This window comes from Corynebacterium kozikiae (genome assembly GCF_024580965.1).
In the GTDB taxonomy this organism is placed as follows: domain Bacteria; phylum Actinomycetota; class Actinomycetes; order Mycobacteriales; family Mycobacteriaceae; genus Corynebacterium; species Corynebacterium kozikiae.
The window spans coordinates 1-115,343 of the sequence record NZ_JANIKJ010000006.1 but is presented as its reverse complement, the minus strand read 5'-3'; the positions used below and the strand labels follow the sequence as shown (position 1 = coordinate 115,343).

Sequence of the window (115,343 nt, the reverse complement as noted above, 5' to 3'; positions counted from 1 at the left end):
TGTAGACCATACCTGCGGTTGGCTGGCCGGAGCCGGTGACCACTGAGGTGCCCACGCCGAAGGAATCCACGGGGTTGGCCCGCAGGCCTGCGATGGCGTATTCGTCCAGGTCAGAGCTCACGACGATGCGGGTGTTGTAGGCGCCGAGCTCGTCGAGTTCCTGGCGCACGCGGGTGGTCATCACACCCAAGTCTCCGGAGTCGATGCGCACCGCACCTAGTTCGGGGCCGGCCACCTCGATTGCGGTTTGCACGCCCTTCGAAATGTCATAGGTATCCACCAGCAGCGTGGTGTCCGTGCCCAAAGTCTCCACCTGAGAGCGGAATGCCGCGGCCTCGTTGGGGGAGCCGTCCTCATTGACATGCAGCAGCGTCCACGCATGCGCGGCGGTGCCGGAGCTCGGAATGCCGTAACGGTGTGCGGCTTCAAGGTTGGAGGTGCCGACGAACCCAGCGAGGTACGCGGCCCGGGCGGCAGTGACCGCGGCGCGCTCATGGGTGCGGCGTGAACCCATCTCGATGATTGGGCGGCCATCGGCGGCGGTGACCATGCGGGCTGCGGCCGTTGCTACCGCGGAATCCGCGTTCATGATGGAAAGGATCACCGTTTCCAGGATCACGCACTCAGCAAAGGTGCCGCGCACTGTCAGGATTGGGGAGTGGGGGAAGTACAGCTCGCCTTCGCGGTAGCCGTCGATCTGCCCGGAGAACTCGTACTTGCGCAGGAAATCCAGCGTGCCCTCGGAGAGGAAGTCTAGGGATTTGAGCTGGTCTTCGGTGAAGCGGTAGTTCTCAATTGCCTCTAAGACGCGGGCTGTACCTGCAACAACGCCGTACCTGCGTTCGCCGGGGAGCTTGCGGCCAAACACCTCAAAGGTGCATTGACGTGACCATGTGCCGTCAGCGAGGGCGGCCTCAAGCATGGTCAGTTCGTACATATCTGTTAGGAGCGCCGTTGAATTCACACTCATCAGCTTAAACGTATTGCGGGTAGGCTGTGTTGCATGAACGTGACCATGTCTTCACCAATGGCCACCCCAGAGCTGGATGAGCGGGTGGAACTCGGGGTTGAAACGAGTGAAAACTTGCCGTGGATGTGCATCGTGTGGGATGACCCCGTCAACCTCATGAGCTACGTCACCTACGTGTTCCAAACCATTTTGGGCTTTTCCAAAAAGCGCGCCACCGAACTCATGATGCAAGTCCACACCGAGGGCAAAGCCGTGGTCAGCAGCGGGGAAAAAGACAAAGTGGAAGCAGACGTGAAAAAGCTCCACAAGGCTGGACTGTGGGCAACCATGCAGCAAGCCGGATAACGTTCCACACGAATTGAAATAAAGGGGAATACCTACTGTGCAAGCGTGGAAGCGCAAGAAGGGGCTCATGAGGGAGCCCCGCTACACCTGCGTGTTGGAGGAATACGAACGCCAAGTGCTCGGCGAGCTCGCCGTTACCGTGGTAGAGGCGCTTATCCAGCGCGTGCAGTCTGCGCCGAAGGATGAGCTCGCGGAGCTCACCGGCATGGTGTCCGGCCACAAGGAACCACCTAAGGACCAAGGCCTTGCCCGTTTGCTGCCGGATTTTGAGCGCGAAGGTGAGGAGGAGTTTGAGGGCGAGGCCTCAATGCTGCGTTCCTTGCATGAGCCGGACATTTGCCGCACCAAAATTGAGCAGCTCACCCTAGTGGTCAATGCCTTGCAAGACGGCGCGGAGATCGTGGTGCCGGAGCCTGAGGCAGGGGCGTGGCTGGGTGCATTGAATGATATCCGGCTGTACATCGCCGCGAGCGGTGGTGACGCCGACGTGGTTGAATGGCTGGCATTCAACCAAGAGTCCTTGTTGCACGCAATGGACATGGACTAGGCCATCTCGTAGGGGAGAGAAGTGAAGTACGCGATTGGATATGTGGTGCTCATTTGGGGTGTGCACCTGCTGAATGCGGGTGGTGCCCTGCTGTTTTTGGGTGTGCAACCATGGGACGTCACCAGCCTGTGGCACATCTTTACCGCACCGCTGATCCACGGCAGCTACAGCCACATTATGGCGAATACACTGCCGGGTGCGCTGTTTTGTTTTCTGATTTCCCGCTCCGGGCCTCGCGCGTTTTGGGAGGTCACTGGCATTGTCACGGTGGTCGCCGGTCTGGGTACCTGGGTGTTCGGCGGCATTGGCACCAACCACGTGGGCGCCTCCGGGCTCATTTATGGCTGGCTGAGCTACCTGGTGATCCGAGGCATCTTCAACCGCTCGCTGAGCCAAGTGGTTTTGGGCGTTGTCCTGGCGTTCTTCTACGGTGGCCTCATCTGGGGCGTGTTGCCTGGCGAGGCCGGTGTGTCCTGGCAGGCGCACCTGTTCGGGGCGATCGGCGGTATCATCGCCGGCGCGATCATCACTTCCGACGACCCGCCGAAGCGCCAAAAGCTGCCTCCGCAGCAGTATCCACAACAATTTCCGCAGTACCCACAGCAGTATCCCCAGCAGGGTTTCAACCGCAATGAGTATCGGCGTTTTTGATTCCGGGGTGGGCGGGCTTACCGTGGCCCGCGCGCTCATTGACCAGCTCCCGGGGGAATCGATCACCTACATCGGAGACACCCTCAACGCCCCCTACGGCCCGCGCAGCACGGAAGAAGTGCGCCGGCTTTCTCTGAGACTTTCCGACGAACTCGTGTCCCGCGGCAGCAAAATGGTGGTGATAGCCTGCAATACCGCCACCGCCGCCATGTTGGAGGAAGCTCAACAGCGCTACGACGTCCCCGTGGTGGGTGTGATTTCCCCCGCGGTCCGTCGCGCTCTGGCCAGCACCCGCAACGGCAAGGTGGGTGTGATTGGCACAGAAGGCACCATTGCCTCCGGCGCCTACCAGCAGGAGTTCGCCAAAGTGAACCCCGAGGTGGAGGTGTTCGCGCAGGCCTGCCCGAGCTTTGTGAGCTTTGTGGAGCGCGGTATTACTGCGGGGCGTCAAGTGCTGCAGGTAGCGGAAGGGTATGTGGAGCCGCTGCAGGCAGCGGGGGTGGACACCCTCGTGTTGGGCTGCACGCACTACCCCTTGCTTTCTGGAGTGATCCAGCTCGCCATGGGGGATCACGTGCAACTGGTGAGCTCCGCGGAGGAAACCGCAAAGGATGTGTTCAAACTGCTCAGCCAGCAAGATCTCCTTGCCCAAGAGGGGGAACCGGTGCAACACACGTTTGAGGCCACTGGGGACCCGGAACACTTCGCCGCACTCGCTCAACGATTCCTCGGGCCGCATGTGACGCACGTCGGTAATGCTCGCGGGGTGTAATGTTCCACAATCTGTTGCACATCCGGGTTTCATTCATGGCAGAGTTTTGGGCATGAAGGTCACAATCCTTGGAAGCTCCGGAAGCGTGGGCGCACCCAATAACCCTGCCTCCGGATACTTGGTGGAGATCCCAGGCGCGCCGAGCATCGTGCTTGACCTGGGGCCTGGCGCGTTGGCAAAGCTGCAGGAGCTGCAGGACCCCACGGATGCACATGTGTTGTTCACACACCTGCACCCCGATCATTGTTTGGATTTTCCCTCGCTGCTAGTGTGGCGCCGGTTCCACCCCGAGGCACCTGCGAAAAGCCGCAACCTGTGCATTGGTCCGGCGGACACGGAGCGCCACCTGGGTGCAATGGATACCCCTGGGCAGCAAGAGTCACTGAGTGACACCTTTGCCTTCACCCCGTGGACGGCACACCAGCCGGAACTGGTGGATCTCACCACCGTCACCCCGTTCCCAACGGTTCACCCGGTGGAAAGCTACGCCCTGCGCCTGGAGCATGAGGGAGCGGTGCTGGCCTATTCGGGTGATAGCGCGCCCACGGAGGAGCTGGTGGCCTGCGCCAGGGATGCGGATGTGTTCCTCTGTGAGGCCACCTGGGGTGCGAGCAGTGAGGGAAAAGTGGAAAACATGCACCTCTCCGGCGCTGAGGCAGGACAAATTGCCCAGCGTGCAGGGGTGAAGCAGCTGGTCCTGGTGCATATTCCGCCGTGGGGCGACCCCGAAGAAGCACTTGCTGCGGCACGCGCGGAGTTTGCCGGCGAGGTACTGCTGGGTGTGAGCGGTCTGGTGTTGGAGGTCTAGGTTCAGTATCTAAGTTCCGCGTGTTATGCCCATGGGGTTTTTGGGCCAGGAGCCCAAATACCTTTTGGGCAGGGAGTCCGCTCGCTTTGTGGACAAGTTTTAGGCGCTGGGCGGTCGATGGCTTATTGCGGTGTGAGGGCCGCGGTCGTGACAGCATCGGTTTGATCTCTAGTGGGGGCGCTGCCACATTCCTTCAACATGTCCAATGTTGATCTGGCCTCCGGCTGGTCGGTGCAACAAGGTAATGGGAAGGGGGAAAGAGAACAAAAGCTCGCCGTCATGCGCGGTAAAAAACTCTGCATGTTGGGTGCCGACATGGCTGTAGATCATTTTTGTTTTCCATCGAGTGCCGACATATAAACGGTGCTTGAGGATGGTGACGACACCACTTCGGTTGATCCAGAGTTCGTCGGGGATGTTCCAGGCGCTACTTGATACTGAGCCTGCGGCAGTTGCGCTGGGGGTATCGATAGGGTGTGAATCTTGGTGGATTGACTCATTATCGTGTTCACACGCCTTGGGTGAAGCTGCAACTTCTCCCAAGGTGTTGTTCCTTTCCTCGGGGACTGCATCCGAGGCTCAATCGTGCAAGCTGTGGCAGTACGAGGCGATTCTGGCCCACAACACATCTGGATCAAGAGGCTGTTTAGGTGCCGGTTGTGTGGTCGAGAATCTCACGGACTTGTGCCGGAATGATGTGCATTTTGCTGTGGTTGAGGCCTTGGTGACGCTGGAATTTTTGAAGTGTCCGAGGTTTTGTTCCGTTTGAGTAGATGGGAAAATTTGGAACATGCCGAAGAGGTTTGACCAGGATGCGAAGGAGCGGGTGGTCCGCCTTGTTGAGGACCGCATCCTGGCGCAGAATATTTCCACGCAGGAAGCGTGCAAGATTGTGGCACCCAAACTGGGTGTCCCGTGGCACGCAGCCCGCCAATGGACGCAGGCATCTCGCCGCGAAGGCCGGGCAACGGAACTTTTATCTGAAGATCTCGTTGCAGAGGCGGCCAAGCTGCGTCGTAAGAATCAGAAGCTACGTGACACAAACGAGTTGTTGAAGGCCACATAGGCTTTTTCCCGTCAGAACTCGACCCCAAACGTTAAGAAATGATCCAGTTTGTAAAAAATGTATAACGATCAGTGTGCTGGTGGAGAACTTGTCAATGAATAAATGTAGCCTGTGACACATAGCAAAAGTGTTTTGTATCACTTTTTCATTTGGATCTATGTGAGGAGCTAGGATGTTCACGCTACAAAAATTTTGCCTTCCGGTAATCAGTGCCGTGGCTCTTTTGTTTGCTGCTCAGCAGGCCCCCGCCACTGCAGCACAACCTGGTATCGAAGGCGTCAGTACCAGTCAAGTCATCATCACCGTGCAAGAAAATGGTGAAATCTCATCAATAGAATCTTTGGGCAATAACGGACTGGCGCGAACCGCGGCTGGACGTGCTCCTGATTGTATTAATGCAGTGCCAGAAAAAGGATTTGTGCAGGTTTACAACAACTGCGACTGGGACATGCGGGTTAAGGTAGTTTTTGCATTCTCCCCCGACTCAGCTTGCAAACTCGTGCTTGCCGGCACCCGTACGAATATCTCCCTTCATCTTGGCCGTATCGATGGGGTGGAACTATGTTAAACCGAACTCGCGCCGGACATTTGTGGCGCTTAAACATGGCTTTTCTTGCTTTTTTCGCCTTGGTAGCAGTCCAATTTCACGCTGAGGAGCCCGAGCTTGAAGCATCAGGCCACAACACGCACATATTCATTGTTGAGAGCGAATGCTGGAATCGCTTGGATTTGCTAAGAAAGAGGCAAGATACTGGATACTGGGCTAGATCCGCAACCTGTTTTTTCGATAAAACTTTAAATAACGGATCTGGCGCTTGGGTTATACGGCCTATATAGTTCAGGAGTTTCTATGTGGTTTGATGGATATCATCAGCAATTCGGGAACCGATTGAAGAGCTTTCTTTCCACAGCAATTCCCGAAGCGCTCGCAGAGCTCACATCTACCCAGCGGCAACACGTTATTGATGGCGAGAGCGAATTTCCTTTCGAAATCCTATTAGCCATACTTAATTCTGAGCACAGCTATGAAAACAAGGTCACCCGAATCACGGCAATTACCGGTACATGGTTAAATGCAGCCTCGGGGAGCCAATGGGCGCTTGGCCCCCTAAGTAGCACCGAATACTCCGAAAGAATAGGAATTGGAGTTAGGTGGGATGAAATCGCATTTTCCCCATTGCTCAGCACCGTAGAAAGCCTTATCGACACGTATCCTGCCTGGCCAGGAGTCCTCATGGAATTTGCTCGTATACAAGAAGCTGACCGTGACTATTACCGCCAACGAATCCAGGAAGCTAGCACTGATAATTAGGTGTCACTTCCGGTTTTAGAGTGCGTTGGGGCTTTGGGGTGGATTTGATGAAGAGGGAGCCAGCCTTCCCTCGTTCGCAGGTATGTGATGTCACTGATCCACACCCGGTTGAGCTCACCAGCATCAAACTGTCCCTTGACTAGGTCATGTCTAGGTTCAGTGTCTCGGTTCAGCGTCTAGTTCCAGCGGGGCAGCAGGTATTCTTGATCGCATGACTGCTTTCACCCGCGCCGATGGGCGCGCACAGGACCAACTGCGAACCGTCAAAATTACCCGCGGGTTTACCACCAACCCCGCGGGTTCTGTGCTCATTGAATACGGCAACACCCGCGTGATGTGCACCGCAAGCGCTGAGGTTGGCGTGCCGCGCTTCAAAAAAGACTCCGGGGAAGGATGGCTCACCGCGGAATATTCCATGCTGCCCGCCGCCACCCACGAGCGCATGCCGCGCGAGTCCATGAGGGGCAAGGTCAAGGGGCGCACCCACGAGATTTCCCGCCTAGTGGGCCGCAGCCTGCGCGCGGCGGTAGACCTCAGTCAGCTTGGGGAAAATACCATCAATATTGACTGCGACGTCCTCCAGGCCGACGGCGGCACCCGCACCGCAAGCATCACCGGCGCCTACGTGGCCCTCGCGGATGCAATTGCGCACCTCAAGGCGCAGGGGGTTGTGCCGGGCGAGCCACTGCTGCCTCCGGTTGCGGCTGTTTCGGTGGGACTTATCGACGGCAACGTCTGCCTTGATCTCCCGTATGAAGAAGACTCCCGCGCTGAGGTGGACATGAACGTGGTGATGACCGCCAACGGGCAGTTCGTAGAAATCCAGGGCACCGGCGAGCACAACACCTTTGGCCGCGACACCCTGAACACCATGCTGGATTACGCCGAGAAGGGCTGCCAGGAGCTCATCGCAGCCCAGCGGGCAGTGCTGGGGCAGGCATGAAAATCCTGATTGCCTCCAACAACCCGAAGAAGCTCAAGGAGCTGCAGGCCATCCTGCCGGCGGAAATAGTGCCCTTGGGTGATCACCCATCACCAAAGGAAGACGGCGCCACCTTCGCGGAAAATGCACTGATCAAGGCCCGCGCAGGGGTCGCAGCTAGCGGCCTGGCAAGCATTGCCGACGACTCCGGGCTCTGCGTGGAGGCGCTGGGTGGCATGCCCGGCGTGCTCTCCGCGAGGTGGTCCGGAAATGGCGATGACGCCAACAACGCCCTGGTGCTCCACCAAATGGAAGATATGGCTAACCGCAACGCGGCCTTCGTCTCTGTCTGTGCGCTGGTCACGCCGGATGGCCAGGAGTTCGTGGTGGAGGGCCGTTGGGAAGGCGAGCTCTTGCGGGAACCGGTGGGCGAAAACGGCTTTGGCTACGACCCCATCTTCCGCCCCTTTGATGGAGACGGGCGCTCATCAGCACAACTTTCCCCCGAAGAAAAGAACGCCATCTCCCACCGCGCGAAGGCGCTTGCCCAGTTGGTGCCGATCATCGAAGCCCTGAACAGCGCGGAGTAGGGGAGAGGGAGCGGCCCCCCGTTTGAAGAAACGCCGGTGGTGGACGCGCTCTTTGGGAACCTCCCCAGCCTGACGCGTTACTGGGGATACAGTTGCCAACCTTTCCAGTTTGGTACTACCTGTAGTGCTATTTTGGTGTGGGCAAGAGTATTGAAGCCATGGTGAAGGCGATGCAAGTTTCGCCCAGCAATGTGAGAATATGACTACTTTTTCGAGAGTCGAAATTCGCAGAAAACTTCCCATAGGACATATAAGACCGCCTGGTTGGGGAATCCTCGAATCAACTTTCAAAATGCGAATGGCAAGGCTAAGCCATACCAGGTCAGGCAGGTATTGGAAATTTTGAAGAGGGAAAAGAGGAGGTAACGATGGAGATCAACAAGTACACCTATCAAGTTTCATGGTCCGAAGAGGATCAGGAGTTTGTGGCAACGGTTGTGGAGTTCCCATCGCTTTCATGGCTGGATCCAGATCGCCAACAAGCTGAGCAGGGGCTATTTGCGCTCGTCAGCGAGGTTGTTGAAGATATGGAGGCCAACGGGGAGAACGTGCCGGAGCCAATTGGGGGCCAAAAATTCTCCGGGAGATTTAATGTTCGGATTTCGCCCACATTGCACCGCCGTCTTGTCATCGAGGCCGGGGTGGAAGGCATTTCACTGAATGCACTGGTGACTCAAAAGCTCGCTGCTTCGTTGTAGTTGTTGATTATCCTGAGCACTCAGTGTGCTGAATTGTTGTTGCAAAGTCTTTGGTGGCCCAAGCTACCACCACAACCGGTCAGGGCGGTGTATCGCCGTGTCACACGTCATCCGCTGCACGCCCCGCGGTATGCCCCGCTAGCGACCAACGCGATAGGGGCGCACTGGTAGTGCTGCGCTCGTACTACTGTGCCAGCCGAATCCTAAGGTGTTGAGTCCGACCGCATGCCTAAACGCAGAAACCCCGACCACCAGCGAAATGCCAGTAGTCGGGGTTGTAAGAGTGCGCCCGGAGAGACTTGAACTCTCACGTCATAAGACACTGGAACCTAAATCCAGCGCGTCTGCCAATTCCGCCACGGGCGCCTGTTGGAGCATCATACCTGCCGCACATGCTTGAGGCGAAATCATGTGGCAGCAAGCCGGGGTTCGGGCTTATGGCAGGCAAAAGGCTATGGTGGGTGTGTGGAACAAAGCAAGGAAACCCCACTCAACCAAGCCGCCGGAGACGCCGGACACGCGGGACACCCTGACCCCGCCGTCCCCACTGGGAAAACCGTAACCACCACCCAGCCACCTAAGCGCAAGCTGCGGGTGCGCGCGTGGCATGTAGTGTTCCTTGCAGTGCTAGTGGCGGCTACATTGGGGTTGGCTTGGTGGCAGTGGACGCGCTTCCAGTCTGGTTCGGGGACCTTCCAGAACTTAGGCTATGCACTGCAGTGGCCGTTCTTTGGGGCGTTTTTCGTGTACGCGTACCGGAAGTTTATGGAGTATGAGAATGCCACTCGGGAGGATAAGCCGGTGGTGGTTCCAAAGCAGACGGAATTGGATGAGTCCTTTCTTCCTAAGCGCACTACGCTAAGCGTGGAAGAATTCAATGAGCTCAACCGCCCAACGAGACACAACAACTAAGTACAACAACTAGGAATAAGGAGCAGGGATCGTGACCACCATCCACCCAGAACGTAAGAAGAGCGTGCGCCAGGCGTTGACGTGGTTCTCCATCGCCGCGTGGATCACCGGTGTATGGCTGCTCGTCCTGGTTGTTCGCATGATTTGCGAGTACCTCCTCGGCATGGATATCCCCACCTGGGCACACTACATTGGCCAGGTCCATGGCCTGTTCTACATGGTTTACTTGGTGACCACACTCAACCTTGGCGTGAAGGCGCGTTGGGAGCCAGTGAAGTGGGTGGTCACCGCGCTGGCAGGCACCATCCCATTCCTTTCCTTCTTCGTGGAGCACTGGCGTCGTAAGGAAGTCACCGCGGCGTTCCAGCTTGACCAGTAGCCATTCCCCACAAATAGCTAGGCCTCTAGGAGCCTCACAAAGTTATACGCAATCGCCTTGCCGCTGCGCGCCACTTCCTGGTCTACTGCCTCCATTTCGCTGAGCATGCGGGGGCCGTCGCCGCCATCACCGGCGGTCCAGCGGGCCATCACGGTGGGGGAGACTTCGGGGTGGAACTGCACGCCCACAGCGCTACCAATGCGAAACGCCTGGTTGGGGCACGTCGGTGAACTCGCTAAGAGGGTGGCGTTCGGGGGTAGGATCTCCACAACGTCGTGGTGGGACTCCGCCACGGTGAACTGTGCGTCGAGGCCTTGGAATAGGGGGTCTGAACTCCCGGCTTCGTTGAGTATCACCTCGTAGGCACCTTCCTCCCCTTGGGTGGGGTGGCCGGTGGTCACGCTGCCGCCAAATGCGTGGCCCAGGATCTGGTGGCCCAGGCAAATACCCAGTACGGGCACGTCGCTCGCCACGGCCTCACGCAGCAAATCGTAGAGTGCCGGCAGGAAGGGGGAGGCCTCAGCGTCGATGGCGTTGCCGCGCCCGCCCAGCACAATGATTGCCTCGCCGCACTCATCAAGTGTGGGCACTGGCCGGTGCTGCAGTGGGATCACGTGATAATCCTGGCCTGCTCGCGCGATCCACGTGGCAAAGCGTTCAAGCGGCACGCCGGTGTCCGGCTGAAGCACGGTAATCATGGGGTAATGCTAGCGCGTCCCGCGTGCGGTTGCGCGTGCCGACGTCACCCCATCCCCACGCACGTCGCCCGGCTGCCCATGAGGAGTAGAGTGACCTCGGACACCTGAAATGGCGGATGAGGTTTGTGCTCACAAAGCGCCGCGCACACGGGCGCAAAATATGACAAAACCCTCACCTTTTGTGGCATATTTGTATGTCGAAACAATTTCGCGTGCATTCGCATGCGTTGGAAAAACACTATGAGGAGTAACTCGCGGTGACTGATCACGCAAAAAGCACCAACCGCCTGGTGGGCAGCTTTGACCAGCAACCTTTCGCGCTCGCTTTCGCAGGCCAGGGCTTTGCCTGGCTGGATACCCTGCGCGCACATGTGGCACAAGGTGCCGGCCGCACGGTGGCTCCAATAGTGGAGGAAGCGCACAAGCTGCTCGCCCCCGTTGCTGATGAAATCGCAGGTTCGCGCCCCTTCGGCTTTGAGCCGCTCAAGTGGGCTGACCTGGAAGCAGGCAAAGCTCCTGATACTGCCGCGGCAGCGGTGTCTGTGCCCGGTATTTTGGTGACCCAGCTCGCCACCTTGGATGTGCTCGAGGCCCAGGGTCTTGATGTGGAAGCCCCCGCGATCGGCCATTCCCAGGGCGTGCTCGGCGTGCATGCGCTCAAGGATCTCACTCGTGCCAGCGAGGTGCTGGCGATTGCGCAGCTCATCGGCGCGGCGATTACTCGCCAGGCGCGCGTCACCGGCCTCGTGGCAAATGGTGAACACAAGCCAATGATTTCCATCGCTGGCATCACCCGCGAACAGCTCCAACATGCAATTAGCGCCGCACACGAAACCCACCCAAGCGACGTCCCCCCAGTGATCGGCCTGCGCAACACCCGCGATACCTTCGTGCTGGTCGGGCGCCCCGAAGACAACGAGCGCGTCATCCGAATCCTTGAAGCCCAGGCTAAGAAGGACGCCAAGGCTGTGGAGTCCAAGCAGCGCGGCGGCAGCGCATTCAATCCGCAGATCACCGCCTTGCCAATCCAGGTGGGCTTCCACCACCCGGCGCTGCAGCCGGCCGTGCAGCAGGTTGTTGCATGGGCGCAGGCAGCAGGCCTCGACACCGAGCTCGCTCGCTCCGCCGCCGCGGACGTAATGGTGAACCCCGTGGACTGGCCCGCGCAGGTAGCGAGTACCAACGCCCGTTGGATTCTGGACTTGGGTCCCGATACCGGCGTGGTGAAGCTCACCGAACAGGCACTTCGCGGCACTGGCGGCGCAAGTTTCAATGTGTGCAGCGCTGCCGGGCAGGCAAAGCTTTTCGACGCCGGCCAGGCGCCAGCCCTCCCGAAGGCCTACGCGGAGTTCGCGCCCAAGGTGGTCACGGTGGACGGCAAGCCACGATTGGTCACCAAGTTCACCGAGCTCACCGGCCGCAGCCCCATGGTGCTCGCCGGTATGACCCCCACCACCGTGGACCCAGAGATCGTTGCCGCAGCGGCAAACGCTGGCCACTGGGCGGAAATGGCCGGTGGCGGCCAGGTGACCCCGGAGATTTTGGAGGCAAACATCCAAAAGCTCACGGACCTGCTCAACCCAGGTGTGAACGCGCAGTTCAACTCCATGTTCCTGGACCCGTACCTGTGGAAGATGCAGATCGGCGGCAAGCGCCTTGTGCCTAAGGCCAGGGAAAACGGTGCACCGATTGACGGCATCGTGATCACCGCCGGCATGCCTGAGCGCGATGAAGCCGTGGCGTTGGTCAAAGAGCTGCGTGCGAGCGGTTTCCCGTGGGTTGCCTTTAAGCCCGGTGCCGTAAAACAGATCAACGCGGTGCTCGCCGTGGCAAAGGAAGTCCCGGAGATCCCCGTGATCCTGCAGGTTGAGGGAGGTAAGGCCGGCGGCCACCACTCTTGGGAGGATCTCGATGAGCTGCTCATTGCCACCTACTCGGACATCCGCGCCCATGAGAACGTGGTGCTCGCGGTGGGCGGCGGCATTGGCACCCCAGAGCATGCCGCGGAGTACATCACCGGCCAGTGGGCCACTCGTTACGACCTGCCAGCCATGCCGGTGGACGCCATCCTCATCGGCACCGCGGCCATGGCAACCAAGGAAGCCAAGACCTCCCCGGCGGTGAAGCAACTGCTGGTGGAAACCAAGGGCTCGGCCGATTGGGTCCCTGCAGGTGGGCAGCAAAACGGGATGGCGTCGGGACGCTCCCAGTTGGGGGCCGACATCCATGAAATTGACAACTCCTTTGCCCGAGCAGGGCGCCTGCTTGACGAGGTGGCGGGTGACGCTGCCGCCGTTGCTGAGCGTAGGGATGAGATCATTGCCGCGATCGCGAAGACTGCGAAGCCGTACTTTGGAGACGTCGCCGCGATGACCTACCGCGAGTGGCTTGAGCGCTATCTGGAGATTTCCGGGCCGTACGAGGGCGAGTGGACGGACGCGAGCTGGCAGCGCCGCTTCACCGAGATGATTGAGCGCACCGAGGCCCGCCTGATCAGCCAAGATCACGGCGAGTTCGAGCCCACCGCCACCAGCGTGGAGGATCTGGAGCGCTTCAACCTGGATCAGGTGCTGCACCCTGCCGACGTCGCGTGGTTCCTCAAGCTCTGCCGCACCCCTGGCAAGCCGGTGAACTTCGTGCCCGTGATCGATCAGGATGTGCGCCGTTGGTGGCGTTCGGATTCCCTGTGGCAGTCGCAAGACGCGCGTTACAGCGCTGACCAGGTGGGCATCATCCCCGGTATCGCTGCCGTGGCTGGCATCACCCGCGCTGATGAGCCCGTGGCTGAGCTGCTGGAACGCTTCAACCAGACCTCCATTGAGCGCGTGGCCGCCGCCTCTGATGAGGCACCGCAGGAGTTGGAGCTCGATCCTGTTGCGCGCGTGATCAACGCCGCTGGCACCTACTGGGCCGGCCGCAACATCGCCTCACTCGCAGGTGCGATTGGTGCGCCCGAAGAGTGGACCGACGGGCGCCATCCCTCCGGGGCGACGGTGGAGCGTACCGACGCCACCCATGCGCTGCTCACCGTGCCGCTGTTCGGCTCCACGCCGGCAGGCACCGCCACCGAGCTGAAGATCCGCTTCACTGTGGGTGAAACCGCTGCAGTGCCGGAGGTTACCGAGGAAGATGCTGAGGCCGCAATGGCCGAGCTCACCCGCGTGGCAGCGGGCGGTGACCTGGGTGAAATGCGCGATGGCCAGGCACACTGGCGCACCACGATCACAGCCGCGGATATTGCTGATTACAACTCCGTGACCGCCGGCTACCTGCCAGCGGATTTGGCTACCCAAGGCACCGCGCCAGACGTTCTGGTGGGCAAAGCATGGCCTGCGATCTTCAACGCTGTGCGCCATGCCCAGGGCGGCAAGGTGGTGGAGGGCATGCTTTCCCTGGTCCACCTGGAGCACCACATCACCATGCTGCGCGAGCTGGAACTGCAGGGCGAGCACACCCTGGAGGTCACCGCGCGTGCCGAGGAGGTCACGGATACCACCATCGGCCGCATCGTGGTGATCCGCGCGGAAATCAGCATGGATGGCACCCCGCTGGCCAAGCTTTCCGAGCGCATGGCCATCCGCGGCCGCCGCGGCGACGCCGTGGCGCGCACCAATACCTCCGCGCTGCCTTCCGTGGTGGATGCACCGCATTCCCACCGAAACTTTGCCAAGGTCACCGCGCCGGAATCCATGCACAGCTTCGCGGTGGTGTCCGGTGACCGCAACCCAATCCACGTCTCCGATACCGCGGCAAAGCTCGCGGGCCTGCCGCATGGTGTGATTGTGCACGGCATGTGGACCTCCGCGATTGCGGAGCTCATCGCTGGTGCTGGTGCTGGAGCGGGAGCGGGCAGCAACGCCGGGCGCATTGTGGAATACACCGCCACGATGCTCGCCCCAGTGCTGCCGGGTGAGGAAATTGAGTTCTCGGTGGAGCGCACCGGGATTGACACCCGCCCTGGCCACGGCGAGGTCCGTGAGGTCACTGCCTCCGTGAATGGCCAGGTAGTGCTTACCGCCACCGCTGTGCTCGCGGCGCCGGAAACCTTCTATGCCTTCCCCGGCCAGGGCATTCAACACCCAGGCATGGGCATGCAGGCGCGTCAGCAGTCCGCCGCTGCCCGCGAGGTGTGGGATCGCGCTGATCGCCACACCCGCAACAAACTGGGCTTCTCCGTTCTGGAGATCGTGCAGAACAACCCCACTGAGGTTCGCGTTGCGGGCGAGACCTTCTCTCACCCCAACGGTGTGCTCTTCCTGACCCAGTTCACCCAGGTGGCAATGGCAACCTTGGGCGTGGCGCAGATCGCGCAGATGCGCGAGGCGCACGCACTGAACCAGCGCGCATACTTTGCCGGCCACTCAGTGGGTGAGTACAACGCCCTCGCTGCCTACGCAGAGGTGCTCTCCCTAGAAAACGTGGTGGAAATTGTCTACCAGCGCGGTTTGACCATGCACCGCCTGGTGGAGCGCGATGAGCAGGGCAATTCCAACTACGGTTTGGCTGCGTTGCGCCCCAACAAGATGGGCCTTGGCGCAGACAGCGTGTTTGACTACGTGCAGTCCGTGGCACAGGAGTCTGGCGAGTTCCTGGAGATCGTGAACTACAACCTCGCCGGTATGCAGTACGCGGTTGCCGGCACGGCTGCTGGTTTGAAGGCCCTTGAAGCCGATGCTGAGGCCAAGGCCCCTGGCCAGCGCGCCTACATCCGCATCCCGGGCATCGACGTTCCATTCCACTCCACGCACCTGCTGGACGGCGTGGACGCCTTCCGCGAGCACTTGGACTCCCTCCTGCCAGCAGAGGTAGAACTGGACGTGCTGGTTGGCCGCTACATTCCGAACCTCGTGGCGCGCCCATTCGAGCTCACCCGAGAGTTCGCCGAGTCCATCGTTGAGGTGGTGGACGCCCCGATCATCCACAATATTCTGGCCAACTTTGAGCAAGAGCTTGCCAACCCGAGCCGCCTTGCCCGCACCTTGCTGGTGGAGCTGTTGGCCTGGCAGTTTGCCTCCCCGGTGCGTTGGATTGAGACGCAGGACCTGCTGTTGCAGATGAATGTGGAGCGTTTCGTGGAGGTTGGCGTGGGGCAGTCGCCAACCCTGGCCAACATGATGGCCCAGACGTTGGCGCTGTACCCGGGCCGTGAGCTGGAGATCCTCAACGTTGAGCGTGATTCCCAGGTGGTCTTCGCCTTGGATGAGGTGGTGCGTGAGGCCGAACAGGCTGAGGGAGAAGCTGAGGTTGAAGCTGGATCCGGGGCACCCGCAGAGCCAACCCCAACACCAGCAGCATCCCCAACGCCAGCTCCAACGTCTGCAGCTCCCACCGCGCCTGCTGGTGAAACCCCAGCGGACATTACCTTCACCCCAGCCGATGCCACGGAGATGCTCATCGCGCTGTGGACAAAGGTCCGCCCAGACCAGATGGGCGCCACCGATTCCATCGAGACGCTGGTAGAGGGCGTTTCTTCCCGCCGCAACCAACTCTTGCTGGACCTCGGTGTGGAGTTCGGTTTGGGCGCCATCGACGGCGCCGCTGACGCAGAGCTCGGCGACCTCAAGAACACGGTCACCAAGATGGCCAAGGGCTATGCAGCATTTGGTCCGGTGCTTTCCGACGCCGCCAACGATGCACTCCGCAGGATCACAGGGCCCACCGGCAAGCGCCCAGGCTATGTGGCTGAGCGAGTCACCGGTACTTGGGGGCTTGGCCAAGGATGGGCAGATCACGCCGTGGCTGCCGTTGTGATGGGCACCCGTGAGGGAGCGTCGTTACGCGGAGGAGACCTGGCAACCCTGCCAATCCCTGGCTCCGCAGCAGAACTTGACCAGGTGATTGACCAGGCGGTGCAAGCAGTTGCTGCCGCTCGTGGAGTTACCGTGGGGCTGCCTACCGCCGGTGGTGGCACCGGTGGCGTGGTGGATTCCGCGGCGCTCGGTGAGTTTGCGGAGCAGGTCACGGGCAAAGCAGGCGTGCTTGCTGCGACTGCCCGTACCATCCTGTCCACCCTGGGCCTGGACGCACCGGCGGCGCAGGATCTGGAGGATGACGCAGACCAAGCCTTGTTTGACCTGGTAGCGAGGGAGCTGGGCTCGGATTGGCCTCGCCAGGTGGCGCCGGTGTTCGACGCGAATAAAGCCGTGCTGCTGGATGACCGCTGGGCGTCTGCGCGTGAAGACGTCACCCGCGTTGCCTTCGGCGAGCTTTCTGCTGATGAAGTAAACGTGACCGGCGCCGGCGAGGTTGTAGCTAAGCAAGCCGAATACTTTGGCCTTAATGCGCTGGCGGCGCAGGCACGTGAAACCAGCACTGAGTACGCCGGGGACGTTGCTGTGATTACCGGCGCCTCCCCGAATTCCATTGCCGCGGCAGTGGCCGGCAAGCTCCTGGCCGGAGGCGCAACCGTGGTGGTCACCACCTCCTCCACCGGTAGGCTGGAGTTCTACAAGAAGCTCTACCGCACCCATGCACAGGGCGATGCCGCGCTGTGGGTGGTGCCCGCAAACCTGAGCTCTTTTGCGGATCTGGACGCGGTGATTGAGTGGATCGGCACCGAGCAAACCGCAACGGTCAATGGCACCAAGAAGGTGCTCAAGCCCGCGCTAGTGCCAACGCTGCTGTTCCCCTTCGCTGCTCCTCGGGTTTCCGGCTCCCTCGCGGACGCCGGCCCGCAGGCAGAGATGCAGATGCGCCTGCTGTTGTGGTCCGTGGAGCGCCTCATCGCCGGCCTCTCCACCCTGGGCAAAGACACCCACGTTGGCGAACGCCTCCACGTGGTGCTGCCGGGCTCGCCAAACCGTGGTCGCTTTGGCGGCGACGGCGCCTACGGCGAATCCAAGGCCGCCCTGGACGCGCTGGTCACCCGTTGGAACGCAGAAACCGCATGGCAGGGTGACTCCTCCCTGGTCCACGTCCTCATCGGTTGGGTGCGCGGCACCGGCCTGATGGGTGGCAACGACCCACTCGTGGACGCCGTGGAAGCCGCAGGCGTGCGCACCTTCTCCACACAGGAGATGGCAGACATCCTGATCAGCCAGGTCAGCGAGCAGGTGCGTGCCGACGCCGCCCAGCGTCCCGTGGAAGTAGACGCCACAGGCGGGCTCGGGGAGTCAGACATCAATCTGCCGGAGCTTGCGCGTCAGCTTGAGGCGAAGCCGGCTGAGGCGCAGGAGGCACCGCGTACTATCGCGGCGCTGCCAAACCTGGCCGGTGCTCGTGCAGAAGCGGCACAGGCGCCAGACTTTGGCGGTCAAGTAAGTGAATCGCTTGAGGACATGGTGGTTGTGGTTGGTGCCGGTGAGCTCGGCCCATACGGTTCTGCTCGCACCCGCTTTGAAGCGGAGCTCAGCGGGGACCTCACCGCGGCAGGCGTGCTGGAACTCGCTTGGAGCATGGGCCTTGTCCACTGGGACAACGGCTGGTTCGACGCCGAAGAAAACGAGGTGGAAGAGGCAGACATCTTTGATCGCTTCCACGACGAAGTGCTAGCCCGCGTGGGCGTGCGCCGCTACCACGATGACTTTGGCATGGTGGATAACCTCGCACCAGAGCTCACCACCGTCTACCTGGACCAAGACCTGAGCTTCAGCGTTGCGGACAAGCAAACCGCTAAAACGTTTGTAGATTCCGAGCCGGAGACCACCACCGCCTACCTGGATGAGGAAACAGGGGAGTGGATCGTCACCCGTAAGGCCGGCTCTGCGGTGCGCGTGCCACGCCGCATGACTATGACCCGCTTCGTGGGCGGTCAAATCCCTGAGGGCTTTGACCCAGCGGTGTACGGCATCCCGGCGGACATGATTGACAATCTGGACCGCGTGGCGCTGTGGAACATCGTCTGCACGGTGGAGGCATTCCTCACCGCAGGCTTCACCCCAGCAGAGCTGCTGCGTGAGCTGCACCCCGCCCGTGTCTCCTCCACGCAGGGCACCGGCCTGGGTGGCATGGAGTCCATGCGCTCGCTCTACATCGACGGCCTGTTGGCAGAGCCACGCCAGAACGACATCCTCCAGGAAGCTTTGCCAAACGTGATGGCAGCGCATGTGATGCAGTCCTACGTGGGTGGCTACGGCCAGATGATCCACCCAGTTGCAGCCTGCGCCACCGCCGCGGTCTCCGTGGAAGAAGGCGTGGACAAGATCAAGTTGGGCAAGTCTGACTTCGTGGTGGCCGGCGGCTACGACGACCTCTCCATTGAAGGCATCACCGGCTTTGGTGACATGGCCGCGACCGCCAACTCCTTTGACATGGAGGCCAAGGGCATCGAGCACCGCTATTTCTCCCGGGCCAACGACCGCCGCCGCGGCGGCTTCGTGGAATCCGCCGGTGGCGGCACCTTGCTGCTGGCCCGCGGCTCCCTGGCCGCAGCTCTCGGCCTGCCGGTTCTGGCGGTAGTTGGCTTCGCGGAAAGCTTTGCCGACGGCGCCCACCAGTCCATCCCCGCGCCGGGTCTTGGCGCGCTGGGGGCGGCACGAGGCGGCGTGGAATCCCGCTTTAGCAAGCAACTGGCAAAGCTCGGCGTGAGTGCAGATGACATCGCGGTGGTGTCGAAGCACGACACCTCCACTACCGCCAATGACCCCAACGAGTCTGACCTGCACGAGCGCATTGCCGCAGCAATTGGGCGCAGTCAGGGCAACCCCCTGTATGTGATCTCCCAGAAGACCCTGACCGGCCACGCCAAGGGCGGCGCAGCCGCCTTCCAGTTGGTGGGCCTCACCCAGGTGCTCCGCGGTGGTGTGATCCCACCGAACTACGCACTGGACTGCGTGGACCCTGTCCTGGCGGGCAACGAGCACCTGGTGTGGCTGCGCCAGCCGCTTAAGTTGCCGGTGGCGCCAAAGGCCGGTTTGGTGACGTCGTTGGGCTTTGGCCACGTCTCAGCCCTGATTGCCTTGGTGCACCCGCAGGCATTCGTGGAAGCGCTCGGCGACCAAGCCGCGCAGTGGCAGGCTACCGCTGCCGCCCGTGAAGCCGCTGGTGATCGCGCGATCCTGGAAGGCATGTACGGCACCCGCGAGCTGTACCAGCGCCCGGTGGAGCGCAACCTCGGCACGGCGAGCAACAAGGAGCTTGAGGCAGCGGTGCTGCTGCACGAGAGCGCCCGCCTCGTTGACGGCGTGCTGGTGGTAGACCCCCGGTAGGCATTGCATGAGAGCTCCCCATCGGTTGGCCTGAAGAATCAGGTTCCGGCTGGTGGGGAGTTTTATGCGTGGTGTTTGTGCTGGCTGAGGGGTGGTGAGAGTGATAAGCCTGAGTATCCCTTATGAAAATGTGATCGTTGTCTATAAGATTTCACAACGGTGTTGAAACCGGAATCCGGCTACGTACACGTGTATTTTCATTCGTTTGACCCCCGAGGAATTGGGGGTCCATCCTTGATGGGGACATGATTGAAGGCTTTTAAGAAGAACAAAGCTCTGGGAGCGATTGTTTGTTCGGTGGCAATCGCCGCTGGTGCAGCGTTTGCGGCTCCGGTCACTCAAGCGCAGGTGGAAGCAAGTACCTGCATGGAGACGGGCGCGGACGTTTCACAAAACATCACGTTGAGCAACGAAAAGCTGTTCAGCGGTGATACGGAAATCACTGATGGCGCTGCCGTGGCGCAAGGTTCCCAGCTCAATTTGAAGTTTGACTGGGCGGTCAACGGAACCGTAAATTCTGGTGACTACTTTGTGTTTGAAGTGCCCCAGTTGCTGAACTCCTCACAGTTCCAAATTCCGTACTTTGATGTTCAGGATCGTAACAACCCTGGTTCCACCATCGGTTGTGGCAAGCTCCAGGACGGCAAGCTCACCCTGGTGTTCAACCAGAATGCGGAAAACCGTGCGGACCTGGTAGGTGACGCCAACGTGTCCGGCTACTTCGCCGCCGGTGAACCAGTGGGCAAGTGGGTGGAGGTGCGCATTTCCGAGTCCAAAACGGTGCGTATCTACATCGCCGGTAATGGCGGCAGGACTACAAACTTCACTAAAGAGGTTTTCTGGGTGTGGGCACCTGGAACGCAGTATTTCAACGCGGAGCGTGCAATTAACTGGCGTATTCTGACCCCAGAGAGCCTTGGCCGGGACCTTGAAAATGTCTATATCTACGACGACAACACCCTGCCAAATGGTGATTCAAACTGGGACTTCAACTGCAAATACATTCGCGATAACTTCAAGCCCGGCGGAAGCACATTCCCGGTAATCCAGTCCGCGCCCGCCGGTTACAACGCCGAGGCACTGTTAAATGGCATTACGGTGACCTGCTCTGACACCGAAGGTGGCAACGACACCGTAGATTTTGGCCGCTACCTGCGCTTTGACATTGGCTCCCTGCCCGATGGGGTGCGGTTGAACTTCCCCTACATCGCTGCCCGTGCCCACTCCATCCAAAACGGAACGTCCTTTACCAACACCGCCCACCTGGTTGGTGAAAACTACGAGGAATCCGTCGCTGCTCCAGAGTTTAAGGTCGCTGGTGCCGCAACTGGAGGCAACCAAGCAGGGGAGAACGTCACCCCAAGCTCGGTCACGGTCACCCCATCAACCTCCACCAGTGAGTCAACTTCGAGCACAAGCACGAGCTCAAGTGTCACTGTGCCCTCAACATCTGCCTCAACTTCAGTCTCTACAGAGCCTTCCAGCCCTTCAAGTATCGTCTCGTCATCGTCCACGGTAACCAGCACTCCGGCCACCAGCACACCAGCGATCACCACACCAGTGAGTGAGCCAACCTCCACCGAGACCAGCTCCACGAGCGCTCCCAGCACCTCCAGTGCAACGAGCACCACCAGTGCAACGAGCACCACCAGCACTTCGGTGCCGTCGTTGAGTACGGAACCTTCGGCCCCGGTCAGCTCTACGCCAACGGTGCCAACAACCCCCATCGTGCCAGTGGTGCCAGTTCCTATTCCGGTGCCAAATCGTGGAGATGCGCCGGCTGTACCGGAATCCTCTGCACCACCTACCCAGTCAGACCAGCCAAAGCTGGAACAACAATCCGAAGCTGAGCAACCGCAGTCCGTGGTGGCAAAGTCCCGCAAGGCGCTTGCCAACACCGGCGCTCAAGCTTGGCAGCTTGCGATTGTTGCCGCAGGTTTGGTGTTGCTCGGTGGTGCACTCATAGCGCACCGGCGCACCGCCTAGCCGCTACTGTTATCTCTGAACAGCCCCCATTGCCCGTACACGCGGGTGAGGGGGCTGCGGCATTGGTAGGCCTTAGGGGTCCCGCTTGGAAGTAAGTGGGCAAGGTGTACGGAAAAGGTTGTGGGCTGCGCGGTGACGTCGGTACGCATTTAGAGGTGTTGCGCAGTGCACACAGCACCGCGAGCTGTGAATTTGAAGCATTCGGTGGCGCCTTGGGGTAGGTTGGGCGGACACTGGGGGTACGCCTACTCAAACCCAACTCGAAAGGCAGCGTAATCATGGCGAAGAATTTTGCGGATCAGCTCGTGAGAACCCTCGAGGCGCAGGGGGTCAAGCGGATTTATGGCTTGGTGGGCGACAGCCTGAACCCCATCGTGGATGCGGTGCGGCGCTCCAGTATCGAGTGGGTGCACGTACGCAATGAGGAGGCTGCGGCGTTTGCGGCGGAGGGGGAGTCACTGGTCACGGGGGAGCTCGCGGTGTGCGCGGGTTCGTGCGGCCCAGGCAACACGCACCTGGTGCAGGGGCTTTACGACGCCCACCGTAACGGCGCCAAAGTACTGGCAATCGCGAGCCATATTCCTTCAGTGCAGATTGGCTCGTCGTTCTTCCAAGAAACTCATCCTGAGCAGCTTTTCGCTGAGTGCTCGGGCTACTGCGAGATGGTGAATTCCGCGGAGCAGGGCGAGCGGGTGCTGCACCACGCTATTCAGTCCACCGTCGGTGGCAAGGGTGTCTCCGTGCTTGTGATTCCTGGTGATGTGTCGCAGCAGGCCGGCGCTGAGGCCGTGTTCAGCACTTCCACGATCGCCGCCGGCAGGCCTGTGGTGTATCCCGATCCGCGTGAGGCCGCCAGCCTGGCCCAGGCCATCAATGAGGCGGAAACCGTGGCTCTGTTCTGCGGCGCTGGCTGCAAGGATGCTCACGCAGAGGTGATGGCGCTCGCGGAAAAAATCAAGGCACCGGTGGGGCACGCGCTCGGTGGCAAGATGTATATCCAGCACAACAACCCCTTTGACGTGGGGATGTCTGGCCTCCTGGGCTACGGTGCCTGCCACGAAGCGCTCCACGAGGCGGACTTGGTGATCCTGCTGGGAACGGACTTCCCGTACAACTCCTTCCTGCCCACCAGAAACGTGGCGCAGGTAGACATTGACGCCGCGCATATTGGCCGGCGCACCAAGGTGTCCACCCCTGTGGTGGGTGACGTTGCCGCGACCATTGAAAACATCCTGCCCCACCTGGAGGAAAAGCAAGACCGCAGCTTCTTGGACAAGATGCTGAAGCTGCACCACAAAAAACTCAAGGACGTGGTGGAGGCCTACACCTCCAATGTGGAACAACACACGCCAATCCACCCCGAGTTCATTGCCAACATTATTGATGAGGAAGCCGCATCCAACGCCATTTTCACGGTGGACACCGGTATGTGCAACGTGTGGTCAGCACGCTACGTCACTCCAAACGGCGCCCGCGAGATGCTCGGTTCCTTCCGCCACGGCACCATGGCAAATGCGCTGCCAATGGCGATCGGGGCCCAGGCTGCGGACACCTCCCGGCAGGTGGTGAGCTTTTCCGGCGACGGCGGCCTGGCCATGCTGCTCGGGGAACTGCTCACCGTGAAGTTGCACGAGCTACCAACCAAGATTGTGGTGTTCAACAATTCTTCCCTTGGCATGGTGAAGCTGGAAATGATGGTGGAGGGCCTGCCTGAGTTCCAAACGGATCACCCGCAAGTGGACTTTGCGGCGATCGCAGCGGCGGTGGGGATCAAGCATGTGCGCATCACCGACCCCGCCCAGGCGCGAACCCAAATCCGGGAGGCGTTCGCTTGCGAAGGCCCGGTGCTCATCGACGTTGTCACCGACCCGAACGCGCTTTCCATCCCGCCGCACATCACCATGGAAATGCTCACCGGCTTCAGCAAGGCCGCGGTAAAAACGGTGTTCGACGGCGGCGTGGGCCACATGCTCGACCTCGCCACCTCCAACCTCCGCAACATCCCCAAGCCGTAGCGGGCGGTGCGAGCGGTTAAGCTGTGGTGCATGAATGGTGCCGCCAATACTGTTGGCATAGACCTGGTCCACATCCCCAGCTTTGCCGAGCAACTTGCACTACCGGGCTCCCGCTTCCACAGCGTGTTCAGCCCCCGCGAACTACGCCTTGCCGCGGACCACCCCCGCAAAGATGAGCACCTTGCGGGGCGTTGGGCCGCCAAGGAGGCCTTCATCAAAGCTTGGAGCGCCGCTAATTACGGCGAGCCTCCGGCACTTTCCGAGCAAGCACTCAACCTCGCCGAAATTGAGGTGGTGCCGGATCGCTGGGGCCGCCCCCGTATCGAGCTGCGCGGCGAGGTTGCCAAACTCAGCGGGCACAGCGTGGCCCAGGTGAGCATTAGCCATGACGGCCCCTTCGTCACCGCCATCTGCATGCTTTCCGACGCCCCCAGCACTGCATCCCCCTAGCGCTGCCTGGGGGAGGTGCGGTTTTCCGGCTGTTATCCTGCGGCGACGGCAAACAGGTAGGCCACCAGCATCCGCTTGATTTCTTTCACCCTGGAGGAGAACAGCTCTTCGGCAGAATCGTGCGCCGCGTAGTTCAGCAGGCTCGTGAGGGTGTGCGCCAACAGCCGAGCTAGCTCGACGCGTTCCTCAGGCGTGGCCTGTGGTGCGAGTGGTGCCAGGGCAGCAGCGAGCAATTCGAGAACCGGCTGCTCGGTATGCGCGGCGGTCGCACGGGTTGCGGGTGTGGATTGGATAGCGTGCCACACGGCGCGTCGGGAAGGGTCCGCCCGCCACAGATCGGCGAGGTGGTCAATGAACTCATCCAAGATGTCCGGCCACTGCAGGGCCGGGACCTGGGTGGCAAAGCGCTCTAATTCGGTGATGGTTGCCGCAGTATCTTGGCGGTCCAGCTCGCAGATCATCACATATTTATTTGCAAAGAACTGGTACAGGGTGCCAATGGGCACTTCGGCGCGCTTTGCCACCTCATCAAATGTGAACGACTCAAACCCGTGCTCCACCAACACGCTGCGGGCCGCTGCGAGCATGCGCTCAAAGCGTTCTCGCGAACGCTGTTGGGCTGGCCTACGCCGTGGCAGGAGAATCTCTTCTGCCAGCTCAGCCTGGAGGTCGGTTTTGGGCATGGGGTTGTGGTTTCTTTCGGGGAGGGTGCTAGGCGCGGAAGTCTTTGAGTACGCGGCCAACGTGGCCGGTGGCGCGCACGTTATACATGGCTTTTTCAATAACGCCCTTGTTCACAATGAAGGTGGAACGGATCACGCCTTCCACGATCTTGCCGTAGTTTTTCTTCTCACCGAAAGCACCGTAGGCCTTCATGGTTTCCTTCTCCGGGTCGGAAAGGAGGTGGAAGTTGAGGTTGTGGTCGCTGCGGAACGCGGCCAGCTTGGCAGGGGTGTCCGGGGAAATGCCGATCACCGCGTCAAACTCCTCCACGTTATCGCGGAAGTCGCAGGCCTCTTTGGTGCAGCCGGGGGTGTTGGCGCGGGGGTAGAAGTACACGATAACCCGCTGGTCGGCGAAGTCACTGAGGGAGACTTGTTCGCCTGCATCGTTGCTCAACGTAAACGCTGGGGCTTTTTGGCCTGGTTCAAGACGCACATTTTCACTCATGTTCCACAGGATACCGGCATGAGGGGTTAAGGTAGAAAGGGTTAAGGTAGCAACAGCTTGAGCGAAGGTGCGCTGCACGCCAGTGTTCCTGCGCTGCCAGGCGAGTGGCACCGCTCGTTTTAGAACAAAGACTCAAGGAGATCTAGGCCCGTGGCACGCAATTTGGAAGATATTCAGCGCGAAATCGAACGCACCCGCCGTCAGCTTGCAAGCACGCTGGATGAGATCGCAGACCGCTCCAAGCCAGCCAACCTCGTTGAAGACGCAAAGGTGCAGGCCTCCGCTAAGCTGCAGGACCCACAAGCACAGAAGGTGCTGGCTGGTGTGGCCGCTGCAGTAGTAGGCGTAATCGTGGTGGGCGTCCTGCGTTCCCGCAAGCGCCGCACCGAGCTTGAAGAGATTAAGCGTCTGCTGGCTGCACGGTAGCGCCAGCGGCGGCTAGCGCCGCAAACGCTTCAGCCTCGTCAGCAACGGGGGCACACAGGTCCGTGAGTACACGGACCTGAAACTTTTCTAGGCCATCAATCGCGGTGGCTTTCACACAGAAGTCGGTGGCAATGCCCACCACGTCCAGCTCCGTCACACCGCGCTGCGTGAGCCATTCCTCCATGGACTCCCCAGCTTCGCTGGCCCCCTCAAATCCGGAGTAGGCGGCGGTGTACTGGCCTTTGTAAAACACCTCATCGGTTTCCACCTGCAAGTTTGGGTGAAACTCCGCGCCAGACGTGCCAGCTACGCAGTGAACGGGCCAGACCTCAAAGTGCTCACCTGGGTCGATGTGCCAGTCCTTGGTGGCCACTACATAGTCATAGCCGTGGTCGCCGCGGGCGTATTCGGTGATCGCCGCAGCTACGTCAGCGCCGCGTTCGGTGCCCAAGCTGCCACCGGGGCAGAAGTCATTTTGAACATCAACAATTACAAGTGCCTTCATGCCCACGGATTGTACTGCTGCTGGCGCCATTGTGGCCGCTGTACCCCCGTTGGCGGCGGGCTGCGAGACTGGTGCGCTCGTAGAGGCTTGTGCGCGTTGGTCGATAGACAAAAGTCGATAGGACCCGATTTTCCCCGAAATCCGCGGGCCTATCGACCAACGCGCTGTCCTATCGACTTTAGGCTATCGACCAACGCCCAAATCCAAGCCCACCAACGCCCAAATCCAGGCCCTAGGAAAGTTCCTTAATCGCGCGGATCACCAGGTCCCAGAACTTGCGGTGGTCCAGCTCTACAGCGGCTTGAGTGTGGCAGTCGGCGGGGGCTGGCGCACGAAGATCCGCGACAGTCATGCCGGTGGTCAAGGCGCCGTGGAGTTCTACGTCAATAGGCATCTTTTGTGTGGTGAACACTGTGGGGTCGATGAGGTAGGCCACGGTGCAGGGGTCGTGAACTGGGGGATCGTCAAAGCCCTGGGCATCTTTGTAGGCCTGGCGGAAGTAGCCAAAGAGGCCAACGGTGAACTCGGAAACGGTGGAGCCGATCTGCCGGATTTCCTCCTCCACCTCCGCGGTGGCGAGCGCCTGGTGGGTGAGATCCAGGCCAACCATGGTGACGGGCCAGGGCTCGTTGAACACAATGTGCGCCGCTTCGGGGTCAATTTTGATGTTGAATTCCGCCACGGCCGACCAGTTGCCCGTGTGGTAGCCACCGCCCATGAGGACCACCGCCTTTACCCGTTCCACGATGCGCGGCTCCTTGCGGGCGGCCAGCGCGATATTGGTGAGCGGGCCGGTGGGCACGAGCGTGACGGCGCCGGGCTCATGGCTCATCACGGTTTCGATGATGAAGTCCACCGCGTGCTTGTCCTCCACATCCACGGTGGGGGTGGGCAGCTCAAAGTTGTGGATTTCCATGCCAGTCTCGCCGTGGATTGATTCCGCCACCTCCACGGGGCGCACTAGGGGGCGGGTGCAACCGGCGTAAATGGGCGCCTGCTTGCCAACTACCGTGCACACCTGGCGAGCATTGTAGGTGACCTTTTCCAAGGTCTGGTTGCCGCCCACGGTGGTAATGCCCAGCAAGTCGATCTCCGGGCTGCCGAGCGCGAGGATGATGGCTACGGCGTCGTCGTGGCCGGGGTCGCAGTCCAAAATGATTTTTGTGCCCATGAGGGGTTCCTTTCTGCCAATGAGTTAGTGAGCTGTGATGGTGGCGTCGGTAGTGTTATCCTGCAGCGACTCAGGCCTTGGGATCAGCAGCGACGCCGCGAAGGCCAAGCCCAGGATGACGGCGCCGGCGGTGATGCCCATTGCGTAGCCGCTGGCGTTGAGCACGGCGAACAGGATGGCGAAGCTCAGTCCCGCGCCGAGGTTGAAAGCGCCTGCGTTCATGCCCGGCAGGTAGCCCTGGTTATCAGCGGGGCTCAGCACGATGCCCAGGCCGTTGAGCATGATGTTTGCGGTGCCAGCGTAGGTCACACCGATAAAGACGGACAGCGCCAGGAGCACGGCGGGGGTGGGGGAATCGACCAGGAAAATCGCTGCGAGCAGGCCCAAGAACGTTCCGACGAGACCAACTTGCAGAATACTGCGGTACCCAAACTTGGCCGCGAGCATGCCGGCGATCGGGCCGAACACCAAACCAGCCAGGGCGTACGGGGTAAGTGTCCACCAACTGATGGTGTCTGCACTCATGCCATTTTCTTGGCCCAGGTTGGGGATCAGGCCGTTCATCACGGCGAACACGCCAGTCATGGTGAGCAACGTGGTGAGCAGCAGGGCCCAGGTGCGGCGCTGACGCATGTACTCCACCGTGACCAGCGGGTGCGCCACCTTCTTCTCTACGTTCCAGAACACCACAAAGCCCACCGCCGCAACCGCGAATAGTGCGATCATCAGGGCGGGGCGGCCCAGCAAGTTGAAGGCGAGCAGCAGGGCGCCAAGCGCAATTGCGAGCGGGGCAACACCCTTCCAGTCCATTGGGGCCGTGACGGGGGCGGTGGATTCCTTGGTGAACAGCTTCACTGTGAGCGCGCCGAGCACGCAGACCACAGCCATGGTCCAGAACACCGAGCGGAACCCAAAGTTGCCTGCGAGCCAGCCGCCCGCCAGGGCATCCACGCCCGCAATGCCACCATTTACCGAGGTGACGATTCCCAGCAGCAGCGCATACTGCTTCTCATTGGGTACTTGCTGGCGCAGCATAATCAGGGCGAGCGGCACCGTTGGGCCTGCAACACCCTGAATTACGCGGCCGATGAACAGCACCGTCACATTTGGCGCCAGTGCGGAAATCACACAACCGAGCGCGGTAAGGACCAACATGCCCACCAACACTTTGCGGCGGCCAATCAAATCGCCCCAGCGGGGCAAAAAGAGGGAAAAGAGCGCCGCGGCGGTAAAGAACGCGGTCTGCGACACACCGATCTGCGCCGCCGTTGTATTCAACTCGCGCTCCATCGTGGCCAGCGCAGGCGAAAGCATTGACGCATTGAGCTGAAACGCGAACACCGCCATCAGCAAGGCGAGCATCAAGGGGAGTACCTGGCCGATGGGGAGTGTTGATTGGGTGTTTGTTTGTGTGCTTGGTTGGGGTTGGGGTGGGGGTGAGGCTTGCATTCTGGGGCCTTTCTGGGGTTGGTTTGTTGGCTTCGTTGTGGGTGTGACACACGGCGTGGGTGTGACACACGGCGCTGATATTTACTTTAGTTACCAGCGTCTCTCCAGAGGGGTGTTTCGTGCAACCGATTGCGTAAATTCGGGGGTGGGCGTGCGTGGTTGTGGTGGTCTGTGGGGTTGAAGAAGGCCTGAGGGCGTGCTCCGTGGGCGGTCTGTAGGTGGCCTGTGGGTGGCCTGTAGGCGTAGGTCGATAGCTAAAAGTCGATAGGACGTGTTTTCCCTCGAAAATCGCCGTCCTATCGACCAACGCCACGGCCTATCGACTTTTAGCTATCTACCAACGCGTCCTATCGACCAACGTGAAAGGGTGTAAAGGCAGTGCTCGGTCCCCACCTGAACTGTTCGCCAAACCCCCAGGCCAATCCCCCAAAAAGCAAAATCTCGAGACACCGTTGAGGTACGATGTCTCGAGAAATAAAAGTTGTGCGCCATCAGGGACTCGAACCCCGAACCCACTGATTAAGAGTCAGTTGCTCTACCAATTGAGCTAATGGCGCAGCTTGTCAAGCAGGAATACTGCCGCTTGGCAACGGAAGAAAATATAACTCATCCTGCGCATCAAAGTAAAATCGCCTGGTCAGAGCCGTGGATTTCGCGTACTACCGTTTTGCCGCGAGCACAACCCAACCCGTTCCCGTTGTTGCACCAGAAATAACAAGCCCGCAACGATCTCCTCCAATTGCTTGGTTGGGTTATGGGCCAGGACTAGCATGGGAGACTTAAGGCGGCTCGAATCAGGCCAGCACATCTCAAGCCAGCCCGAACCTATTCAACTCCGCCACCAGCTCAAATGGGGCTACAACTCTAATTCCACGGCAGTTTTCGCAAGTCTTTAAGGAACGTTCAAGAGATGCGCATGCGCGACAGGCTCACCAGATCGACCACCCAACAAACCCAACAAACCCACCACACCCTCCCCGCCCAACCCACCTCAGCGCTCCGGCTCGTATCAATCCTCGCGGCCGCCGCTTTGGCCACCGGTATGGCTGCCTGCACGATTGACACCAGCGCGCGCGAAACGAACGGCAACAACCAAGCCCAAAACCAAGCGCAAGACCAAGCCCAAAGCGCCGAGCCCAAGCCCCCGGCGGTGAGCGTCAAGGACGGTGCCACCGGCGTGAATCCCGCGGACCGGGTGGTGGTGAAATCGCTGGGCGAGGGCCTCACAAAAGTGACCATGACCAATGAGGCGGGCAAGCAAGTGGAGGGCAAGCTCGCGGAAGATAAGCGCTCGTGGTCCACGGCGGAGGACCTAGGGTTCAACCGCACGTACAAAGTGGTTGCGGCGGATGTGAATGGGGAAACCAGCACGGTGAGTTTCTCTACTGTGGCGCCCGCAGCTACGTCGTTCGCGTCCCTCGCCCCACTCGACGGCGCCACAGTTGGTGTGGCGCAGGTGATTGCCTTGCGCTTTGATACCGCAATCAAGAACCGCCAAGAAGTGCAGAACGCCATAAAGGTGACCACTACCCCCGAGGTAGAGGGCGCATTCCATTGGGTGAGCAACCAGGAGGTGCGGTGGCGCCCCGCGCAGTTCTGGCAGCCTGGCACACAAGTGACCGTGGAGGCGGATCTCTATGGACTTAACCTCGGCGGGGGAGTGTATGGCGAAAACGATAACGGCGCTAGCTTCACCATCGGCGACCGAGTGGAAGCCATCGCCGACGACGCCACCAAACAGATGGTCATCCTCAAAAACGGCGAAACCGTAAAAACAATGCCAATCTCCATGGGCACCGACCGCTGGGCCACCCCCAACGGGGTCTACACAATCGGCGACGAATACGAGACCCTCCTCATGGACTCAACCACCTACGGCCTCGCCCTGGACGCCGGCGGCTACCAAACCAACGTCAAGTACGCCACGCAGATGAGCTACTCCGGCATCTTCGTCCACGCCGCCCCCTGGTCCGAGTGGGCGCAGGGCAGCTCGAATCAATCCCACGGCTGCATCAACGTCTCCACGGAAAACGCCCGCTGGTTCCAAGAATTCTTCAAACGCGGTGACATCGTGACCGTGAAAAACACCGTCGGCGGCACCCTCTCCCCATACGACGGCCTGGGCGACTGGAACATGGACTGGGCCACCTGGAAAGCCGGCAACGCCGACGCCTAGCGCAGCTTAAAAAGCAGCACTTCCGACGCCCCCAATGCCGCACCCAGTCACGCCCACTGGGGCACCAGGTCCGAAGGCTCACCAACAGGCCATCGCGGACTTCGAGGCTGCGAAACCACAACCTAGCTTGTGAAACCTTCCTTGAGGATGATTGCGCGCCGCTTGCGGAACATGTTGTTCAACACCGGAATCAGGCGGTCATTGAAATCGTGCACTGTGGCGCGGCGCTGGTTGGCGTCGCCGATGTTGGCATCGCGGGTGATGCGTCCCACCTGCTGGATGATATTTCCCTTGAACCGGGCTGGCGCGGCCAGGACCAAGGTGTCGAGCGTCGGGAGGTCGAATCCCTCGCCGGCGACCTTGTCGATTGCCACAAGGCAAAAATGGCTCGTGCGAGCAAGCTCGTCCCGCGTGGTCTTGCGCTCCTTCGGCTTTTGTCCGCCGTGCAACACGAAAGTGGTGATGCCCCGGCTGCGAAGTGCTTGTGCCATGGCTTTGAGGTGATCAACGCGATTGGTTAACACCAGGCAGTTTTCGCCGTTGGCGTAGGCTTCAGCAGTCACCTTAATCAAAAGCTCGTTGCGGGATTCGTCGAGGGCAAGGCGGGTATATACCCCGGTGATTCCTTCCTCGCTCATCACATTGTCTTTGATGGAGAATTCGGTGGGATGCACCCGATAGCGGCGCTCCAATGCTGCATCCTCACGCTCAAGACTGGTGCGAACCGGTCCGCAGAGCATGGTGATCAGCGGATCAAGCCCATCAGAGCGATATGGGGTGGCAGTGAGACCGTAAAGATTACGCACGTTGACCTGAGATAGGGCGGCTTCCATTCCTGGGGCGCCCGCGTTGTGGCATTCATCGACGATGAGCAGCCCGTAGGAATCTAGAAATTCCAAGTCAGCATCCTTGCGAGCAATGGATTGGTTCATAACCAGGTCGATCTTCCCACCAGGGTTGCGCTTGCCAGCACCTATCTGGCCAATATCCTCTTCTTCGAGGTCCAAGAACTCCAGCAGCCGCTCACGCCACTGAGTGAGAAGCTCCTTCTTGGGCACCAGGATGGCAGTGCGCACCCCCAACTCTGCGATAATCTGGCAAGCCATCACGGTCTTGCCCAGCCCTGGGGCGGCTTTGAGCACTCCAGTTTTCTTAGCCACCATGGCTTCCACTGCTTTGGATTGCTGTGGCCTAAGCGACCCACGGAACGCCACATCGATACCGGTGGGCTTGGGGGTCAGTGAGCGACGCTGCACTTTGTAGCCTGCGGTTTTCAGCAGCGTGATCGCATCATCGAGGCACCCTCGTGGCAGCTTCAGTTGCGTGCCTTCGCTTTCGTAGCGGATAACGAGCCGTGGCGTCCCAAACGTAGAGAGGCGTTGCGCCTGTTTGCGGTAGAACTCCGGGTTATGGATAGCCGCCAAACGTTTCAGCGCTATTAATGTGGTGCTGTCTACGTCCGCAATGTCAATGCTCACCTTAGCGCCGTGGTTGACCCGCACCGTTGTGCCGGCATTTTCTGTAGCCAGGCGTCGCAGTTTTGCCTTGCTGGGAGCTGCGGGAAGCCCCACTTCGTCGGTGGTCTGGTGAAACTCCGCATACAACGTGCGGAGCACCTCGGGGGTGCTGGGAGTTACCTCCGCGAGTGCCGCAAATTGATCGGGGTGGGGCTCAAAAGTATCCACATCAACGAATACCGTTCGACCTTCACGGCGCCTGTCACCCTGCAGGGGCAACGCTATGAGATTGCCAAAGCTGGCCTTGCCATTTGCGTGGCTGGGGACGGTGTCTTGCGCAGGGAAGAATCGGTCAAAGCTTGAAAAATCCAGGTGAGAGGCCTTCATCGCTTCCTGGAGAATCCCCATCCCCACTACGCGAGCCTGGTGGGCAGGCACAGCGTCGGTAAAGAAGATCCAAACGTGGGCTCCGTCCCCAGAACGGGAGATTTCGATCAGGGGATCGAGGCCGTGGTTGACCGCGGCGCGCGCGTAGCTCCGGGCATTTTCCTGCCAGTGTTTGTCATCGAAGTCACAGGCTAGGAGCCTGCAGGTATCGTCGGGCAGCATGACATACAAGCCAGCGTGCAGTGGAATGTTGCCGCCGCCGGTCAGATGCCTTGAGATCACGGAGTCAGTGAGTGGGACGGGGCGCTTGTCGATGAGCTTCGGCGACCACCCCTTCTTTTGCTTCTCCGGCCACTCCCAGGCGTAGGCGTACACGTCGCTCCGGCCGGAAAAACGGCTGCGGAACAGGGAAATCTTCTCCGCGCTCGAAGAATGCGAATTGACCAGTGCCATGGGATCGGTAGTCAGGGATTCTGCCGGTTTCACAGCGGGGGAAGGTACCGACGCAACCGCGTGTGCAGAATGGGCACTGGTACTAGCGGGCCCGGGCTCGGTGGCTAGGCCTTTCTCCAGGGCCTGAATGCGCTGTTCGAGCTCCACTTGCCGGAGCTTGAGTAGATCGAGTTCCGCTCGAACCTGAGCAATCTCACTCCTCAGTGCGTCTCCGGCGACCATGAGCCGAGTATAGCCGCCGAGTGTGTTCGCGCCGTAGGTGGCTGGCGGGGTGCTGGCGTGCTGAAATTGACACAGCACTTCATTGAAATCACAAAACTCATAGCAACTCATAAGCTGTCCGCTAAAGCTACGAGGTATGCGCACCGCAGCAAACCCCTTTAAGGCAACCTTTGGCACAACGCCACCGTTGCTCGTTGGAGGCGATGACGTGATTCGAGTGTTCGTTCTGCCCTCGACGACGGTCCAGGAACCCACGAACGTACTTCTTTGGTGGTTGGAACTTAGGGGTATAGACAAGACGGTGCTTCCTAATGCCTTTGAAGATGTGGCGGTGCAATCAGAACCGAAAACGGTGACGGGGCTTAACCTCACAATTTTCACCTTAGGAATCGGCCTCGAATGGACGGATCATGATCCCCGGGCTCATTCTTTCTATACCTTGCGATAGGCGCTCAACGACCTCCTGGACTTCCAGAAGTCCACCGATGCGGCTGTGGGTGGAGCTCCGACGGGTGTCCTCATCACCCTTGATGAAATGCATCATCACCTTTCCCGCGAAGTGTTTGAATTTGGGGCTATAGTGCAGCATCTTCAGCGGGAAAATAGAGAGATCGCCGTGGCTATGGCTGGGATACCTTCTTCCATCAAACCATTGTTGGCCAGCAACTCTCGGGGCAATGAGGAGAACCCTGCAACCTCCCTGAGCCTGTTGGCTGTGGCGTCAAGCTCTCTGCCGTAGGGTGAAAATGTGTTGTATTTAGTTCCGGGCATCCTAGCTGGCTTTGTTATTTATTTTTTCCTTTCTGCAATGATCCTGTTTGTTAACAAAATATGGTCAACTCAATTGCGGCTGCGAGCGCATAGTCTCCTAGTTATTTTTTGCCTTATAGCTATTACGTTCAGCATCTTTCTCGTTTTTTATGGTGGAGGCGGAAACGGGGCTACTCACCTGCAGATCAGTGGCTTCCTGCTGGTTGGCTGCATCTTGAGCTGCATAACGTCAGCTCTGCAATCTTCAACTTCGATGATCAATGGGCCAGATGCTGGTGAGGCTAGTGAGACGGAGGCAACAACCTTTGGGTAATGCGCAAAAATGTGCTCAAGTTGGAGTACGTGGAATGCTAACAAGTGGAGAAGTGCCCGGTGTGTGCTGGATTTCTCCAGGATTCTTCTAATAAGGCCGGCTTAACAGGAGTTTTTACGTTGAGCTTCTGGGCTTATAGTGGGTTTTCAACTTCAAAGGTGGGCTATGGGGGCTGAAGATCGAGACCAGATTTCCGGAAACTTTTTGAACATAAGCTGAATAATGACCGTCGTTTGAAAAGTGCGCGGGAATTGTATGGTAGGAGATGATAATTTCCCCTGGTAAAAAATCTGCTGCATGGTTAACGTGGAAACATGCTGAACTCATAAGCAGAGAAGGGATCAAAAGTGGATGGCTTTACGCGCTTTGCACTGGCAATGAACTTTGGGGCGGCGATTGGCGTGGTCATTGGCGTGATCACCGGGAATCTTGGCCTCTGGCTTTCTATAGGCGCGGCCCTCGGAATCTTTGGCGCCATCGCCCTTGGAGGATTTGACGGCAAAGATTAGGCCAATTTTGAGGGCTGCGGGCTTGATTAGTTACTCGGTAGCCATTCCTGGAAATCAACCCCCGGTGGCCCGGACTCGAGTTTTGAAGCTAGGGTTTTGGTCCTGAATTGGGCGTTGGTAGAAAGCTAAAAGTCGATAGGACGGCGCGTTGGTCGATAGCACGGCCGATTTTGGGGAAATCCGCGTCCTATCGACTTTAAGCTATCGACCAACGCGAAACCCGGCATTGCGCGACACTGAACAAGGGTGGCACCCCGTCACACCCAAACACACACAGCAAAAAGAGCAGGCCAGAGAATGAAAATGATTCTCCGGCCTGCTCCTGTTAGGGGTGGCTGACGGGGCTCGAACCCGCGACACCCAGGATCACAACCTGGTGCTCTACCAGCTGAACTACAGCCACCATTGCTGCCGTGAAGCAGCGAGAACTATCCTAACGCAAAACGGCTTTTTTACAAAAACTGCTGGTAGGCCTCGGTGGCCTCGCGCTGCGCAGCTTTGGCTTGTTCGGTGGAGGGGTCTGGTACAAACATGGCCTTGCGGTAGTAAGCCAGCTCCTGGATGGATTCCACGATGTCCGCAAGCGCTCGGTGCGCCAACCCTTTTTCGGGCTGGTTGAAGTACACCTTGGGGGCCCAGCGGCGGGCGAGTTCCTTGACGGTGGAGACGTCGATCATTCGGTAGTGCAGCGCCGCATCGAGGCGCGGCATTTGAGCGCGGATAAACATCCGGTCGGTGGCAATCGAGTTGCCCGCCAGCAGTGGCGGCTGTTCGGAGTCGCAGTGCTCCGCAATGAGGTCCAGTACGGCCTGTTCGGCTTCCTCCACAGTCACTTGGGATGCGCGGATGGCTTCGGTGAGCCCGGAAGAGCCGTGCATGTTCTGCACGAACTCATCCATCTCCGCGAGCTCGGCCTCAGTGGCGTGCACAACCAAGTCAACGCCTTCACCGATCACGTTGAGGTCTGCGTCGGTAATGATTGCGGCTACCTCCACGATCACGTGGCGCGAAGTATCCAAGCCGGTCATCTCCAGGTCAACCCAGACTAGGCGATCATTCTTCTGCATTATGCGTCTCCCATCTTTGCGTAGAACCAGCCCATGAGCGGGGAGAGCGCGGCGGTTGGGGCCACGGCGGACACCGCGTTCATCGCCTTGGACAGCGGCCCTGGCACCACGCGGCGTTTGCCCGCGGCCATCGCCTGCAACGTTTCCTCGGAGCAGGACTCGTAGGTGGTCCACAAAAATCCCGGCACAACCTTGTCCACAATGCTCGGATCATTCACGACGGCATCACGCACCGGCCCCGGAGCCAACAACGTGCAGCTCACACCAGTGCCCTTGAGTTCGTAGTGCAGCGCCTCCGTGAAGGCATTCACACCGGCCTTGGTGAACACATACGTTGCGTTGTTGGGGATGGGTACGTTGCCGGCGGCGGAACCCACGTTGCAAATTGCACCCTCGCCGCGGCTCACCATGCCGGGAAGCACCGCATGCGTGAGCTCAAACACCGCGGTGGCGTTGAGCTCAAACTGGGAGGTCTCGTAATCCCAATCGGCCTTCAGGAATGGCCCGAAGCTCGCGATGCCGGCCGAATTCACGGCGATGTTGATCGTCCTTTCCCCCAGGCGCTCGATGAGGCCCTTGCGCTGAGCGGGGTCGGCGAGGTCCACTGCCTCAACCTCCACCACCACGGAATGCTTCGCCTCAAGTTCGGCCTTGAGTTCTTCAAGCACCTGTTCGCGGCGAGCCACCACAATGAGGTTGTGGCCCATTGCCGCCAGATCCTTTGCCATTGCGCGACCAATGCCCTGGCTGGCGCCGGTGACTAACGCAAAGGAATCGATCGCGGGGGAGGGGAGAGTCATAAAATACAAAGCCTTTCTTGCCTTGCCCATGGAACCTGAACCAGCAAGTTTACCCCGTTTCGCGAATCTCGCCCCGCTGGAGGCGGTTCTAACTTGGGTGCCAGCTAGGGTTGCTCAGCTCGCCGCGCATCCCCTACCCAGTTGCGAGCCACACCCCGCGCACCCTGCACACGCGGCCAGGCCGCTGTTCACTGAGAGGAGTTCCAGTCCGGCGCCGCGTTGTAAGTGGTGGAGGATTGCCTGCACCAGGGTGGTGCGTAAGCCGGTGGCAGCGGCTATGTCTACTGCATTGTTTGCGCCGGCCTCAATCGCGCTGCGGACCTGCTGCAATGGGCCCACCGCCGTACCTGCGTTCGCTGCCGTTGCGTTTGGAGGCAACGGAGGTGTTGGGGGTGTTGGGGGAGTTGGTGGCGTCGGACGCTTTGCCCCGAGCCCCAAGGCCGCGCGAAGTTTCATAGGAACACCTTGAGCACCTGGAACACGGCCACTGCCAGTGCCCACGCTGTGAGGAGCTGCACGCCCACGCCGATGAGGGTCCACTTCAGGCCGATCTCGCGTTTTTGGGCTGCGAGGGTGGCCACACAGGGGGTGTACGCTAGGAGGAACACCATGAACGCCCAGACAGCGGCAATGCCATGGCCGTTTGAGGCCTGGTTGAAGTCGGTGCGAATGGCTTCAGAGAGATCCTCGGACTCCTCTTCTAGCGCGTAGGTTTGCGCCCAGGTGGAGATCACGGCCTCCTTGGCAACGAAGCCAGTGAGCAGCGTGCCGGTAATGGACCAAGAGCCAAAGCCGGCTGGCTCGAACACCGGGGCGATGCCCTCAGAGATGCGGCCGTACACGCTGTCCTGGGGCGGCAGGTCCTCGCTTCCAAAGCCGTAGCCGCTCACTGCTGGCGTGGACTGCAGGAGGAACACCACCGCCACCGTGGCCACGATGATGCCACCGGCCGTGCGCAGGAAGCCCTTGAGGCGAATCCACATCACTTGCAGCGCAAGGCGCGGGCCAGGCCATTGGTATTCAGGCAGGTCAATCACCAGAGGTTCGCGGCCAAACTTGCGCCACAGGGTGTGCTTCATGGCAAAACCCACCGCCACCACCAGGCCAATGGAGATCAAATACATAGCAAACACAACAGTGCCCGCCACGTTGGGGAAGAAGGTGGCCGCCAGCATCACATACACAGTCAGGCGTGCTGAGCAGGAAGTAAAGGGAATCAGTAGTGCGGTAAGCAGGCGTTCGCGCGGCTTTGCCAGCACCCTCGTGGCGGCGATCGCGGGCACATTGCAGCCAAAGCCCACGATCAGTGGGATGAAAGCTTTGCCGGGCAGGCCAATTGCCTGCATCACGCGATCAGTCACCACCGCGGCACGCGCCATGTATCCAGAATCCTCCAAAACCGCGAGGCACAGGAACATCAGCGCCATGAGTGGGGCAAAGGTAAGCACCATGCCCACGCCCCCGATGAGCCCGTCTACCAGCAACGCCTGCAGGATGCCAGCGGGAATGACGGCGCGGGCAGCGTCGGTAAGTGGGCCTGTGAACAGGGCATCCAGCCCGTCCTGCAGTGGCGCGGCAACGGTGGTGGTGATTTGGAACACCAGCCACATCGCGGCCAGGAACACCAGCGGACCCGCCACGGGATGCAGCGCAACGCGATCGAGTTTCTCGCTGAAGCTGGTTCCCGGCTGTTTACCCGGCTGCAACACCGCCTGCGCTGCCTGGGCAACCCAGGCAAAGCGTTCCGCGATGGGGTCACCCTTGATACAGCAAGTGGGGCGCAGAGCGGCGGCGGGTTGTTCGAGTGCACGCTCCACGCCGCTGTGCAGGGCGCCAAGGTTGGCTTTCCGACGCGGGTCAATCGCCACAACAGGCACGCCCAGCGCCGCCTCCAGGGCGGTGGGGTCCACAGATTCGCCGCGGGACTGTGCAACATCATTTTTGGTCAGCGCCACTATGACGCGCAGAGGGTGCTCCAACAACTGAGCCACCATGTAGAGGCTGCGCTCCAAATTGGAGGCGTCTACGGCGACCATCACCAGGTCGGGTGGCTCATGCGTGGTGATCACCAGGTCTCGGGTGAGCTGCTCGTCTGGGCTGTTTGGGTCTAGCGAGTACGCGCCGGGGAAGTCGATGACGTCCAAGGTTTGGGATTGCGTGTCCCAGCCGCCGCGCGACACCTCCACCGTGGTGCCCGGCCAGTTGCCCATCTGCGCCTTCGCCCCGGTCAGGGCATTGAAGAGGGTGGATTTTCCCGAATTTGGGCAGCCGACCAGCGCAATTACCGGACCACCGGTGCTGGGGCGGCCCGGGGTGGAGCAGTGACACGTTGCAGCGACCATCCCTTATGCCCCCTGCGCTGCAAGGGTGCTGGCGGTGAGGCCGTCGATGGCATAGCGAGTGGAGCCGAACGCCACCACGCGTCCACCGCCTGCCGTCTTCTGGGTCACGCGAAACGCCATGCCTTCACGAAAGCCAAGCTCCTGCAACCTGCGGGTTTGCTCTTGCGGTAGTGGTGGAAGTGCAGAAAGCACACATTCTTGGTGCAGTGGGAGGTGAGCAAGTGAGGTTGCCATGTGAGCGCTCCTCTATCTACTTGTATATGAGTGTGAGGTTTTCTGGCTTGAGGATTTGAACCTCGTCGGCCGGTGTTTATACATGAATAGGCTAACCTAAGTTTTTGTGGTGGGAAAGGCTTACCTAAGCAAACGTGATATTTCTCCTATTGCTGCGATAGCTCGCTGAGGGGTGTGGGTGGGATGGGGTGTTTGGGGTGGGGTGTTTGGGGCCATTTTTGGCGTTGGTCGAGAGCTTAAAGTCGATAGGCCGTGGCGTAGGTCGATAGGGCGGGAATTTTCGGGGATTTTTGGGTGGTATCGACTTTGATCTATCGACCTCCGCGTGCTATCGACCAACGCGATATGGCTCAACCACCGGACCCCGCAAACGCAAATCTCGAGACACCGTGTGAGTAACGATGTCTCGAGACATGAGAAAATGCGCCCCCAGAGGGACTCGAACCCCCGACCAATCGGGTAGAAGCCGACTGCTCTAATCCACTGAGCTATGGAGGCATCGCTTTGTCAGGTTAGTCTGATAGCCATGTCGAGACAACATCAGGTGCGTCCAACTTGGCCTTTGTATCTTGCAGTCCTGCTCACCGCTGGTGCGGTGGCTGCCGGATTTGCCTGGAGTTTCCTTGGTGAATCACTCGCCGCGCTGGGAATTCCTGATCCTGGGCCCGTGACCACCGCGGGGTTGCCGTTCTTGCGAGCGAGCGCGTGGGTGCTCGCTGCGCTGGCGTTGGGTTCGTTCATGGTGTCGGCGTTCTACCTGGACCCAGCTCATGACCCAGCTCAAGACCCAGTTCAAGACCCGCAAACGGCCCGCAACAAACAGCGCACACAAACCCTCACTGTAGACGCCCACATTGCAGCGCGAACGGGTGCTTACGCCGCGCTGGGGTTTGCAGTGATCGCGTTGGTGATGGTGCCGATGGTGCTATCGGATGTCTCGGGCCAGCCGTTTACGCAGGCTGTGCAGTTTTTCTCCATGGCCTTGGATAGGGTTGCTGCGGCGAAGGCGTGGTTGGCTAGCGCGGTGATTGCGGTGCTGGTTGGTGTGGCTGCGCTGGTGGCGCGGTCGTGGCGGGCGCAGCCGCTTCTGGCGGTGGGTGCGTTTGCCATGGTGTTGCCGCTCGGTTTGGAGGGCCACTCGGCGGCTGGCGGCGACCATGACTATGGCACCAATTCGCTGTTGTGGCATTTGCTGTTCATGATGATTTGGGTCGGCGGCCTGGTGGGGTTGATTGCGCACGCCAGGAGGTTGGGGCCGCAGTTGGGTACGGCGGTGCGTCGGTACTCTGCGTTGGCCCTGTGGGCCGTGGTGGTGATGAGTATCTCGGGTGTGATTAATGCCGCCATTCGGGTGCGTCTGGGGGACCTGTTCACCTCTGATTATGGCCGCATGATTGTGCTGAAAGCCGTGCTGGTGTTGGTGCTTGCAGCATTGGGTTTTGCGCATCGTCGTGTGACCTTGCCGCGCCTGGATGCAGGGGATTGGGCGGCGTTTGTGCGCGTCGGCACTGTGGAGGTGCTGGTGATGGCGGTGATCGTGGGCGTGAGTGTGTCTTTGGGTCGCACCCCGCCTCCGCCGCCGCGGGTGACTGAGTTGACGCAGATGCAGGTGCAGATGGGCTACACGTTGGAGCAAGCGCCAACGCTGTGGAACGTGTGGACCATCTGGCGTTTCGACATCATGTTTAGCCTCTTCGCCCTCATCATCAGTGCCTTCTACCTGCGTGGATTGTTGAAGCTGCGCAGCCAGTCCAAGCCGTGGCCAGTGGCGCGCAGTTTCTGGTTCTTCCTGGGAACCGCCACGTTGGCGCTCACGATGAGCAGTGGCGTTGGCCTGTATATGCCTGCGATGTTCTCCATGCACATGGTGGCGCACATGATTTTGTCCATGGTGGTGCCAGTATTCCTGGTGCTGGGTGCGCCACTCACGCTCGTGCTGGAGGCGGCCGAGCCGAACTCGGTGTGGCGCAGGTGGATTCAGGCGCTGTTGGACTCGCGGATTCTGCGGGTGATGATGCACCCGGCGTTCAATACGATCCAGTTCATCACCATCTTCTACCTGCTGTATGTGACCCCTTGGTACACGCTCATGGTGTCTGAGCATGCGGGGCACCTCATTATGAACTGGGTGTTCCTGGCCTCGGGTTACCTCTATTACTGGGAGATGATCGGCGCGGACCCGAAGCCGCGGGACAATTCAGTGATTAAGCGCCTGGCATGGCTGGTGTTTTCCATGCCTTTCCACCTGTACTTCGGCGTGTACCTCATGCAGTTGCAGCAAGTGCTGGCCGAGGATTTCTATCTTTCGCTGGACTTGCCGTGGGACATCGACCTGAAGCGGGACCAGGGTATTGGCGGAGGAATCGCGTGGGCGTCGGGTTCGTTCCCGCTGGTAGTAGTGTTTGGCACGCTGTTTCTGCAGTGGCTGCGTGAGGACCGCAAGACCGAGCGCGAATACGAGCAAGCCGCCGAAGCAAACGACGACGCCGAGCTCGCCGCCTACAACGAAATGCTCGCCCGCATGCAACGCAAGCCCTGATCCCACGGTTGTGGATAACTCGCCCCAAAAACCCCTTCGTTTCGCCCCAAATTCCACAGGCGCGGCGGAGGGGGTTTTGCATGTTTGCCGGCGGCGGCATGCTGGGGATTGGCCGCGCGCAAAGGAGATGCCACAGAGATGCCATAGCCAAGCGGGTAAGCATTTCCGACGTCCTAAGGGCCCGCACCTCCGCCTGCTCCAAGGGGGAGGGCGCTACCAAAGGCGTGCCGCGGCCAGGCTTCAACGCCTCTAGAAAACCGCAGGAAAACATGCATGAAAGGCACGCACATGACTAACCAAATCACCTTGATGGGCAACCTTGCTTCCGCCCCGGAAATGCGAAAGTTCCCCAGCGAAGCCCACTTGACCACGTTCCGCCTGGTGAGCTCGCGCAGCCGCCTGGGGCAGGACGGCAAGTGGGAAAACTACGACAAATTGTTCATCGACGTTGAATGTTGGGGCAACCTCGCCCTCAACGTGCGCACCTCACTGGTAAAAGGCCGGCCGGTGGTGTGCACTGGCTACCTGATTACCAAAGAATGGAAGCAGGACGGCAAAATCCAGGGGCAGAAAATCGTGCTGAAGGCCACCTCCGTGGCGCTGGATCTGAACCGGTACATCGCCGCCAGCAAGAAATCCACGGACAGCTCAGTGGAAGTGGGGGACCTCAAAGCGCCCGATGGGCAGGCAGTGGTGGACTTCGATTACAGCGCGCCCGAAGGCTCAGGCACGAGCACGGATTCGAGTTCTGCTGCGCAGCGGCACGCGAGTGCGGGGAGCACTCGGAACGAGGGTGACGACGCTGCAGATCCCGGTGCTCTTGAGTCAAGCCCAGCCAAGGAACTTGTGGGCGCGGGCGTTGCCAGCTCCAGTTCCGGAGGTGGGGGTGGCGCGGCGCTGGACGGCGAGGGCGAGCCACCCTTCTAAGCCGTCTTGCCGCTCGATCAAGGGCTCTCCAATCCGGATGGAAACTCCGCGCTCTGAAGAGTAATGCTTGCGCTTGTACGTCGGCTTGACGCTGTGAGGGAGAGCTCTTCTCGAACTTTGCGGTGCTTCGGCGCCCACGATCAACTTGCAAATCGTGGGCGTCCGTAAGTGCGAATTACTTCAACGTCAGATTCACAATGCCTCCTGGCGGCAAAATCGTGTTCACCACGGTTGGTCCTCAGAGGTTCGCCTTCACGGTATCAGCGGCGAGTGCGGTGGCGGTGATGTCATCCTCGGAGGCATCGGTGGCGACGATGAAGCGGGTGCGCTCCACATAATCCTTTCTATCGGCGTTGCCGGTTGCCTTTGCGTACAGCCCCGTGATGGTTTCACTTCCACCGCAGGTCATGGCACCGCACAGCCGGTGAAGAGGCCGTTATTTCATCAACGGTCGTGAAAACATCCAATTATGTTTTCATCATCGCTCATCCCCCAACAATGATTGAAAGCATCCTGCATCCTTAACCCTTCTATGCTCTGACACCCCACCACTAAGTCGGAATGCTAAATGCCTTGGTCAGAAGCGGGTTTCCGCAGAGTGAATGCATCCCACGAGAGCCGAGCGCAGGGCCGGCCCCAAAAGAGATCACTCACTCAAGGCTTCTCCGCGGGGGTGCGAGAACTCACCGCATTTCATCTACTTTCCATCATTCTCGCCTCTCATATCCCCACCGAGAAATTAGCTTGACCTCGTACTTCCCTCAAACATCTCATCAGCAATGAGGAAATGATTTAATCATTCTGGAACCCCTCCACATTGATTAAATCATTCTGTACACCATGATCCTCATGGTTATGTCTGTAGCCGAGATCAAACAACGCATCCTCGCAGGTGAGGATATCTTCACCGAGTTTAAACAACGTGACAGGCCGGATGCCCTCACCAAAGAAGACATGGTAAGAAACCTCGTTGCCTTAGCTAACACCGCTGCAACTGGGCCGACAATGCCGCGCGCGCTGTTTATCTGCGTCAGTGATAGAGGTCGGCCAACCGGCTATACCCCATTTCAAGAGTTCAGATCAACGAATGACTTGGTTGCCTATGTTCAAGACACGACGCTTCCCCCATTGATCGTTGAAGCTACCGAGCACGTCATCGATGGCAACAGCGTTCTCGTGACTTTCCCATTCACATCGAAGGGAACGAGGTACGAGTAATCGGGGTGAGGCCGGACCACTGATTGGTGGGGCCCAATCTCAGCTCAATCGGGATCGGGTTAGGGAAAGGGGCTCACTACCGTCGCTGTCAGCGAAACGCTTAGACGAAAAGTTTGAGATGGACGTTGTTGTCCGTTACGAGAACCCTTTACGAGGACAATGTAGGGCCGTCTTGGGCTTTCTATGCCGTCTGAGACCCTTCAGGCCCGCTAGGCCACCGTTTGCTCTGCTTCACGCTATGATGGTTCCCTGACATTTCTCTCACACCATTAAAGGGGACCATTACAGTGGGCGAGTTCATCTACACGATGAAGAACGTGCGCAAGGCCATCGGTGACAAAGTCATTTTGGACAACGTCACCATGGCCTTTTATCCAGGCGCAAAGATCGGTGTTGTCGGCCCAAACGGTGCCGGTAAGTCCTCGATCCTGAAGATCATGGCTGGCCTTGATCAGCCTTCCAACGGCGAGGCATTCCTCGATCCAGGTGCCACCGTGGGCATCCTGCTGCAGGAGCCACCGCTGAATGAGGAAAAGACCGTCCGCGAGAACGTGGAGGAGGGTCTTGGCGAGATCTTTGAGAAGAAGAAGCGCTTTGAGGCCATCGCGGAAGAGATGGCCACCAACTACACCGACGAGCTGATGGAGGAGATGGGCAAGCTCCAGGAAGAGCTTGACCACGCCGACGCCTGGGAGGTGGACTCCAAGATCGAGCAGGCTATGGAGGCGCTGCGCTGCCCGCCTTCCGACGAGCCAGTCACCCATCTGTCCGGAGGTGAGCGCCGCCGCGTCGCGTTGGCAAAGCTGCTGCTCTCCGAACCGGACCTGTTGCTGCTCGACGAGCCCACCAACCACCTGGACGCAGAAAGCGTGCAGTGGCTGGAGAAGCACCTGGCAGACTACAAGGGCGCCGTTTTGGCCGTGACTCACGACCGCTACTTCTTGGACCACGTTGCGCAATGGATCTGTGAGGTGGACCGCGGCAAGCTCTACCCATACGAGGGTAACTACTCCACCTACCTGGAAACCAAGGCCCAGCGCCTTGAGGTGGCAGGCAAGAAGGACCAGAAGCTGCAAAAGCGCCTGAAGGAAGAGCTCGCCTGGGTGCGTTCCGGTGCAAAGGCCCGCCAGGCAAAGAATAAGGCTCGTCTGCAGCGCTACGAGGAAATGGTTGCGGAGGCCGAGCAGTACAAGAAGCTCGACTTTGAAGAGATCCAGATCCCAACCCCACCACGCCTGGGCAACCAGGTTGTGGAGGTCAACAACCTCACCAAGGGTTTCGATGGCCGCGTGCTCATCAAGGATCTCTCCTTCACCCTGCCGCGCAACGGCATTGTGGGCGTGATCGGTCCAAACGGTGTGGGTAAGTCCACCCTGTTCAAGACCATCGTGGGCCTGGAGGAGCCGGATTCCGGTGAGGTGAACGTTGGCCAAACGGTGAAACTTTCCTACGTGGACCAGGGCCGTGAAAACATCGACCCAGAAAAGACCGTGTGGGAAGTGGTTTCCGACGGCCTGGATTACATCCACGTTGGCCAGAACGAAATGCCTTCGCGCGCATACCTCTCCGCGTTCGGCTTCAAGGGCCCAGACCAGCAGAAGCCTTCCAAGGTGCTCTCCGGTGGTGAGCGCAACCGCCTGAACCTGGCGCTCACCTTGAAGCAGGGCGGCAACCTGATCCTGCTCGACGAGCCAACAAATGACCTCGACGTGGAAACCCTCGGCTCGCTGGAAAATGCGCTGCAAAACTTCCCAGGTTGTGCAGTGGTGATTTCCCACGACCGTTGGTTCCTGGACCGCACCTGTACCCACATCCTTGCCTGGGAGGGCAACGTGGCGGAAGGCCAGTGGTTCTGGTTCGAGGGCAACTTTGAGGATTATGAGAAGAACAAGGTGGAGCGCCTCGGCCCCGAGGCCGCACGCCCATCACGCGTGACGCACCGCAAGCTCACCCGTTAATCTCTCGCACCATCCGAGACCAAAGGTCAAAGACCTACCGCCCGGGTGCTGGAACCAAATGCCAGCGCCGGGCGTTTTCCATGATGCTTCCCTGAACTCCCCGTGCTCGCGTTGGGGTGTGGGGTGCTGGGGGCGTCGTTACTGCTGAACTGAACTGCACGGCATTTGAAGTTTTGAGGATTCCATGAGTGACCACATCACTACCATTCCCTTGCGCTGGGGCGACTTTGATCGCTTTGGCCATGTGACGAACACCGCCTACCTTGAGCTGGCGCAAGAGGCGCGCACCTTGTGGGCGCGGGACCGCTTTGACACGAAGGGCCATGAGATTCCCGCCGTGTTTATCCGCAAGCTTGAGGTGGAGTACTTGCGCCCGGTGATGCCTTCGCAGAGCGAGGTTGAGGTACGTACGCGGGTGAATCATGTGGGCAAGACATCGTTTAGCACCACGCAGGATATTGTTGCAGGTGGGGAGGTTGCCGCTACCGTGACCACCGTTGCCGTCGCGGTGGACTTCAAGACTGCTACCCCGCGCGCTATTACCGCCCGTGAGGCAAAAATCCTCATGCCACCGGCAGAAAAGTAGCCCTCATGGATACCCAGGGAGCACTCCACATTGGCGCAGGTGAACGCGGACTCGAGACGATGCTGCAGCGCGCGGTCCGCCTAGATGCGCAGGCCAAGCTACGGCTCCAGCAGGCGGGCGAGGCGGTGAATGTGTATGTGACCACGCCTTTCGAGGTGCTTGCGTGCCGACGCGTCCAAGGCAGTGCCCACGACGCATCCCCGCGCCTCGCCGCCACCTGGGCGCCAGCAACGAGCTGGCCTGGGGCGCTGCCGCCCGCGCGGGGTTTCCAACTGCTGGACACCGTGCCCGTGGACGTGGCCTATGACCTGGCAGAGCAGGGGCGGGGCCTGGCCAGGCAGTTTTCGGGTCCGCTCGGCCCGCCGGCGAGCCTGCTCAATCAAACCGTACTCACCGTTGAGGCCGGCGAGGCCACCGCAGAGATCCCTATGCGCATGATTTTCGCCTGCACCGCCATGGGCTTCATCCCGCCTGCGTTCACCGCGGAGGAGGATGTGCCGCGCACCTTGAGGGTTTCCACCGCGGGAAGCTGGGTGCGCATCGATGCGCCGTTTGGCAGCGTCTACCACGCCAAGCGGCTCAACCTGCTCACTCTTGGTTAATCATCATGCCGGCGGCGCGTTGCATGTGATCCCAGATGGCAGCGCGCTGTTCCTCAGTGAGTTCCACCTGGTCCAAGGCCTGGCTCATGAGGTCGAGCCAGCGCTGGGCCTCTTTCTCTCCAATGGCAAAGGGCATGTGGCGCATCCTCAGGCGAGGGTGTCCGCGCTGCTCACCATAGGTTTTGGGGCCACCCCAATATTGCTCTAGGAACCAGCGCAGGCGGTCCTCGGAACCCTCCCAGTCATCCTGCGGATACATTGGGCCGATCAGGTCATCCTCGCGCATCAAGGCGTAAAAGTGCGCCACGAAGGTGCGAAACGTTTCCTCGCCGCCCACCTCTTCATACAAGCTCATTGTTCTCAGTGTAGGCGAACCCTTCCGTGTGTGGGCAGACGGTGGGGGGCCTAATCAGAGTGGACATGCGGACGAAAAATGGGTGGATCATCATTGTGAAAGCAGCCCACTGAAGAAGTATCAATGATGCTTCTCCGGGACTATCAATGATGTAGAAATAGGCCTTGTACTGGCCTTTATTTTCCGTCATTGTGAATGTTCATGAGAAGTATCATTGATGCTTTGAAGTATCAATGATAGTGTTCGGGCATGAATGATGCAGAAGTGATGGAACTGATTCAAATCCTACGAGAGTCAGGAAATGACAACTACCGAGTTGAAGCAAAAGATGCTTCATCTGGGATCCCTAGGTCATTGGACGCCACTTTTTCTGCATTTGGCAATATGCCAGAGGGTGGACTGATTCTGTTGGGGGTAGCAGAGCAAGGCGGCACTTTTGAAGTCACGGGGGTTTCTGACGCGAAAGCGGCCTTGGATGCACTCGGAAGCAAGGCGCGCCAGAAGATTGTCCCACCACTTCAATTGGGGGCAGTGGATACACATTTGATAGATGGAAAAACGGTGATTAGCTGCGTGATCCCCCCGCAGCCAAATCAGTTCAAGCCATTTAAAGTAGGCAGTTTCGGCCCTGCATACACACGTGCAGCAGACGGCGACTACCGACTTTCGCCGCAAGAGGAACAATATCTGGTGGGTTTGGGGGGACAACCTTTCTATGACCGCATGCCTGTGGCCGGGGCGTCGGTGGAGAAGGATCTCGCTCCTGACTTAGTGGATCAGTACCTCGACGTGTACCTCAAAGGTAGTGTGCGATTGCGAAATTCGAGCCGCGATGAGCAACTCCTGCGTTCCAATGTGGTGGCAAATGATTCCGGAGAACCTACATTGGCGGCGATATACGCACTTGGTGTCCATCCACAGCAGTTTCTCCCACACCTCTCAGTGAAGGTTCATGTAAAACCGGAGAACCCGGACGTAACGGCGCTGCGTTTGATTGACGCAGACCAGTTTTACGGGCCTGTCCCTGATTTGTTGTCTCAGTCTTTTGAGTGGGTGAATAAGCAGCTCAGGACTGCTGTTGTGTTTGAAGATGGTCAAGGTAGGGATTTGCCTGAGCTTCCCGCAGTGGCAATCCGGGAACTGATAGCGAACGCGCTTGTCCATCGAGATTTGTCCAGCGCCAGCTTTGGTACCTATGTGCAGGTGGTGAAGACTGCAACCAAGCTCATCATTTCCAGTCCAGGGGGCTTGTGGGGCATCACCCAACGTCAACTCGGTTCAACAAGTCCACGGGCGCGAAATCCTGTCCTCTATGCAATGTGCTCGGCTATCAAGACTAGTGACGACAAACGGGTCATCGAGGGTCACGCCACAGGTATCCCAGCAACACGACGCGCCCTGAGTCAGGCCTTCTTGCCGGAGCCGTACTTCAAAGATGGTGTTATCCGGTTTCAGGCGGTTCTTTCATCGGCAACAGTACTCAGTTCGGAACAGATGCGTTGGCTCGGAGGGCTCGCCGGCGCGGGAACGCTTTCTGTGGCACAAAAACATGCCTTGGTGAGGATGAAAGCGGGGCAAGCGATGACGAACAGTTCGTACCGTGAGTTTTTCCCAATGGATTCCGTGCATGCTCGTAATGAGCTTCAAGAGCTCGTCCAGTTCGGGCTTGCAAAGACGGTAGGTTCTGGCCGCGCAACTGAATATCTGCTCAACGAAGCCGTACAAGCCGCTGATGAACTCAACAAGCTAATCTCGGAGCCTGATGGGGCCAAGGAGGCGCAGGAAGCCAAGGTGCAAGATCTTGAGCATGTCCGCAGAGAGCGCGAAGAGGATGACACCGCAGGTCTAGTACACCCAGTAAGCCCAGTAAATCGGGTGAATCCGGTGAATCCGGGCAGGTTCAAGCGTTTGACGATGGCGGAAAGGCAAGGCCAGATCCTCGTAGCGTTGAAAGCTGCGGGTGAGCCGTTATCCAAAGAGCAGCTACGCCAGGTCACCGGGTTCACCCCAGGGCAAATTACTCCTGCGATTCAAACCATGTTGAAGGAAGGCACAATTAGGTTTACGGAACCGCAGAGAAGTAGATTCCAGCGCTATGCGATCGCTTAGTGGAGCCGAATATTTCTGCAGATCAGGGATCATCATTGTGAAAGCAGCCCACTGAAAAAGTATCAATGATACTTCTCCGGGACTATTAATGATGTAGAAACAGGCCTTGTACTGGCCTTTATTGTCCGTCATTGTGAATGCTCATGAGAAGTATCATTGATGCTTTGAAGTATCAATGATGAAACATGAACAATCGTTACGGACTGTGCCATGAGGGTATTGAGTGGTGTCGGCAGCGTAAATCTCGCGTAAATCTCTCGTAGAACTACAGCAGCCGCATTACTGCCACGCCGCTGAGAATGGTGAGCACGCCGATGATTTGCCTGCGCCGGATGCGTTTGCCAAATGCCCGGTCCACGGCCAGCGAGCCGCCCATGAGGCCCGCCAGGCCCGCCATCACCGTGAGCCCCGTGCCGATTACCGGCGCAAGCGCCGCATTGGTCCCCACGAACGCCGCGCCGATGAGCCCGCCAAGCCACATCCACCACGGGTTCGCGCGCTGCGGATCCACGCGATTCACTCGCGGACGCCATCGCAGCACCACGTTGATCAGCACCAAGAGTGCCGTGCCCACACTGAAGGAAATCAGCGCAGCCACCAGCCAGGTCCCAACCGCCTTGCCGAGCTGGCCGTTGATCGCAGACTGGCTCGCCAGCAGCGCACCAAACACCACGCCCGCGAGGCGCCATTTCCACAGCGCCTCTCCACCAGCGGAAAGGGAATGGGGCTTGCCGACGGTCACCAGCACCCCAGCCATCACCACCGCAGCGCCCAACGCGCGTAGGGGAGTCAGGTGGTTTTCCGGCGCTTGAAACCACCCAAACTGGTCGATGAGCAGCCCCATGAGGATTTGCCCAGCCGTTGGCAGCACAACCGTTTCCACCGCCCCGAGCCGGGGAAACAGCAAGATGTTGCCAGTTAGCGCCACCACACCGAAGGCGCCGCCGAGCCACATCCATGCTGGCAGTTGCACTGCGCTGCTCAGTGCGCCCAGGGACCTTGCGGCCAACGTTGCCAGCAGGAGCCCGAGGGTGCCCACCGCGAAGGAAATCATGGAGGCGGAAAACGGGGTGCCCGTGGACATGCGCAGCCGGTTGTTGGCCACTGTCTGCCAGGGGATGAGAAACCCCGCAACCACTCCGATGAGTACCCAGGCCATACACACTCCTTAGCGCTGGTTCGCATTACTAATTGCAACCCGTTGCAGCCCACTGCACTGTCCACGGGCAACCTTGAGCTGTTTCACAGCCTAACGCGCGCGGATGGGGTGGGTATTCCGTGCCAAAGGCTGGGGTGATGTGCAGCGGTGGGGGAGCTGGAGAGTGGGAGTTTTATTCAATACCCCTAGTAGTGCCTAGTCCAAGTGAACAGCTTGGTCTACTATGTGTGCTAATTGTGCCCGCGGACCACGGGCCCTCAAACCGCCTACGTGCAAAGGAGCCGGCTACCACTATGAGCGCTGCAAACGATCAAGGATTCTCCACCGCCAGCATTCACGCAGGCTACGAGCCAGATTCCCTCTATGGTTCCATCAACACCCCAATTTATGCCTCTACTACGTTCGCACAAAATGGGTTGAATGAGCTCCGCGGTGGCTATGAGTACACCCGCTGTGGCAATCCCACCATCACCGCTCTAGAAAAGACCGTGGCGGCGCTGGAGGGAGCGGCGTTTGGCCGCGCGTTCTCCTCCGGTATGGCAGCAACCGACGTGCTCCTGCGCATCTTCCTGCGCCCAGGCAGCCACCTGGTGTTCGGCCACGACGCCTACGGCGGCACGTTCCGCCTCATTGACCAGGTGTTTACTCAGTGGGGTGTGGAATACACCGTGGTGGACACCACCGATGCTCAGGCTGTGGGGCAGGCGGTGCAGGAAAACACCGCGCTGGTGTGGCTGGAAACCCCCTCCAACCCAGGCCTTTCCATCACAGACATCCAGGCCGTGGCAGACGCCGTTGCCGGCCGCGCGCCGCTGGTTGTGGACAACACCTTTGCCTCCCCCTACCTGCAAAACCCCCTCAAGCTAGGTGCTGCGGCGGTGCTGCACTCCACCACGAAGTACATTGGCGGGCATTCTGACGTTGTGGGTGGCCTCGTGGTCACCAATGACGCGAAGCTAGATGAGGATTTGCTGTTCTACCAGGGCGGCACGGGTGCCATCCCATCCGTGTTTGATGCTTACCTCACCGCGCGTGGCCTGAAGACCCTCGCTGTGCGCATGGACCGCCACTGCGATAACGCCGAGGCCATTGCCAAGCACCTCAACGCAAGCGAAAAGGTTGCCACCGTGCTCTACCCAGGCCTGGAAACTCACCCAGGCCACGAGGTTGCAGCCCGCCAGATGCGCCGCTTCGGCGCCATGATTTCCGTTCGTTTCCACTCAGAGGAGGCCGCCCGCGCCTTCTGCCTGAACACCAAGGTGATTGCGTTGGCGGAGTCGCTTGGTGGGGTGGAGTCCCTGGTGGAGCACCCGGCCTCCATGACTCACCAATCTGTGACCGACTCCGTGCTTGAGGTGCCACGCGACCTGGTGCGCATCTCCGTGGGCATTGAGGACATTGAGGACTTGATCTCAGACGTCGACGCAGCCCTCGCAGCCATCAACTAGTCATCAACTAGCCATTTAGGAGCGGTCAAACGCGCGGTTGCGCAGCGCACGCTCCTGCTCGGCCTTGCCCTCTAGGATCACGCGGCGCAAACCGCCCGGCAGGTTGTCCTGCTCTAGGAAGGCCGCGGCACGCTGGACACCTTCCTGGGAAATGTCCCAGCTCGGGTAGATGCCGCCCAAGGTCACCAGGGCAACCTCGCTGCTCAGGTTTTCCCACAGGGGCAGCGCCAACTCAAAGGCCGCGGAGTTGTGCGCCTGCAACAGCGGGCCAGCTCCAGGTGCGCGCAGGCCCTCCAACTTGTGGCGCAGTTGCAGGTTGGACAAGGTGTTGTCCAGTGCGGTGATCTCCGCAAACACCGAGTCCTTGGTGTCCTGGGTTGGCAGCGCCGCCTGGGCACGCAGTGCCGCAAGCTCACTGGCCGCGGTGCGGTATTCGGCGCTGAGGGCGTCGATACGCTCCTTTGCATCCTCCTGCTTGCCCGCCGCAATGCGTGCGGTGAGTGCGGCCCAGCGCAGGTCCTCGTCCACTTCAAGGCCTGGCAATGGGGATTCACCGGCTGCGATCTGCGCGAACAGTTCCAAAGCCTCGGGGCTTTCGGCCAGCGGGGTGCGCGAAAGGGCCTGGACGAAGGCCAGTTGGATGTCGCCAGTGGTTTCCTTCGCGCCGGCGAGCAGCAGGTCCGCCAGCGCAACGTTGTGGCCCTCCCAGCTCGGGTCCACAAAACGAGCGTTTGCGGAGGTGGCCTGGAGCAAAACGCGCTCCAACACGGCGATCTCCGTTTCATGCTTGGCACCGCGGGCGGCCAGCGCGATGAAGTCGCGGGCGCGCATGGTGCCGGCGCGAGTCATCTCCCAGGCAGCGGACCAGCACAGGGAACGTGCCATCGGGTCCTCAATGCGGTCAATGTTGGCCAGCGCAAACTCCAAAGAAGCGGGGTCCAGCTCGAGCAGGGCATAGGTGAGGTCTTCATCGTTAATCAAAATCAGATCAGCCTCTTGGCCCGCAAACTCCGGGATCTCCGTGAGGGCGCCGGTGACGTCCAGCTCCACCCGGTTGGTGCGGCGCACCACGCCGTCTGGCGCTAGGGAGTACAGGCCCACTGCCACGCGGTGGTCGCGCAATTCACCCGCGCCGGGCTGGGCACCGCGCTGCTCGATGGCAAGGCGCGTGATGCGTCGGCCATCCTTTTCCACCTTGGTGGCCAGCGTGTTTACACCTGTGGTCTTGAGCCACTGCTGTGCCCAGCCGGAGAGGTCGCGCCCGGAAGCCTCCGCGAGCGCCGCCAGGAGGTCATCAAAGGTGGCATTGCCAAACGCGTGGGTGGCAAAGTGCTTGCGTACCCCGGCAAAGAAAGCTTCGCGGCCCACGTAGGCCTGGAGTTGCTTGAGCACGGATGCGCCCTTGGCGTAGGTGATGCCGTCGAAGTTCTGCTCTACCGTTTCAATATCTGTGGCATCCGCCGTGATTGGGTGCGTCGAGGGAAGCTGATCTTGCTGGTACGCCCAAGACTTCTCCACGGAAGCAAACGTCACCCAAGCCGTGTCAAACTCCGTTGCCTCGGCCTGGGAAATGGCTGCGGCCCAGGTGGCAAAGGACTCGTTGAGCCAGAGGTCGCCCCACCACTGCATGGTCACCAGGTCGCCGAACCACATGTGCGCCATTTCGTGCAAGATGGTGTCACACCTGCGCTCGTAGCGGTAGCGGGTGACCTTGGAGGAAAACACGTACTCGTCGCGGAATGTCACCGCACCGGCGTTTTCCATGGCACCCATGTTGAACTCGGGCACAAACAACTGGTCGTATTTGCCAAAGGGGTAGGCGTAGCCAAAGTTGGCGTGGTAGAAATCAAATCCCTGTTTGGTTTGGGTGAACAGGGTGTCTGCATCCAGGTGCTTGGCCAGGGACTGCCGGCAGTAAATCGCCATGGGGATTTCCACCTCATGTGGCTGGTCAGCCGGGGTTTCCGCATGGTGGGTGAGGGAGCCGCGGTACGTATCGGTGACCTCAAAGTAATTACCCGCGCAGAAAGCCACCAGGTAGGTGGAAAGAGGCGTATCGACGGCACCCGTATGCAAGCTGGCCGGCTTCCCATCTGCACCGGTGGTCTCCGTGACCTCCATGGTTGCGTTAGTGATCACCTTCCACTGCTGTGGTGCGGTGATAGCAAAGGAGTAGGTGGCTTTCAGATCTGGCTGGTCAAAGCAAGCGAATACGCGCTTGGCGTCAGCGGTTTCAAACTGGCTGTAGAGGTACACCTCGCCGTCAGCGGGGTCCACAAACCGGTGTAGGCCCTGGCCGGTGCGGGAGTAGGAGCAGAGCGCTTCGATGCGCAGCTCGTGGTGACCCTCAGTGATGGTCAGGGGGATCCCGCTCTTCTCCAGCTCCGCAGCCTGCCCCAGCTCCAAAGGGACGCCGTCGAGCGTCGCTACGCTAATTGAGTGTGCCCGCAGATCAATGAAAGTTTCCCCCTGGCCCAAACCCTCAAACGTGATGGTAGTGGTGGAGCCGAACTCCGTTTCCCCGCGCGTGAGATCAAGCTCAATGGCGTAGTGATGCACCTTGAGCAGGCTTGCGCGTGCCTCGGCTTCGAGCTGGGTCAAGTTAATGGAACTCATCTCACATCCGTTTCATGTTTTGGTAGGTAATTGGGGGTACGAACACCACAACGATACACCCGAGGGTGAACACGCTCACATGCCCACCGGCACGGCAGTGCAAAAGCACCTATGGTGGGACCCATGACTACTCACACAACTGATTCCTCCAATTCCGCGCAGGAAGTGCGCTTCTATTTTGACGTCACCTGCCCCTTCGCGTGGGTCACCTCCCGCTGGATCAAAGAGGTGGAAAAGGTACGAAACATCAAGGTCACCTGGGTTCCGATGAGCCTGTGGGTGCTCAACGAAGGTCGCGAGGAACTCCCCGCCGACTACAAAGAGAAAATGAAAGCTGCCCGCCTCCCAGCGTTGGTCATGGCGCAAATCGCCACCGAGGCTCCCGAAAAGCTCGGCGACTTCTACACCGCCTTAGGAACGAAGATCCACAACGAGGGAAACAAGGATTTCCCAGCGCTTATCGACGCCACCAAGGCCGAACTCGGCATCGAAGCTGGTGGGGATCCGGATGCTTGGGAAGAGGCGCTGCGCAAGTTCCACCAGGGAGCAATCGACGCGGTGGGTGACGAGGTGGGCACACCCGTGGTGCAATTCGGCGACACTGCTTTCTTTGGCCCCGTGATCACTCGCATCCCACGCGGCGAAGACGCCGGCGAACTTTTTGACGCCTCCGTGCGCCTTGCACAAAACCCCTACTTCTTTGAGCTCAAGCGCACCCGCACGGAATCACCGCAGTTCGACGCCTAGAAAGGCGAGGGCTCGAGTTCCTGCTTGGGCATGTACTCGTGCGTGCCCTGCGGGGGTGTCTGGGGGTCTCAGCTCACCCCACATCCCGTAACCGGCTTCCGCTAAGGTGTGGGGTATGCGTGTTTACCTAGGTGCGGACCATGCTGGGTTCGAAACAAAAAATGCAATTGCTGAACACCTCAAAGCTCAGGGCCACGAGGTTATTGACTGCGGCGCCCACACTTATGACGCCGAAGATGACTACCCTGCCTTCTGCATTGAAGCCGCAAGCCGTGTGGTAAACGACCCAGGCTCACTGGGTATTGTCCTCGGCGGTTCCGGCAACGGCGAGCAGATCGCCGCGAACAAGGTCAAGGGCGCGCGCTGCGCCTTGGCGTGGTCTGAGGAAACTGCCCGCCTGGCGCGCGAGCACAACAATGCGCAGCTCATCGGTATCGGCGGCCGCATGCACACCCAAGAGGAAGCGCTGAAGATCGTGGACGCCTTCCTGGACCAAGAGTGGAGCAAGGCAGAGCGCCACCAGCGCCGTATTGACATCCTCAGCGAATACGAGCGCACCGGCATCGCCCCTGAACTCCCTGCTGAATAGGCGCCTGGTAGCGAATTTGTTGCGGTACTACGAGAGCCGCTCCCCACAATCGAAACTGAGTAATCAGTTGCCGGAAGTGGGGAGCGGTTTTTCTGTTCAGGTGCGGGCTGAATAAGAGCTAGAAGTCAAATCCGCCAAAGTCGCCGAAGTCAAAGCCGCCGCCGTCGCCACCAAAGTCGCCGAAGTCAAAGCCGCCGTCGCCACCGGCATCGGCGTCAACTGCACCCATGTCTCCCATGTCACCTGAATCTGCGGCGTCGGTGCCCGCTGCCTCGAGGCCGTCTTGGTAGCCATCCCCGTAGCCTTGTTCGAAGGCCGCCGCGGAGTAGCCAACGCCGCTCATGCCGCTGAACAGGGCAGAGAACAGGAACACGGAGCCCGCGGTCCACATGCCGGTACGCAGTGCCTGCTGCCACCATGGCTCGGAGTACCAGCCTGCAGGGACGGGGCGTCCCGCCACCATGCCGCCTGGGTAGTAGTTCGGGGTCTGTGAGGTGGCGTGTGGGGACGCGGAGACTTGGCGCCCTTCCACATCAATGGTGCGGGATTCGGTCACTTTGCCGGCTTGGCGTTGGCCCTCAAGGGGTGGGATTTCGGGGCCGATTGGCATGCCCATGATTTCCCGGGCTGCATTGATGTAGTGCAGGCCCTCGAGTGCCGATTCGCGGGCAAGCTGAGCCTGGCGCACAGTCTGGGCGGTGGAGATTTGCGAGGAGGCTGCGTTGTAGCGCTCGGAGGCGTCGGCGATTGCTTGGGTGGAGGCGGCGTCGTTACCAGCCAGGCTCAGTACCTGGGAGCCTAGGCGATCGATCCAGCGGCGGGCGTCTGCGATTGCGTCTTCGAGTTTTGCGGTTTCTTGTTTCTTGGAATTGCCGCCTGCGCGGGACACCAAGAACACTAGACCGCCAACTACGAGGGCGATCAGTAGCAAGCCTTCCATGGCGCTTCATCCTTCATCTTGATATTGGGGCCGGTGGCAAATTTTGCCATCACAGTGCCTAACGGGCCGGTGAAAGATTTAGTTCCATCGAAAAAGCGCAGTGGCCAAGAGTTGAGCTGAACAACTCTTGGCCACTGCTTGTAAAGGGCTTGATGTACGAGCCCTTGCGTTTAGGGCTGTGGTTCGAACTGCTTATTGCTGCGCGCATCCACCCACTGCTTTACCTCCTCGGAGTCCCACAACGTTAGGCCGTGGAACTTCCCAACGGGGGAGGGAGCTCGTCCGCGGCCGGCGTAACTGGTGAACGTGCCCCGAGCGGTGCCAGAGAATGCTGCACAATCGACGGCCGTCCAGAGTTCACGCCCAGTTTCTGAGTCAATGATCTTCGGCGTCATACCTTTCATTCTAAAGGTGAGGGGGTGGTGCAGCACACTTTGCGCAAGGCGAAAAGCCAGAATCGGGGGTAGGGAAAGCCGTGATAGTGGGTGTGCAATTGATTGCTTCTAGGGGTAAATGGACCGATTCAGCAGGTGTTCAGTAAGCGTTAAGAAGCAATAATGCCAATGACTAAGCAAATGTCCGATTTGCTTTATTGCGGTGAGATTGTCTAGACTTGGTGAGTCCTTATTAGGGCATGGGAATGTCGTATAGTGGCTAATACCTCAGCCTTCCAAGCTGAAGACGCGGGTTCGATTCCCGTCATTCCCTCTGGTCAAAGGCTCGTCTCGTGGAAACGTGGCGGGCCTTTTGTGTTGCTTGGAATTGATTTCGTCTGTTTGTGTATCAGTTGGATTTTGCACCTATTGCGTGGATATGCCACATGTCAGATCTCCCGTGAAGCCTCTTGAGCTGCAACTTTGCTATGAAAAACTTTTTCAACGGGGGTAGCGCTTTTGTGTCCAAACGTGCCGTAAAAGGGTGTGTCACCATCCTGACTCCCATTCTCAACCGACTCCGACAAGAGGTGAGAGCCGGAAGCAGACGCCGGGGCGTCGGTACGCGCAGCGTTGTCCTTGAATACCCTCACTATGCTGCGGGTTTTGAATTCTTTTGCCGTCTCCGTATAGTTATCGCTCGGAAGGTGCCAAGGCCCTGGTCCCGAAGGCCCTTCCGGCAGTATGATTACGGTTTGTTCAGAGCGCGTTTTTCCAAAACGGCTGGCAATATGTAAACTGCTTACGAGCCCCAACGAGGGATCGGAAACGGGACGTGGCGCAGTTTGGTAGCGCACCTGCTTTGGGAGCAGGGGGTCGCAGGTTCAAATCCTGTCGTCCCGACGAATGTCCCTCCACTTTGGAAAGTTTCTTTCAGGTGGAGGGATACGTCATTTCTACGCCAATTATTGATTAGACCAGGAGAAATACTCGTGAAGAGTTCTGTCGAGAAGCTGAACGATACCCGCGTGAAGCTCATCATCACCGTGCCTTTCGATGAGCTGCAGGGTGACATCAACAATGCGTACGCGGCCATCGCCCAGCAAGTCTCCATCCCAGGATTCCGCCGAGGCAAGGCTCCACGCCAGCTTATCGACGCCCGCTTCGGCCGCGGCGCCGTACTGGATCAGGTCATCAATGACATCCTCCCTTCGCGCTACCAGGCAGCCGTTGAGGAGAACAAGCTCGCCGTGATCGGCCAGCCGCAGATCGACGTCACCAAGTTGGAAGACAACGAGCTCGTTGAATTCACCGCTGAGGTAGACGTTCGCCCAGAGATCACCATCCCAGACTTCTCCAAGATCGCAGTTGAGGTGCCCGAGCTCAAGGCTGACGACGAGGCCGTAGACGCAGAGATCGACCGCCTCCGCGAGCGCTTCTCCGAGCTGAAGGACACCAAGCGCAAGCTCAAGACTGGCGACTTCGCCATCATCAACCTCTCCGCTGCAATCGACGGCAAGGAGATTGAGGAGTCCAAGGCTGAGGGTCTTTCCTACCAGGTTGGCGCGGGCGACCTCATTGATGGTCTCGATACCGCCCTGCGCGGCCTCAAGACCGGTGAGTCTGCAGATTTCGAGGCTGAGCTGCAGTTCGGTGAGCACGCTGGCGAGAAGGCAACCGTCACCGTGACCGTTGAGCAGACCAAGGAGCGCAAGCTTCCTGAGCTCGATGACGACTTTGTGCAGGAAGCCTCCGAGTTTGACACCGTTGAGGAGCTGCGCGAATCCGTGACCGAGCAGGTCAAGGAGCAGGCAAAGGCCAACCAGGCTGCCGCCATCCGCGACGAGGTCCTCAAGGCTGCCCTCGAGCAGGCTGAGTTCCCACTCCCAGAAGGCCTGGTGGACGAGCAGGCTCACGCACAGCTCCACCAGATCTACGGGGAGCTGGCTCACAACGACGACCAGATCGACACCCTCCTCGCAGCCCAGGGCACCAACCGTGCTGATTTTGAGGCAGAGAACCGCGAGAACGCCGAGAAGGCCATCCGCAACCAGCTCTTCCTCGACGCTCTGGCCGAGCAGGAGGAGCCAGAGGTTTCCCAGCAGGAGCTCACCGACCACATCCTGTTCACCGCCCAGTCCTACGGCATGGACCCCAACACCTTCATCGCGCAGGTGTCCCAGTCCGGTCAGATCGCTCAGCTCTTCTCTGACGTCCGCCGCGGCAAGGCCCTCGCCATCGCCATCACCCGCACCTCCGTGAAGGACGAGGCCGGCAACAAGGTTGATCCAGCCGAGTACTTTGGTGAGGAAGAAGTGGAAGAGGGTACTGATTCCGCTGAGACCACTTCTGAGGCCACTTCTGAGACCAAGGAGTCTTAAACCTCAGATCTCCAAAAAGGAGCCCTTCGGGGCTCCTTTTTGCTTTTCGCGCTGGTTATGCTGGCCATGCTGCCCATGCTGCGGGGAGCTTGTGCGGTCGAGATTGTTGGGCGTGGCTTTGGGCTAACCGGGTGAACGTCGGCAGCGCGAACGCTGAGAGCGAACAGGGCGGTAGCCGGGAAGCTCTAGGCGGTAATCTGGGTTGCATTGATGGCAGGCGGGCAACCATGCTGTTGAGGAGTTTCGGCACCAGGCCAGGACCCCAACCGCAGCGATTGCCCGCAGTGCCATAGAAATCAACGGCAAATATTTAGGAGCACCATGACTGACAAGATCTTGATGCAGGCTGGCTCAGGTATGAACCTGAGCGACTCCGTGTATGAGCGCCTGTTGCGCGAACGCATTATTTTCCTGGGGACCCAGGTTGATGATGAGATCGCGAATAAGCTCTGCGCGCAGATCCTGCTGCTTTCCGCCGAGGATCCAACGCGTGACATTTCGCTTTACATCAACTCCCCAGGCGGCTCCGTGACTGCCGGCATGGCTATTTATGACACCATGCGTTACTCCCCATGTGACATCGCAACCTATGGCATGGGTTTGGCGGCGTCGATGGGCCAGTTCCTGCTCTCCGGCGGCACCAAAGGCAAGCGCTATGCTCTGCCGCACGCTCGCATTATGATGCACCAGCCTTCCGCAGGCGTTGGCGGTACTGCGGCAGACATCGCCATTCAGGCTGAGCAGTTTGCGCAGACTAAGCGTGAGATGGCTGAGCTGATCGCTGAGCACACCGGTCAGACCTTCGAGCAGATCACCAAGGACTCCGACCGTGACCGCTGGTTCACCGCCCAGCAGGCCAAGGAGTACGGCATCGTTGACCACGTTATTGAGTCCGCTCGCGGCCCGCTGTCCAACTAAGCACACTGCCTAACCAGGAGGAACTCCCACAATGCAAATGCCATCCGCACGCTATGTGCTGCCATCCTTCATTGAGCAGTCTGCATACGGCACCAAAGAAACCAACCCTTACGCCAAGCTCTTCGAGGAGCGCATCATCTTCCTGGGCACCCAGGTGGATGACACCTCGGCAAACGACATCATGGCGCAGTTGCTCGTGCTCGAGGGCCTCGACCCAGACCGCGACATCACCATGTACATCAATTCCCCAGGTGGCTCCTTCACCTCGCTCATGGCGATCTATGACACCATGCAGTACGTGCGTCCCGACGTGCGCACCGTCTGCCTCGGCCAGGCCGCTTCCGCCGCTGCGGTGCTGCTTGCCGCAGGTGCACCGGGCAAGCGCGCGGCCCTGCCAAATGCGCGCGTCCTGATCCACCAGCCTGCCACCCAGGGCACTCAAGGCCAGGTGTCTGACCTGGAGATTCAGGCGGCTGAAATTCAGCGTATGCGTACCTTGATGGAGCAAACGCTTTCCCGCCACACCGGCCGCAGCGCCGAGCAGATCGCCATTGACACCGACCGTGACAAGATCCTCACCGCCGAAGAGGCAGTGGAGTACGGCATCATTGACCAGGTGTTTGATTACCGCAAGCTCAACGGCTAGCACGCTGGATGAACCAAAGGCGCCCCGCACAGTGAGTTGTGCGTGGGCGCCTTTGCGGGTTCCGGGCCAGTGGTGGGCGTGAGCGCAAGCGTTGGTCGATAGCCCAAAGTCGATAGGACGCTGTGTTGGTCGATAGGTCGCACCCCCGGGCGGAAAATCGGGTCCTATCGACTTTTAGCTTTCTACCAACGCGCCCCCGAGCCCAATGCTGACCCCTCACCTCCGCCAAAAGTACGGGGTTGTAGTGGTGATCGGCACTAAGCCTGATTTTTGAAGGATTGGGCGGGAAAACTCGGTGCAGTCCGCGTATAACAAGGCGTGGCTGCGGGCCTCGGCGCGGGCAGCGCGGGTGGCTGTGAGCGCCCGATACAGGCCCTGGCCCCGGTGTGCTTCCAGGCAACCACCTCCCCACACGCCGGCAAAGGAGGTGCCTTCCACGAATTCCACACGCCCCACGCACACGATGTCCCCGCTGCTCAGGTGCCGTACCGCCCAAACCTCCAGCTCGCCTTGAGCACAACCCTTAGCCAGGCGCGCCGCGATGCCCAGAGACTCAGGCGTATCCATCTCAAACACTTGCGAGCTCACCACCATCGCCTGCGTAATGTCCTCGAAGCTGTTCATCTGCTCGATGGCGTATTCGCTAGGCAGCTCCGGCGCGCAAGCGATCACGCTGCTGGTGCTGCCGGCCATCACCGTCTCGGGGTCTTGGCGCACAAAGCCTAAAGCTTCAAGTGCGCCGGGGAGGAACTGGTTGACGTCGTGACCTCGTGTTTTCCACTCAATCTCAGTGATGCTGGGGTCTTGTGTGAGGCTTCGCAGGGCGCCTTGGATGAGCGGGGTTGGGTCGAGGTATCGGGGGAGTTGGCGGTGCGTGATGAAGCCCAGGCCGGCTGCCGGGTCAGCGCCGATCCACAGGGGGCCTTGTTGCCAGCGGTGCGGGAAGGAGCCGAGTTCGGTGTGGGTGCGCAGTTGTTCCTCATAGGCGTGGAGGAGCGTGGCACGGCTAGACGGTGTACTCGGCATGGGAATACTTTAGGTCACAGCCACTAAGGTGACTTGTGTGATCCTCGTTGTTGATAACCATGATTCTTTTACCTTTAACCTGGTGGAGCTTCTGCGGGGGCTGGGAGAGCAGCCGCATGTGATTGCCAACAACGATCCTCTCCCAGACCTCAGCCGTTACACCGCCGCGATCCTCTCACCAGGGCCCGGCCGCCCGGAGCGCCCCGAAGACATCGGCATCAGCACCGCCGTCCTCGCCTCCGGGATTCCCGTGCTCGGCGTCTGCCTGGGCTTTCAAGCGATCGCACATTTCCATGGCGGCACTGTGGAGCTCGCCCCAACCCCGGTGCATGGCTTTGTGGATACCATCACGCACACGGGTTCGCCGCTGTTCGCCGACATCCCGCAGAGCTACGAGGTGGTGCGCTATCACTCGCTCGTTGTGGGCCGCACAGACATGGAAGTGCTAGCCACCAACGGCGAAGGCATCATCATGGCCGGGGTGATCGGCAATCATTGGGGCGTGCAATTCCACCCCGAGTCGATCTGTTCCGCATTCGGCGAGCAGCTCATTGCCAATTTCCTCGCGCTCGCCACTCCCACCTGGCACCGCGAGCGCCGCAACACCCACGCGGACCCGCTGAGTGTGTTCCGGGCGGCGTCGGAAGGCAAAGAAAACGCAGTGCTCCTGGAGTTTGGGGGTGAAGCGATCATCGCAGTTTCCGACGCCCCCAGCGTCACGTTGGACGCAGTGCAGGTGCGGGCGGCAAGGTCCGAGGCGGAGAGAGGTGTGGGGCCTGGTTGGTTTGGCTGCAAGGAATATGAGGGGCGAGAGCGCTTCTTCTATGCCGCGGAAGTGATCGTGATCCGTGAGAGTGAGGTGGAGCTGATCGCCACGCAGGCAGGGCCCTGGTTTACACAGGCCTGGGCAATGATCGAGCATGTAGCGGGCACCAAGTTGGCGTTGGGGCATCTGCGCTTTGGCGCGCTGGAGATGCGGGACACACATGAGCGCTACCTGGAGATGATCGAGCAATGCCAGGAGCTAATCCGCCAAGGGGAAACCTACGAGGTGTGCTTGACTACGCAACTATCCTGCGCCGTTGAGGGCGACCCGCTGGCGGTGTACGCGAAATTGCGAAACGTCACCCCGGCACCGATGCGCAGCTTCCTCCGCCTGGGTGATTTTGCGGTGGCCAGCGTGTCACCCGAGCGTTACCTCAGTATTCGCGGCGTGTGCCCAAGTGGTGGCGCTGGTAGTGACGTTGGTGGTGGCGTTGGTGGCCAAGTGATCTCCAGCGAGCCCATCAAGGGGACCCGGCAGCGCGGGAAAACACCGGGTGAAGACGCGCGCCTCGCCGAAGATCTGGGCAGCAACCCCAAGGATCGGGCGGAGAACCTGATGGTGGTGGACTTGGTGCGCCATGACCTCGCGCAGGTGGGCCGCAACGTGCGCGTGCCCGAACTCTTCGCGGTACGCACCTTCCCAGGGGTGCACCAACTGGTAAGCACCATCGAGGCAGACCTGGAGGCGCCCATCCAGCAGTCGGTGCGGGTGCCGTTTCCCGGTGGGTCCATGACCGGCGCACCGAAACAGCGCACCATGGAGATCATCAACGCATTGGAATCCGGCCCGAGGGGTGTGTATTCGGGATGCATTGGCTGGGTGAGTGAGTTGGGAGAGGCAGACCTCGCCATGGCCATTCGCACCGCCGTGATTCACAATGGGCGCCTGAGCTACGGAGTGGGTGGGGCAATCATCGCGCTCTCGGAGCCAGCCAAGGAATACCAAGAGCTGCACACCAAGGCCCGCCCGCTACTGGAACTCGTGGGCCAACCCTTCCCGGGGGTGGAGGTAGTGGAATCCTTCATTGTGCGAGAAGGGGCGGTGCAGGGCTGGGACCTGCACATTCGACGGCTGCGACGCGGATGCGCCCTCATGGGCATTTCCATCGGTGAGGAAGCTGAGCAGGCGCTGCGCACGCTGCGGTTCCCCGAAGGCACCTGGTGGCCGCGGCTTTCCATGAGCGCTGGCGGATTGCAGGTGACGCTGCGGGAAGTGCCACAACGGCGCGAGGAAACTGTGCTGGGAGCAGTGGAGTGCGAGATCGCACACCCCGAGGTGAAGGGGCCGGAGTTTGCATTGCTCACCAGGTTGCGTCGGAAAGGCGAGCAAGTGTTACTGCGGCGGCGCGCCGGGCTGGAGAGCCGAGGGGTGGAGCTGATCGCCGCGGAGACAACCTCCGGCAGCCTCGTTGCCTTTGACTCCCAGGGGATGGTGGTCATGGATGCGCCGCGGTTGGCGTCGGTGACCGAGGCCCTGGTGCGGGAGATCGCGCAGGCGATGGAAATCCCCGTGCGTGCGGAGGCGCTGACCCTTGGACAGTTGCAGCAAAAGGAGGCGTGGGTGCTGAATGCGGTGCATGGAATCACCCCTGCGCGCTGGGCTGACGGCACCCCGAATCCTGTGAATGCGGAGCGGCTTGAGCAGTTTCGGCGGCGCCTCAAACACTCCGGTTGGCAAGCCGTGTAAAGTACGTATGATTGCTTTGGGGTGATCACGAATAACACCGGGAACAAATCGTGCCTTGACGCGTTGCAGCGATGGAGCGCGTTGGGGAATGGGCATCCGGTGTGGCACAGCTTCGCCGTCCAGAACGCAACCGCAGCCCCAATAAGCCCAAGAAATGGCAGCACACCACACGCCAACAGTGGCAGAAAGATAGGCATAGCACACATGCAGGAAACCGCTGATCTGCTCAAATGCTCATTTTGTGGCAAGAGCCAGAAGCAGGTGAAAAAGCTCATCGCCGGTGGCGGCGTGTACATCTGCGACGAATGCATTGAGCTGTGCAACGAGATCATCGAGGAAGAGTTCTCCAAGGCGGAGCAGGACACCAAGGATACCGGCACGAAGCTCCCCAAACCTTCAGAGATCTCGGCGTTCCTGGACACTTACGTGATTGGCCAGGAGGCGGCGAAGCGCACACTCGCCGTTGCGGTGTACAACCACTACAAGCGCGTGCGCACTGAGGAGGCCCGCGCGGCGTCCGGCCGAAAGCCCAAAGAGGATGAGGCGGAGCTCCAGAAGTCCAACATTTTGCTGCTCGGCCCAACCGGCTCCGGCAAAACCTACCTCGCGCAAACCCTTGCGCGCCTGCTGGACGTGCCTTTCGCCATCGCTGACGCAACTAGCCTCACCGAAGCGGGCTATGTGGGCGAGGACGTGGAAAACATCCTGCTCAAACTGCTGCAGGCCGCAGATTTTGACGTTGCTCGTGCGCAGCGCGGCATCATCTACGTTGATGAGGTAGACAAGATCTCCCGCAAGTCTGACAACCCCTCTATCACTCGCGACGTTTCCGGCGAAGGCGTGCAGCAAGCCCTTCTGAAAATCCTTGAGGGCACCGTGGCTTCTATCCCGCCGCAAGGTGGACGCAAGCACCCCAACCAGGAGTTCATCCAGTTGGATACCTCCAACATCCTGTTCATCGTGGCCGGCGCCTTCGCCGGCCTGGAGAAGGTGATCGAGGAGCGCCGCGGCAAGAAAGGCCTCGGCTTCGGCGCTGAGCTCACCACCAAGCAGGAGCGCGACGAGGTGGACATCTTCAAGGAAGTCCACCCTGAGGACCTGGTGAAATTCGGCCTAATCCCAGAGTTCATCGGCCGCCTACCGATCGTTGCCACCGTCAGCAACCTGGACCAGGCATCGCTGGTGAAGGTGCTTACCGAACCGAAGAACTCCCTGGTGCGCCAGTACCAGCGCCTGTTTGAAATGGATGGCGTGGAGCTGGTCATCGAGCAAGATGCCCTCGAGGTTATCGCTGACCAAGCTCTTGAGCGTGGCACCGGTGCCCGCGGCCTTCGCGCCATCGTGGAGGAGCTGCTCCTGCCGGTGATGTATGACATCCCGGACCGTGAGGACGTCGCCCAGGTTGTGATCAATGCGGCCGTAGCCCGCGGCGAGGCCGAGCCGCAGCTCGTGGAGTTTGAAGAAAAGAGCGCGTAACCACGCCCCAAGGTTCCCTTAATTCACCAGGTGAAGGATGGGGCGCGGTGGGAGGGGCTAAAAAAGAGATCCTCCGGGCTTTCGCCCGGAGGATGAAGTTTATTCAAATGGGTCCGCGCCGATTTCGTAGAAGCCGTCGCCGTCGTGAGACAGCGGGTCCTCGGTGACGTCGCGGGTGACCAGATAGCTCACGCTTTCCGTGGACTTCAGATTGCTGGTGAGAAACGCCAGGACGGTGTCCACCACCAGGCGCTTCATGCCCTCGGTGTTTTCCTCATCCATGTAGTCCATGCCGTAGAGGTGCATGGTGGTGTAGCGGGCGTTGATGCGGAAGTGCGCTAGGGAAGCGATCAGGGTGAAAATGTCTTGGGCGGCAATACCTGGGCGGAAGGCGCCGGAGTCCTGACCAACCATGAGTAGCTTGTCGAGCTGGAGGAACGTGGGGGACTGGTCGAGGAGCGAGTTGGCGTCGCTCATCGTGCCGTGGTGGTGGATGTTTTCGATTGCCAGCAGGCGGGCTGCCTGTGGATGATCTATGTAGCAACCGAACACGGCCTCCACTACCTTGCGGATGCCTTCCACCGGCACGTTGGAGTCAATTTGCATCTCTAATGCGGTGGGGCGCAGAAGCTGGATAGCACGGATGATGCACTGGTTGTATAGGCCGCGCTTGTCCCCAAAGTGGTAGTGAATCATGCGCTTAGACATCCCAGACTCCCGCGCGATCTCCTCCAGACGCGTCTTTGCAAACCCCAAGGAGGCAAACGACTGCAGCGCGGTTTCCAACACTGCTTCCCGGGTTGCCTCAGAGGGCGCGTCATCCATGCCGGTCTGGGCACTGCCCTTTGCACCAAACGCAGCAGAGGAATCCTCCTGCCCCTTAACTTGAGCGGGGAATACGGATCCAGTCCCGGATTCGGACTCGAGGTTTGAGTTTGGGTCTACTCGTTGTTCTGAAAAGCGCACGGATCAATCAATCCTTTTTAGTCAAGAGCTTTCTATCTTTGGTTGTTGCGGTGTGCTTGCCGGAGCTGAGGTAGGAATCTCAAGGGCTGCGTTGAGCGAAAAGCGCGAATTACGAAATCCTTGGGACCTACCGTGTGAAGTTTTGATGGGAACATTCCCGGAATTGCTGCACGCTCGGTGGAGCGTGCGGTTCCTTGACGGCCTTGACTTTGGAAAATGAGGCGCAGGAACCACAACGCCAACCATAGACGAATTTTTGTCTTGCACATACAAAGGGCATCTATTCGTGCCCTACTGGCGCCTTTTGGGGGTGAAGTGGCACGGAATTTCAGGAAAAAAGTCACAACACTTTTGGAAAAGTTTGTTTTGTGTCCGAATGAGAGGGGATTCACATGTGATTTTTCTCCTTATCGTTTCTACCTGCGAAAATGCATACTCGGGCGGAAAAGAAACGTGAGGCACGATACCCTAGGGGCAACGCTTTGACGCGGCTCACTCAGCAACATGGCGTGCGCTTTGTGCGGGCGTTTGCGTGAAAAACACCATACGCACACTTCCCCCAAAAGTGCATAAAAATTCGCGCAGTGAATACCTACACGGTGACTCCCGAAGTAAACCTTGCAGTGAACCTTGCAGGGAACCGCAGTGAACTACGGTGGACCACGGTGGAATACGGTGGGCCGCAGTGAAGCAGGAACTACATCAGCTAGGCGCCCACAATCCCGGGGGCCAGAACACACAAAGGTTGGAACATGACTGAAGTTGCCAAGAAGGTTGTTGTTACCGGCGCCGCCGGCCAGATTGCTTACTCCCTCCTGTGGCGTATTGCTAACGGTGACGTCTACGGCAAGAACGTTCCCGTCGAGCTTGAACTCCTGGAGATCCCCGCTGCCACCCAGGCTGCTGAGGGCGTGGCCATGGAGCTGCTGGACTCCGCATTCCCTCTGCTGCGCGGCATTAACGTGACTGACTCTGCAGACAAGGCTTTCGACGGCGCCAACGCTGCTTTCTTGGTCGGTGCGAAGCCGCGCGGCAAGGGCGAGGAGCGCGCTGACCTGCTGGCTGCGAACGGCAAGATCTTTGGTCCACAGGGCAAGGCAATCAACGACCACGCTGCGGACGACATCCGCGTGCTCGTGGTGGGCAACCCTGCGAACACCAACGCGCTGATCGCAATGCACGCAGCACCTGACGTACCAAATGAGCGCTTCAACGCCATGATGCGCCTGGATCACAACCGCGCGCTCAGCCAACTGGCCACCAAGCTTGGCCGCGCAACTACGGAGTTCGAGCAGGTTGTGGTGTGGGGTAACCACTCCGCAACCCAGTTCCCAGACATCACCTACGCCACTGTTGGCGGTGAAAAGGTTGCTGACCTGGTGGATCAGGACTGGTACCTCAACGAGTTCATCCCACGCGTTGCAAAGCGCGGCGCTGAGATCATCGAGGTCCGCGGAAAGTCCTCCGCAGCTTCCGCAGCCTCTGCCGCTATCGACCACATGCATGACTGGATCAACGGCACCGAGCAGTGGGTCTCCGCGGCTATCCCATCCGACGGCTCTTACGGCATCCCAGAGGGCATCATCGTGGGTCTGCCAACTGTCTCCCGCGCTGGCCGCTGGGAAGTTGTCCAGGGTCTCGAGGTTTCCGACTTCCAGCGTGAGCGCATCGACGCCAACGTCAAGGAGCTCCAAGAAGAGCGCGAGGCCGTTGCTGACCTGCTGAAGTAGGCCAATCAGGCCGTGATTAGGCCTGTGAGCTATGGGGCGTCCCCTGAGGGGCGCCCCTTTTTGCGTCGGTAGTGAAATCCTAGGAGCCCAACGGCGCCGACGTGCTGGGCTCCATCCCCGGGCCGCCCCCATCACCGCCGAGCTGGATCCTGTGCCCGATCCCGAACCCGATCCTGATTTGCCCAGCCGGTTAAGATGGGACGCATGACTGTTGAAAACCGTGCGGATCGTTTGCCAGCTAGTTGGGACCCTCAGGACCACGAGTCCACTTTGTATGAAAACTGGGTGGCCAAGGGCTATTTCCATGCTGACCCTACGAGCGAGAAGCCGGCTTTTTCCATTGTGCTCCCACCGCCGAATGTGACGGGCCAGCTCCACATGGGCCACGCTTTGGATCACACGTTGATGGATGCGATTGCGCGCCGGAAGCGTATGCAGGGCTATGAGGTGTTGTGGTTGCCTGGTATGGATCACGCGGGTATTGCCACCCAAACCAAGGTGGAGGCGATGCTCAAGGAGACCGAGGGTAAGAGCCGTTGGGATTATGAGCGTGATGAGTTCATTGCCAAGGTGTGGCAGTGGAAGCAGGAGTACGGCGGCACCATCGGCAGCCAAATGCGCGCCATCGGTGATTCCGTGGACTGGGAGCGCGAGCGCTTCACCCTGGATGAGGGGCTTTCTCGTGCGGTGCAGACCATCTTCAAGATGCTTTATGACCGTGGGTTGATTTACCAGGCGAATCGCTTGGTGAACTGGTCGCCTGTCCTGGAGACTGCGGTGTCAGACATCGAGGTGGTCTACAAGGACGTTGAAGGTGAGCTGGTTTCTATCCGCTACGGCTCCCTCAACGATGATGAGCCCCACGTCATCGTGGCCACGACCCGCGTGGAGACGATGCTCGGCGACGTTGCGGTGGCTGTGCACCCTGAGGATGAGCGCTACAAGGACCTGGTGGGCACCACCTTGCCGCACCCGTTCCTGCCCGAGCGGCAGATGGTTGTGGTCGCGGATGATTATGTGGACCCGGAGTTCGGCACGGGTGCCGTGAAGATCACCCCGGCGCATGACCCCAATGACTATGCCCTCGGCCTGCGTCACAACTTGGAAATGCCAACCATCATGGACTCCAAGGGCCGCATTGCAGGCACCGGCACCGAGTTTGACGGCATGGACCGCTTCGAGGCCCGCGTGAAGATCCGCGAGGCGCTGGCAGAGCAGGGCCGCATCGTTGCAGAAAAGCGCCCCTACGTGCACTCCGTCGGCCACTCCGAACGCTCCGGCGAGCCTATCGAGCCGCGACTTTCCCTGCAGTGGTGGGTCAAAGTTGAAGAGCTGGCAAAGATGTCCGGCGATGCCGTCCGCGAGGGCGATACGGTGATCCACCCCAAGGCTTCCGAGCCGCGCTACTTCGAGTGGGTGGACGATATGCATGACTGGTGCATCTCCCGCCAGTTGTGGTGGGGCCACCGCATCCCAATCTGGTACGGCCCGGACGGCGAAGTGGTCTGCGTTGGCCCGGACGAGCAGCCACCGGCGGGCTACACCCAGGATGAAGACGTGCTGGACACCTGGTTCTCCTCTGCGTTGTGGCCGTTTTCCACCATGGGCTGGCCGGATGCCACCCCTGAGCTGGAGAAGTTTTACCCCACGAGCGTACTGATGACGGGCTATGACATCCTGTTCTTCTGGGTTGCCCGCATGATGATGTTCGGCACGTTCGCGGCAAAGGAGACCCCTGAGCTGCTGGGTCAGGGCAATGACGGCCGCCCGCAGATTCCGTTTACCGACGTTTTCCTGCATGGCTTGGTCCGCGACGAGCACGGGCGAAAGATGAGTAAGTCCCTAGGCAATGGCATCGATCCCATGGACTGGGTGCGCGAATACGGCGCCGACGCCCTGCGTTTCACCTTGGCCCGCGGTGCGAACCCGGGCGTCGATCTGCCGGTGGGCCCAGATGCCGCGCAGAGCTCGCGTAACTTTGCCACCAAGCTGTTCAACGCAACAAAGTTCGCACTGATGAACGGCGCGCACACGGGGCAGTTGCCGCCGCGGGAGGAGCTTACCGACGCCGACCGGTGGATCCTCGACCGCCTGGAGCAGGTGCGCGTGCAAGTGGATGACTACTTGGATCGCTACCAATTTGCCAAGGCCAACGAGGCTTTGTATCACTTCACCTGGGGCGAGTTCTGCGACTGGTACCTGGAGATCGCCAAGGTGCAGATCCCACGCGAAGGCCACAGCGCCACCGGTGCGAATACCCAGATTGTGCTGGGCAATGTGTTGGATACGGTGCTGCGCCTGTTGCACCCCTCCATGCCATTCGTTACCGAGGTCTTGTGGACAGCACTCACCGATGGGGAGTCGCTCAACCTTGCACAGTGGCCAGGTGTGGCCAATGGTGATGCAGACACCGAGGTGGATGAGGTTGCCGCGCGCCGCATGGAGGACTTGGAGAAGCTCGTCACCGAGATTCGCCGCTTCCGCTCGGACCAGGGCGTAAAGCCCTCCCAAAAAGTGCCCGCGAGCTTGGACTTTATTGCCTGTGATTTGGGCGCGCAGGAGGAGACCATCCGCTCGCTCGCGCGCATCGACGCCCCTGGTGCGGACTTTGCCGCGTCGGCAAGCATTGAAGTGCGCCTGAGCCAAGCAACCGTGACCATCGCACTTGACACCTCTGGCACCGTGGACAAGGAGGCTGAGCGCAAGCGCCTGGAGAAGGACCTCGCGGCGGCGAACAAGGAGCTGGAGACCACCGGCAAGAAGCTGGGCAACGAGTCCTTCCTGGCCAAAGCGCCGGAGGCCGTGGTGGCCAAGATCCGCGAGCGCCAGCAGGTTGCGCAAGAAGAGGTGGCGCGCATCAGCTCTCGCCTTGAGGAGCTGAGCTAAGTGGACCGCGTGCGGTTGAGTGAAGAAGGCCTCTCCCTGGATCTGGCAATGCCTACCGACGCCCCCGAGGCGGCACAGGAGGCGGTGTCTCGGGAGGTGACGGCGGAGGATTTAGCGGCGCTCGCCCAGGTTGAGGCGGAGCTGGATCAACGCTGGGCGGAGACTAAGATCGACCCTTCGCTGGAGCGGATTGAGCTGCTGATGGACCTGTTGGGCTCGCCAAACCGGGCGTTCCCCGCGATCCATGTGGCGGGGACAAACGGCAAGACGTCCACGGTTCGAATGATCGAGGCACTGTTGCGTGCTTTCCACCGGCGCACCGGCCGCACCACCAGCCCGCACTTGCAGTTGGTCACGGAGCGCATCGCCATCGATGGCCTGCCCATTCACCCGCGCGACTACGTGCGTACCTGGGAGGAAATCAAGCCCTACGTGGAGATGGTGGACGCTCGCAGCGACGTGGCGATGAGCAAATTCGAGGTGCTCACCGCCATGGCCTACGCGGCGTTTGCCGACGCCCCCGTGGACGTTGCCGTGGTTGAGGTGGGCATGGGTGGCAAGTGGGATGCCACAAATGTGATCAACGCCGATGTTTCCGTGATTACCCCAATTGGCCTGGATCACACTGACTACCTGGGGGACACCATTGAGCAGATCGCCGCGGAAAAGGCGGGCATCATTAAGTCGCGCTGGGATGCCGACGATCTACTCACCCCACCGGACAACGTGGCCATCATCGCTGAGCAAACCCCCGAGGCAATGCGCGTGGTCCTCGAGCAGGCCATCGCGGTGGATGCATCCGTGGCCCGCGCGGGCCAGGAGTTTGGCGTGGTAGAGGCCACCGTGGCCGTGGGGGGTCAGCAGCTGACGCTTCGTGGTTTGGGTGGTGAGTACACCGACATCTTCCTCCCGCTTTCCGGCGCGCACCAGGCTGCGAATGCCGCGGTGGCGCTTGCCGCAGTGGAGGCGTTTTTCGGTGCCGGCGCCGGCCGCCAATTGGACCAGGACACCGTCCGTGCGGGCTTTGCGCAGGTGAGCTCGCCGGGCCGCCTGGAGCGCGTGCGCACCGCACCCACGGTGTTCATTGATGCCGCCCATAACCCCCACGGCGCCAAGGCCTTGGGTGAGGCCCTGGAGCGCGACTTTGAGTTCACCAAACTTATCGGCGTGGTTGGGGTACTTGGGGACAAAGATGCCCAAGGCATCCTGAACGCACTTGAGCCGCACCTTGCGGACATCGTGTGCACCCAAACCTCCTCCCCGCGCGCCCTGGAGGCGGAAGTGCTGGCGGAATACGCCCGTGACATCTTTGGTGAGGAGCGCGTCCACGTGGAGCCCTATCTGCCTTCCGCCGTGGAGTTGGCTGTGGAGTTGGCCGAAGACACAGATGTTCAATCCGGCGCCGGGGTTGTCATCACCGGCTCTGTGGTGACAGCGGGTGAGGCCCGCACCCTATTTGGAAAGGAACCCGCATGAGCCATGGCAATAGTGCCCACGACGAAGTGGAATACGGCCCACTCGGCCCCGGCCACGCTCCTGTCAAAGACCCGATGAAGGGTCTCGTTGGCGTGATGAGTGCCACCATGATGATGGAGGCGATCACCTTCTATCTGGTGCTCACGGTGATCCTGCGGGTGGAAAACGGCGCGCTGTGGACCCCGCTGAACTGGGGGTACGTCACTGCGCTGGCCACCGTGATGCTGGTGATGAGCTTCCTGCAGCGCAAGCCCTGGGCAATCCCGGTGAACATCGCACTGCAGGTGTTCGCTCTTGGCGGGGTGTTCATCCACTCGTCAATGGCCGTCATGGCAATCCTGTTCATCGTGGTGTGGGCGTACCTGTTCTACCTGCGCCGCAACCTCATCGAGCGTATGAAGCGCGGGCTGCTCACCACCCAGCACATGTAGGCCAATTCGAGGCAGGCTTTCTTGCGCACACGGTAACAATCCCGAGCCCTTTGCGCATGATTGCACTGAAACGTGCTCTAAGTCACGTCTGGTGCGCGATAGTGGAACAATCCCTCAATACATGGGCTCCCGGGCAGCGCTGCACGTTGGTCTGCGCGGTGGATCTTGGGGTCTGAGGCCTGGATATTGGGTCTTGGATCTTGGGGCCGTGGATATTGGGGGACCGGTGTTGCCATGAGGGAAGGAGTTTGCCTGTGCGGGATCGCTCGCCTCGATCTGCAGCCTTGCTCCCCGTGTACGTGGGCGGGTTCGTGGGGCCGTTTTCAGCGCAAGCAACCTCTGCAATTCTGCCCACGGTGGCTGCCACGTTTGGCATTACCGTGCAGCAGGCGGGCCTGGCAATCACTGTCTACTTGGTGCCTTTCGCGGTTCTCATGCTCATTAGCGCAAGGATCGTGCGCGGGTTTGAGCCCCGAAACGTGGTTAACCTTGCGTATGTGGTGACGTTCCTCGGCGCGCTCATCGCGCTGTTGAGCCCCTGGTGGCCCATGTTCCTGGTGGGCCTGGCGATTATGGGAACGGCAAACGCATTCACCATGCCATTGCTGCAAAACATCCTGCAGGCAATGGTGCCGCCCCACCAGCTCGCACCCAGCCTGGGCACCTATGCGGCCGCCCAGGCTTTTGGCATGTTCACCTCGCCGCTGCTCGCCGGCTTTGCCGCCAAAGTGAATTGGCAACTCACCTACCTGGTGGTGATCGCCGCCGTGCTGTTTATCCTGTTCAAGGGCCTACCCAAGGTGGGCTCGGCAACTCCATCGGGTGGCCACGGATTGCCTGAAACCGAATCAAAGGTCCCCGTACTGGGTACGATCATCCATATCCTGGCTACCTCGATTTGGGGCTTTTGTACCCTCGGCATCGGTGCTCTGGTGGGGCTGAACGCTGCGACGCGCTTCAACCTGGACACCGGGGCAACAGGCGCAGTGGTGATGTCCGGCGGGCTGGCCACTTTCATCCTGGGCCGGCCCAACGGTGTACTCATCAACCGGCTCGGGGCGAGGAGCACGCTGATTGTGAGTGCGGTGGGCTCCTCAGTAGGTATCTGGGGAATCGACCACGCACCGAACGTCTGGGTTCTCGTAGCCATGTGGGCCATCGCGCTCGTCTCTGCGCAGGCAGCCATGCTGGCGGTGATCATCACGGTCCTTGGTGCGCCTGGCGGCAAATCGCTCAACGCCACCGTGCAGGCCTTCCGCTTCTTCTCCTCAGCGGCGGCGCCGTTGGTGCTGCTCCCGCTCTATCTATCCGGCGGGGAACAATCACACCTGGCGTTCAGCATTCCCGCGGTTTGTGTGCTGGTCGCGGGCGCCTTGGAAGCCTGCAACCCGGTGCTCCGCCGCCGAAAGTAGCGCGAAACCCCCAAAGCCTGGGTGCTGGGTGGGGCCTTGGGGGCGTCGGAAATCCCTAGAAATCCCTGGAAATCTCTGCTTTAGCGTTTGCGGTTGAACTTGCCGCCGCGCAGCTTGAGGCGGGCGTTCGGCATCACGGGTGCGGGCAGGGGATCAGGACCACCGCCGACGTAACCGTGTGTGGTGCCAAAGCGATCCCCGTGCGCCATCCACTCTTCGCGGTACAGTTCGATTTCCTCATGCGTGCGCCCAATGAAGTTCCACCACATGATGAACTCTTCCTCAAACGGAGTGCCGCCGAGTACCACAACGCGGGCGCGGTCCGGGCCGGGATTCTCCAGCACAACCTCGGTGGGGCCGGGGGCGATGTAGCCGAGGTCGTGGCGGTTGAGCTCGGTGCCACCTTGGCCGTCCACCAGCACCGGGCCGGCGTCCACCAAAATGCCGTGCTCATAGGTGGGGTCCAGGTCCAGGGTGATCGAGGCACCCGGATCGATGCGAACCTCCGCGCCCAGCAGTGGGGTGTGGGTTTCTACCGGGGAAGTGACACCCAGCATGGAGCCCAGGAACACCAGGGCCTCGCCGCCTTCAACCTCGGTGGTTGGCGTATGGAACACATCGAGGCGGCGTTCCATGTGCCGTGCGTGTTCCGGCAGTACCACCCAAAGCTGCACCCCGTGGAGGCGCTCGGACTGGGATACTTCGGAGTGGCAGATGCCGGAGCCGGCGGTCATGATGACGAGGTCGCCGGGGCGGACCATTTCATGGCGATCACCGGAATCGTCATGCTTGATGGAACCCTCCAGCAACCAGCTCACGGTTTGTAGCCCCGTGTGGGGGTGTGGTGGGACGTCCATCTTGGTCTCCTCCGGGCCATAATGGTCCGCAAAACACCAAGCGCCGATCGTTGCGCGGTCGCGGTGCGGCAACGTGCGCTGCACATCCATTGCTCGCTGACCACCCAAAGGAACGGTGCGCGGGCTGATAATCTCCACTGCAGTCATACCCACCATTGTTCCACCAAGCTCGGAATGTTGTGGCGGAGGTGTTGGGGTGGGGGTGTTTGCTTGGCGTTGCTGGGATTGCTTGGTGTGTGTGATTGGAGGAGCCGTGAACAAACTTTGGATGCTCTACGCCGGTTTTGCCGTGCTCTTTTTGGTGTTGTGCGTGGCTACCGTACTCACTGGCAGGCCACTGTGGTGGATTGGGTTGTTCCTTTCCTCCGCGATCGGGTGTGCGGTGTGGGCATTTCTCATCCGACGCATGCGCTAGGCGCCAATGTTTCGGGGGTGCGGCGGGGGATATACGGGGTTTTGGGTGAGGGGCGAGGGAAGTGGGATGCGTTAGAGTAAGAAACTATGACTGAACGCACACTCATTCTCATTAAGCCAGACGGTGTTGAGCGCGGCCTCATCGGTGAAATCATCGCCCGGATTGAACGCAAGGGCCTGAAGTTTGCTGCCCTTGACCTGCGCCTCACCGACCGCGAGACCGCTGAGAAGCACTACGCCGAGCACGCTGACAAGCCATTCTTCGGCGAGCTGGTTGAGTTCATCACCTCCGCACCACTGATCGCTGGCGTTGTTGAGGGGCCACGCGCTATCGAGGCATGGCGCCAGCTCGCCGGTGGCACCGACCCTGTCTCCAAAGCGACCCCAGGCACCATCCGCGGTGACTTTGCACTCGAGGTAGCAGAAAACGTAGTTCACGGTTCTGACTCCCCAGAGTCCGCTGAGCGCGAGATCTCCATCTGGTTCCCAAACCTCTAAGAACGTAATCGCTGGTGGTGCACCACCACGGTAGTGTTTCAGCCTCCTGAGCTTGCATTATTGCGGCTCGGGAGGTTTTTGGCGTCTGTGCCCTTTGCTGTGCCTTTTGCTGCGCCCTGCGTTGTGCCCCACAACTGGCCGTGTGAAAATTTTCCCTAAGAGAATGCGCAATTACCTCAGGTGCAGGGGCTCATGGTCGGTTGTTTGTGCCACAATAGAAGGCAGCGTGCGCGCCTAAGGCTGCGGACACGCGAACAGACTTAACCAGAACAACTCAATAACCTGCACAAACGCGCCTGTGTGGCGGCGGTGACCAATGCTTGCATTTCAAGCACGCTCGTTGAGAGCCCCAATTTTTTGGCAGCCAGCGCCCGGGTGTAAGCAAGTTTGCGAGGCAGAAACTTCAAAGGAGAGATGCAGTGGCTGCATCAACCAATACACGTCGCCGTGCCGTGCGTAAGGGGGCCCAAACCCCTGAAACCCAAACCCCTGAAACTGGGCCTGCTGAAGTCGCCGCTGTCCCAGCCGAGGCTCCCGCCAAGAAAGCCCCCGCCAAGAAGACCACAGCGAAAAAGACCGCAGCAAAAAAGACCGCCGCGAAAAAGACCGCAGCAAAAAAGGCAACGAAAGCAGCGAAACCCAGCGCCGCTACACCAGCCATTTCCATTGACCGCGGCGAGTTTGGCACCAAGACCCGCGTCTACCAAGCTGCGAAGATGCTCAATTTGAGCTCCAAGGAACTCCTGGCCACGCTCGCCGAGCTTGGCATCACCAAGGCGGCTACCTCCTCACTCGACCTCGCCGAGGTCCACCGCCTCATCGACTTCCTCGAATCCGGCAAACCTGCAACAAGCACAGAGGCTCCTGAAGCCGCCGAAGCAACCGCAACCCCCGAATCATCCGAATCATCCGAGGCACCAAAGGCGCCCAAGGCCAAGAAGAAGGCCGCCAAGCGTGCCGCAAAAGCTCCCGCTGCTGAAACGGGTTCCGACGCCGCCAGCGCCGCAGATGAGGACGCCCAACTGCGGCATCGGGTGGAAAAGAATGTAGAGAACGAGATCAGCCAGATCGAGCAGAAGGTTGAGCGTGAGCTCGCCCAGCGCACCGAAAGCACCGAAAGCACTGAAAGAGCAGAAGGCGCAGGCGCCGTGGAGACGAGTGCGGTGGAGGTGGTGGCTTCGTCGGAACGCATTGCTTCTGAGGAGGAGCAACTGCGGTATCGGGTGGAAAAGAACGTGGAAAACGAGATCCACCAGATTGAGGAGAAGGTCGAGCGTGAGCTTGCCGAGCGTGCGGGCGGCCAGGAAGCTGCGGGGGAGCCTTTTGCGCTGGCGGTCGAGGAAGAGCTGAACGCGGAGCCGCTTGAGGACGTCACACCAGAGATCACTCCTGCGCCGGTAGCGGAGCAAGTTGCGCAGCCGGTGTTTGCCACCCCGTTGTTTGTAGCGCCTGATCTGGAGGCGATCGCCGAGGACTGGGAGGGCGAGGACACCGATGGCGCCGAGGAAGCCGAGGACGCTGAGCCCGCCGAAGATACCGAGGACACAGATGATACTGAGGAAAAGGCAACGCGGGGGCGTCGTCGGGGCAAGCGTGGCACCGGTAGGGGAAGGGGCCGCGGCCGCGATCGCTCGGATTCAGACGTCACCTTCGATGAAGATGATGCCGAAGACGAGGATTCCCTGATCTCCGAGCCGAAGGCAATCCGCGGATCGACTCGCTTGGAGGCACAGCGTCGGCGCCGGGCGGAAATGCGTGAAGAGCAGCGCAAGAAGCGCCACATCGTTTCCGAGGCCGAGTTCTTGGCGCGCCGCGAGTCCGTGACCCGCACGATGGTGGTGCGGGAGCGCGAACGCCTGGATGCGCCGGGGTCCGTCACGCAGGTTGGTGTGCTGGAAGATGACATGCTGGTGGAGCACTTTGTCACCTCGGACACGCAGGCGTCCATGGTGGGCAACATCTACCTCGGACGTGTGCAAAACGTGCTGCCAAGCATGGAGGCGGCGTTTATTGACATCGGCAAGGGCCGCAACGGCGTGCTTTATGCCGGTGAAGTGGACTGGCGCGCCAAGGGCCTTGGTGGGCGCAACCGCAAGATTGAACAGGCCCTTAAGCCTGGTGATGCCGTCCTGGTGCAGGTGAGCAAAGACCCCATTGGCCACAAGGGTGCGCGTCTGACAACCCAGATTTCCCTGGCCGGGCGCTACCTGGTGTATGTGCCGGGCGGGCGTACCGCGGGTATTTCCCGCAAACTGCCGGCGCCGGAACGCAACCGCCTGAAGAGCATCCTCAAAGAGGTGGTGCCGCAGGACGGTGGCGTGATCATCCGCACCGCTGCGGAGGGCGTGCCCGCTGAAGCGATTGCCGCGGACGTGCAGCGCCTGCATACCCAGTGGGAGCAGATCCAAGAGCGTACCAACGAGCAAAAAGAGGCCAAGTCAGCCAAGCCGCAAACGCTGTACGAAGAGCCAAACATGCTGGTGAAGGTGGTTCGGGACATCTTCAATGAAGATTTCACCACCTTGGTGATCGATGGTCGCCGCGCCTGGAACACCGTGCACGCCTACGTCTCCTCCGTGGCCCCTGAGCTGGTGGATCGCCTGGTGCGATACGACCGCGATGAGCACGACGGCGTGGATGCCTTCGAGGAATACCGCGTGGAAGAGCAGCTCAAGAAGGCGCTTTCCCGCAAGGTGTGGCTACCCTCCGGCGGCACGCTGGTGATCGACCGCACCGAAGCCATGACCGTCATTGACGTCAATACCGGCAAGTTCACCGGCGCCGGCGGCAACCTGGAAGAAACGGTGACCCGCAACAACCTGGAGGCTGCTGAGGAAATCGTGCGTCAGATGCGCCTGCGTGACCTGGGCGGCATGATTGTGGTGGACTTCATTGACATGGTGCTGCCTGAAAACCAGGACCTCGTGCTGCGCCGCCTCACCGAGGCGTTGGGCCGCGACCGAACCCGCCACCAGATCTCCGAGGTCACCTCCCTGGGTCTGGTGCAGATGACCCGTAAGCGCCTGGGCACCGGCCTTTTGGAAACCTTTGCCACCGAGTGTGAGCACTGCCAGGGCCGCGGCGTGATTATCCACGACGATCCAGTGGAGCATCGCGACCCAGAAGCCAAGGTCAGGGAGCATAAACGACGTCCAGCTCCAGCGCATGACCCCGCGCAACACCCCGCCGCTGTGGCCATGCACGAGCACCAGCAGCACCAGCAGACGAGCAAACGCACGAGCGATGAGGAGCTCGCCGAGGCCGTGCTGGGCAGCGAGTTGTTCACGGACGAAGAGCCGCAGGACATGGAAGAGCGGCAGGTTGAGGCTACCCAGGCCACTCAGCCTGAGAGTGACGAGTCTGAATCCGGTGTGCGGAGGTCCAGGCGACGTCGTTCCCGCCGCAGCACCCGCGAGCAGACCCCGCAGGCCGCAGACGTGCTGGACATCGTGGATGCCGCCTTGGAGCGTGCGGAGGAGGAAGAACCGGACGAGCCATCCGGGCGCGACCACCTGCCGGTCGGGGCTGCGGACAAGAACCTACAACCCACCACCTATGAGGAGGCCAAAGCCGCTTTCGACGCCTCGCCGCGCCGCCGCCGAAAGGTGCGCGGAAACTCGGTGTCCGACGTGGAGCCAAAGCCGGAGGACTTCCAGAAACCAGCTTCCGAGCCAGCTCCCGAAACAGCAGCCGAGCCAGTGGAGGCCGAGCGCGAGCCCGCCGCAGGCAAAGGCCGCCGACGCCGCCGCGTGAGCACCGCTGCGAAGAAGCCAAAGGTTGAGGTTGGGTCTGAGCTTGAGGCCCAGGACTCCACCGACGACAAGCCGGCAGCATCCCAAAGCGCTCCCGCGAGCTCGGGGCGCGAACGAGGCCGACGCCGCGCCGTCCGCAAGACAAGCCGCAGCAGCCAGGGCTCAAGCCTGAAACAGGGCACTGCAGACAGCACTGCCGCAACCTCCGCTACCTCGGCTACCGATGATGGGGCCGCTCCCGCGGACCGCAAAGCGAAGGAAGCCACAGCGCCCCGCGCCACGGGGAGCGCTCGGGGATCGCGTGCGGCAGGGGGACGTCGGCGGGCGGTGCGGCGCAGCTAATGCCGTGCGTGGCCTGCAGTCGGGTCCTTGCGCGGGAGCTGCGCGTGAGGGCCGCAGGCAAAGTTTTGCCCCGTAGGGCTGGTTTGTCTTTTCCAACCTTACGGGGTAGTCTTTGAAAGTCGCTGTTTTCACCCGCGTGTGCCCCGCCATGTGCGGAAGGCGCTGCGAGTGAGAACGCCAAACTTTTTCTTTTCAGTAATCATCAATCAAATGTTTCAGGTAAACGGTGCGTTGTTGCCGGACCTGAGCCGAGTAACAGATAAGGGGTAGCCCTCGTATGTACGCGATCGTCAAGACCGGCGGCAAGCAGTACAAGGTTGCCGAAGGTGACCTCGTCAAGGTCGAGAAGATCGAGGGTGAGCCAGGTTCGTCCGTGGCTCTCACCCCGGTTCTGCTCGTGGATGGCGCAAACGTAACTTCCAAGGCTGAAGAGCTCGCTAAGGTGAGCGTTGCAGCCGAGATCGTCGAGCACACCAAGGGCCCGAAGATCAAGATCCTGAAGTACAAGAACAAGACCGGCTACAAGAAGCGCCAAGGTCACCGTCAGAAGCTGACCGTGGTCAAGGTCACCGGCATCAAGTAAGGCTCACCGGGCCGCAATTTTCCTGTAAGGAGGGAAACCGAAATGGCACACAAGAAGGGTGCATCTAGCTCCAACAACGGTCGCGATTCCGAGGCAAAGCGCCTTGGCGTGAAGCGATTCGGTGGCCAGAAGGTCAACGCCGGCGAGATCCTCGTTCGCCAGCGTGGCACCAAGTTCCACCCAGGCGAGAACGTCGGTCGCGGTGGCGACGACACTCTGTTCGCCCTCAAGGCAGGCGCTGTGGAGTTCACCACCAAGCGCAACCGCCGCACGGTCAACATCGTGGAAAACGTTGTGGAGACCGCAAGCGCATAAGCTGCACAACTTGAAAACCGACCCGGCCGTTGCACACCCGCACGGCCGGGTCGATTTCATTCCACTCACATTCCACTAGGCTGAAAACACCTGAAAACATTCAGCCTTCGCGCAATATCGCACTCCAAATTTTTTCGGCCCTAGGAGGCACAACCAATGGCACGTTTCATCGACCGCGTGGTCTTGCACCTCAAAGCAGGCGACGGTGGCAACGGCTGCGCCTCCATCCACCGTGAAAAGTTCAAGCCCCTCGGCGGCCCGGATGGCGGCAACGGTGGCCACGGCGGAGACATCATCCTCGAAGTCTCCTCCCAGGTCCACACCCTGCTTGACCTGCACTACCGCCCCCACATCAAAGCCGGGCGCGGCGCCAACGGCGCAGGTGATCACCGCAACGGCGCACGCGGCGAAGACCTCGTGCTCGAGGTTCCCCCTGGAACCGTAGTCCTCTCCGAGACCGGTGAGACACTGGCCGACCTTACGAGCGTCGGCATGCGATTCGTTGCAGCCGAAGGTGGCTACGGTGGCCTCGGCAATGCAGCGCTCGCGTCCAAGGCGCGCAAGGCGCCGGGCTTCGCGCTTAAAGGGGAGCCAGGCGAGGAACACGATGTGGTGCTGGAGCTGAAATCCATGGCCGACGTCGGCCTGGTTGGCTTCCCCTCCGCCGGTAAATCCTCGCTTATTTCCGTGCTCAGCGCCGCCCGCCCCAAGATCGGTGACTACCCATTCACCACCCTGCAGCCCAACCTCGGCGTGGTGGAAGTGGGCAACGAGACCTTCACCATCGCAGACGTCCCCGGGTTGATCCCCGGTGCTTCAGAGGGCAAGGGCCTGGGTCTGGACTTCCTGCGTCACATTGAGCGCACCGCCGTGCTGGCGCACATCGTGGACACCGCCTCCCTGGAACCCGGCCGAGACCCGGCCAGTGACATTGAAGCGTTGGAAAACGAGCTCGCCGCATACCAATCCGCACTGGATGAAGACACCAGCCTGGGTGACCTCATGAAACGCCCGCGCATCATCGTGCTCAACAAAGCCGACGTCCCAGAGGCCCTCGAGCTCGCCGAGTTTGTGAAAGCCGACCTCGAGGAGCAATTCGGGTGGCCGGTGTTTATCATCTCAGCGGTTGCCCGCAAAGGCCTGGACCCGCTGCGCTACAAGCTTCTGGAACTGGTCCAGGAGCACCGCGCAGCGCAGCCTGCAGCAGCCGTGGAGGAGCGGGTGATCGTGCGACCCAAGGCAGTGGATGCGAGGTCGAAGAAGAACCGCAAAGACTTTGAGATCCAGGCCGATCCAGAGATCGAGGGTGGCTTTGTGGTGCTCGGCGAGAAGCCGGAGCGCTGGATCATCCAGACGGACTTTGAAAATGACGAAGCCGTGGGCTACCTCGCGGACCGCCTGGCCCGCATGGGCGTGGAGGAAGAACTTTTCAAGATGGGTGCTCGCGCCGGTTGTACCGTGACCATTGGTCCCGTGACCTTTGAGTGGGAGCCCACCACCGCCGCAGGCGTGGACCCCACCCTCACTGGCCGCGGCACCGATATCCGCCTGGAGCACACCGGCCGAATGTCTGCCGAAGAGCGCAAGCGCGCCTCCCAGGTGCGCCGCGGTTTGATCGACGAATACGACTACGGCGATGGCCAAGTAGCAGATCGCGAACGCTGGAACGGCTAGCCACAGCTCCGAGAGGCCGTGAGGCGGCGGTGATTTCCGGTTTATCGCTGGCCCGGATGGTGAATACAATGGTGCCTTATGGAAACCCAGTCCACGCATTTGCCCGCCGCCTCAGATTCCGCGAGCATTCTGCCGGCGGCGCCCTACACCGGTGCCGCCCAACAGCCTCAACCTGAGTTTGCGCAGGGCGAACCGCAGTTTGCCTCCCCGATCCGCGAGGTGATTGCCGGCGCGAAGAGGGTAGTGGTGAAAATCGGTTCCTCCTCGCTTACGGATGAAAACTTTGCCGTGAGCCAGGAGGCGATTGACAACATCGTGGACGCCCTACAAGCCCGCATGGCGCGCGGCTCCGACGTCATCGTGGTCTCCTCAGGCGCAGTCGCCTCTGGGATGGCCCCACTGGGACTCAGCAAGCGCCCCACCGACCTTGCCACGAAGCAGGCGGCGGCGTCGGTAGGGCAGGTCTACCTTGCGAATTCCTGGGGCCGCAGCTTCGCCCGATACGGTCGTGTGATCGGCCAGGTGCTGCTCACGGCTTCCGACGCCGGCGCGCGGGATCGTGCACGCAATGCTCAACGAACCATTGATAAGCTGCGGCAACTGCGGGCGGTGCCCATCGTCAACGAAAATGACACGGTGGCAACCTCCGAAATGCACTTTGGAGATAACGACAGGCTCGCGGCGATCGTAGCCCACCTCACCTACGCCGATGCCCTCATCCTGCTGTCTGACGTAGACGGGCTCTACGACAAGAACCCAAACGCCGCGGACGCCAAGTTCGTCCCGGAAGTCCGCGATGGCAATGACCTCAAGGGTGTTGTTGCAGGTGAAGGTGGCGCGGTTGGTACTGGTGGCATGGCCTCCAAAGTCTCAGCGGCGCGCCTGGCTTCACGCGGCGGCATCCCGGTGCTGCTCACCAGCGCGGAAAACATCGGCGCGGCCTTGGACCACGCAGGGGCGGGAACGGTGTTCCACCCGAAGGAAAACCGCCTCTCCGCGTGGAAGTTCTGGGTCCTCTATGCCGCCGACGTGGGCGGGCGCCTCCGGATTGACCAAGGTGCGGTCCAGGCGGTAACTTCCGGCGGAAACTCCTTGCTAGCGGTGGGTATCACCGAGGTAGTTGGCGACTTCCACTCAGGGGAAATCGTGGAAATCTGTGGCCCTGAAGGCGAGCTCATTGGCCGCGGGGAAGTGGCCTATGATTCGGAGACGCTCGTGGGGATGCTCGGTAAGCAGACCTCCGAGCTGCCGGAGGGGATGCAGCGCCCGGTGGTCCACGCGGACTACCTCTCTGATTACGCTTCGAGGGCTTGAGCTGTCGGGAGTCGTCGCGGCGTTGGCGTGGGCGTTTGTGTCCGCGTTGGCGTTTGCCGCCGCGTGTCGGGGCGAGGGGCTATGCTAGCCAGAAACGTTTAGCAACACATTAACCATCAACGCTCCGCGTGCGCTGCGTGAGAGCCCGTGTAGAAAACTGCGATACAACATGGCAACTGATTCACACACCACTACGTCCACCGAAGCTGCTTCTGCCGTAGCCGCCTCTGAGCGCGAACAGGTGCTTGCCCTCGCCCGGGCAGCCAAGAGCGTTGCCCCAGCGATTGCAAAGCTGCCAGACGGGCTAAAGGCAGAGGTGCTGATTGCCTGTGGCAACACGCTCATTGAGCGCACAGCAGAGATTTTGGCAGCCAATGCTGAGGACCTCACTGCCGCTAAGGCTTCAGGCATTCAGGAACACCTGATTGACCGCCTCGCGCTTGATGAGCAGCGCGTGGCCGGCATTGCGGGCGGTTTGTTCCAGGTGGCGGCACTTACCGACCCTGTTGGCGAGGTAGTTTCCGGCCACGTGATGCCCAACGGTATCCAGATGCGCCAGGTCCGCGTGCCACTCGGCGTGATTGGCATGGTGTATGAGGCCCGCCCCAACGTCACCGTGGATGCCTTTGGTTTGGCGTTGAAGTCGGGCAACGTGGTGCTCCTGCGTGGTTCCAAGTCAGCGAAGCGTTCCAACGCCAAACTCGTGGACATCCTCCAGGAAGTCCTCCAAGAACACGGCCTGCCCCGTGAAGCTGTGCAGCTCTTGCCCTGCGAAACCCACGACTCCGTGCAGGACCTCATCACCGCCCGCGGCCTAGTAGATGTGGTGATCCCTCGCGGCGGTGCGGGGCTCATCAATGCGGTGGTCACCGGCGCCACCGTGCCTACCATTGAAACTGGCACCGGTAACTGCCACCTCTATATTGACCGCGACGCCGACCTGGAGCTTGCCATCAACATCCTCATTAACGGCAAAACCCGCAGGCCATCGGTGTGCAACACCACGGAGACGGTGCTTCTCGACGCCGCCCTGCCGCCTGCTTCCGTTGCGGCGGTGCTGGCGGCCTTGCGCCAGGCAGGGGTGACCATCCATGGCGACGCTGCTGAGTTGGGCGATGTGGACGTCGTTGAGCTCACGCAGTGGGACCTGGAAAACGAGTACCTTTCCCTGGACATCGCTGCCGTGAAGGTGGATGGCATCGACGCCGCGCTGGAGCACATCCGCACCTACAGCACCGGCCACACCGAGGCGATTGCCACTAACAACATTGTGACCGCGCAGCGCTTTGCCGATGAAGTGGATGCCGCAGCGGTGATGATTAACGCCTCCACTGCATTTACCGACGGTGAGCAGTACGGAATGGGCGCAGAGATCGGCGTATCTACCCAGAAACTACACGCGCGCGGACCATTTGCCCTGGCGGAACTCACTTCAACCAAGTGGATTTTGCAAGGCACCGGGCAGGTTCGTCCGTGACCGCGCAGTCCGTCACTGAGGGTGGGGCAGCAGCCCAGAAAACAGCCCAGAAGCCAGCCCAGAAATCAGCCCAGCGTATTGGCATTATGGGCGGCACCTTTGACCCGATCCACCATGGCCACCTGGTTGCCGCGAGTGAGGTGGCGGCGAAGTTTGACATGGACCTGGTGGTCTTCGTGCCCACCGGCCAGCCTTACCAAAAGGCGGACCGCGTGGTCTCGGAGGCGGAGGACCGCTACCTCATGACCGTGATCGCTACCGCCTCCAACCCGCGGTTCAGCGTGAGCCGTGTGGACATTGACCGCCCTGGTCCCACGTACACGGTGGACACGCTGCGTGATCTCCGCCAGCAATTCCCAGACGCCGAGCTGTTTTTTATCACCGGTGCGGATGCTTTGCAGTCCATCCTTTCGTGGCGGGATTGGGAGATGGCGCTGCAACTCGCGGAGTTCGTTGGGGTGACCCGCCCCGGCTATGAACTGGTAGACAAGGTGGTCCCGGAGGAATACCAGGACCGCGTGCACCTCATTGAGATCCCGGCGATGGCGATCAGTTCCACGGGTTGCAGGCAGCGAGCCCATGAGGGGCTGCCGGTGTGGTATTTGGTGCCGGATGGGGTGGTGCAGTACATCGGCAAGCGCCGCCTGTATAGCCCTTGCGGTTCAGATGCCCGCAGGGATCCAACCCCAGAGATCACTCGTGGCGCCCAGGGTTCTGGCGAACCTGGATCGCTTGAAGGGGCCGGCGCCGCTGACAACGCGTAGGACTGTTCGTTCTCCAGTGAGTTCATCCTGGGTCCGGTGTGCCGTCCTGTTTGGCGGTGGTGCAGTTTCGTGGAACACTGGTTAAGGATTGCTTTCACCCTGTTTCCGCCCGATGTTGGCTTGTCCACACTGAGGTTGCGGGCGTGCGCCTTGGGTGAAAAGCGCATGTGCTGGCGCACGATCCTCAGCGGACTGGCTGGGGGAGCATAACGGAATTAAGAAGAGGATTGTTTTGGCTGCAACACAAGAAACTATTGAGTTTGCATCTGCGGCGGCGTTGGCTGCGCAGGAGAAGTTGGCTACCAATATCGCGGTGATCGACGTCTCCGATGTTATGGCGATCAGCGAGGTATTCGTCCTGGCTTCCGCGGATAACGAGCGCCAGGTGCGTGCGATCGTTGAAGAGATCGAGGACGCACTCACCGCCCTGGGCCAGGAGCCGAAACGCCGCGAGGGCAACCGTGAAAACCGCTGGGTGCTGCTGGATTACGGCATGCTGATCATCCACGTTCAGCGCAATGTGGAGCGGGATTTCTACGGTTTGGACCGCCTGTACCGCGACTGCCCCCTCATCGAGGTTGAGGGCGTGGAAACCCAGGAGCGCCCGGCAGCGTGGGCTGAGGATGTGGACGTGCGCCAGGTGGAGTCTTTGGACGAGATTCCTCTGGCTCAGCAGGAGCCGGAAGAATAACCACGGGTCACACAAAGAGGGGCTGGCAATGACGAGGCGACTCATCCTTTTGCGGCACGGCCAAACCGAGTACAACGCTACCGGCCGCATGCAGGGGCATCTGGATACGCATCTTTCCGACGTAGGCATCCAGCAAGCCAAGGCCGTAGCAAAGGTCCTGGCTGACTTCGGCGTGGGGCGGATCGTGAGTTCGGATCTGACCCGCGCAAAAGATACCGCCGAGGTGATTGCCGAACAGTTGGCTCTCCCCTTCACTACGGATGCCCGGTTGCGGGAAACCAACCTGGGTGACTGGCAGGGAAAGAGCCACGGCGAGGTGGATGATGCCCACCCCGGTGCGCGTGCGGTGTGGCGCCATGATGCCTCCTGGGCGCCGCCGCAAGGGGAGTCCCGCTTGGATGTTGCCCGCCGGGCTCGGGCTGTGATTGATGAGCAAATGCGCAGCTACCGTAACTGGGACGATGAAACCCTGCTGGTAGTGGCCCACGGCGGCACGATTTCCGCCTTAACCTCCAATTTGTTGGGCTTGGACGTATCCCAATACCCGCTGCTGTCCGGTTTGGGGAACACCTGCTGGTCCCAACTCACCGGGCGTCCTGTTTTTGACCGAGAAGACCCACACGCTCCGATGCGTTTTACCGCGGAGGACCCGCAGCCTGCGCAGTGGTACCTGGATGCTTGGAACCGCGGAGTGCTCTAACCATGGCGGTTCGGGTGGTCGTTGATTCTTCTGCAGGACTTCCGCAGCGAATCGTTGAGGACTTAGACATCACGGTGCTTGACCTGCACCTGATGCGGGATGCCCAGGAGGAGAGCACCTCTGGGCTGTCCGCGTTGGAGCTGGCAGCCGGTTACGCGCGCCAATTGGAACGCGGCGCGGTTGATGGGGTGGACCAGGGCGTGGTTGCCCTGCACATCTCCAAGTTCCTTTCCTCCACCTGGAATGCGGGGGTCACTGCCTCCGCGGTGTTCGATGACGCGGTGGAGGTCATTGACACCCAAAATGTGGGCATGGCGGTTGGTGCCGCCGCAATGGCCAGCGCGCGGATCGCCGCCCAGGGCGGTTCCTTGGCGGAATGCGCGGACATGGCGCGGGACACCCTGGCCCGCTCAGAAACCTGGCTGTACCTGCACCGTATTGATGAAATCCGCCGCTCCGGGCGGATTACCGCCGCCACCGCGGTAGTGTCCACGGCGCTGGCCACCAAGCCGATCATGCGGATCAACGAGGGTCGTTTGGAGCTCGCCGCGCGTACTCGAACCCAGGCAAAGGCCTTTGCCCGCTTGGTGGACCTGGTGCTCACTCGTGCCGGGGGCAGCCCAGCCTTTGTAGCCATCCAGCAGTGTGAGGCCCTCGAGGCTGCGCATACTCTGGAAGAGCAATTGCGCGCCGCTTTGCCGGTGGATTCCACCATCATGATCACTGAGATGGCGGAGATCCTCGCCGTACACTGTGGCCCTGGCTCCCTGGGTGTTTCCGCAGTGTTTCGTGACCACCCCCATGAGCAACCTGCAGTAGATCCCCAAGCAGAGCCGCGGGAGGCGTCCGGCGCTGGGGGCGTCGGTACGCCCTAGTTTTTCGCGTTTTCCACAGCCGAGCCCGCGGAACGTGAGTTTTCCACAAACGCTGTTGGGCGTGCTTGTTGCTGGGGTGGGGGTGCGGCAGCATCGGCGGCATGGGACACGCAATTTCACGTTTAGAATCCGTTGCCACCAATGAACTCAAGGTGGCCCTCCCCACGCACAGGTTCGGCATTTCCGCCCGTCAGGGGGTTGCCGGTGCGGCTTTAGCAGCGGCCGTGTGTGCATTGTTGTGGTTCAAGCAACCCGACCCGCCGCCGCCAATCCACCAACCCAGCACCGCACCGGTGGCAGCCGCAACACCGAGCGAGCTGGTGGTTTCCATTCAAGGTGCCGTGGAGCGGCCCGGGCTCTATACCTTCGCGCCGGGTGCGCGCATTGCAGATGCCCTCAGTGCCGCTGGCCCTACCGGGGACACCATGGGGCTCAACCATGCGCAACTGCTTGCCGACGCCACCCAGATCATCATTCCCGAACCGGGGGCCGGTGGCGTTGCGGAGCCGAGTTCGAGTTCAGGTTCGGGTCCGAGTTCGGGGATGGGGATGGGGGAGGGGGTGTCGTTGAATCAGGCGTCGGTGGAGGAGCTGATGACCCTGCCTGGGGTGGGCCAGAAGACGGCACAGGCGATCGTGGATTACCGCGATCAGATTGGGGCGTTTCAGTCCATAGAGCAGCTCCAGGAAGTGAAGGGGATTGGTCCGGCGAAGTTCGCCGCCATCGCCGCCGAGGTGCGGTTGTGAGCGAGGTGCGGTTGTGAGTGAACTGCGTTTGCTCCCCGCGGCGCTGTGCTGTTGGTGCGGCACGTTCCTGGCGGTGCACCTGGGGCAGTGGTGGGTGTTGCTGTTCAGCGTGGCCGTGGGGGTGGTGCTTGCGGTGAAGTCACCGGCTCAAGGCATTTTCACCGCGGCGTGGGGCCTGAGTGCTCAAGCACAAGGGGTGTTATACGCGCAGCGGGCTGCGCTGCAGCGTGAAGTGGTGGAGGGCCGGGTGTATGCACTGAGGGAGAAGTGGATTCAGGTTGGTGGGGCGCGTGTGCAACTCCCCGATGGGGCGGAACTGGATGTGGAGTTCGGCCAGATGCTGCGCGTTGAGGGCAGCGGCACCCAGGAGTGGTTCCGGGCGCGGCGCATTGAGCCAACTGAGTTGCACAGCATCTGGAACACCCCCTACGCCCTTGCCGCGGAGATCCGCGCGGAGTTCCACCACAGTGCGCTGGGGCTGCTCGATTCTCCGGCGCGCGGGCTGATACCGGCGATGACCTTGGGTGATACTTCCCTCCAAACCGCCGAGGAACAGCAGTGGTACCTGGACACGGGGCTGGCACACTTGAGCGCGGTGTCCGGTGGCAACGTTGCCATTGTGGCCGGTTGCGTGGTGGTGCTTGCCGCGCTGCTTCGCGCGCCGCCGCGGTGGCAGACCATATGCGCGCTGCTGACGCTCGGCATGTATGTGCTGGTGGTGGGGCCCGAGCCCTCGGTGCTGCGCGCGGGGATCATGGGAAGCGTGGGATTGGTGGCGGTGCTCGCGAATACCCGCACCCCGCCGATGCATGCGCTGTGTATCGCGGTGATCGCCATGATGGTGTTGCAACCGCAGATGGCTACGTCCTACGGCTTTGCGCTCTCAGCCGCAGCAACCGCGGGAATCGTGGCATTGAGCCCGATCCTCGCCGAGTTTTTCATGCACCCGAAGATCCCGGAGGTGGGCAGCAGGGCCGTTGCGGTGACACTCGCCGCACAACTTTCCACGGCACCGCTTCTTGCCGCAATGTCGGGGCAACTCTCCCTCGTGGCATTGGGGGCAAACCTCTTGGCCGCGCCGGTGGTGCCACTGATTACCGTCCTCGGTCTGGTGGCTGCGATTCTCGGCGTGCTGCCCTTTGGGCTGGAGTGGGTGCCTTTGGCATTGGCTCAGCCTGCCGCGTGGTGGATCGGGCAGGTGGCGCGCATCGGGGCGCAGATCCCGGGGGCAGTGGTTGATGTGCCAGATACCGCGCCCGTGGCGTGGGTGGCCCTCGGGTGTTGTTGGACGTTCTACCTCCTCGCCCGCGCCAAGTTGGTGGGTCTGGGGTGGTTCAGTGTTGGGTTGGTAGTGGTGATGCTTTGGATAGGCATGGGCGCGGGGTAGCAGCGCCGCGCACCGTCCGCGGTGGCACCATCTAGTGGCACGATAGTGTGCGTGCAGGTTCATGAGATCGGGGATCTGGTGCACAGGGAAAGCCCCACCGGGAAGACCTGGAGGAAAACCGTTGGGGCTGGCTGTGGCGATTGTGTTGTTAGGCGCTCAGTGTCTCCTTCGCGGCGTCAGCAGTACGGACGTCTGCCTTGTCCTTGTCCTCCTTCAGGGTGGGGCGCAGCAGCAGCATGGCGATCATGATGACGATCAGGACGCTAGCTTCGTGGACGAGCATGCCAATCGACATGGTCACCCCACCGAGCAGCACACCGAGCAACAGGATCGCCACGGTGGCTAGGGCAATGGAGATATTGACCCGCATGGTGCGTACCGTGCGCTGGGCCAGACCCAGGGCGTACGGCAGGCGGGGGAGCTTGTCGGCCATCAGGGCGATGTCGGCTGTCTCGATGGCGGCAGGTGAGCCAGCAGCCCCCATCGCCACGCCGATGTCGGCCTGAGCGAGTGCCGGGGTGTCGTTGACACCGTCGCCAATCATGGCCACGGTGCGGCCCTGGGCCTGCAGGTCCTTGACGATAGTGAGCTTGTCCTCGGGCATGAGTTCGGCCCGGACCTCGTCGACCCCGAGTTCGGCGGCGACGTTGCGGGCCACCCGCTTCGCGTCACCGGTGGCCATGATCACGCGCACACCCTTGTCATGCAGCGATTGGATAGCGGCCGGTGCGTCGTCACGGATGGTGTCGGCCACGGCGACGATGCCGATGGCGCGTCCGTCGACACCGACGTACATGGCGGTCTTGCCCTGGTCATTGAGTTCAAGGATGCGGGTGGTATCCAGGGCGTGGTCGAGCAGGTCGACGGAACCTACGGCGACGGTATGGTCGTCGACTTTCGCGACGATGCCCTTGCCGGTGACCGGTTTGGCCTTCTCGACCATTTCGATGGTCAGTCCCTTGTTCTCCGCGCCGCGGATGATCGCATTGGCCAGGGGGTGCTCGGAGGCTGTTTCGGCACGGGCGGCCAGGGTGAGCACCTCATCGTCCGAGTAGGAAGGGTCGAGGACGTCGACGTTGGTCAGCTCGGGGCGGCCGTTGGTCAGGGTGCCGGTCTTGTCGACGACCACGGTGTCGACCTTCGCCGAGGTCTCCAGGTATTCGCCACCCTTGATGAGCACCCCGTCCTTAGCGGAGCGTCCGATACCGGCGACAATCGAGACCGGGATGGAGATGACCAGTGCCCCGGGGCAGGCGATGACCAGCAGGGTCAAGGCCAGTTCCACATTGAGGGTGATCAGGCCAACGGCGAGGGCGGCGACCATCACACCGGGGGTGTAGTATTTCGAGAATTTTTCCAGGAACGTCTGGGTCTTCGCCTTGTCGTCCTGGGCGTCTTCCACGCGGTGGATGATCTTGGCCAGTGTGGAGTCCGAGCCGATGCCAATCGCCTCGATGCGCAGCACCCCGGAGCGCAGCCAAGTACCGGCGAAAACCTCCGAGCCCTCGGCCTTCTCGGCGGGTACGGATTCCCCGGTGATAGTGGCCTCGTCGACCCCGCTGTGACCGGAGAGCACGCGTCCATCGACGGGGATCTGCTCGCCGTTTTTCACGAGCACGACGTCACCGGGGGCCAGTTCCCAGATCTCAACGGTTTCGGGCTCACCGTCGCGCAGCACGGTGGCGGTCTCGGGGGCAGCGTCCACCAGGTCAGACAGTGCCTTGCGGGTGCGGTTCATCGTGGCCTTCTCCAGGGTCTTGCCCAGGGCGAAGAGGAAGGTGACGGCGGCGGATTCCCAGTAGTTATTGATGAACAGTGCGCCGATGGCGGCGACGATGACCAGCAGGTCAATCGAGATCATCCTAATGTGCAGGGCCTGGACGGCGGAGACGGCGATCTGCCAGCCGGCGACCACCGCGGCGGCGATCATGAATCCGTCTGACACCCACCCAACGGGGGTGAGCCAGGACAGGATAATCAATAGTCCTGAGACGGCGACCACGCCCCAGGTTTTCCAGGTCTTCATGATGGGTCTCCTTTACTTTTGAGGTCCTTTTCTTTTGACACTCATGAAGTTAGGACGATTCCGGAGAAACTTCCTTGACCTGGATCAATCACCCACATACCTCCGACCTGACGAGGTAGAGCAGAAGAACATGTCACTTGGCCTGTCCACGCTAGGAACCCACCAGCACCGTACGGTGCTGGTGGGTTCCTAGCGTGGAGATGACGCGGCGTCGATCATGCTCCTTTCCTGGGTACTCGGATAGGGGGTGTTTAGTAGGCCGACGGCTTGGCGGTGTAACCGACCTCGGCTACCGCGGTGACCAGGTCCCGTACGGAGACCTTCTGTGGGTCGTGGCTGACCAGGATGCGTCCGGAGGAGAACTTCACCTCCGCATTCTCCACGCCCTCCAAACCATTCAGCTTGTTTTCGATCTTGGCGACACAGCTCGGACAGGTGAACTCATCAGAGCGCAAGGTGGTGTTCTTCAGTGTGGCCGGGGCGGTCATCGTAACCAGGTCCTTTCATCTTTTATCGTCATGTTCCTGTGCTTGCACCCTTGAAGATACGGTCCTTTCCGGGGTAATTCCTTGACCTGGATCAAACAACGACAAATCTCTCCTACCAGGAAATTGTTCTGGAAAAAAGAGAGGGATGTGGGCGTTTAGAGGCCGGCGACCAGGTCGGCCAGGGCCTGGTGGTTGGTAATGGCGATCCATTCGCGGCCGGAGTCAATGACACCGGTTTTCTTCATCCGCGCCATTGCCCGGGAGGCGGACTCGACGGTGGTGCCGGCCATGCCGGCAACGTCGTCGCGGCGTAGGCGGACCTGCAGCAGGCTGGATCCGTCTTGTCGGATTTGCCCGAGCTTGGCGTCCAGGTGTTGGAGGGTGGCGGCCACGCGCTGCTCGACAGTCGAGGTGGTCTGTGCGGTCTCGCGTTCCCGGGACCGGACCAATTGGTCCTGCTGCATCCGTATGATCGCCAACGCCATTTGCGGGTAGGCGTCCACAACCTCGGCTAGGGCCTCGGCGGGCAGGTAGAGCGCGCAGATGGTTTCAATCGCCCAGGCGGAGTCGGTGGCTGGGGAGCTATGGGTGTGCAGTGGGCCGATGATATCCCCAGGGGCGGCGATGTCGACGGTGATTTCTCGGCCATCGATGGTGTCCCGGGTGATCCGGGCCCGACCGGCGGCGACCATATAGCTGCCCTGGGCCTGCTCGCCGGCTAGGAGGATGGGATCACCCGCGGCCCAGGCCCAGGAGGTCAGATGCTGGTCGAGTTCCCTGTGTTGTTGCGGGTTCAGCATCTTGGTCAGCGGGGAACGGGCCATGACCTGCATGCGCACGTCCAAGGAGCACTGGTGGGGTTGGGCGCAGTTGTGGCGGACGGGATTGCGGGCCATAAGCCCCATGCTATCAAGCCCGGAGAGCGATGACCGCGGAAGCGGAGGAACAAAAGCCTCCGACACAACCGACAGCCGCGCCCCCTTAGCACTCGCTGCCTGAGGAGTGGGCATCGCGCGCGCCAAGCTCGTGGGCCTGGGGTGGTTTGTTGCTGGGTTGGTAACTGTGATGCTCTGGATCGGCATGGGCGCGAGCTCGCGGCGGTATGGGGCTAGCGGCGCGGGGCAGGCGGCCGCAGTAGCTGCTTCTTGTGGCACGATAGTGTGCGTGCAGGTTCATTTGATCGTCGGTGAAAACGAGTTCCTCGCCGAACGCGCGCGTGAGGCAGTGGTGGCGCAGGTTCGCGCTGAGCAGTCCCCAGACGTGGTTGTGTCCACCCTGCGCGCCGGGGACGTCACTGAGCACGAGCTCATTGACTTGTTTAGCCCTTCCTTGTTTGGTGAGGACCGCCTGGTGGTGCTCACCAACACCGAGGATGCTGGCAAAGAACCGGCAGCGCTCATCCTCGATGCCGCTATGAACCCCGCGCCTGGGATCACGCTGATCATTTCCCACTCCGGGGGCGGGCGCCAAAAGCAGTTGGCAACCAAGCTGCGCAAGATCGCCACGGTCCATGAGGTAGCCAACCTAAAGCCAAGCGAGCGTCCACGGTGGGTCACCGATGAGTTCCGACGCCACGGTGTGCGCGTCACACCGGACGTTGTGCAAGCGGTGTTGGAGGGTGTGGGCTCTGACCTCCGGGAGCTTGCCAGCGCAATCAGTCAGTTGGTGGCGGATAACGCCGGCAACGTTACGGAAGCAGCTGTGCGCGAGTACTATATCGGCGTGGCGGAGGTCTCCGGTTTTGACATCGCGGACCTCGCCTGCAGTGGCCAAACCCAGCGGGCCGTTGCCAGCACCCGAAGGGCACTGCAATTAGGGACGTCCCCGGTGGCGCTTGCCGCGGCGTTGAGTATGAAAGTCAGCGCGATCGCCCGCCTTTATTCCACCATGCGCGTGGATGCTCACGCCCTGGCGGGCCAGTTGGGGATGGCGCCCTTCGTGGTGGAAAAGACCGCTAAAATTGCCCGCCGCTGGTCAAGCAGTGCCGTGAGTGAAGCGGTGATCGTGATGGCAGACCTCGATGCTACGGTAAAAGGCCAAGGCGGTGACCCCGAATACGCCATTGAGCAGGCCGTGGCCCGCATTAGCCAACTTGCTGGTTAGAATAATTCAGGTGACGAACGAACTCCCCGAAGACGTACAAGCCTTAGTAACCAAAATCTTCGCGCTGTCCCGCGACCCACAGGCGGCCGAAGAACTCGCCAGTTACATCGACGCCGGCGTTGACGTCAACCTCACCAACCAAGACGGCAACACCTTGCTCATGCTTGCTGCATACAACGGCAACGAGCCCGCTGTGCGTGCACTCATCGAGCGCGGTGCCGACGTCAACCGGGTCAACGACCGAGGTCAGACCCCAATAGCCGGCGTGCTGTTTAAGAAAGAATTGGAGATCGCCCGAATCCTCGTCCAGGCCGGTGCGGACCTGGATGCAGGGCACCCAACCGCGCGGGACACTGCGGCGTTGTTCGGCGTAGACATCTCGGACCTCAGCGCGTAGCGGCGATGGGGTTGCATCAGCTCGGCACCATTTTGCTGCTCAACCTCGCCGGAATGCTCACCCCCGGCCCTGATATTTTCCTCATCACGCGCCTGGCTACCCGCTCTCGGATCCGTGGCCTTGCCGCGGCGGCGGGGATTGCAACTGGCCTAGTGGTGTGGGTGTCACTCACCGTGTTCGGCGCTGCTACGTTGCTGACTGCGTACCCGGATATTTTGGGCTGGGTGCAAATGGTAGGCGGCGCGTGGATTGTGTGGATGGGCATTGGGATGCTGCGCAGCGCGCGGGTCCAGTTTGCGATGGGTATCCCCGTTGCCAGCGAGGCGCAGATCTCTGAATTGTTCGGCACGGCGTGGGCATGCTACCGCCAGGGGCTATTTACCAACTTGTCCAACCCCAAGGTGCTGCTGTACTTCGCCGCAATCATTGCCCCCTTGATGCCGCCGGAACCGAGCATTGCGGTGGCGCTGCTGGTGGTGGCGGTCATTTGTGCGTCGGCATTCGCAGGTTTCTCGCTCATCGCTCTGCTGATAAGTACAAATGCGTTGCGCCGCAGGTTCATGGCTTTTGGCCCTTGGCTGGATCTCATAGCCGGCGTGTTCTTCTGCGTTGCGGGCGTGGCGCTGGTGCTCAACGGTATCGCGGAGCTGTACTAGCGCACACCAGGGAAAACAAAACTCCACCGTTTCCCATGAGGGGAATGCGGTGGAGTTTTTAGCAACCAGTGAGGGTGTTAGCCCAGCTTGTTGAAAGCGGTTGCCATGCGGGACTTCTTGTTCGCCGCGTTGTTGCGGTGGAACACGCCCTTGGTCACAGCCTTGTCCAGAGCGCGGGAAGCAACGCGGAGCTGGGTTTCAGCAGCGGCTTTGTCGCCGGCCTCAACAGCCTCGCGGAACTTACGGATCTCGGTGCGAACTGCAGAACGAACTGCCTGGTTACGCTGACGAGCCTTCTCGTTGGTGAGAATGCGCTTCTTCTGAGACTTGATGTTTGCCATGAAAAAATACCTCTTGTGATATTGGTGTTGCCCAGCAGGGATGGCTCCCCAACAAGCACCTTTTGCAAAACAAAAGGCGTGCACCCACGGGCCCAAGGTCCTGCCCGCGTGACTGCACACGCTTGATGCTTGGAACAACTGCAAATGTTGCTTCGAAAACACTACCAGAGCAGCACCTGAAACACCAAGCAGTGGTGGAGCCGCGAAGTAACCTGAGTAACTCGGGCCTTGGCGGCGTCGGTAATGCTTGGGGAGGCGCTAGAGCCAGCCGAAGTCTTTGCGCAGGCGGTTAGCGATTCGCTCGAAGCGGTGCTGGGGGAGTACGGCGCCTTCGCGGCGGATGGAGTACTCAGGGACCTGGACTACGCGGTCCACGCGAACCCAGGACTGGCGGCCCTCGCCGTCCCAGGGGCCAGCGCCGATGTCGATCCAATTGTATTCCTCCCCGTGGTCGGGGTCGGTGCTGGTGACAAGGCCCAATACGTGCTCGCCGGTGCGGCCAATCACTACCATGGCGCGCTCGTTGAGTTCCTTCGTGCGGGAGTCGATGGGCGCCCAGAACCACACCACTTCGCCGGGGTCCACTTTGCCGTCCATGTCTGGGGCATAGACGATATCGCGGGAAAGGGTTTGGGCATCACAGACAATGCAGGCGTTTTCCAGGGCGCGGGCGGCGTCTTCGGAGGGGTTGCTGAGCCCCAGGCGCTCGCTGATGCGATCAAGCCCAATGGTGGCGGAGGTTTCCTCGTGCTTGCGGAAGAAATTGCGCAGCTTGTCCATGCCGCTGGCGTCCGTTTTGCTGCGGCGGCGAGTGAGGTGCAACCGGTTGGTGTGTGTGCCCATGGATTCGTCCTAAAAGAGGGGAGGATCCTGATCTACCTTCAACTGTGGAAATATCCCTCGATTCTAGCCCTAAAAATTGCCTCAGGAAATGAAAAGGAAATGAAAATGCGTGCCCTGGGCGTGGGCCTGGGAGATGCGTTGGTTCAATTCTGCAATGTGGCATGGGATATGGTGGGGGAGACGTATAGCAGGTGTAAAGGAAGTTCATTGTCAGAGAAGTTTGCGGAAAAGACGTTCACGGATCCCACCAAGATCCGCAATTTCTGCATCATTGCGCACATTGACCACGGCAAGTCCACCCTGGCGGACAGGATCTTGCAGTTGTCAAACGTGGTGGACGCGCGTGATATGCGTGACCAATACCTGGACAACATGGACATCGAGCGTGAGCGCGGCATCACCATTAAGGCGCAAAATGTGCGCTTGCCGTGGGTGCCCCGTTCCGGGCCTTTTAAGGGTGAACAGATCGTGATGCAGATGATCGACACCCCAGGCCACGTGGACTTCACCTATGAAGTTTCCCGAGCACTAGAAGCCTGTGAGGGCGCAATCCTGCTGGTGGACGCCGCGCAGGGCATTGAGGCCCAAACCCTGGCCAACCTGTACCTGGCAATGGAAAACGATCTTGAGATCATTCCCGTGCTCAACAAGATTGACCTGCCTGCCGCCGACCCGGAGAAGTATTCCCTGGAGATCGCCCACATCATTGGCTGCGAGCCGGAGGATGTGCTGCGGGTGTCCGGCAAAACTGGTGAAGGCGTAGAGGCCCTGTTGGACAAGGTTGCCGAGCTGGTTCCCGCCCCCACCACGGAGCAGCCCATGGAGGCGCCGGCACGCGCGATGATTTTTGACTCGGTGTATGACACCTACCGCGGCGTTGTCACCTACATCCGCATGATTGACGGCAAGCTCACCCCACGCCAAAAGATCAAGATGATGAGCTCCGGCGCGGTGCACGAGCTACTGGAAATCGGCATTGTTTCACCAACGCCGAAAAAGTGCGATGGCCTAGGCCCCGGTGAAGTGGGCTACCTGATCACCGGCGTGAAGGACGTGCGCCAGTCCAAGGTGGGCGATACCGTCACCTGGGCCACCAAAGGCGCCGAGGAGCCGTTGCAGGGCTACGAGGAACCAAAGCCCATGGTGTACTCCGGCCTGTTCCCAATTTCCCAGGCCGACTTCCCAGACTTGCGCGATGCCCTGGAAAAACTCCAGCTTAATGACGCATCCCTCACCTACGAACCTGAGACCTCCGTGGCTTTGGGCTTCGGTTTCCGCTGTGGCTTCTTGGGCCTGCTGCACATGGAAATCACCCGCGACCGCCTGGAGCGCGAGTTCGATCTTGACCTCATCTCCACCGCACCTTCGGTGAGTTACCGCGTGGTTGCCGAGGACGGCTCCGAAACCCATGTGCACAACCCTTCGGACTGGCCTGGCGGCAAGCTGCGTGAGGTGTGGGAGCCGGTGGTGAAAACCACCATCATCGTGCCTTCGGAGTTCGTGGGCACCACCATGGAGCTGTGCCAATCCAAGCGCGGCCAGATGGGCGGCATGGACTACCTCTCCGAGGACCGCGTGGAGCTGCGCTACACCATGCCGCTCGGCGAGATCATCTTTGACTTCTTTGATGCGCTGAAGTCCCGCACCAAGGGTTACGCCTCCTTGAACTATGAGGAGGCCGGGGAGCAGGAGGCCAACCTGGTGAAGGTGGACATCCTACTCAACGGCGACCCCGTGGATGCCTTCTCTGCGATCGTCCACCGCGATTCCGCGCAGTGGTACGGCAACAAGATGACCAAGAAGCTCAAGGAACTGATCCCACGCCAGCAGTTTGAGGTCCCCATCCAGGCGGCCATTGGTTCCAAGGTCATTGCCCGTGAAAACATCCGGGCGATGCGCAAGGACGTGCTGGCAAAGTGCTATGGCGGCGACATTTCCCGTAAGCGCAAGCTGCTGGAAAAGCAGAAGGAAGGCAAGAAGCGCATGAAGTCCTTGGGTTCGGTTTCCGTACCTCAAGAGGCCTTTGTGGCAGCGCTTTCCACCGACGAAGATTAGCCTTCCGTAGCTTTCCGCCACGAGTCTCTTTCCGCCTCTAGCGGCCTTCGAGCGCGAATTGCCGCGGCGGCACCCGCTGCTGCCCAAGGTCTTGACGGTCCCCGGTTTCTTTCCCATGCCGGAAGGCGTGGGAATCCACCATGTCCACTCCCTTATTTGGGGCAACGTAACTCTCCGGGAAACACTCGTGGGCAGCTTGTTGAGCCTGCTCAAGATCGCTTTGCAGCACTAGCTCCCCGGAGCGACCACCGCGGGCAAAGTGCTCTGTGTAGGCGTGCTCGATCGCCTGTAGCCGGGTGCCGATGGTGTGGGTGAACCCGATCATCCAGGAGCGCTTCGCTCTGCGCGTGTAGCCACCGTTCGGGAAGTCCCGGTGCCTGCGGTATTCCTGGGCACCGGTGAGCATGGTTGGGTTGAGCAGCTCAAACAGTGTTTGTACGCGGAAAAGATGCTGCGGCAGTCCGAACACGCTCACCACGTTGATCCGTTGCTTTCCAGCAATGGTGTGGCACACCACCACGCAGTGCAAACTCATGGCGATCACTGCGAGCAGCCGGCACTGCAAGTCTGTGTAGGCGCCGTACAGATATTGGTGGTGTGCCTGGGCACCCTTAGGTTGTTCTTCCTCCAGTTGGCTTACTTCTACGCCGTATTTGGCCATGAGTTCAAAGGCCTTTTCCTGAAACACCGCGCCTTCTGGCGTCCCCTCCTGGTCGGCCGCCTGGCGCAGCAGCTTCGCAACTTTGTCTTTGATGTCTGCGATATGCATTTTCATCCCCCTGTATAGGCTTTGACGTGCACTTTTTGCGCACAGCCCGCAGTGTAGCAAGGGGGCCGGACACGCCCCTTTTTCTTTCCACAGTCCACCCGTGACGTTCCTCGGACCTGTGGAAAAGTGTCTTCCTACGCCCCAAACACCAAAGCGATCACCAGCATGGCGGGCAGAGCGAGGAAGGTGGACAGCAGGATGGAATCGCGAGCAACTACCTCGCCGCGTTGATATGTGGCCGCATAGTTGTAGACGTTTTGTGCCGTAGGAAGCGCGGAAAGGATCACCGCCGCATATAGTTCGGCGTCGCGGAGCCCGAACAGCCAGCCTATGAGGAAGGCAACCAGCGGCATGCCTGCAGTTTTCAGCCCGGTGGCGGTGAGTGCTGCGGTGCGCTGGGCTGCGTCGGAAAGCGGCGACGCTGCGTGCAATGAAGCACCGAAGGACATCAGAATCACAGGGATCGAGGCACCGCCCAGCAATGTGATTGGTTCCATGATGATGCTCGGCACCTGCGCTTGGGTGATGCACACGGCGAAGCCTGCGAAGGAACCCAGCACAATTGGGTTCACGATGGACTTGCCGATGGTGGCGAGCATTTGCAGCGCTCGGGAACGCCCGGCTTTGGACTGTGCGGGCTCTTGGCTGAGTGCCAGGATGAGCGGGGTGAGCACCACCATTTGCACCACGAGCAGCGGGGCAACGTAGGCCGCGGAGCCGAGTACATAGATTCCCACGGGAAGCCCAATGTTGTTGGAGTTCACGTAGCTGGAGGCGGCTGCACCGAAGACGGTTGAGGCGCGGTCGGCGGGAAACCACGCGCGGGAAGCGGCTACGAAAATGGCCGCCGTCACCAGGGAGGCAAGGGTGGTCACCGCGATGACCGGGGAAAATAGCTCCTCAGGGCGAGATTGCGCAACTACCGTAAACACGAGTGCCGGTGTGGCTGCGTAAAAAGACACACGGTTGAGGACCAGGCGCTCACTCGTCTTAATCACCTGCGTTCGTGCGAGCGCGTAGCCCACCGCAATGATGAAGAAAATGATGGCAAAGCCGTGAAGGACACCGATCACAGGGGCAGCCTACTTAGGTTCGTGTGCGGAAGGTGAGTTTGGGTAGTTGCGAGCTCCAAAGATTGCGGAGCCGACGCGCACGCTTGTGGCTCCTTCCTCAACAGCCCATTGGTAATCACCGGACATCCCCATGGAGAGTTCCGCGCCGGGCAGGGTGGAATCACGCAGTTCACGCAGGGCTTGGAAGGCAGGGCGGACTACAGCAGGGTCCGTAGATGCGGCGGCCATGGTCATCAGGCCACGCACGTTGAGGCGGTCGAAGGGCGCGAGGGCTTCCAAGAATTGCCCGAGCTCACCTGCGGCGATCCCACCTTTTTGCTCCTCAAGTGAGGTGTTCACTTGGATGAATACGTCCAAGGTGCGGTCAAAGCCGTCGAGGCGGCGTTGGAGGGCTTCGGCAACCTTGAGGGAATCGAGGGCGTGGAACTCGTGTGCATACTGCGCAATTTCGCGGGCTTTGTTGCGCTGAAGATGTCCGATGGCGCACCAATGTACCTGCGCATCCTCAATGGCTTGGGCCTTTTCTGCGAGTTCCTGGGGTTTGTTCTCACCCAAGACGGTGATCCCCGCCGCCACGGCTGCTCGGACCTGCTCAATGGGGTGCGTTTTACTCACCGCGATCAGGCGCACTTCTTGGGGGTCACGCCCCGTCCGTTTGGCGGCTTCGGCGATATGCTCCAATACGGCCTGGTAGTTCTGTGCGTATGTACGGGTGAGTTCTTCAGCCAACATGGTGGACATTCTACCGCTCCGCAAAGCGAGCACGGTCGGGGCATCGGGGTAGACGGGGCAGTCTGGGCATCGGGGCAGTCGGGACGGTCGGGGTAGCCACGGCGGTTGAGACTTTCGAGTATTTCGATATTTTTGAGATTTTTGAGAACCCAAGCCCCAAACTCCAAGCCCCAAGCGCCCCATGCAGTAAGCGTCTCAAGCGCACCGTGCATGCCGGTATTCCAGGCGAAGCTAGTCAACCCTCCCCAGGGTGTCCGTGTTGTTGAGGTATTCCCTCAGGTAGGGGAGGGTAAACCTGACCAGTCCGGTGCCGGCGCTCTCAATGAGATCAGCGGCAATGAGTTTTTCCCTGGTGTCCGAAACTCCCTGCGGGCGTTTGCCTACAGTTGCCGCGATTGTGGAAATTGGAACGGCATCGTGGTCATGTTTGGCCATCGCGTCCAGGAATTGGCGCTGTGCTGGTGAAATGTTTCTTAGGGCCGGGCCATGGACTTGCGTACCCATATTGCTCACGGTGGTGCGTTCCACTGCTGCAACGTCGGCTGCAGATACCTCAACTGCCCCTCTTCTGTGTGCCTGATTCCAGGCCAGTGCCCCAACAAGCTGCACCAGGAATGGATATCCCTTGGAAATTCGCACTCCCATGTCCACAGCCTCCGGGCTGAATGCTATCCCCGAGTCAAACGCAGTGGCCCGGAACCCTTCTGCTGCATTTTTGGGCGAAAATTCACCTAGGCTAAAACGCTGCGCACGCCTCATGAACGTGGTTCCTGGCAGTTGCAAGAGCTTTTCAATTCCTTGTGGAAGGCCCGTCATTACCAGGGAGATTTCCTGCTCGTCGCGCAGCAAGTCCTGGAATGCCACCGCGAGCTCGGTGAGTTCTGTAGGGTTGGCGTCTTGCACCTCGTCGACGGTGATGAGCACACCTGCTTCAGTAAGCAGCGCCAGCAGGTCGCGCAATCGGGTATTGAGGCTGGGTTTGTATGTTTCCGCCGGGGAGACATCGAAACCAACAGATCCCACAGAGCTCAGCCCCACGCTGGAAAGACGGCGCTGCTTCGGTGGATCAAGGTCGGCGATCGTCTTGGGAATCGTGGTCTCTACAAGTTCCTGGATGAAACTATTTCTTCCCGACGTCCGCAGTACCACCCATCCCTGCTGCTCAGCAATATCCTCTAGCTCGTTCAGGAGCGCAGTTTTTCCAATACCGCGGTTGCCACTGATGAGCATGCTTCGCCCAAAAGCACCTGGTCCAATTTCAAGCGCAGTCCGGAAATTCTCCAGTACATCAGCGCGGCCCACCCAGTACAGGGGAGCGATGCCAAAGGTTGGGCGGAAAGGATTCCTTAATTGCACAGTCATAGACTCAGTGTAGCCTGTTCGAGACTTTCGAGATTTTTGAGATTTTTGAGAATACCGAGAATCTATAGAACCCCAACGCCAACCCCCACGCCCACGCCCACGCTGGCCGCGCTGGCCGTGGTGGCTACGGTGTGCACGGTGGCTACGGTGGCCACGGTGTGCAGGTCGTACCCACTGGCTACACTGTTCGCTATGAACGCCACCCGACTTCGCACTGAAACCTCACGCCAGTTCGGCATGACCATCCGCGAGCATTTCCTGGAGGTCCCCTGGGATCACTTCAGCACACCCAACACCCCCAATTCCAACGAACCCGCAGCGCAAAGCACGTTTACGCTCTACGCCCGTGAGCTCGTTCCTAAGGGGGGCGAGGATCTTCCCGCGGTTGTGTACCTCCAGGGCGGCCCAGGGTTCCCTGCACCGCGTCCCTTCGGGGCAAGCGGCATTATCGGCGCGGCGCTACAGCACTACAGGGTGATTTTGCTGGACCAGCGTGGCACCGGCCGCTCCAACCGCATCGACGCCACCAACGCCACCGCCCACTTCCAGCACCTGCACCTCCTGCGTCAGGAGCACATTGTGGAGGACGCCGAGGCCCTCCGCAAAGCCCTGGGCTTGGAAAAGTGGAGTCTGCTGGGTCAGTCCTTCGGCGGCTTCTGCATCACCTCCTACCTTTCCCGGCACCCTGAATCCGTGGAGCGCGCCTACCTCACTGGGGGACTGCCGGCGCTGGAGGCGTCGGTAGACGAGGTGTACCGCACCACCTTTGCCAAGCTGCGCAAACGCAATCTGGATTTCTACCAGCAGTTCCCTTGGGCGCAGGAGCGCCTGCGTGAGATCTGCCATCACCTGGAGCTTTCCGACGAGCGCCTGGCCAGCGGGGAGCGGCTGAGCGCGCGCCGCTTGCGCACCCTGGGGATCGGCCTTGGCCGTGGCGAGGGATTTGCGCATCTGGCCTACCTGTTGGAGGAGCCATTCCATACCGTCGCGGGCGAAAAGCGCCTGAAAGGTGACTTCCTTAGCCAAGTCAGCGCGGAACTCAGTTTCGCGGGCGGGCCGCTGTATGCGGTGATTCACGAGTCGATTTATGGCGGAGTTGCGGGCCAGGACGTCACGGGGTGGGCGGCTCAGCGCATCCGCGAGGAAATCCCCGGATTCGAGGAGCAACTTGATCCACGCACGGCGGAGCCCTTCTTCTTTACCGGTGAGCACATCTTCCCATGGCAATTCGAAGAGGACCCCGCACTGAAGGTGTTTGCGGATGCCGCCGAACAGCTCGCGCGCCGCGAGTGGGAGCAGTCCCCGTACCACGCGGAGACCCTTGCGTCTGCCCCCGTGACTGCCGCCGCGGCGGTGTATCTGGATGACATCTTTGTGCCCTTCGAGTACTCCATGCAGACCGCCCAAACATACCTTGACCTGCGTCCACACGTGACCAACAAGTTCCAGCATGATGGCATCCGACACGACGGAGCAGGGATCTTCTCTGAGCTACATACCCTCATTGAGGATCACTGATTTGACCGAGGTGGGGCGAGCCGTGTTGGATTGTGTGCTGCAGCGCACAATCCGCGCGGTTGAGATGTAGACCTCACCAACGGCATCCGCCTTGCACACCTGGCCACCCACACCAGCATTGCAAGGGCGCCCGGTTGGAGAGGAAATCTAATCACGAAAGGGCACCCAAGACGTGTCTCAGCACACCGCGGGAAGCGGCCTTCCCCCACAATCAGCAGGCACCGGAACAGGCACAGGCACAGGGCAAGAGCACCAGCAAGCCAGCACAAAGAACAGTCTGTTTGAAGTGCTGGGTTTCCCAGCGTTCATCATTATCGGCTCCGCAATTGCGTTCATGTTCCCAGCGCCGTTCCAGCCGCTGAGCCAGTACATCACCTACTTCCTGATGATCATCATGTTCGGCATGGGCCTGACTCTGACTATCCCGGACTTTAAGGCGGTTGCAAAGCGCCCAATCCCAATCCTCATCGGTGTGGTGGCGCAGTTCGTGATCATGCCGCTGCTCGCCGTGGTGGTGGCCAAACTGCTGGGGCTCAACCCCGCGTTGGCGGTGGGCCTGCTGATGCTCGGTTCTGTGCCTGGCGGCACCTCCTCAAACGTGATTGCCTACCTGTGCCGTGGTGATGTTGCCCTTTCCGTTGCCATGACTTCTGTCTCCACCCTCATTTCCCCGATCATGACCCCGCTGCTCATGCTGGCACTGGCGGACACCCGTACTGAGGTCAATGGTTGGGGTATGGCCTGGACGCTGTGCCAAACCGTGCTGCTGCCCGTGATCGGCGGCCTGGCAATTCGCTTCGTTGCCAATAGCTTCATCGAGCGCATCCTGCCCGTGCTTCCGTGGATTTCCATCCTGGGCATTGGCGGCGTGGTGTTCGGCGCGGTTGCCAACAACGCAGAGCGCCTGGCTACCGTGGGCATGATTGTGTTTGTTGCCGTGATCCTGCACAACGTGGGCGGATACGCCCTGGGCTACCTCACAGGCAAGCTCACCGGCCAGTCCACCGCCGCAAAGCGCACTCTTGCGGTGGAGGTGGGCACGCAGTCGGCAGGCCTTTCCTCCGGCATGGCGGCCAAGTTCTTCAGCCCAGAAGCCGCCCTGCCAGGTGCGGTGGCAGCGGTGATTCACAATATTTCCGGTGCGGTTTACGTTGCCATTTGCCGCAAGATGGATGAGCGCGGCCCTCGCCCAACTGCGGCACCGCAGGCAGCGGTGGGGGAGAAGGCCGCTCACACGGCTTAACGCCTGACTTCAGGGATCCTCGGCACGGCCTCAAGCAGGCTGCGGGTGTACGGGCTTTGCGGGTTGGTGAAAATCTCCTCGCAGGGCCCGTATTCCACTATTTGGCCCTGGTGCATCACGGCCACGGTGCTGCACACCGAGCGCACCACATGCAGGTCGTGGGAGACAAAAATCATGGTCAGCCCATGTTCGGCCACGAGTTTGTCCATGAGGGAGAGCACCTTTTTGCGCACGGACACATCCAGCGCACTCACTGGCTCGTCAGCCAGCAGCACGTCGGGGTTGCCCAGCAATGCGCGTGCTATGGAGATTCGCTGGCGCTGACCACCGGAAAACTCGTGCGGGAAGCGTTCGAGCATCTCCTCCGCCAGCCCCACCTCGTGCAGAGCTTGCGCCAGGCGCGCGTCGGAAAGCTGCCCCGCCTTCGGCCCCGCGCCTTCTTGGAGGATGGAGCGCACGTTCATACGCGGATCCAGCGAGCCCCTGGGGTCTTGGAACACCATGCGTGTGGTGGCGGCTACAGAAACTCGGCCTGAAGTGGGCGTTTCCAGCCCAGCGATCATCTTGAGCAGCGTGGTTTTGCCGCTGCCGGACCCACCCACGATGCCCAGGCGTTCGCCGCGCGTTACCTTCAGACTCAGCGAATCTACCGCGCGGGTGGGGGCGCGGAAACGATGCGGATACACCTTGGATACAGCATCCACCTCCACCAGCACCTCGGGGCTTGGGGTGTGCGGGCGGGCACGCGGCAGTTCCGACGCCTCCAGCAGGCGCTGCGTGTACGGGTGAGCAGGGGCGGCAAGGATGCTGGTGGTGTCACCGGATTCCACAACCCTGCCCTCCTGCAGCACCACAATGCGCTGGCACGTGTGCGCCACCAGGCCGAGGTCATGCGTGATGAATAGCAAGGCGGTGCCGCGGGTTTTGACCTGGGCCAAAATGAGTTCCACGATGGCGCGCTGGCTGGTGACGTCCAGGGCGGTGGTGGGTTCGTCGCAGATCAACAGGTCGGGTTCGTGGGCAAGGGCCATCGCAATGAGCACCCGTTGCCGCTGTCCACCGGAGAGCTCATGGGGAAAGCGCCTAGCGTGCGCCGGGGTGAGTCCCACTTGCTCGAGCATTTCTGGAACGCGGGCCTTTGCTGCGTTGCGTGGCACACCATGCACCGTGAGGACCTTAACGATTTGCCGCTCCACCCTCATGAGAGGATCGAGAGCGCTCATAGGCTCCTGGAAGACCATCGCGATCTTCTTGCCGCGCACCTCACACATGCCGCGTTCACTGAGCGCGCGCAAATCCTGTTCATGTAGGCGGATCTCGCCGCTGGAATCCACCAGGCGCAGAATGGACAGCGCGGTCATGGTTTTGCCGGAGCCAGACTCGCCAATCAGACCCACCCGCTCGCCAGCGTTGATGTGGAGTGAGACGTCATCCAGAATGTCGGGGATGCGCAAATGCTCTACGCGGAGTGTGCTGCTGGTCATTTGGGCGTCCTCTCTGGAGTCTGCTTGGCGGTCTGCTTGGCGGTCTGTGGATCGCTGACTTTGCGCAGGGCATCGCCAAAGAGGTTGAAGCCCAGCACCGTCAGCGCAATTGCCAAGCCCGGCCACAGGGCGAGCCCCGGTGCGCTTGCCAGCGAGGCCTGCGCGGATTGCAGCATCCTGCCCCAGGAAGGGTCTGGTGGTGGGGTGCCTAGGCCGAGGAAGCTCAGGGCTGCTTCAGCGAGAATGGCCAGGGCAAAGGCCACGGAGGCTTGCACGATGATGAAGTTGCGGCAGCTGGGCAGCACGTGGCGCCAGGCGATGTGCCAGCTTGAGTGCCCGGCATCTTGGGCAGCGGCGATGAAATCTTGGCTCATGATTTGCAAGGTGGAGGCCCTGGCAACGCGCGCGAAGCTGGGAATGTTGGCCACGCCGATTGCCACCATCGCTGTAGTGGTGGTGGCGCCGAAAGCCGCTGTTGCCACAATGGCCAGCAGGAGTGCGGGGAAGGCGAGGAGGATGTCTGCGCCTCGCATGATGACGGTCTCCAGGACGCCGCGGCGCATTCCCGCTGCGATGCCAAGGGGCACGCCGACGAGGGCAGCCACCGCCACCGCGACCACGCCCACCAGCAGGGAGATGCGGGAACCCACCATGATTTGCGAGGCCACGTCGCGTCCAAAGCGGTCCGTGCCCAGCCAGTGTGCAACGCTCGGGCCCTGGAGGCGTTCGGCAGGGATGGCGTGCAGCGGATCATAAGGAGTCCAGACCAGGGAGATGAGCGCCGTGGCGATCACCAGCACGATGATGGCCAGACCGAGCATTCCTCCTGCGCCGAGTGCCTTCAGTTGTGCTCGTGTATGGTTCATGCGCGTGCCTCCACCTGTGCGCCCGGTGCTTCGCTTTCACCGGCAGCAGCCTTGGGCGCTGCCCCTTCTGCAGCCCGCGAACCTGTACGCGAGCCAGCTCGCGAGCCTGCTGCCTGCACACGCGTGCGCGGGTCTACCACCAGGTAGGCAAAGTCCACCAATGCGTTCATGAGGATGGTGAACCCCACCAACACCATGGTGATGGTCTGCACGGTGGGCAGATCGCGCGCGGAAACCGCATCGAGCAGCATCGTGCCCAGCCCAGGTAGTACAAACACTCGCTCGATCACCACGGCGCCAATGAGGAGTGAGGTCAACTGCAGCCCAGTCACTGTGAGCACTGGCAGGGCGGCGTTTCGCAGCCCATGGCTCAAAATTGCTCCCCAGCTTGATTGCCCCATCGCGCGGGCGGTGCGCATGAAGTCTTGATGCAGCACATCCTGGATGGCGGAGGCAACGTAGCGGGTCATGATTGCGGCCTGCACGATGCCGAGGCTCACCACCGGCAGGATCAGGCGCGCGAGAAACCCGCTGAAGTCCTGTGCGGGCACCGCCCACCCGTTCGGCGGCAGCCACCCGAGGCGCACCGCGAACACCGCCACCAGCAAAATGGCGGCAAGGAAGCTGGGCACCGCGATGCCCACTTGGCTCAGCGCCATAATCCACGCCGAGCCGCGCTTCGCAGCCCACAGCCCCAGCGGCACCGCCAGAAGCAGAGCAAACAGGATCGAACTGCTCACAAGGATGAGGCTCACCTGCAGCCGGTCCCACACGATCGGGGAAATATCGGTGCCAGAGGTGATGGAGACCCCAAAGTCACCCGTGAGCAGCCCTCCAATCCAGGTGAAGTACTGCTCCCACAGCGGCCGGTCCAGGCCCATCTGCGCGCTGAGTTCCGCCACGCCTTCCGGGGTAGCACTCACGCCCAGGGCAATTTCCGCCGGGTTGCCTGGGGTGATGCGCAGCAGCACGAACACCGCGATGCTCGCAACGAGCAGCGTGAGGGCGTACTTCGCCACAATTTGGATGATCCTCCTCGCCATCAGGGATTCACCTCCCGCTTGCTGATCTCCGCGAGCCGCATGCCATCTGCCACCAAATTGGTGGGTACTCCGCGAACCCCCTTGTGCACAATCACCACGTTCGGCAGGTTGTACAACGTGTTTGCACCCGCCTGCTCCACAATCCGGCCCACCGCCTGCTGCATGGTGGGCACATATTGCTCCGGTGCAACCGAATCTGCCTGTGCTAACAGTTCTTGGGCGGTGGCGTCCTGGAATCCGAGGTAATAATCCGGGGTGCCAAAAAGCGTGCCGACGTCCCGCGCCTCCACATGGGCCACGATGGACATGTCATAGTCCTTTTGCGTCAGCACCTTGGCAATCCACACCGCGGGGAACTCCACTGTTTCCAGTTGGACTTCAAAACCGATGTCGCGCAATTGGGAGTACAACAACTCAGACGCAGTGGTTGCATAGGTACGCGAAGGCACGGAGATGGTGATCGGGGTGCCCACCGCGCCGGCTTCCTCCATGAGGGCGCGGGCGCGCGCCGGGTCAAAGGGGTACTCGGCGTTCTGGGCCACTTGGGGATCAAACCAGGGGTCGGTTGGGGAGACTGGTGCGCCGCCGGTGTCAGTCCCGTAGCCTTCCCAGGTGGTGGCCATGATTGCTTGGCGGTCCACGCCGTACATCACAGCCTGGCGCACCCGGAGGTCATTGAATGGGGCGCGAGTGTTGTTCATGGACAAGATCACCTCGCCGTTGGTGGTGCCAACGGCCACCTCGAGGGTGTCCACTTGGCGCAGTCCGTCCAGGAGCTCGGGGGCTTGTACGTCGATGGCGGCGTCAATGTCACCCACGCGCACTGCATTGGCCAGGGCAACTTGGTCGCCAAAGTAGCGCAGGACTGCGCGTTGGTTGGCTGGTGCTTCACCCCAATAGTCCGCCCTCGCGTTGAGGGAGAGGGAAGTGCCCACGGCCCAGGCGTCCACCTCGTAGGGGCCAGTGCCCACGGGGGTGGTGGCCAGGTTGTCTACCCCGTTTGGGGTCATCATTGCACCTATGAGCGTGCCCATGCGCCACAGCCAAGAGTTCGATCGTTCTGCCAACTCCACCTGCAGGGTGTAGGTATCCACCGCTTCCACGGCAACCACGTTGGCCATGCCCTTCTTCAGGCCGTTGGTCCAAGCGTCGCTCAGCACACGCTCGATGGAGAACTTCGCGGTGTCCGCGTTGAAAGCATCACCGTTGGAGAAGGTCACGCCCTGGCGCAGGTGGAAGGTATATCTCCTGCCGTCTGGGGAGATGTCCCAGCTCGTGGCAAGGAGCGGCTGGATTTCGCCGTCTTGATCAATGCGCACCAACCCCTCGTACACATTGCCCATGAGGGCCTGCGGAATCGCGGCACCGGAGGTGGTGGTGAAGTCCAGGGAGGCGGGTGCGGCGGATAACCCGAGGGTGATCACGTCCGCGGCAGCTACAGTATCAACGGTCTGGGAGGCCGTGTAGCCCGCCTGGCAGGCGGTGAGGGTTCCGGCCATCGATGCCGCCAAGGCAACCTTGGTGGCAAGCCGTTTGGAATGCAACATGCACACAATGTAGTTGTTTTGCCCCGGTATGCCAACCCTTCCACAACCGCAGGCTAATGCTTATCGTGCACTTTGGGTGGGGTAGGATCCCAAGGTGTTATGAGCATTGAAGTTCGCACCTCGCCGGCAGCAATTGCGCGGTCCAAAGCCACTGTTTTGTGCATCGCATTTATTGTTGTCATGGCGCCGCTCGCATGGATGTTTCTTGCCGCGCGAAGCGGCAACGGCGGCGTGCTGGACACCTTGTTTACCTTTGCGGGTGTGCTCCCTTTGGTTGGCATTGCCATTGCGGTGATCTCATGGATAGTGCTGACTATCAAACGCCGTAAGCCGGTGCTGAAGATCGATGAACACGTGCGCATCCTGCACTCTGGTGTGCGCTTTCCCACTGAGCAACTGCGGGAGCTTCACCTGTATTCGGAGCACGGCCGCTCGTACATGCGCCTGTTGCCCGAGCATGCGTTGGGGGAGCGCACGGGCCTTGCCCCGTACACCGTGGAGTTTCCGCAGGGCGCAGTGCCGCGTCCCTATGAGGTGGCGCAGGCGCTCGTCGTCAAGCATCCCGGGATCAAGGTGGACAAGATTGGGATCACCAAAACCTAAGAACTGAGAGCTGAGTGTTCCAGAAGTGGGCACTTTTGGGGTGACTCCGCTAAAATTCTTTGGGTTTTTGTTCCCTATCTGGAATTGGATTTATGTCTTCCCCGAGTAGCTCGGATCAACAAAGCGAAAAGAATTCGGAAACCAGCAGCCCCGCGGGCGGGAGGGTGCTGATCAAAGAGGAACCTCAAGGGCGCAAGAAGGCGCTGTTCGGGATTCAGTCGGACCCCTTTATATTCCTGGCCTCGCTGGGGTTCATCGTGGCTTTCGTGGTGATTACGTCGATTTTGGGATCGACGGCGCGTGATGCCTTCACTTCCATTGCCGGCGGTTTGCTGCGCTACACCGGCTGGCTCTATATCGCCGGCGTTTCGGTGACCTTCATTTTCTTGCTGGCCATATTCGTGTCTAGGTACGGCCGGCTGCGCTTGGGTGATGACGACGATGACCCCGAGCACTCCCTCATCGCCTGGTTCTGCATGCTGTTCGCCGGCGGCATCGGTGCGGTGCTCATGTTCTGGGGTGTGGCGGAGCCGCTGAACCACGCGGTGAACCCACCGATGCAAGACACCGAGCCGATGAGCCAGGAGGCGATGCGCGAGGCCTTCGCGTTCACCTTCTACCACTTTGGCATCCACATGTGGGCAATCATGGCCCTGCCCGGTCTGGCGCTCGGCTACTTCATTTACAAGCGCAAGTTGCCGCCGCGTGTGAGTTCGGTGTTTGCCCCTGTGCTCGGCTCGAAGGTGTACTCCACCCCCGGCAAGTTGATCGACGTCCTTTCCATCATCGGCACCGTGTTCGGCATCGCCGTGTCCGTGGGCCTGGGTGTGCTGCAGATCAACGCTGGTCTGAACCGCCTCTTCGGCGTGCCCGAGGTGAGTTGGGCGCAGTTGGTGATTCTCCTGGTGATTACCGTGATCGCGGGGTTCTCCGTGGCATCCGGTTTGGACCGCGGCATCAAGATTCTTTCCAACATCAACATCGCCTTGGCCGTGCTGGTAATGGTGTTCGTGGTGATCGCCGGACCAACGCTGACCCTGCTGCGCTTCGTGGTGGAATCCTTTGGGCTTTACGCCGAGCGCCTGCCGGAGATCATGTTCTGGACTGATTCCTTTGGCAACAACCCCGGCTGGCAGGGCAAGTGGACTGTGTTTTATTGGGCGTGGTCCATCTGCTGGTCGCCATATGTTGGCATGTTCGTGGCCCGCATTTCCCGAGGGCGCACAGTTCGCGAATACATCGGCGGCGTGTTGGCGCTGCCCACGATTTTCACCGTGGTGTGGTTCGCGATCTTCGGCCGCGCAGGCTTGGAAATTGAGCTGGAAAACCCAGGCCGCCTTTCCATTCCGGTGGTTGAGCAGGGCGACGTCCCCTTCGCGCTGTTTGGCTTCTTTGAGGAGTACCCCTTCACGCTGCCAATGTCCATCCTGGCGCTGATCGTGGTGGTGGTGTTCTTTGTGACGTCCATGGACTCCGCAGGCATGGTCACGGACATGTTCGCCACCGGCGAGGAGGAACTCACCCCCACCTGGTACCGCATCCTGTGGACCGTGGCCATCGGCGCCGTTGCCGGTTCGCTGCTGGTGCTCAGCCCTGAAACGGGAATTGCCACGTTGCAGGAAGTGGTGATCATCGTTGCCTTCCCGTTTTTCCTCACCCAACTCGTCATGATGTATTCCCTTGTGAAAGGCATGACCGACGACTCCGCGGCGCAGCGCCGCGTGGAAACTCGCCGTTGGGAGAAAACGGACACCGCAGAAAAGCTGGAAGCCCATGAGGCGCTTCCTGCGCCGGGGTATGACGAAGAAGGCAATGAACTCCCCGTAGTTGCCCTCGAACAGGACGAAGATGGCAACATCGTGATCCCCGGCAACGTGGTGATCGAAGGCGACCTCGGCGTTGCCGGCGACGTGGTGGATCCAGAAGAGGTAGACCTCGGAGGCCTCAGCCAAGGGCAGGTGAAGATCGTGGAGCAGTCCTCGCCGAAATCCCGCGAGGACCTGTAGACCCCCTCGTTCCCCGCGGGCGGGGCGCGGTAGGGTGCCGCGGGGAACGAGGG

General features: G+C 60.6%; 97 protein-coding genes, 6 tRNA genes and 2 pseudogenes (1 of these 105 running past the window's edge). 65 read left to right on the top strand and 40 right to left on the bottom strand.

What is annotated here, in order from left to right; translation table 11 throughout:
- Positions 1–970 carry the 5' portion of a nicotinate phosphoribosyltransferase gene (locus NQ018_RS05875; RefSeq protein WP_257059441.1) on the bottom strand. Its footprint begins 344 nt before the window's first position, so the window shows 970 of its 1,314 coding nt (coding positions 1–970); it begins with the start codon at positions 968–970; its stop codon lies beyond the left edge, outside the window.
- A 33-nt stretch (positions 971–1,003) separates the two neighbouring features.
- On the opposite strand from NQ018_RS05875, the gene clpS reads away from it, so the two are divergent.
- Genes clpS through NQ018_RS05850 form a run of 5 tightly spaced genes read left to right on the top strand, consistent with a single transcriptional unit; the run spans position 1,004 to position 4,093 of the window.
- Positions 1,004–1,315 (top strand): ATP-dependent Clp protease adapter ClpS, encoded by a 312-nt coding sequence (gene clpS / locus NQ018_RS05870; protein WP_257039131.1) that lies wholly within the window; start codon positions 1,004–1,006, stop codon positions 1,313–1,315.
- Between the two features lie 37 nt (positions 1,316–1,352).
- Positions 1,353–1,862: a DUF2017 domain-containing protein gene (locus tag NQ018_RS05865; RefSeq protein WP_257053436.1), complete on the top strand. Its 510-nt coding sequence runs from the start codon at positions 1,353–1,355 to the stop codon at positions 1,860–1,862.
- Between the two features lie 21 nt (positions 1,863–1,883).
- Entirely contained in the window at positions 1,884–2,513 is a 630-nt protein-coding gene (locus tag NQ018_RS05860; protein WP_257059438.1) for a rhomboid family intramembrane serine protease, read from the top strand.
- Entirely contained in the window at positions 2,494–3,285 is a 792-nt protein-coding gene (murI, locus tag NQ018_RS05855; protein ID WP_257059436.1) for a glutamate racemase, read from the top strand. Before NQ018_RS05860 ends, murI begins: the two co-directional genes overlap by 20 nt.
- 52 nt (positions 3,286–3,337) lie before the next feature.
- Positions 3,338–4,093 (top strand): MBL fold metallo-hydrolase, encoded by a 756-nt coding sequence (locus NQ018_RS05850; protein ID WP_257059431.1) that lies wholly within the window; start codon positions 3,338–3,340, stop codon positions 4,091–4,093.
- Positions 4,094–4,261: 168 nt separating this feature from the next.
- Here NQ018_RS05850 and NQ018_RS05845 read toward each other — a convergent pair whose 3' ends face one another.
- On the bottom strand, positions 4,262–4,636 hold the full coding sequence (locus NQ018_RS05845; RefSeq protein WP_257059428.1) for a hypothetical protein: 375 nt from the start codon (positions 4,634–4,636) through the stop codon (positions 4,262–4,264).
- Between the two features lie 201 nt (positions 4,637–4,837).
- Between NQ018_RS05845 and NQ018_RS11610 the strand changes: the two are divergent.
- The 6 genes and pseudogenes from NQ018_RS11610 to NQ018_RS05815 form a co-directional block, all read left to right on the top strand.
- Positions 4,838–5,027, top strand: a pseudogene (locus NQ018_RS11610) (hypothetical protein); the annotation flags it as partial.
- A gap of 304 nt (positions 5,028–5,331) precedes the next feature.
- Positions 5,332–5,727: an alpha-amylase inhibitor gene (locus tag NQ018_RS05835; protein WP_257059422.1), complete on the top strand. Its 396-nt coding sequence runs from the start codon at positions 5,332–5,334 to the stop codon at positions 5,725–5,727.
- Between the two features lie 282 nt (positions 5,728–6,009).
- Positions 6,010–6,471, top strand: a complete 462-nt coding sequence (locus NQ018_RS05830; protein WP_257059419.1) for a hypothetical protein — start codon at positions 6,010–6,012, stop codon at positions 6,469–6,471.
- A 211-nt stretch (positions 6,472–6,682) separates the two neighbouring features.
- Complete coding sequence (gene rph / locus NQ018_RS05825) at positions 6,683–7,414, top strand: ribonuclease PH (RefSeq protein WP_257039125.1); 732 nt, start codon at positions 6,683–6,685, stop codon at positions 7,412–7,414.
- Entirely contained in the window at positions 7,411–7,983 is a 573-nt protein-coding gene (gene rdgB, locus NQ018_RS05820) for an RdgB/HAM1 family non-canonical purine NTP pyrophosphatase (RefSeq protein ID WP_257059416.1), read from the top strand. Before rph ends, rdgB begins: the two co-directional genes overlap by 4 nt.
- Positions 7,984–8,351: 368 nt before the next feature.
- Positions 8,352–8,681 (top strand): type II toxin-antitoxin system HicB family antitoxin, encoded by a 330-nt coding sequence (locus NQ018_RS05815; RefSeq protein WP_257059414.1) that lies wholly within the window; start codon positions 8,352–8,354, stop codon positions 8,679–8,681.
- 284 nt (positions 8,682–8,965) lie between these two features.
- On the opposite strand, the gene NQ018_RS05810 is transcribed toward NQ018_RS05815, so the two are convergent.
- Positions 8,966–9,047, bottom strand: a tRNA-Leu gene (locus tag NQ018_RS05810).
- Between the two features lie 222 nt (positions 9,048–9,269).
- Between NQ018_RS05810 and NQ018_RS05805 the strand changes: the two genes are divergently transcribed.
- Both NQ018_RS05805 and NQ018_RS05800 read left to right on the top strand, forming a co-directional pair.
- Entirely contained in the window at positions 9,270–9,593 is a 324-nt protein-coding gene (locus tag NQ018_RS05805; RefSeq protein WP_257059462.1) for a hypothetical protein, read from the top strand.
- A 31-nt stretch (positions 9,594–9,624) separates the two neighbouring features.
- Complete coding sequence (locus tag NQ018_RS05800; RefSeq protein WP_257039123.1) at positions 9,625–9,972, top strand: DUF3817 domain-containing protein; 348 nt, start codon at positions 9,625–9,627, stop codon at positions 9,970–9,972.
- 17 nt (positions 9,973–9,989) lie between these two features.
- Here NQ018_RS05800 and NQ018_RS05795 read toward each other — a convergent pair whose 3' ends face one another.
- Positions 9,990–10,670, bottom strand: coding sequence for a type 1 glutamine amidotransferase (locus NQ018_RS05795; protein ID WP_257059412.1), 681 nt, complete (start codon positions 10,668–10,670; stop codon positions 9,990–9,992).
- Positions 10,671–10,927: 257 nt separating this feature from the next.
- Between NQ018_RS05795 and NQ018_RS05790 the strand changes: the two genes are divergently transcribed.
- The 4 genes from NQ018_RS05790 (at position 10,928) to acpS (ending at position 24,267) form a co-directional block, all read left to right on the top strand.
- Entirely contained in the window at positions 10,928–19,816 is an 8,889-nt protein-coding gene (locus NQ018_RS05790; protein ID WP_257059409.1) for a type I polyketide synthase, read from the top strand.
- Positions 19,817–20,113: 297 nt separating this feature from the next.
- Positions 20,114–21,802: an Ig-like domain-containing protein gene (locus NQ018_RS05785; RefSeq protein ID WP_257059406.1), complete on the top strand. Its 1,689-nt coding sequence runs from the start codon at positions 20,114–20,116 to the stop codon at positions 21,800–21,802.
- A gap of 278 nt (positions 21,803–22,080) precedes the next feature.
- Positions 22,081–23,817: a pyruvate dehydrogenase gene (locus tag NQ018_RS05780; RefSeq protein WP_257059403.1), complete on the top strand. Its 1,737-nt coding sequence runs from the start codon at positions 22,081–22,083 to the stop codon at positions 23,815–23,817.
- A gap of 30 nt (positions 23,818–23,847) precedes the next feature.
- Positions 23,848–24,267 carry a holo-ACP synthase AcpS gene (gene acpS, locus NQ018_RS05775; protein WP_257059400.1) on the top strand — a complete coding sequence of 140 codons (420 nt, stop codon included), beginning with the start codon at positions 23,848–23,850 and terminating at the stop codon, positions 24,265–24,267.
- A 32-nt stretch (positions 24,268–24,299) separates the two neighbouring features.
- Here acpS and NQ018_RS05770 read toward each other — a convergent pair whose 3' ends face one another.
- The gene (locus tag NQ018_RS05770) at positions 24,300–24,950 is read right to left on the bottom strand and encodes a TetR/AcrR family transcriptional regulator (protein WP_257059398.1); all 651 of its coding nucleotides are present in this window, start codon (positions 24,948–24,950) and stop codon (positions 24,300–24,302) included.
- A gap of 28 nt (positions 24,951–24,978) precedes the next feature.
- Entirely contained in the window at positions 24,979–25,437 is a 459-nt protein-coding gene (bcp, locus tag NQ018_RS05765; protein ID WP_257059396.1) for a thioredoxin-dependent thiol peroxidase, read from the bottom strand.
- A gap of 150 nt (positions 25,438–25,587) precedes the next feature.
- Here bcp and NQ018_RS05760 point away from each other — a divergent pair, with 150 nt between their 5' ends.
- Positions 25,588–25,863, top strand: a complete 276-nt coding sequence (locus NQ018_RS05760) for a DUF3618 domain-containing protein (protein WP_257059394.1) — start codon at positions 25,588–25,590, stop codon at positions 25,861–25,863.
- On the opposite strand, the gene NQ018_RS05755 is transcribed toward NQ018_RS05760, so the two are convergent.
- From NQ018_RS05755 to NQ018_RS05740, 4 genes are all read right to left on the bottom strand, one after another.
- The gene (locus tag NQ018_RS05755) at positions 25,838–26,368 is read right to left on the bottom strand and encodes an isochorismatase family protein (RefSeq protein WP_257039114.1); all 531 of its coding nucleotides are present in this window, start codon (positions 26,366–26,368) and stop codon (positions 25,838–25,840) included. The genes NQ018_RS05760 and NQ018_RS05755 overlap by 26 nt on opposite strands.
- A gap of 232 nt (positions 26,369–26,600) precedes the next feature.
- On the bottom strand, positions 26,601–27,539 hold the full coding sequence (gene uriH / locus NQ018_RS05750; RefSeq protein WP_257059391.1) for a uridine-preferring nucleoside hydrolase UriH: 939 nt from the start codon (positions 27,537–27,539) through the stop codon (positions 26,601–26,603).
- 24 nt (positions 27,540–27,563) lie between these two features.
- Positions 27,564–28,988 carry a uridine transporter UriT gene (gene uriT / locus NQ018_RS05745; RefSeq protein ID WP_444861400.1) on the bottom strand — a complete coding sequence of 475 codons (1,425 nt, stop codon included), beginning with the start codon at positions 28,986–28,988 and terminating at the stop codon, positions 27,564–27,566.
- Between the two features lie 484 nt (positions 28,989–29,472).
- Positions 29,473–29,545, bottom strand: a tRNA-Lys gene (locus NQ018_RS05740).
- Positions 29,546–30,030: 485 nt separating this feature from the next.
- Here NQ018_RS05740 and NQ018_RS05735 point away from each other — a divergent pair.
- Positions 30,031–31,164 (top strand): L,D-transpeptidase, encoded by a 1,134-nt coding sequence (locus NQ018_RS05735; RefSeq protein ID WP_257059460.1) that lies wholly within the window; start codon positions 30,031–30,033, stop codon positions 31,162–31,164.
- A gap of 122 nt (positions 31,165–31,286) precedes the next feature.
- Here NQ018_RS05735 and NQ018_RS05730 read toward each other — a convergent pair whose 3' ends face one another.
- The gene (locus NQ018_RS05730) at positions 31,287–33,683 is read right to left on the bottom strand and encodes a DEAD/DEAH box helicase (protein ID WP_257059384.1); all 2,397 of its coding nucleotides are present in this window, start codon (positions 33,681–33,683) and stop codon (positions 31,287–31,289) included.
- Between the two features lie 136 nt (positions 33,684–33,819).
- Here NQ018_RS05730 and NQ018_RS05725 point away from each other — a divergent pair, with 136 nt between their 5' ends.
- Both NQ018_RS05725 and NQ018_RS05720 read left to right on the top strand, forming a co-directional pair.
- Positions 33,820–34,131 carry a hypothetical protein gene (locus tag NQ018_RS05725; protein ID WP_257059381.1) on the top strand — a complete coding sequence of 104 codons (312 nt, stop codon included), beginning with the start codon at positions 33,820–33,822 and terminating at the stop codon, positions 34,129–34,131.
- 983 nt (positions 34,132–35,114) lie between these two features.
- Complete coding sequence (locus tag NQ018_RS05720; protein ID WP_257059378.1) at positions 35,115–35,276, top strand: hypothetical protein; 162 nt, start codon at positions 35,115–35,117, stop codon at positions 35,274–35,276.
- A gap of 330 nt (positions 35,277–35,606) precedes the next feature.
- Here NQ018_RS05720 and NQ018_RS05715 read toward each other — a convergent pair.
- The 7 genes from NQ018_RS05715 to NQ018_RS05685 all read right to left on the bottom strand — a co-directional run bounded on the left by NQ018_RS05715 (position 35,607) and on the right by NQ018_RS05685 (position 40,217).
- Positions 35,607–35,679: transfer RNA gene (locus NQ018_RS05715), tRNA-His, on the bottom strand.
- Positions 35,680–35,728: 49 nt separating this feature from the next.
- A complete protein-coding gene (orn, locus tag NQ018_RS05710) occupies positions 35,729–36,343 on the bottom strand; it encodes an oligoribonuclease (protein WP_257059375.1) in 615 nt (204 codons plus the stop codon).
- Positions 36,343–37,143 (bottom strand): mycolate reductase, encoded by an 801-nt coding sequence (cmrA, locus tag NQ018_RS05705; protein ID WP_257059373.1) that lies wholly within the window; start codon positions 37,141–37,143, stop codon positions 36,343–36,345. The genes orn and cmrA overlap by 1 nt, the downstream gene beginning before the upstream one ends.
- Before the next feature lie 114 nt (positions 37,144–37,257).
- Entirely contained in the window at positions 37,258–37,599 is a 342-nt protein-coding gene (locus NQ018_RS05700) for a hypothetical protein (RefSeq protein WP_257059370.1), read from the bottom strand.
- Positions 37,596–39,485, bottom strand: a complete 1,890-nt coding sequence (gene feoB, locus NQ018_RS05695) for a ferrous iron transport protein B (RefSeq protein WP_257059368.1) — start codon at positions 39,483–39,485, stop codon at positions 37,596–37,598. The genes NQ018_RS05700 and feoB overlap by 4 nt, the downstream gene beginning before the upstream one ends.
- Positions 39,486–39,488: 3 nt before the next feature.
- A complete protein-coding gene (locus tag NQ018_RS05690) occupies positions 39,489–39,719 on the bottom strand; it encodes a FeoA family protein (RefSeq protein WP_257059366.1) in 231 nt (76 codons plus the stop codon).
- Positions 39,720–40,143: 424 nt separating this feature from the next.
- Positions 40,144–40,217 (bottom strand) — tRNA-Arg (locus NQ018_RS05685).
- A gap of 28 nt (positions 40,218–40,245) precedes the next feature.
- Here NQ018_RS05685 and NQ018_RS05680 point away from each other — a divergent pair.
- Both NQ018_RS05680 and NQ018_RS05675 read left to right on the top strand, forming a co-directional pair.
- Positions 40,246–42,258: a bifunctional copper resistance protein CopD/cytochrome c oxidase assembly protein gene (locus NQ018_RS05680; RefSeq protein WP_257059364.1), complete on the top strand. Its 2,013-nt coding sequence runs from the start codon at positions 40,246–40,248 to the stop codon at positions 42,256–42,258.
- Positions 42,259–42,546: 288 nt separating this feature from the next.
- A complete protein-coding gene (locus NQ018_RS05675; protein ID WP_257059361.1) occupies positions 42,547–43,185 on the top strand; it encodes a single-stranded DNA-binding protein in 639 nt (212 codons plus the stop codon).
- 238 nt (positions 43,186–43,423) lie between these two features.
- Here the strand turns inward: NQ018_RS05675 and NQ018_RS05670 are convergent, their stop codons facing one another.
- The gene (locus NQ018_RS05670; RefSeq protein WP_257038562.1) at positions 43,424–43,594 is read right to left on the bottom strand and encodes a hypothetical protein; all 171 of its coding nucleotides are present in this window, start codon (positions 43,592–43,594) and stop codon (positions 43,424–43,426) included.
- Between the two features lie 431 nt (positions 43,595–44,025).
- Here NQ018_RS05670 and NQ018_RS05665 point away from each other — a divergent pair, with 431 nt between their 5' ends.
- The 4 genes from NQ018_RS05665 (at position 44,026) to NQ018_RS05650 (ending at position 47,549) form a co-directional block, all read left to right on the top strand.
- Positions 44,026–44,403: an AlbA family DNA-binding domain-containing protein gene (locus NQ018_RS05665; protein ID WP_257059357.1), complete on the top strand. Its 378-nt coding sequence runs from the start codon at positions 44,026–44,028 to the stop codon at positions 44,401–44,403.
- 287 nt (positions 44,404–44,690) lie between these two features.
- Positions 44,691–46,361 (top strand): energy-dependent translational throttle protein EttA, encoded by a 1,671-nt coding sequence (ettA, locus tag NQ018_RS05660; protein WP_257038560.1) that lies wholly within the window; start codon positions 44,691–44,693, stop codon positions 46,359–46,361.
- 184 nt (positions 46,362–46,545) lie between these two features.
- Complete coding sequence (locus NQ018_RS05655; RefSeq protein ID WP_257059337.1) at positions 46,546–46,947, top strand: acyl-CoA thioesterase; 402 nt, start codon at positions 46,546–46,548, stop codon at positions 46,945–46,947.
- Between the two features lie 5 nt (positions 46,948–46,952).
- Complete coding sequence (locus NQ018_RS05650; protein ID WP_257059335.1) at positions 46,953–47,549, top strand: DUF8185 domain-containing protein; 597 nt, start codon at positions 46,953–46,955, stop codon at positions 47,547–47,549.
- Here NQ018_RS05650 and NQ018_RS05645 read toward each other — a convergent pair.
- Positions 47,536–47,904, bottom strand: a complete 369-nt coding sequence (locus tag NQ018_RS05645; protein WP_257059334.1) for a globin — start codon at positions 47,902–47,904, stop codon at positions 47,536–47,538. The two genes, NQ018_RS05650 and NQ018_RS05645, sit on opposite strands and share 14 nt — an antisense overlap.
- Positions 47,905–48,153: 249 nt before the next feature.
- Between NQ018_RS05645 and NQ018_RS05640 the strand changes: the two genes are divergently transcribed.
- Positions 48,154–50,013: an RNA/DNA-binding domain-containing protein gene (locus NQ018_RS05640; protein ID WP_257059333.1), complete on the top strand. Its 1,860-nt coding sequence runs from the start codon at positions 48,154–48,156 to the stop codon at positions 50,011–50,013.
- Positions 50,014–50,278: 265 nt separating this feature from the next.
- Here NQ018_RS05640 and NQ018_RS05635 read toward each other — a convergent pair whose 3' ends face one another.
- A complete protein-coding gene (locus NQ018_RS05635) occupies positions 50,279–51,172 on the bottom strand; it encodes a DMT family transporter (protein ID WP_257059332.1) in 894 nt (297 codons plus the stop codon).
- Between the two features lie 293 nt (positions 51,173–51,465).
- On the opposite strand from NQ018_RS05635, the gene NQ018_RS05630 reads away from it, so the two are divergent.
- Positions 51,466–52,620 (top strand): cystathionine gamma-synthase, encoded by a 1,155-nt coding sequence (locus NQ018_RS05630; protein ID WP_257059331.1) that lies wholly within the window; start codon positions 51,466–51,468, stop codon positions 52,618–52,620.
- A 15-nt stretch (positions 52,621–52,635) separates the two neighbouring features.
- Here the strand turns inward: NQ018_RS05630 and pepN are convergent, their stop codons facing one another.
- Positions 52,636–55,236 carry an aminopeptidase N gene (pepN, locus tag NQ018_RS05625; RefSeq protein ID WP_257059330.1) on the bottom strand — a complete coding sequence of 867 codons (2,601 nt, stop codon included), beginning with the start codon at positions 55,234–55,236 and terminating at the stop codon, positions 52,636–52,638.
- Positions 55,237–55,359: 123 nt separating this feature from the next.
- Between pepN and NQ018_RS05620 the strand changes: the two genes are divergently transcribed.
- Positions 55,360–55,983 carry a mycothiol-dependent nitroreductase Rv2466c family protein gene (locus tag NQ018_RS05620; protein WP_257059328.1) on the top strand — a complete coding sequence of 208 codons (624 nt, stop codon included), beginning with the start codon at positions 55,360–55,362 and terminating at the stop codon, positions 55,981–55,983.
- A 115-nt stretch (positions 55,984–56,098) separates the two neighbouring features.
- Complete coding sequence (locus NQ018_RS05615; RefSeq protein WP_257059326.1) at positions 56,099–56,572, top strand: ribose-5-phosphate isomerase; 474 nt, start codon at positions 56,099–56,101, stop codon at positions 56,570–56,572.
- 118 nt (positions 56,573–56,690) lie between these two features.
- Here NQ018_RS05615 and NQ018_RS05610 read toward each other — a convergent pair whose 3' ends face one another.
- Both NQ018_RS05610 and NQ018_RS05605 read right to left on the bottom strand, forming a co-directional pair.
- Positions 56,691–57,512 carry a DUF1542 domain-containing protein gene (locus NQ018_RS05610; RefSeq protein WP_257059324.1) on the bottom strand — a complete coding sequence of 274 codons (822 nt, stop codon included), beginning with the start codon at positions 57,510–57,512 and terminating at the stop codon, positions 56,691–56,693.
- Positions 57,513–57,682: 170 nt separating this feature from the next.
- A complete protein-coding gene (locus NQ018_RS05605) occupies positions 57,683–57,907 on the bottom strand; it encodes a hypothetical protein (protein WP_257059323.1) in 225 nt (74 codons plus the stop codon).
- A gap of 241 nt (positions 57,908–58,148) precedes the next feature.
- On the opposite strand from NQ018_RS05605, the gene NQ018_RS05600 reads away from it, so the two are divergent.
- The 5 genes from NQ018_RS05600 to NQ018_RS05580 all read left to right on the top strand — a co-directional run bounded on the left by NQ018_RS05600 (position 58,149) and on the right by NQ018_RS05580 (position 61,831).
- Positions 58,149–58,220, top strand: a tRNA-Gly gene (locus NQ018_RS05600).
- Positions 58,221–58,715: 495 nt separating this feature from the next.
- Positions 58,716–58,789: transfer RNA gene (locus tag NQ018_RS05595), tRNA-Pro, on the top strand.
- A gap of 89 nt (positions 58,790–58,878) precedes the next feature.
- On the top strand, positions 58,879–60,267 hold the full coding sequence (gene tig / locus NQ018_RS05590) for a trigger factor (RefSeq protein WP_257059320.1): 1,389 nt from the start codon (positions 58,879–58,881) through the stop codon (positions 60,265–60,267).
- A 321-nt stretch (positions 60,268–60,588) separates the two neighbouring features.
- Entirely contained in the window at positions 60,589–61,185 is a 597-nt protein-coding gene (locus NQ018_RS05585) for an ATP-dependent Clp protease proteolytic subunit (protein ID WP_257038547.1), read from the top strand.
- Between the two features lie 31 nt (positions 61,186–61,216).
- Positions 61,217–61,831: an ATP-dependent Clp protease proteolytic subunit gene (locus tag NQ018_RS05580; protein WP_257038546.1), complete on the top strand. Its 615-nt coding sequence runs from the start codon at positions 61,217–61,219 to the stop codon at positions 61,829–61,831.
- A 216-nt stretch (positions 61,832–62,047) separates the two neighbouring features.
- On the opposite strand, the gene NQ018_RS05575 is transcribed toward NQ018_RS05580, so the two are convergent.
- Positions 62,048–62,857 (bottom strand): hypothetical protein, encoded by an 810-nt coding sequence (locus NQ018_RS05575; protein ID WP_257059319.1) that lies wholly within the window; start codon positions 62,855–62,857, stop codon positions 62,048–62,050.
- A gap of 37 nt (positions 62,858–62,894) precedes the next feature.
- Between NQ018_RS05575 and NQ018_RS11605 the strand changes: the two genes are divergently transcribed.
- On the top strand, positions 62,895–65,369 hold the full coding sequence (locus tag NQ018_RS11605) for an aminodeoxychorismate/anthranilate synthase (RefSeq protein WP_257059317.1): 2,475 nt from the start codon (positions 62,895–62,897) through the stop codon (positions 65,367–65,369).
- 195 nt (positions 65,370–65,564) lie between these two features.
- Positions 65,565–66,845, top strand: coding sequence for an ATP-dependent Clp protease ATP-binding subunit ClpX (gene clpX / locus NQ018_RS05565; protein WP_257059457.1), 1,281 nt, complete (start codon positions 65,565–65,567; stop codon positions 66,843–66,845).
- A gap of 99 nt (positions 66,846–66,944) precedes the next feature.
- On the opposite strand, the gene NQ018_RS05560 is transcribed toward clpX, so the two are convergent.
- The gene (locus NQ018_RS05560; protein WP_257059454.1) at positions 66,945–67,670 is read right to left on the bottom strand and encodes a TetR/AcrR family transcriptional regulator; all 726 of its coding nucleotides are present in this window, start codon (positions 67,668–67,670) and stop codon (positions 66,945–66,947) included.
- 893 nt (positions 67,671–68,563) lie between these two features.
- Between NQ018_RS05560 and NQ018_RS05555 the strand changes: the two genes are divergently transcribed.
- From NQ018_RS05555 to NQ018_RS05535, 5 genes are all read left to right on the top strand, one after another.
- Positions 68,564–69,541, top strand: coding sequence for a malate dehydrogenase (locus NQ018_RS05555; RefSeq protein ID WP_257059314.1), 978 nt, complete (start codon positions 68,564–68,566; stop codon positions 69,539–69,541).
- A 204-nt stretch (positions 69,542–69,745) separates the two neighbouring features.
- Complete coding sequence (locus NQ018_RS05550) at positions 69,746–72,427, top strand: valine--tRNA ligase (RefSeq protein WP_257059311.1); 2,682 nt, start codon at positions 69,746–69,748, stop codon at positions 72,425–72,427.
- Positions 72,428–72,475: 48 nt separating this feature from the next.
- Positions 72,476–73,903, top strand: coding sequence for a bifunctional tetrahydrofolate synthase/dihydrofolate synthase (folC, locus tag NQ018_RS05545; protein WP_257059451.1), 1,428 nt, complete (start codon positions 72,476–72,478; stop codon positions 73,901–73,903).
- The gene (locus NQ018_RS05540) at positions 73,900–74,334 is read left to right on the top strand and encodes a DUF4233 domain-containing protein (RefSeq protein ID WP_257059296.1); all 435 of its coding nucleotides are present in this window, start codon (positions 73,900–73,902) and stop codon (positions 74,332–74,334) included. The genes folC and NQ018_RS05540 overlap by 4 nt, the downstream gene beginning before the upstream one ends.
- 254 nt (positions 74,335–74,588) lie before the next feature.
- Positions 74,589–75,746: an MFS transporter gene (locus tag NQ018_RS05535; protein ID WP_257059283.1), complete on the top strand. Its 1,158-nt coding sequence runs from the start codon at positions 74,589–74,591 to the stop codon at positions 75,744–75,746.
- Between the two features lie 80 nt (positions 75,747–75,826).
- Here the strand turns inward: NQ018_RS05535 and NQ018_RS05530 are convergent, their stop codons facing one another.
- A complete protein-coding gene (locus NQ018_RS05530) occupies positions 75,827–76,750 on the bottom strand; it encodes a pirin family protein (protein ID WP_257038540.1) in 924 nt (307 codons plus the stop codon).
- Positions 76,751–76,856: 106 nt separating this feature from the next.
- Between NQ018_RS05530 and NQ018_RS05525 the strand changes: the two genes are divergently transcribed.
- The 14 genes from NQ018_RS05525 to NQ018_RS05460 all read left to right on the top strand — a co-directional run bounded on the left by NQ018_RS05525 (position 76,857) and on the right by NQ018_RS05460 (position 92,135).
- Complete coding sequence (locus NQ018_RS05525) at positions 76,857–77,018, top strand: hypothetical protein (RefSeq protein WP_257059280.1); 162 nt, start codon at positions 76,857–76,859, stop codon at positions 77,016–77,018.
- Between the two features lie 86 nt (positions 77,019–77,104).
- Entirely contained in the window at positions 77,105–77,515 is a 411-nt protein-coding gene (gene ndk, locus NQ018_RS05520; protein WP_257038536.1) for a nucleoside-diphosphate kinase, read from the top strand.
- Positions 77,516–77,934: 419 nt separating this feature from the next.
- Entirely contained in the window at positions 77,935–81,609 is a 3,675-nt protein-coding gene (locus tag NQ018_RS05515; protein ID WP_257059278.1) for a translation initiation factor IF-2 N-terminal domain-containing protein, read from the top strand.
- Positions 81,610–81,886: 277 nt separating this feature from the next.
- Entirely contained in the window at positions 81,887–82,192 is a 306-nt protein-coding gene (gene rplU / locus NQ018_RS05510) for a 50S ribosomal protein L21 (protein WP_257038533.1), read from the top strand.
- Between the two features lie 42 nt (positions 82,193–82,234).
- Positions 82,235–82,507 (top strand): 50S ribosomal protein L27, encoded by a 273-nt coding sequence (gene rpmA / locus NQ018_RS05505; protein WP_257038532.1) that lies wholly within the window; start codon positions 82,235–82,237, stop codon positions 82,505–82,507.
- Between the two features lie 156 nt (positions 82,508–82,663).
- Positions 82,664–84,181, top strand: a complete 1,518-nt coding sequence (gene obgE / locus NQ018_RS05500; RefSeq protein ID WP_257059269.1) for a GTPase ObgE — start codon at positions 82,664–82,666, stop codon at positions 84,179–84,181.
- Between the two features lie 210 nt (positions 84,182–84,391).
- Positions 84,392–85,495, top strand: a complete 1,104-nt coding sequence (gene proB / locus NQ018_RS05495; protein ID WP_373566903.1) for a glutamate 5-kinase — start codon at positions 84,392–84,394, stop codon at positions 85,493–85,495.
- Positions 85,496–85,664: 169 nt separating this feature from the next.
- Positions 85,665–86,972, top strand: coding sequence for a glutamate-5-semialdehyde dehydrogenase (locus NQ018_RS05490; protein WP_257059262.1), 1,308 nt, complete (start codon positions 85,665–85,667; stop codon positions 86,970–86,972).
- A complete protein-coding gene (nadD, locus tag NQ018_RS05485; RefSeq protein WP_257059259.1) occupies positions 86,969–87,736 on the top strand; it encodes a nicotinate-nucleotide adenylyltransferase in 768 nt (255 codons plus the stop codon). Before NQ018_RS05490 ends, nadD begins: the two co-directional genes overlap by 4 nt.
- Before the next feature lie 232 nt (positions 87,737–87,968).
- Positions 87,969–88,427, top strand: a complete 459-nt coding sequence (gene rsfS, locus NQ018_RS05480; protein ID WP_257038526.1) for a ribosome silencing factor — start codon at positions 87,969–87,971, stop codon at positions 88,425–88,427.
- A 28-nt stretch (positions 88,428–88,455) separates the two neighbouring features.
- Positions 88,456–89,127 carry a histidine phosphatase family protein gene (locus tag NQ018_RS05475; RefSeq protein WP_257059255.1) on the top strand — a complete coding sequence of 224 codons (672 nt, stop codon included), beginning with the start codon at positions 88,456–88,458 and terminating at the stop codon, positions 89,125–89,127.
- Positions 89,128–89,129: 2 nt separating this feature from the next.
- A complete protein-coding gene (locus NQ018_RS05470; protein ID WP_257059253.1) occupies positions 89,130–90,002 on the top strand; it encodes a DegV family protein in 873 nt (290 codons plus the stop codon).
- 101 nt (positions 90,003–90,103) lie between these two features.
- On the top strand, positions 90,104–90,748 hold the full coding sequence (locus NQ018_RS05465) for a ComEA family DNA-binding protein (protein WP_257059251.1): 645 nt from the start codon (positions 90,104–90,106) through the stop codon (positions 90,746–90,748).
- A 13-nt stretch (positions 90,749–90,761) separates the two neighbouring features.
- A complete protein-coding gene (locus NQ018_RS05460) occupies positions 90,762–92,135 on the top strand; it encodes a ComEC/Rec2 family competence protein (protein ID WP_257059248.1) in 1,374 nt (457 codons plus the stop codon).
- Between the two features lie 148 nt (positions 92,136–92,283).
- Here NQ018_RS05460 and NQ018_RS05455 read toward each other — a convergent pair whose 3' ends face one another.
- The 3 genes from NQ018_RS05455 to NQ018_RS05445 all read right to left on the bottom strand — a co-directional run bounded on the left by NQ018_RS05455 (position 92,284) and on the right by NQ018_RS05445 (position 95,545).
- Complete coding sequence (locus tag NQ018_RS05455) at positions 92,284–94,161, bottom strand: heavy metal translocating P-type ATPase (protein ID WP_257059245.1); 1,878 nt, start codon at positions 94,159–94,161, stop codon at positions 92,284–92,286.
- Positions 94,162–94,412: 251 nt separating this feature from the next.
- Positions 94,413–94,649, bottom strand: a complete 237-nt coding sequence (locus NQ018_RS05450) for a heavy-metal-associated domain-containing protein (RefSeq protein ID WP_257059243.1) — start codon at positions 94,647–94,649, stop codon at positions 94,413–94,415.
- Between the two features lie 155 nt (positions 94,650–94,804).
- Positions 94,805–95,545, bottom strand: a complete 741-nt coding sequence (locus NQ018_RS05445; RefSeq protein WP_257059240.1) for a Crp/Fnr family transcriptional regulator — start codon at positions 95,543–95,545, stop codon at positions 94,805–94,807.
- A gap of 268 nt (positions 95,546–95,813) precedes the next feature.
- Here NQ018_RS05445 and holA point away from each other — a divergent pair, with 268 nt between their 5' ends.
- From holA to NQ018_RS05430, 3 genes are read left to right on the top strand one after another with little or no spacing between them, the layout of a single operon-like run.
- The gene (gene holA / locus NQ018_RS05440; protein WP_373566900.1) at positions 95,814–96,752 is read left to right on the top strand and encodes a DNA polymerase III subunit delta; all 939 of its coding nucleotides are present in this window, start codon (positions 95,814–95,816) and stop codon (positions 96,750–96,752) included.
- A 1-nt stretch (position 96,753) separates the two neighbouring features.
- A complete protein-coding gene (locus NQ018_RS05435) occupies positions 96,754–97,149 on the top strand; it encodes an ankyrin repeat domain-containing protein (RefSeq protein ID WP_373456440.1) in 396 nt (131 codons plus the stop codon).
- A gap of 5 nt (positions 97,150–97,154) precedes the next feature.
- The gene (locus NQ018_RS05430) at positions 97,155–97,805 is read left to right on the top strand and encodes a LysE family translocator (RefSeq protein WP_257059237.1); all 651 of its coding nucleotides are present in this window, start codon (positions 97,155–97,157) and stop codon (positions 97,803–97,805) included.
- A 77-nt stretch (positions 97,806–97,882) separates the two neighbouring features.
- Here the strand turns inward: NQ018_RS05430 and rpsT are convergent, their stop codons facing one another.
- Both rpsT and NQ018_RS05420 read right to left on the bottom strand, forming a co-directional pair.
- A complete protein-coding gene (gene rpsT, locus NQ018_RS05425) occupies positions 97,883–98,146 on the bottom strand; it encodes a 30S ribosomal protein S20 (protein WP_257038514.1) in 264 nt (87 codons plus the stop codon).
- A 258-nt stretch (positions 98,147–98,404) separates the two neighbouring features.
- Positions 98,405–98,989, bottom strand: coding sequence for a type II toxin-antitoxin system PemK/MazF family toxin (locus tag NQ018_RS05420; RefSeq protein WP_257059234.1), 585 nt, complete (start codon positions 98,987–98,989; stop codon positions 98,405–98,407).
- A 207-nt stretch (positions 98,990–99,196) separates the two neighbouring features.
- On the opposite strand from NQ018_RS05420, the gene lepA reads away from it, so the two are divergent.
- Positions 99,197–101,044 (top strand): translation elongation factor 4, encoded by a 1,848-nt coding sequence (gene lepA, locus NQ018_RS05415; protein ID WP_257059232.1) that lies wholly within the window; start codon positions 99,197–99,199, stop codon positions 101,042–101,044.
- Positions 101,045–101,081: 37 nt separating this feature from the next.
- Here the strand turns inward: lepA and NQ018_RS05410 are convergent, their stop codons facing one another.
- From NQ018_RS05410 to NQ018_RS05395, 4 genes are all read right to left on the bottom strand, one after another.
- A complete protein-coding gene (locus NQ018_RS05410; RefSeq protein ID WP_257059230.1) occupies positions 101,082–101,819 on the bottom strand; it encodes a DUF2786 domain-containing protein in 738 nt (245 codons plus the stop codon).
- A gap of 128 nt (positions 101,820–101,947) precedes the next feature.
- Positions 101,948–102,886, bottom strand: coding sequence for an AEC family transporter (locus NQ018_RS05405; protein ID WP_257059227.1), 939 nt, complete (start codon positions 102,884–102,886; stop codon positions 101,948–101,950).
- A 9-nt stretch (positions 102,887–102,895) separates the two neighbouring features.
- Positions 102,896–103,618: a YggS family pyridoxal phosphate-dependent enzyme gene (locus NQ018_RS05400; protein WP_257059223.1), complete on the bottom strand. Its 723-nt coding sequence runs from the start codon at positions 103,616–103,618 to the stop codon at positions 102,896–102,898.
- 231 nt (positions 103,619–103,849) lie between these two features.
- Positions 103,850–104,980 carry an ATP-binding protein gene (locus NQ018_RS05395; RefSeq protein ID WP_257059220.1) on the bottom strand — a complete coding sequence of 377 codons (1,131 nt, stop codon included), beginning with the start codon at positions 104,978–104,980 and terminating at the stop codon, positions 103,850–103,852.
- Positions 104,981–105,172: 192 nt separating this feature from the next.
- Here NQ018_RS05395 and NQ018_RS05390 point away from each other — a divergent pair, with 192 nt between their 5' ends.
- Together NQ018_RS05390 and NQ018_RS05385 are read left to right on the top strand one after the other, a co-directional pair.
- Positions 105,173–106,498 (top strand): alpha/beta fold hydrolase, encoded by a 1,326-nt coding sequence (locus NQ018_RS05390; RefSeq protein ID WP_257059218.1) that lies wholly within the window; start codon positions 105,173–105,175, stop codon positions 106,496–106,498.
- A gap of 277 nt (positions 106,499–106,775) precedes the next feature.
- Complete coding sequence (locus tag NQ018_RS05385; protein ID WP_257059449.1) at positions 106,776–107,741, top strand: bile acid:sodium symporter family protein; 966 nt, start codon at positions 106,776–106,778, stop codon at positions 107,739–107,741.
- Here NQ018_RS05385 and NQ018_RS05380 read toward each other — a convergent pair.
- From NQ018_RS05380 to NQ018_RS05365, 4 genes and pseudogenes are all read right to left on the bottom strand, one after another.
- Positions 107,738–109,225, bottom strand: coding sequence for an ATP-binding cassette domain-containing protein (locus NQ018_RS05380; RefSeq protein WP_257059216.1), 1,488 nt, complete (start codon positions 109,223–109,225; stop codon positions 107,738–107,740). The genes NQ018_RS05385 and NQ018_RS05380 overlap by 4 nt on opposite strands.
- Positions 109,222–110,046 carry an ABC transporter permease gene (locus NQ018_RS05375; protein WP_373566902.1) on the bottom strand — a complete coding sequence of 275 codons (825 nt, stop codon included), beginning with the start codon at positions 110,044–110,046 and terminating at the stop codon, positions 109,222–109,224. Before NQ018_RS05375 ends, NQ018_RS05380 begins: the two co-directional genes overlap by 4 nt.
- Positions 110,047–110,201: 155 nt before the next feature.
- Positions 110,202–111,134, bottom strand: a pseudogene (locus tag NQ018_RS05370) (ABC transporter permease); the annotation flags it as partial.
- A complete protein-coding gene (locus NQ018_RS05365; protein WP_257059213.1) occupies positions 111,134–112,681 on the bottom strand; it encodes an ABC transporter substrate-binding protein in 1,548 nt (515 codons plus the stop codon). The pseudogene NQ018_RS05370 and the gene NQ018_RS05365, both read right to left, overlap by 1 nt.
- Before the next feature lie 99 nt (positions 112,682–112,780).
- Here NQ018_RS05365 and NQ018_RS05360 point away from each other — a divergent pair, with 99 nt between their 5' ends.
- Both NQ018_RS05360 and NQ018_RS05355 read left to right on the top strand, forming a co-directional pair.
- Positions 112,781–113,284, top strand: a complete 504-nt coding sequence (locus NQ018_RS05360) for a hypothetical protein (protein ID WP_257059212.1) — start codon at positions 112,781–112,783, stop codon at positions 113,282–113,284.
- 92 nt (positions 113,285–113,376) lie between these two features.
- Positions 113,377–115,290 (top strand): BCCT family transporter, encoded by a 1,914-nt coding sequence (locus NQ018_RS05355; protein WP_257059211.1) that lies wholly within the window; start codon positions 113,377–113,379, stop codon positions 115,288–115,290.
- Positions 115,291–115,343: the final 53 nt, after the last annotated feature.

Excerpts from the sequence above, each read along its gene's own strand:
- NQ018_RS05640 (WP_257059333.1), top strand. The coding sequence starts at position 48,154 with ATGAATGATGCAGAAGTGATGGAACTGATTCAAATCCTACGAGAGTCA.
- NQ018_RS05615 (WP_257059326.1), top strand. The coding sequence starts at position 56,099 with ATGCGTGTTTACCTAGGTGCGGACCATGCTGGGTTCGAAACAAAAAAT.
- NQ018_RS05835 (WP_257059422.1), top strand. The coding sequence starts at position 5,332 with ATGTTCACGCTACAAAAATTTTGCCTTCCGGTAATCAGTGCCGTGGCT.
- uriT (WP_444861400.1), bottom strand. The coding sequence starts at position 28,988 with ATGCAAGCCTCACCCCCACCCCAACCCCAACCAAGCACACAAACAAAC.
- NQ018_RS05560 (WP_257059454.1), bottom strand. The coding sequence starts at position 67,670 with ATGGATGACGCGCCCTCTGAGGCAACCCGGGAAGCAGTGTTGGAAACC.
- NQ018_RS05410 (WP_257059230.1), bottom strand. The coding sequence starts at position 101,819 with ATGAAAATGCATATCGCAGACATCAAAGACAAAGTTGCGAAGCTGCTG.
- rplU (WP_257038533.1), top strand. The coding sequence starts at position 81,887 with ATGTACGCGATCGTCAAGACCGGCGGCAAGCAGTACAAGGTTGCCGAA.
- NQ018_RS05455 (WP_257059245.1), bottom strand. The coding sequence starts at position 94,161 with ATGAAGACCTGGAAAACCTGGGGCGTGGTCGCCGTCTCAGGACTATTG.
- NQ018_RS05670 (WP_257038562.1), bottom strand. The coding sequence starts at position 43,594 with ATGACCTGCGGTGGAAGTGAAACCATCACGGGGCTGTACGCAAAGGCA.
- NQ018_RS05675 (WP_257059361.1), top strand. The coding sequence starts at position 42,547 with ATGACTAACCAAATCACCTTGATGGGCAACCTTGCTTCCGCCCCGGAA.
- cmrA (WP_257059373.1), bottom strand. The coding sequence starts at position 37,143 with ATGACTCTCCCCTCCCCCGCGATCGATTCCTTTGCGTTAGTCACCGGC.
- NQ018_RS05450 (WP_257059243.1), bottom strand. The coding sequence starts at position 94,649 with ATGACCGCCCCGGCCACACTGAAGAACACCACCTTGCGCTCTGATGAG.
- NQ018_RS05725 (WP_257059381.1), top strand. The coding sequence starts at position 33,820 with ATGCGCACCGCAGCAAACCCCTTTAAGGCAACCTTTGGCACAACGCCA.
- NQ018_RS05650 (WP_257059335.1), top strand. The coding sequence starts at position 46,953 with ATGGATACCCAGGGAGCACTCCACATTGGCGCAGGTGAACGCGGACTC.
- NQ018_RS05680 (WP_257059364.1), top strand. The coding sequence starts at position 40,246 with ATGTCGAGACAACATCAGGTGCGTCCAACTTGGCCTTTGTATCTTGCA.
- NQ018_RS05575 (WP_257059319.1), bottom strand. The coding sequence starts at position 62,857 with ATGCCGAGTACACCGTCTAGCCGTGCCACGCTCCTCCACGCCTATGAG.
- NQ018_RS05355 (WP_257059211.1), top strand. The coding sequence starts at position 113,377 with ATGTCTTCCCCGAGTAGCTCGGATCAACAAAGCGAAAAGAATTCGGAA.
- clpS (WP_257039131.1), top strand. The coding sequence starts at position 1,004 with ATGAACGTGACCATGTCTTCACCAATGGCCACCCCAGAGCTGGATGAG.
- rpmA (WP_257038532.1), top strand. The coding sequence starts at position 82,235 with ATGGCACACAAGAAGGGTGCATCTAGCTCCAACAACGGTCGCGATTCC.
- orn (WP_257059375.1), bottom strand. The coding sequence starts at position 36,343 with ATGCAGAAGAATGATCGCCTAGTCTGGGTTGACCTGGAGATGACCGGC.
- NQ018_RS05365 (WP_257059213.1), bottom strand. The coding sequence starts at position 112,681 with ATGTTGCATTCCAAACGGCTTGCCACCAAGGTTGCCTTGGCGGCATCG.
- NQ018_RS05430 (WP_257059237.1), top strand. The coding sequence starts at position 97,155 with ATGGGGTTGCATCAGCTCGGCACCATTTTGCTGCTCAACCTCGCCGGA.
- NQ018_RS05770 (WP_257059398.1), bottom strand. The coding sequence starts at position 24,950 with ATGCCCAAAACCGACCTCCAGGCTGAGCTGGCAGAAGAGATTCTCCTG.
- NQ018_RS05815 (WP_257059414.1), top strand. The coding sequence starts at position 8,352 with ATGGAGATCAACAAGTACACCTATCAAGTTTCATGGTCCGAAGAGGAT.
- NQ018_RS05655 (WP_257059337.1), top strand. The coding sequence starts at position 46,546 with ATGAGTGACCACATCACTACCATTCCCTTGCGCTGGGGCGACTTTGAT.
- NQ018_RS05700 (WP_257059370.1), bottom strand. The coding sequence starts at position 37,599 with ATGAAACTTCGCGCGGCCTTGGGGCTCGGGGCAAAGCGTCCGACGCCA.
- NQ018_RS05795 (WP_257059412.1), bottom strand. The coding sequence starts at position 10,670 with ATGATTACCGTGCTTCAGCCGGACACCGGCGTGCCGCTTGAACGCTTT.
- NQ018_RS05830 (WP_257059419.1), top strand. The coding sequence starts at position 6,010 with ATGTGGTTTGATGGATATCATCAGCAATTCGGGAACCGATTGAAGAGC.
- NQ018_RS05780 (WP_257059403.1), top strand. The coding sequence starts at position 22,081 with ATGGCGAAGAATTTTGCGGATCAGCTCGTGAGAACCCTCGAGGCGCAG.
- feoB (WP_257059368.1), bottom strand. The coding sequence starts at position 39,485 with ATGGTCGCTGCAACGTGTCACTGCTCCACCCCGGGCCGCCCCAGCACC.
- NQ018_RS05635 (WP_257059332.1), bottom strand. The coding sequence starts at position 51,172 with ATGGCCTGGGTACTCATCGGAGTGGTTGCGGGGTTTCTCATCCCCTGG.
- NQ018_RS05550 (WP_257059311.1), top strand. The coding sequence starts at position 69,746 with ATGACTGTTGAAAACCGTGCGGATCGTTTGCCAGCTAGTTGGGACCCT.
- NQ018_RS05490 (WP_257059262.1), top strand. The coding sequence starts at position 85,665 with ATGGCAACTGATTCACACACCACTACGTCCACCGAAGCTGCTTCTGCC.
- NQ018_RS05380 (WP_257059216.1), bottom strand. The coding sequence starts at position 109,225 with ATGACCAGCAGCACACTCCGCGTAGAGCATTTGCGCATCCCCGACATT.
- bcp (WP_257059396.1), bottom strand. The coding sequence starts at position 25,437 with ATGAGTGAAAATGTGCGTCTTGAACCAGGCCAAAAAGCCCCAGCGTTT.
- NQ018_RS05420 (WP_257059234.1), bottom strand. The coding sequence starts at position 98,989 with ATGGGCACACACACCAACCGGTTGCACCTCACTCGCCGCCGCAGCAAA.
- murI (WP_257059436.1), top strand. The coding sequence starts at position 2,494 with ATGAGTATCGGCGTTTTTGATTCCGGGGTGGGCGGGCTTACCGTGGCC.
- NQ018_RS05665 (WP_257059357.1), top strand. The coding sequence starts at position 44,026 with ATGATCCTCATGGTTATGTCTGTAGCCGAGATCAAACAACGCATCCTC.
- uriH (WP_257059391.1), bottom strand. The coding sequence starts at position 27,539 with ATGGGCACAAAAATCATTTTGGACTGCGACCCCGGCCACGACGACGCC.
- NQ018_RS05465 (WP_257059251.1), top strand. The coding sequence starts at position 90,104 with ATGGGACACGCAATTTCACGTTTAGAATCCGTTGCCACCAATGAACTC.
- pepN (WP_257059330.1), bottom strand. The coding sequence starts at position 55,236 with ATGAGTTCCATTAACTTGACCCAGCTCGAAGCCGAGGCACGCGCAAGC.
- NQ018_RS05470 (WP_257059253.1), top strand. The coding sequence starts at position 89,130 with ATGGCGGTTCGGGTGGTCGTTGATTCTTCTGCAGGACTTCCGCAGCGA.
- NQ018_RS05375 (WP_373566902.1), bottom strand. The coding sequence starts at position 110,046 with ATGCTCGGTCTGGCCATCATCGTGCTGGTGATCGCCACGGCGCTCATC.
- NQ018_RS05630 (WP_257059331.1), top strand. The coding sequence starts at position 51,466 with ATGAGCGCTGCAAACGATCAAGGATTCTCCACCGCCAGCATTCACGCA.
- NQ018_RS05540 (WP_257059296.1), top strand. The coding sequence starts at position 73,900 with ATGAGCCATGGCAATAGTGCCCACGACGAAGTGGAATACGGCCCACTC.
- NQ018_RS05610 (WP_257059324.1), bottom strand. The coding sequence starts at position 57,512 with ATGGAAGGCTTGCTACTGATCGCCCTCGTAGTTGGCGGTCTAGTGTTC.
- NQ018_RS05400 (WP_257059223.1), bottom strand. The coding sequence starts at position 103,618 with ATGTTGGCTGAAGAACTCACCCGTACATACGCACAGAACTACCAGGCC.
- NQ018_RS05690 (WP_257059366.1), bottom strand. The coding sequence starts at position 39,719 with ATGGCAACCTCACTTGCTCACCTCCCACTGCACCAAGAATGTGTGCTT.
- NQ018_RS05555 (WP_257059314.1), top strand. The coding sequence starts at position 68,564 with ATGACTGAAGTTGCCAAGAAGGTTGTTGTTACCGGCGCCGCCGGCCAG.
- NQ018_RS05360 (WP_257059212.1), top strand. The coding sequence starts at position 112,781 with ATGAGCATTGAAGTTCGCACCTCGCCGGCAGCAATTGCGCGGTCCAAA.
- rpsT (WP_257038514.1), bottom strand. The coding sequence starts at position 98,146 with ATGGCAAACATCAAGTCTCAGAAGAAGCGCATTCTCACCAACGAGAAG.
- NQ018_RS05755 (WP_257039114.1), bottom strand. The coding sequence starts at position 26,368 with ATGAAGGCACTTGTAATTGTTGATGTTCAAAATGACTTCTGCCCCGGT.
- folC (WP_257059451.1), top strand. The coding sequence starts at position 72,476 with ATGCCTACCGACGCCCCCGAGGCGGCACAGGAGGCGGTGTCTCGGGAG.
- NQ018_RS05620 (WP_257059328.1), top strand. The coding sequence starts at position 55,360 with ATGACTACTCACACAACTGATTCCTCCAATTCCGCGCAGGAAGTGCGC.
- NQ018_RS05445 (WP_257059240.1), bottom strand. The coding sequence starts at position 95,545 with ATGGCCCGCAATCCCGTCCGCCACAACTGCGCCCAACCCCACCAGTGC.
- rdgB (WP_257059416.1), top strand. The coding sequence starts at position 7,411 with ATGAAAATCCTGATTGCCTCCAACAACCCGAAGAAGCTCAAGGAGCTG.
- NQ018_RS05850 (WP_257059431.1), top strand. The coding sequence starts at position 3,338 with ATGAAGGTCACAATCCTTGGAAGCTCCGGAAGCGTGGGCGCACCCAAT.
- NQ018_RS05585 (WP_257038547.1), top strand. The coding sequence starts at position 60,589 with ATGACTGACAAGATCTTGATGCAGGCTGGCTCAGGTATGAACCTGAGC.
- NQ018_RS05580 (WP_257038546.1), top strand. The coding sequence starts at position 61,217 with ATGCAAATGCCATCCGCACGCTATGTGCTGCCATCCTTCATTGAGCAG.
- NQ018_RS05735 (WP_257059460.1), top strand. The coding sequence starts at position 30,031 with ATGGCTGCCTGCACGATTGACACCAGCGCGCGCGAAACGAACGGCAAC.
- NQ018_RS05475 (WP_257059255.1), top strand. The coding sequence starts at position 88,456 with ATGACGAGGCGACTCATCCTTTTGCGGCACGGCCAAACCGAGTACAAC.
- NQ018_RS05395 (WP_257059220.1), bottom strand. The coding sequence starts at position 104,980 with ATGACTGTGCAATTAAGGAATCCTTTCCGCCCAACCTTTGGCATCGCT.
- NQ018_RS05645 (WP_257059334.1), bottom strand. The coding sequence starts at position 47,904 with ATGAGCTTGTATGAAGAGGTGGGCGGCGAGGAAACGTTTCGCACCTTC.
- NQ018_RS05605 (WP_257059323.1), bottom strand. The coding sequence starts at position 57,907 with ATGACGCCGAAGATCATTGACTCAGAAACTGGGCGTGAACTCTGGACG.
- obgE (WP_257059269.1), top strand. The coding sequence starts at position 82,664 with ATGGCACGTTTCATCGACCGCGTGGTCTTGCACCTCAAAGCAGGCGAC.
- NQ018_RS05390 (WP_257059218.1), top strand. The coding sequence starts at position 105,173 with ATGAACGCCACCCGACTTCGCACTGAAACCTCACGCCAGTTCGGCATG.
- NQ018_RS05730 (WP_257059384.1), bottom strand. The coding sequence starts at position 33,683 with ATGGTCGCCGGAGACGCACTGAGGAGTGAGATTGCTCAGGTTCGAGCG.
- ndk (WP_257038536.1), top strand. The coding sequence starts at position 77,105 with ATGACTGAACGCACACTCATTCTCATTAAGCCAGACGGTGTTGAGCGC.
- rph (WP_257039125.1), top strand. The coding sequence starts at position 6,683 with ATGACTGCTTTCACCCGCGCCGATGGGCGCGCACAGGACCAACTGCGA.
- NQ018_RS05530 (WP_257038540.1), bottom strand. The coding sequence starts at position 76,750 with ATGACTGCAGTGGAGATTATCAGCCCGCGCACCGTTCCTTTGGGTGGT.
- acpS (WP_257059400.1), top strand. The coding sequence starts at position 23,848 with ATGAATGGTGCCGCCAATACTGTTGGCATAGACCTGGTCCACATCCCC.